The 112,401-nt window shown below is 58.2% G+C and carries 114 protein-coding genes and 1 tRNA gene (1 of these 115 only partly in view); 66 read left to right on the top strand and 49 right to left on the bottom strand.

From position 1 onward, the window contains the following. From AC2FID_RS11930 to mltG, 4 genes are all read left to right on the top strand, one after another. Nucleotides 1-70: the final stretch of a GNAT family N-acetyltransferase gene (locus AC2FID_RS11930; protein WP_113789512.1), read on the top strand. The gene continues 470 nt to the left of window position 1, outside the view; the window shows 70 of its 540 coding nt (coding positions 471-540); its start codon lies beyond the left edge, outside the window; its stop codon occupies nt 68-70. Nucleotides 71-193: 123 nt separating this feature from the next. Further along, nucleotides 194-937, top strand: a complete 744-nt coding sequence (locus AC2FID_RS11925; RefSeq protein WP_058274006.1) for a 1-(5-phosphoribosyl)-5-[(5-phosphoribosylamino)methylideneamino]imidazole-4-carboxamide isomerase — start codon at nt 194-196, stop codon at nt 935-937. A gap of 192 nt (nt 938-1,129) precedes the next feature. Next, a complete protein-coding gene (gene fabF, locus AC2FID_RS11920) occupies nt 1,130-2,395 on the top strand; it encodes a beta-ketoacyl-ACP synthase II (protein WP_496836734.1) in 1,266 nt (421 codons plus the stop codon). Further along, entirely contained in the window at nt 2,396-3,556 is a 1,161-nt protein-coding gene (gene mltG, locus AC2FID_RS11915) for an endolytic transglycosylase MltG (protein ID WP_496836971.1), read from the top strand. Nucleotides 3,557-3,596: 40 nt separating this feature from the next. Here mltG and AC2FID_RS11910 read toward each other — a convergent pair whose 3' ends face one another. Then, entirely contained in the window at nt 3,597-4,853 is a 1,257-nt protein-coding gene (locus tag AC2FID_RS11910) for a DEAD/DEAH box helicase (RefSeq protein ID WP_113789508.1), read from the bottom strand. Between the two features lie 447 nt (nt 4,854-5,300). On the opposite strand from AC2FID_RS11910, the gene AC2FID_RS11905 reads away from it, so the two are divergent. Both AC2FID_RS11905 and AC2FID_RS11900 read left to right on the top strand, forming a co-directional pair. Then, entirely contained in the window at nt 5,301-6,341 is a 1,041-nt protein-coding gene (locus tag AC2FID_RS11905; RefSeq protein ID WP_496836969.1) for a linear amide C-N hydrolase, read from the top strand. A gap of 498 nt (nt 6,342-6,839) precedes the next feature. Beyond that, on the top strand, nt 6,840-8,210 hold the full coding sequence (locus tag AC2FID_RS11900) for a DNA-packaging protein (RefSeq protein ID WP_496837191.1): 1,371 nt from the start codon (nt 6,840-6,842) through the stop codon (nt 8,208-8,210). A 12-nt stretch (nt 8,211-8,222) separates the two neighbouring features. Here the strand turns inward: AC2FID_RS11900 and AC2FID_RS11895 are convergent, their stop codons facing one another. After that, on the bottom strand, nt 8,223-8,978 hold the full coding sequence (locus AC2FID_RS11895) for a hypothetical protein (RefSeq protein ID WP_496836967.1): 756 nt from the start codon (nt 8,976-8,978) through the stop codon (nt 8,223-8,225). Between the two features lie 154 nt (nt 8,979-9,132). On the opposite strand from AC2FID_RS11895, the gene AC2FID_RS11890 reads away from it, so the two are divergent. The 16 genes from AC2FID_RS11890 (at nt 9,133) to AC2FID_RS11815 (ending at nt 21,672) form a co-directional block, all read left to right on the top strand. Further along, nucleotides 9,133-10,296, top strand: a complete 1,164-nt coding sequence (locus tag AC2FID_RS11890; RefSeq protein WP_496836966.1) for a phage portal protein — start codon at nt 9,133-9,135, stop codon at nt 10,294-10,296. Beyond that, on the top strand, nt 10,289-10,507 hold the full coding sequence (locus AC2FID_RS11885) for a GTA head formation protein, RCAP_rcc01685 family (RefSeq protein ID WP_496836964.1): 219 nt from the start codon (nt 10,289-10,291) through the stop codon (nt 10,505-10,507). Before AC2FID_RS11890 ends, AC2FID_RS11885 begins: the two co-directional genes overlap by 8 nt. A gap of 26 nt (nt 10,508-10,533) precedes the next feature. Next, nucleotides 10,534-11,079 carry an HK97 family phage prohead protease gene (locus AC2FID_RS11880; RefSeq protein ID WP_496836962.1) on the top strand — a complete coding sequence of 182 codons (546 nt, stop codon included), beginning with the start codon at nt 10,534-10,536 and terminating at the stop codon, nt 11,077-11,079. Nucleotides 11,080-11,113: 34 nt separating this feature from the next. Then, nucleotides 11,114-12,292: a phage major capsid protein gene (locus AC2FID_RS11875; RefSeq protein WP_496836960.1), complete on the top strand. Its 1,179-nt coding sequence runs from the start codon at nt 11,114-11,116 to the stop codon at nt 12,290-12,292. 169 nt (nt 12,293-12,461) lie between these two features. After that, entirely contained in the window at nt 12,462-13,061 is a 600-nt protein-coding gene (locus AC2FID_RS11870) for a head-tail connector protein (RefSeq protein WP_496836958.1), read from the top strand. Continuing rightward, nucleotides 13,058-13,396, top strand: a complete 339-nt coding sequence (locus tag AC2FID_RS11865) for a phage head closure protein (RefSeq protein WP_496836956.1) — start codon at nt 13,058-13,060, stop codon at nt 13,394-13,396. The genes AC2FID_RS11870 and AC2FID_RS11865 overlap by 4 nt, the downstream gene beginning before the upstream one ends. After that, nucleotides 13,393-13,806, top strand: a complete 414-nt coding sequence (locus tag AC2FID_RS11860) for a DUF3168 domain-containing protein (RefSeq protein WP_282169349.1) — start codon at nt 13,393-13,395, stop codon at nt 13,804-13,806. Before AC2FID_RS11865 ends, AC2FID_RS11860 begins: the two co-directional genes overlap by 4 nt. A 20-nt stretch (nt 13,807-13,826) precedes the next feature. Further along, on the top strand, nt 13,827-14,240 hold the full coding sequence (locus tag AC2FID_RS11855) for a phage major tail protein, TP901-1 family (RefSeq protein WP_282169350.1): 414 nt from the start codon (nt 13,827-13,829) through the stop codon (nt 14,238-14,240). Nucleotides 14,241-14,244: 4 nt separating this feature from the next. Further along, nucleotides 14,245-14,565 carry a gene transfer agent family protein gene (locus AC2FID_RS11850; RefSeq protein WP_282169351.1) on the top strand — a complete coding sequence of 107 codons (321 nt, stop codon included), beginning with the start codon at nt 14,245-14,247 and terminating at the stop codon, nt 14,563-14,565. Next, nucleotides 14,562-14,771, top strand: a complete 210-nt coding sequence (locus AC2FID_RS11845; protein ID WP_282169352.1) for a rcc01693 family protein — start codon at nt 14,562-14,564, stop codon at nt 14,769-14,771. Before AC2FID_RS11850 ends, AC2FID_RS11845 begins: the two co-directional genes overlap by 4 nt. Continuing rightward, nucleotides 14,758-15,420, top strand: a complete 663-nt coding sequence (locus tag AC2FID_RS11840; RefSeq protein WP_496836954.1) for an RcGTA-type gene transfer agent tail tape measure protein — start codon at nt 14,758-14,760, stop codon at nt 15,418-15,420. Before AC2FID_RS11845 ends, AC2FID_RS11840 begins: the two co-directional genes overlap by 14 nt. 16 nt (nt 15,421-15,436) lie before the next feature. Continuing rightward, the gene (locus AC2FID_RS11835; protein WP_282169354.1) at nt 15,437-16,069 is read left to right on the top strand and encodes a DUF2460 domain-containing protein; all 633 of its coding nucleotides are present in this window, start codon (nt 15,437-15,439) and stop codon (nt 16,067-16,069) included. After that, on the top strand, nt 16,069-16,956 hold the full coding sequence (locus AC2FID_RS11830; protein ID WP_496836952.1) for a phage/gene transfer agent baseplate hub protein: 888 nt from the start codon (nt 16,069-16,071) through the stop codon (nt 16,954-16,956). The genes AC2FID_RS11835 and AC2FID_RS11830 overlap by 1 nt, the downstream gene beginning before the upstream one ends. Then, nucleotides 16,953-17,399, top strand: a complete 447-nt coding sequence (locus tag AC2FID_RS11825; RefSeq protein ID WP_496836951.1) for an NlpC/P60 family protein — start codon at nt 16,953-16,955, stop codon at nt 17,397-17,399. Before AC2FID_RS11830 ends, AC2FID_RS11825 begins: the two co-directional genes overlap by 4 nt. Continuing rightward, nucleotides 17,400-21,368 (top strand): baseplate multidomain protein megatron, encoded by a 3,969-nt coding sequence (locus AC2FID_RS11820; protein ID WP_496836949.1) that lies wholly within the window; start codon nt 17,400-17,402, stop codon nt 21,366-21,368. 7 nt (nt 21,369-21,375) lie between these two features. Beyond that, nucleotides 21,376-21,672: a DUF7742 family protein gene (locus tag AC2FID_RS11815; RefSeq protein ID WP_108860361.1), complete on the top strand. Its 297-nt coding sequence runs from the start codon at nt 21,376-21,378 to the stop codon at nt 21,670-21,672. Here AC2FID_RS11815 and AC2FID_RS11810 read toward each other — a convergent pair. Next, nucleotides 21,653-21,991, bottom strand: coding sequence for a TraR/DksA family transcriptional regulator (locus AC2FID_RS11810; protein ID WP_108860362.1), 339 nt, complete (start codon nt 21,989-21,991; stop codon nt 21,653-21,655). The genes AC2FID_RS11815 and AC2FID_RS11810 overlap by 20 nt on opposite strands. A gap of 84 nt (nt 21,992-22,075) precedes the next feature. On the opposite strand from AC2FID_RS11810, the gene cysE reads away from it, so the two are divergent. Beyond that, nucleotides 22,076-22,885 (top strand): serine O-acetyltransferase, encoded by an 810-nt coding sequence (gene cysE / locus AC2FID_RS11805; RefSeq protein WP_058277511.1) that lies wholly within the window; start codon nt 22,076-22,078, stop codon nt 22,883-22,885. A 390-nt stretch (nt 22,886-23,275) separates the two neighbouring features. Here the strand turns inward: cysE and AC2FID_RS11800 are convergent, their stop codons facing one another. Genes AC2FID_RS11800 through pdhA form a run of 3 tightly spaced genes read right to left on the bottom strand, consistent with a single transcriptional unit; the run spans nt 23,276 to nt 26,973 of the window. After that, the gene (locus tag AC2FID_RS11800; RefSeq protein ID WP_496836946.1) at nt 23,276-24,586 is read right to left on the bottom strand and encodes a pyruvate dehydrogenase complex dihydrolipoamide acetyltransferase; all 1,311 of its coding nucleotides are present in this window, start codon (nt 24,584-24,586) and stop codon (nt 23,276-23,278) included. A gap of 14 nt (nt 24,587-24,600) precedes the next feature. Then, nucleotides 24,601-25,968 (bottom strand): pyruvate dehydrogenase complex E1 component subunit beta, encoded by a 1,368-nt coding sequence (locus AC2FID_RS11795; RefSeq protein ID WP_282169358.1) that lies wholly within the window; start codon nt 25,966-25,968, stop codon nt 24,601-24,603. 15 nt (nt 25,969-25,983) lie between these two features. Beyond that, nucleotides 25,984-26,973 (bottom strand): pyruvate dehydrogenase (acetyl-transferring) E1 component subunit alpha, encoded by a 990-nt coding sequence (gene pdhA / locus AC2FID_RS11790; protein ID WP_058273998.1) that lies wholly within the window; start codon nt 26,971-26,973, stop codon nt 25,984-25,986. 243 nt (nt 26,974-27,216) lie between these two features. Here pdhA and AC2FID_RS11785 point away from each other — a divergent pair, with 243 nt between their 5' ends. Beyond that, complete coding sequence (locus AC2FID_RS11785) at nt 27,217-27,927, top strand: hypothetical protein (protein ID WP_496836943.1); 711 nt, start codon at nt 27,217-27,219, stop codon at nt 27,925-27,927. A gap of 56 nt (nt 27,928-27,983) precedes the next feature. On the opposite strand, the gene AC2FID_RS11780 is transcribed toward AC2FID_RS11785, so the two are convergent. The 3 genes from AC2FID_RS11780 to AC2FID_RS11770 form a co-directional block, all read right to left on the bottom strand. Then, nucleotides 27,984-28,283 (bottom strand): FtsB family cell division protein, encoded by a 300-nt coding sequence (locus AC2FID_RS11780; protein WP_058273997.1) that lies wholly within the window; start codon nt 28,281-28,283, stop codon nt 27,984-27,986. 164 nt (nt 28,284-28,447) lie between these two features. Beyond that, on the bottom strand, nt 28,448-28,792 hold the full coding sequence (locus tag AC2FID_RS11775) for a lysozyme inhibitor LprI family protein (protein WP_058277516.1): 345 nt from the start codon (nt 28,790-28,792) through the stop codon (nt 28,448-28,450). Nucleotides 28,793-28,853: 61 nt separating this feature from the next. Beyond that, complete coding sequence (locus tag AC2FID_RS11770; protein WP_496754399.1) at nt 28,854-30,044, bottom strand: phosphoglycerate kinase; 1,191 nt, start codon at nt 30,042-30,044, stop codon at nt 28,854-28,856. Nucleotides 30,045-30,180: 136 nt separating this feature from the next. Between AC2FID_RS11770 and AC2FID_RS11765 the strand changes: the two genes are divergently transcribed. Beyond that, nucleotides 30,181-30,687 (top strand): peptidylprolyl isomerase, encoded by a 507-nt coding sequence (locus AC2FID_RS11765; protein WP_108860369.1) that lies wholly within the window; start codon nt 30,181-30,183, stop codon nt 30,685-30,687. Continuing rightward, complete coding sequence (locus AC2FID_RS11760; RefSeq protein ID WP_109311395.1) at nt 30,680-31,228, top strand: peptidylprolyl isomerase; 549 nt, start codon at nt 30,680-30,682, stop codon at nt 31,226-31,228. The genes AC2FID_RS11765 and AC2FID_RS11760 overlap by 8 nt, the downstream gene beginning before the upstream one ends. 39 nt (nt 31,229-31,267) lie before the next feature. Here the strand turns inward: AC2FID_RS11760 and AC2FID_RS11755 are convergent, their stop codons facing one another. After that, complete coding sequence (locus AC2FID_RS11755; protein WP_496760995.1) at nt 31,268-32,110, bottom strand: alpha/beta fold hydrolase; 843 nt, start codon at nt 32,108-32,110, stop codon at nt 31,268-31,270. Between the two features lie 85 nt (nt 32,111-32,195). Further along, nucleotides 32,196-32,885 carry an aquaporin Z gene (aqpZ, locus tag AC2FID_RS11750; protein WP_108860372.1) on the bottom strand — a complete coding sequence of 230 codons (690 nt, stop codon included), beginning with the start codon at nt 32,883-32,885 and terminating at the stop codon, nt 32,196-32,198. 97 nt (nt 32,886-32,982) lie between these two features. Between aqpZ and AC2FID_RS11745 the strand changes: the two genes are divergently transcribed. Next, complete coding sequence (locus AC2FID_RS11745; RefSeq protein ID WP_496696761.1) at nt 32,983-33,837, top strand: hypothetical protein; 855 nt, start codon at nt 32,983-32,985, stop codon at nt 33,835-33,837. A gap of 82 nt (nt 33,838-33,919) precedes the next feature. Here the strand turns inward: AC2FID_RS11745 and AC2FID_RS11740 are convergent, their stop codons facing one another. The 5 genes from AC2FID_RS11740 to AC2FID_RS11720 form a co-directional block, all read right to left on the bottom strand. Then, on the bottom strand, nt 33,920-34,729 hold the full coding sequence (locus AC2FID_RS11740) for a M90 family metallopeptidase (protein ID WP_496754395.1): 810 nt from the start codon (nt 34,727-34,729) through the stop codon (nt 33,920-33,922). 117 nt (nt 34,730-34,846) lie between these two features. Further along, complete coding sequence (locus AC2FID_RS11735; protein WP_058273990.1) at nt 34,847-35,347, bottom strand: bactofilin family protein; 501 nt, start codon at nt 35,345-35,347, stop codon at nt 34,847-34,849. Next, nucleotides 35,337-36,662 (bottom strand): DUF5930 domain-containing protein, encoded by a 1,326-nt coding sequence (locus tag AC2FID_RS11730; protein WP_496696758.1) that lies wholly within the window; start codon nt 36,660-36,662, stop codon nt 35,337-35,339. Before AC2FID_RS11730 ends, AC2FID_RS11735 begins: the two co-directional genes overlap by 11 nt. Nucleotides 36,663-36,840: 178 nt before the next feature. Next, on the bottom strand, nt 36,841-37,656 hold the full coding sequence (locus tag AC2FID_RS11725) for a ferritin-like domain-containing protein (RefSeq protein ID WP_496837190.1): 816 nt from the start codon (nt 37,654-37,656) through the stop codon (nt 36,841-36,843). Nucleotides 37,657-37,741: 85 nt separating this feature from the next. Next, nucleotides 37,742-38,203 carry a peroxiredoxin gene (locus AC2FID_RS11720; RefSeq protein WP_496836939.1) on the bottom strand — a complete coding sequence of 154 codons (462 nt, stop codon included), beginning with the start codon at nt 38,201-38,203 and terminating at the stop codon, nt 37,742-37,744. Nucleotides 38,204-38,271: 68 nt separating this feature from the next. On the opposite strand from AC2FID_RS11720, the gene AC2FID_RS11715 reads away from it, so the two are divergent. The 4 genes from AC2FID_RS11715 to AC2FID_RS11700 all read left to right on the top strand — a co-directional run bounded on the left by AC2FID_RS11715 (nt 38,272) and on the right by AC2FID_RS11700 (nt 44,822). Then, on the top strand, nt 38,272-41,655 hold the full coding sequence (locus tag AC2FID_RS11715) for a YhdP family protein (protein WP_496836937.1): 3,384 nt from the start codon (nt 38,272-38,274) through the stop codon (nt 41,653-41,655). 48 nt (nt 41,656-41,703) lie between these two features. Continuing rightward, nucleotides 41,704-42,750 carry a tRNA preQ1(34) S-adenosylmethionine ribosyltransferase-isomerase QueA gene (queA, locus tag AC2FID_RS11710; RefSeq protein WP_496705233.1) on the top strand — a complete coding sequence of 349 codons (1,047 nt, stop codon included), beginning with the start codon at nt 41,704-41,706 and terminating at the stop codon, nt 42,748-42,750. A 112-nt stretch (nt 42,751-42,862) separates the two neighbouring features. Continuing rightward, a complete protein-coding gene (locus AC2FID_RS11705) occupies nt 42,863-44,134 on the top strand; it encodes an MFS transporter (protein ID WP_058273985.1) in 1,272 nt (423 codons plus the stop codon). 109 nt (nt 44,135-44,243) lie between these two features. After that, nucleotides 44,244-44,822 carry a DUF924 family protein gene (locus AC2FID_RS11700; RefSeq protein ID WP_108860380.1) on the top strand — a complete coding sequence of 193 codons (579 nt, stop codon included), beginning with the start codon at nt 44,244-44,246 and terminating at the stop codon, nt 44,820-44,822. Here AC2FID_RS11700 and AC2FID_RS11695 read toward each other — a convergent pair. Next, nucleotides 44,819-45,253: a hypothetical protein gene (locus AC2FID_RS11695; RefSeq protein ID WP_496705235.1), complete on the bottom strand. Its 435-nt coding sequence runs from the start codon at nt 45,251-45,253 to the stop codon at nt 44,819-44,821. The genes AC2FID_RS11700 and AC2FID_RS11695 overlap by 4 nt on opposite strands. A gap of 216 nt (nt 45,254-45,469) precedes the next feature. Between AC2FID_RS11695 and lpdA the strand changes: the two genes are divergently transcribed. Further along, entirely contained in the window at nt 45,470-46,864 is a 1,395-nt protein-coding gene (gene lpdA, locus AC2FID_RS11690; RefSeq protein WP_496696751.1) for a dihydrolipoyl dehydrogenase, read from the top strand. 132 nt (nt 46,865-46,996) lie between these two features. On the opposite strand, the gene AC2FID_RS11685 is transcribed toward lpdA, so the two are convergent. Next, a complete protein-coding gene (locus AC2FID_RS11685; RefSeq protein WP_496760993.1) occupies nt 46,997-48,382 on the bottom strand; it encodes a dipeptidase in 1,386 nt (461 codons plus the stop codon). 334 nt (nt 48,383-48,716) lie between these two features. Between AC2FID_RS11685 and hemA the strand changes: the two genes are divergently transcribed. The 4 genes from hemA to AC2FID_RS11665 all read left to right on the top strand — a co-directional run bounded on the left by hemA (nt 48,717) and on the right by AC2FID_RS11665 (nt 53,700). Continuing rightward, nucleotides 48,717-49,940, top strand: coding sequence for a 5-aminolevulinate synthase (gene hemA, locus AC2FID_RS11680; RefSeq protein WP_058273980.1), 1,224 nt, complete (start codon nt 48,717-48,719; stop codon nt 49,938-49,940). A 129-nt stretch (nt 49,941-50,069) separates the two neighbouring features. Next, complete coding sequence (locus AC2FID_RS11675) at nt 50,070-51,284, top strand: helix-turn-helix domain-containing protein (RefSeq protein WP_282169373.1); 1,215 nt, start codon at nt 50,070-50,072, stop codon at nt 51,282-51,284. A gap of 71 nt (nt 51,285-51,355) precedes the next feature. Then, nucleotides 51,356-52,477, top strand: a complete 1,122-nt coding sequence (ispG, locus tag AC2FID_RS11670; protein WP_496836933.1) for a flavodoxin-dependent (E)-4-hydroxy-3-methylbut-2-enyl-diphosphate synthase — start codon at nt 51,356-51,358, stop codon at nt 52,475-52,477. Between the two features lie 116 nt (nt 52,478-52,593). Next, nucleotides 52,594-53,700, top strand: a complete 1,107-nt coding sequence (locus AC2FID_RS11665; protein WP_472723968.1) for a hypothetical protein — start codon at nt 52,594-52,596, stop codon at nt 53,698-53,700. Nucleotides 53,701-53,761: 61 nt separating this feature from the next. On the opposite strand, the gene AC2FID_RS11660 is transcribed toward AC2FID_RS11665, so the two are convergent. Continuing rightward, nucleotides 53,762-54,520, bottom strand: coding sequence for a DsbA family protein (locus AC2FID_RS11660; protein WP_496836931.1), 759 nt, complete (start codon nt 54,518-54,520; stop codon nt 53,762-53,764). After that, complete coding sequence (locus AC2FID_RS11655; RefSeq protein WP_496836929.1) at nt 54,517-55,899, bottom strand: M48 family metalloprotease; 1,383 nt, start codon at nt 55,897-55,899, stop codon at nt 54,517-54,519. The genes AC2FID_RS11660 and AC2FID_RS11655 overlap by 4 nt, the downstream gene beginning before the upstream one ends. On the opposite strand from AC2FID_RS11655, the gene AC2FID_RS11650 reads away from it, so the two are divergent. The 3 genes from AC2FID_RS11650 to AC2FID_RS11640 all read left to right on the top strand — a co-directional run bounded on the left by AC2FID_RS11650 (nt 55,898) and on the right by AC2FID_RS11640 (nt 60,930). Further along, nucleotides 55,898-57,061, top strand: coding sequence for a pyridoxal phosphate-dependent aminotransferase (locus tag AC2FID_RS11650; RefSeq protein WP_496754372.1), 1,164 nt, complete (start codon nt 55,898-55,900; stop codon nt 57,059-57,061). The two genes, AC2FID_RS11655 and AC2FID_RS11650, sit on opposite strands and share 2 nt — an antisense overlap. Before the next feature lie 66 nt (nt 57,062-57,127). Next, nucleotides 57,128-58,348 (top strand): N-acetylmuramoyl-L-alanine amidase, encoded by a 1,221-nt coding sequence (locus AC2FID_RS11645; protein WP_282151461.1) that lies wholly within the window; start codon nt 57,128-57,130, stop codon nt 58,346-58,348. Between the two features lie 95 nt (nt 58,349-58,443). Next, nucleotides 58,444-60,930: a penicillin-binding protein 1A gene (locus tag AC2FID_RS11640; RefSeq protein ID WP_496836927.1), complete on the top strand. Its 2,487-nt coding sequence runs from the start codon at nt 58,444-58,446 to the stop codon at nt 60,928-60,930. Here the strand turns inward: AC2FID_RS11640 and AC2FID_RS11635 are convergent. Next, on the bottom strand, nt 60,924-61,757 hold the full coding sequence (locus AC2FID_RS11635) for an aminoglycoside phosphotransferase family protein (RefSeq protein ID WP_496836925.1): 834 nt from the start codon (nt 61,755-61,757) through the stop codon (nt 60,924-60,926). The two genes, AC2FID_RS11640 and AC2FID_RS11635, sit on opposite strands and share 7 nt — an antisense overlap. Before the next feature lie 76 nt (nt 61,758-61,833). Here AC2FID_RS11635 and prfB point away from each other — a divergent pair, with 76 nt between their 5' ends. The 3 genes from prfB (at nt 61,834) to AC2FID_RS11620 (ending at nt 65,362) form a co-directional block, all read left to right on the top strand. Continuing rightward, nucleotides 61,834-62,961 carry a peptide chain release factor 2 gene (prfB, locus tag AC2FID_RS11630; RefSeq protein WP_058277539.1) on the top strand — a complete coding sequence of 376 codons (1,128 nt, stop codon included), beginning with the start codon at nt 61,834-61,836 and terminating at the stop codon, nt 62,959-62,961. Nucleotides 62,962-63,151: 190 nt separating this feature from the next. Further along, the gene (locus AC2FID_RS11625) at nt 63,152-64,546 is read left to right on the top strand and encodes an amidase (protein WP_496836923.1); all 1,395 of its coding nucleotides are present in this window, start codon (nt 63,152-63,154) and stop codon (nt 64,544-64,546) included. A 33-nt stretch (nt 64,547-64,579) separates the two neighbouring features. After that, complete coding sequence (locus tag AC2FID_RS11620) at nt 64,580-65,362, top strand: DUF2189 domain-containing protein (protein ID WP_496836922.1); 783 nt, start codon at nt 64,580-64,582, stop codon at nt 65,360-65,362. A 5-nt stretch (nt 65,363-65,367) separates the two neighbouring features. Here AC2FID_RS11620 and AC2FID_RS11615 read toward each other — a convergent pair whose 3' ends face one another. From AC2FID_RS11615 to AC2FID_RS11605, 3 genes are all read right to left on the bottom strand, one after another. Continuing rightward, complete coding sequence (locus tag AC2FID_RS11615; protein WP_282169383.1) at nt 65,368-66,102, bottom strand: helix-turn-helix domain-containing protein; 735 nt, start codon at nt 66,100-66,102, stop codon at nt 65,368-65,370. Nucleotides 66,103-66,391: 289 nt separating this feature from the next. Next, a complete protein-coding gene (gene ilvN, locus AC2FID_RS11610; RefSeq protein ID WP_058273965.1) occupies nt 66,392-66,952 on the bottom strand; it encodes an acetolactate synthase small subunit in 561 nt (186 codons plus the stop codon). Between the two features lie 66 nt (nt 66,953-67,018). Continuing rightward, entirely contained in the window at nt 67,019-68,770 is a 1,752-nt protein-coding gene (locus AC2FID_RS11605; protein ID WP_282120496.1) for an acetolactate synthase 3 large subunit, read from the bottom strand. A 422-nt stretch (nt 68,771-69,192) separates the two neighbouring features. Between AC2FID_RS11605 and AC2FID_RS11600 the strand changes: the two genes are divergently transcribed. After that, entirely contained in the window at nt 69,193-70,038 is an 846-nt protein-coding gene (locus AC2FID_RS11600) for a HalD/BesD family halogenase (protein WP_282120497.1), read from the top strand. Between the two features lie 48 nt (nt 70,039-70,086). Continuing rightward, nucleotides 70,087-70,470: a bleomycin resistance protein gene (locus tag AC2FID_RS11595; RefSeq protein ID WP_282120498.1), complete on the top strand. Its 384-nt coding sequence runs from the start codon at nt 70,087-70,089 to the stop codon at nt 70,468-70,470. Nucleotides 70,471-70,553: 83 nt separating this feature from the next. On the opposite strand, the gene AC2FID_RS11590 is transcribed toward AC2FID_RS11595, so the two are convergent. Further along, the gene (locus tag AC2FID_RS11590; protein ID WP_282120499.1) at nt 70,554-71,201 is read right to left on the bottom strand and encodes a response regulator transcription factor; all 648 of its coding nucleotides are present in this window, start codon (nt 71,199-71,201) and stop codon (nt 70,554-70,556) included. Then, on the bottom strand, nt 71,198-72,631 hold the full coding sequence (locus AC2FID_RS11585; protein ID WP_282169385.1) for a cache domain-containing protein: 1,434 nt from the start codon (nt 72,629-72,631) through the stop codon (nt 71,198-71,200). Before AC2FID_RS11585 ends, AC2FID_RS11590 begins: the two co-directional genes overlap by 4 nt. 248 nt (nt 72,632-72,879) lie before the next feature. Between AC2FID_RS11585 and AC2FID_RS11580 the strand changes: the two genes are divergently transcribed. From AC2FID_RS11580 to AC2FID_RS11570, 3 genes are all read left to right on the top strand, one after another. Then, a complete protein-coding gene (locus tag AC2FID_RS11580) occupies nt 72,880-73,962 on the top strand; it encodes a TRAP transporter substrate-binding protein (RefSeq protein WP_058273960.1) in 1,083 nt (360 codons plus the stop codon). A 121-nt stretch (nt 73,963-74,083) separates the two neighbouring features. Beyond that, a complete protein-coding gene (locus AC2FID_RS11575) occupies nt 74,084-75,010 on the top strand; it encodes a TRAP transporter small permease subunit (protein ID WP_496738367.1) in 927 nt (308 codons plus the stop codon). Between the two features lie 17 nt (nt 75,011-75,027). Continuing rightward, nucleotides 75,028-77,382: a TRAP transporter large permease subunit gene (locus AC2FID_RS11570; RefSeq protein WP_109311367.1), complete on the top strand. Its 2,355-nt coding sequence runs from the start codon at nt 75,028-75,030 to the stop codon at nt 77,380-77,382. Nucleotides 77,383-77,517: 135 nt separating this feature from the next. Here AC2FID_RS11570 and AC2FID_RS11565 read toward each other — a convergent pair whose 3' ends face one another. From AC2FID_RS11565 to AC2FID_RS11550, 4 genes are all read right to left on the bottom strand, one after another. Further along, nucleotides 77,518-77,907, bottom strand: a complete 390-nt coding sequence (locus tag AC2FID_RS11565) for a VOC family protein (RefSeq protein WP_109311357.1) — start codon at nt 77,905-77,907, stop codon at nt 77,518-77,520. Between the two features lie 6 nt (nt 77,908-77,913). Continuing rightward, nucleotides 77,914-78,738, bottom strand: coding sequence for an arginyltransferase (locus AC2FID_RS11560; protein ID WP_282151434.1), 825 nt, complete (start codon nt 78,736-78,738; stop codon nt 77,914-77,916). A 77-nt stretch (nt 78,739-78,815) separates the two neighbouring features. After that, the gene (locus AC2FID_RS11555; protein ID WP_058274521.1) at nt 78,816-79,247 is read right to left on the bottom strand and encodes an RDD family protein; all 432 of its coding nucleotides are present in this window, start codon (nt 79,245-79,247) and stop codon (nt 78,816-78,818) included. A 65-nt stretch (nt 79,248-79,312) separates the two neighbouring features. Beyond that, a complete protein-coding gene (locus AC2FID_RS11550) occupies nt 79,313-79,735 on the bottom strand; it encodes a DUF2852 domain-containing protein (RefSeq protein WP_282151432.1) in 423 nt (140 codons plus the stop codon). A gap of 84 nt (nt 79,736-79,819) precedes the next feature. On the opposite strand from AC2FID_RS11550, the gene AC2FID_RS11545 reads away from it, so the two are divergent. The 5 genes from AC2FID_RS11545 to AC2FID_RS11525 are packed head-to-tail and all read left to right on the top strand — an operon-like array spanning nt 79,820 to nt 85,097. After that, nucleotides 79,820-80,272 carry a DUF4440 domain-containing protein gene (locus AC2FID_RS11545; RefSeq protein WP_496836918.1) on the top strand — a complete coding sequence of 151 codons (453 nt, stop codon included), beginning with the start codon at nt 79,820-79,822 and terminating at the stop codon, nt 80,270-80,272. Then, nucleotides 80,269-83,058: a [protein-PII] uridylyltransferase family protein gene (locus tag AC2FID_RS11540; protein ID WP_496836916.1), complete on the top strand. Its 2,790-nt coding sequence runs from the start codon at nt 80,269-80,271 to the stop codon at nt 83,056-83,058. The genes AC2FID_RS11545 and AC2FID_RS11540 overlap by 4 nt, the downstream gene beginning before the upstream one ends. Continuing rightward, nucleotides 83,045-83,317 carry a hypothetical protein gene (locus AC2FID_RS11535; RefSeq protein ID WP_108859046.1) on the top strand — a complete coding sequence of 91 codons (273 nt, stop codon included), beginning with the start codon at nt 83,045-83,047 and terminating at the stop codon, nt 83,315-83,317. Before AC2FID_RS11540 ends, AC2FID_RS11535 begins: the two co-directional genes overlap by 14 nt. 38 nt (nt 83,318-83,355) lie before the next feature. Further along, complete coding sequence (locus AC2FID_RS11530; protein WP_496836915.1) at nt 83,356-84,558, top strand: RSP_2647 family RNA methyltransferase; 1,203 nt, start codon at nt 83,356-83,358, stop codon at nt 84,556-84,558. Then, a complete protein-coding gene (locus AC2FID_RS11525) occupies nt 84,555-85,097 on the top strand; it encodes an RSP_2648 family PIN domain-containing protein (protein ID WP_496836914.1) in 543 nt (180 codons plus the stop codon). Before AC2FID_RS11530 ends, AC2FID_RS11525 begins: the two co-directional genes overlap by 4 nt. Nucleotides 85,098-85,168: 71 nt before the next feature. Here the strand turns inward: AC2FID_RS11525 and AC2FID_RS11520 are convergent, their stop codons facing one another. Further along, nucleotides 85,169-85,855 carry a M48 family metallopeptidase gene (locus tag AC2FID_RS11520; RefSeq protein WP_496836912.1) on the bottom strand — a complete coding sequence of 229 codons (687 nt, stop codon included), beginning with the start codon at nt 85,853-85,855 and terminating at the stop codon, nt 85,169-85,171. 219 nt (nt 85,856-86,074) lie between these two features. Between AC2FID_RS11520 and trhA the strand changes: the two genes are divergently transcribed. Next, nucleotides 86,075-86,743, top strand: coding sequence for a PAQR family membrane homeostasis protein TrhA (trhA, locus tag AC2FID_RS11515; protein WP_496836910.1), 669 nt, complete (start codon nt 86,075-86,077; stop codon nt 86,741-86,743). Between the two features lie 3 nt (nt 86,744-86,746). Here the strand turns inward: trhA and AC2FID_RS11510 are convergent, their stop codons facing one another. The 5 genes from AC2FID_RS11510 to AC2FID_RS11490 form a co-directional block, all read right to left on the bottom strand. Further along, nucleotides 86,747-87,931, bottom strand: coding sequence for a vWA domain-containing protein (locus AC2FID_RS11510; RefSeq protein WP_058274514.1), 1,185 nt, complete (start codon nt 87,929-87,931; stop codon nt 86,747-86,749). Nucleotides 87,932-87,934: 3 nt separating this feature from the next. Then, nucleotides 87,935-88,105, bottom strand: a complete 171-nt coding sequence (locus AC2FID_RS11505; protein WP_186437468.1) for a hypothetical protein — start codon at nt 88,103-88,105, stop codon at nt 87,935-87,937. A gap of 3 nt (nt 88,106-88,108) precedes the next feature. Continuing rightward, on the bottom strand, nt 88,109-89,476 hold the full coding sequence (locus tag AC2FID_RS11500; protein WP_496836907.1) for a DUF2927 domain-containing protein: 1,368 nt from the start codon (nt 89,474-89,476) through the stop codon (nt 88,109-88,111). Then, nucleotides 89,473-89,862, bottom strand: coding sequence for a GNAT family N-acetyltransferase (locus AC2FID_RS11495; RefSeq protein ID WP_496837188.1), 390 nt, complete (start codon nt 89,860-89,862; stop codon nt 89,473-89,475). Before AC2FID_RS11495 ends, AC2FID_RS11500 begins: the two co-directional genes overlap by 4 nt. A gap of 176 nt (nt 89,863-90,038) precedes the next feature. After that, on the bottom strand, nt 90,039-90,884 hold the full coding sequence (locus AC2FID_RS11490; RefSeq protein WP_109311345.1) for an AAA family ATPase: 846 nt from the start codon (nt 90,882-90,884) through the stop codon (nt 90,039-90,041). Between the two features lie 372 nt (nt 90,885-91,256). Here AC2FID_RS11490 and dksA point away from each other — a divergent pair, with 372 nt between their 5' ends. Both dksA and AC2FID_RS11480 read left to right on the top strand, forming a co-directional pair. Further along, entirely contained in the window at nt 91,257-91,679 is a 423-nt protein-coding gene (gene dksA, locus AC2FID_RS11485) for an RNA polymerase-binding protein DksA (protein ID WP_496837187.1), read from the top strand. A 70-nt stretch (nt 91,680-91,749) separates the two neighbouring features. Then, nucleotides 91,750-92,901, top strand: a complete 1,152-nt coding sequence (locus AC2FID_RS11480) for an FAD-dependent monooxygenase (protein ID WP_496836905.1) — start codon at nt 91,750-91,752, stop codon at nt 92,899-92,901. 4 nt (nt 92,902-92,905) lie between these two features. Here the strand turns inward: AC2FID_RS11480 and xth are convergent, their stop codons facing one another. Then, complete coding sequence (gene xth / locus AC2FID_RS11475; RefSeq protein ID WP_496836903.1) at nt 92,906-93,685, bottom strand: exodeoxyribonuclease III; 780 nt, start codon at nt 93,683-93,685, stop codon at nt 92,906-92,908. A 60-nt stretch (nt 93,686-93,745) separates the two neighbouring features. Next, nucleotides 93,746-94,069 carry a HesB/IscA family protein gene (locus tag AC2FID_RS11470; RefSeq protein ID WP_496836901.1) on the bottom strand — a complete coding sequence of 108 codons (324 nt, stop codon included), beginning with the start codon at nt 94,067-94,069 and terminating at the stop codon, nt 93,746-93,748. A 76-nt stretch (nt 94,070-94,145) separates the two neighbouring features. Here AC2FID_RS11470 and AC2FID_RS11465 point away from each other — a divergent pair, with 76 nt between their 5' ends. Then, entirely contained in the window at nt 94,146-95,288 is a 1,143-nt protein-coding gene (locus tag AC2FID_RS11465) for a deoxyguanosinetriphosphate triphosphohydrolase (protein ID WP_496836899.1), read from the top strand. On the opposite strand, the gene AC2FID_RS11460 is transcribed toward AC2FID_RS11465, so the two are convergent. Further along, on the bottom strand, nt 95,289-95,840 hold the full coding sequence (locus tag AC2FID_RS11460; protein WP_496836897.1) for a putative pterin-binding protein: 552 nt from the start codon (nt 95,838-95,840) through the stop codon (nt 95,289-95,291). Between the two features lie 131 nt (nt 95,841-95,971). Here AC2FID_RS11460 and argS point away from each other — a divergent pair, with 131 nt between their 5' ends. The 6 genes from argS to AC2FID_RS11430 all read left to right on the top strand — a co-directional run bounded on the left by argS (nt 95,972) and on the right by AC2FID_RS11430 (nt 101,540). Further along, nucleotides 95,972-97,717 (top strand): arginine--tRNA ligase, encoded by a 1,746-nt coding sequence (argS, locus tag AC2FID_RS11455; RefSeq protein ID WP_496836895.1) that lies wholly within the window; start codon nt 95,972-95,974, stop codon nt 97,715-97,717. A gap of 39 nt (nt 97,718-97,756) precedes the next feature. Beyond that, a complete protein-coding gene (locus AC2FID_RS11450; protein ID WP_496836893.1) occupies nt 97,757-98,869 on the top strand; it encodes an SPOR domain-containing protein in 1,113 nt (370 codons plus the stop codon). Next, a complete protein-coding gene (gene nagZ, locus AC2FID_RS11445) occupies nt 98,866-99,873 on the top strand; it encodes a beta-N-acetylhexosaminidase (RefSeq protein ID WP_496836892.1) in 1,008 nt (335 codons plus the stop codon). The genes AC2FID_RS11450 and nagZ overlap by 4 nt, the downstream gene beginning before the upstream one ends. Further along, nucleotides 99,863-100,657: a segregation and condensation protein A gene (locus tag AC2FID_RS11440; RefSeq protein ID WP_058274503.1), complete on the top strand. Its 795-nt coding sequence runs from the start codon at nt 99,863-99,865 to the stop codon at nt 100,655-100,657. Before nagZ ends, AC2FID_RS11440 begins: the two co-directional genes overlap by 11 nt. Further along, nucleotides 100,650-101,306, top strand: coding sequence for an SMC-Scp complex subunit ScpB (gene scpB / locus AC2FID_RS11435; RefSeq protein WP_282151414.1), 657 nt, complete (start codon nt 100,650-100,652; stop codon nt 101,304-101,306). The genes AC2FID_RS11440 and scpB overlap by 8 nt, the downstream gene beginning before the upstream one ends. Before the next feature lie 63 nt (nt 101,307-101,369). Beyond that, nucleotides 101,370-101,540, top strand: a complete 171-nt coding sequence (locus tag AC2FID_RS11430; protein ID WP_158541293.1) for a hypothetical protein — start codon at nt 101,370-101,372, stop codon at nt 101,538-101,540. Nucleotides 101,541-101,592: 52 nt separating this feature from the next. Here AC2FID_RS11430 and AC2FID_RS11425 read toward each other — a convergent pair whose 3' ends face one another. The 8 genes from AC2FID_RS11425 to AC2FID_RS11390 form a co-directional block, all read right to left on the bottom strand. Further along, entirely contained in the window at nt 101,593-102,672 is a 1,080-nt protein-coding gene (locus AC2FID_RS11425; RefSeq protein WP_496836890.1) for a 2'-deoxycytidine 5'-triphosphate deaminase, read from the bottom strand. A 61-nt stretch (nt 102,673-102,733) separates the two neighbouring features. Next, a tRNA-Pro gene (locus AC2FID_RS11420) sits at nt 102,734-102,810 on the bottom strand. Nucleotides 102,811-102,871: 61 nt separating this feature from the next. Beyond that, complete coding sequence (locus AC2FID_RS11415) at nt 102,872-103,513, bottom strand: MerR family transcriptional regulator (RefSeq protein ID WP_496836888.1); 642 nt, start codon at nt 103,511-103,513, stop codon at nt 102,872-102,874. A gap of 18 nt (nt 103,514-103,531) precedes the next feature. Then, nucleotides 103,532-103,834, bottom strand: coding sequence for an integration host factor subunit alpha (ihfA, locus tag AC2FID_RS11410; RefSeq protein WP_058274526.1), 303 nt, complete (start codon nt 103,832-103,834; stop codon nt 103,532-103,534). 96 nt (nt 103,835-103,930) lie between these two features. Continuing rightward, nucleotides 103,931-104,902 carry a beta-ketoacyl-ACP synthase III gene (locus AC2FID_RS11405; RefSeq protein ID WP_472723933.1) on the bottom strand — a complete coding sequence of 324 codons (972 nt, stop codon included), beginning with the start codon at nt 104,900-104,902 and terminating at the stop codon, nt 103,931-103,933. Between the two features lie 21 nt (nt 104,903-104,923). Then, nucleotides 104,924-106,012: a phosphate acyltransferase PlsX gene (plsX, locus tag AC2FID_RS11400; protein ID WP_058277573.1), complete on the bottom strand. Its 1,089-nt coding sequence runs from the start codon at nt 106,010-106,012 to the stop codon at nt 104,924-104,926. Nucleotides 106,013-106,036: 24 nt separating this feature from the next. Then, nucleotides 106,037-106,243: a 50S ribosomal protein L32 gene (rpmF, locus tag AC2FID_RS11395; protein ID WP_037316137.1), complete on the bottom strand. Its 207-nt coding sequence runs from the start codon at nt 106,241-106,243 to the stop codon at nt 106,037-106,039. Between the two features lie 207 nt (nt 106,244-106,450). Beyond that, the gene (locus tag AC2FID_RS11390) at nt 106,451-106,987 is read right to left on the bottom strand and encodes a YceD family protein (protein ID WP_058274498.1); all 537 of its coding nucleotides are present in this window, start codon (nt 106,985-106,987) and stop codon (nt 106,451-106,453) included. Nucleotides 106,988-107,071: 84 nt separating this feature from the next. Here AC2FID_RS11390 and AC2FID_RS11385 point away from each other — a divergent pair, with 84 nt between their 5' ends. From AC2FID_RS11385 to AC2FID_RS11375, 3 genes are all read left to right on the top strand, one after another. Beyond that, nucleotides 107,072-107,545, top strand: coding sequence for an outer membrane protein assembly factor BamE (locus tag AC2FID_RS11385; RefSeq protein ID WP_058274497.1), 474 nt, complete (start codon nt 107,072-107,074; stop codon nt 107,543-107,545). Between the two features lie 98 nt (nt 107,546-107,643). Beyond that, nucleotides 107,644-108,378 (top strand): GNAT family N-acetyltransferase, encoded by a 735-nt coding sequence (locus tag AC2FID_RS11380; protein ID WP_058274496.1) that lies wholly within the window; start codon nt 107,644-107,646, stop codon nt 108,376-108,378. Nucleotides 108,379-108,445: 67 nt separating this feature from the next. Beyond that, nucleotides 108,446-110,254, top strand: a complete 1,809-nt coding sequence (locus AC2FID_RS11375; protein WP_496836885.1) for an ABC-F family ATP-binding cassette domain-containing protein — start codon at nt 108,446-108,448, stop codon at nt 110,252-110,254. Here the strand turns inward: AC2FID_RS11375 and AC2FID_RS11370 are convergent. Next, nucleotides 110,251-110,802 carry a sugar O-acetyltransferase gene (locus tag AC2FID_RS11370; protein ID WP_496836883.1) on the bottom strand — a complete coding sequence of 184 codons (552 nt, stop codon included), beginning with the start codon at nt 110,800-110,802 and terminating at the stop codon, nt 110,251-110,253. The genes AC2FID_RS11375 and AC2FID_RS11370 overlap by 4 nt on opposite strands. A 9-nt stretch (nt 110,803-110,811) precedes the next feature. Next, a complete protein-coding gene (locus tag AC2FID_RS11365; protein ID WP_282169407.1) occupies nt 110,812-111,567 on the bottom strand; it encodes a 3-hydroxyacyl-CoA dehydrogenase in 756 nt (251 codons plus the stop codon). A 241-nt stretch (nt 111,568-111,808) separates the two neighbouring features. Between AC2FID_RS11365 and AC2FID_RS11360 the strand changes: the two genes are divergently transcribed. Beyond that, nucleotides 111,809-112,401 (top strand): hypothetical protein (locus tag AC2FID_RS11360; protein WP_496836881.1); only part of this gene is annotated, 593 nt, incomplete at its 3' end.

Here is a 112,401-nt window from a genome sequence, read left to right as displayed (position 1 = left end):
GCGCGAATGTGCGTTCAACGGCAGCGACGTCACGCTTATGCGCCGCAACGGACCGCCGCCGCGCCACTGACAATTTGAGACTTCGCGAATGCCGCAAACCGGCCGTAGTTTGCCGATCCTGGTAATAACGGACCGATCTTCCGCGTGTATGGTACTCTGGAATTGCAGAGCGATTGAGCGGAGGAGAATGCTCATGAGGATTTACCCCACGATGGAATTGCAGAACGGCCGGTGTGTCACACTGGACAAAGGCCGTCTGGACGATGCGATGATCTGGCATGTGAATCCGGCGGACACGGCACGCAGCTGGTCTGCAGCCGGTGCCATGTGGATGCACCTGACGGATTTCGATGCGATCGAAGGCCGCGATACCAACGCCGAATTGGTCGAGGAAATTATCCGCACGTCCGAGATGTCTGTGCAACTGGCCGGCGGTATGCGGACGCGGGAACAGGTCGAATACTGGATCGACAAAGGCGCGGGACGGGTGGTGATTGGTACGCTTGCCGCCTGGGATCCGAATCTGGTCAAGGAACTGGCCAAGCTTTATCCGGACCAGATCGTTCTGGCTGTGGATGTCTGGCAAGGTCAGGTCATGACTGAAGGCTGGCGCAGTCAGAGTGCGTTTACGCCCGAAGCGTTTATTCAAGCGTTCGAGGGCACGCCCTTTGCGGCGATTCTGGTGACCGATATCGACAGCGACATCGAAGACGTCGATGCGCAGCTGGGTCTGATCTCGGGTCTTGCACAGCTGTCACGCACGCCGGTTATTGCCAGCGGTGTCGTTCGGACATCAGATGACATCTCGCGTCTGGCCTATGTGCACAACATCTCGGGCGCATTGGTTGGGCGGGCTTTGTTCCGCAAAACGATTGACTTGGCAGACGCGCTTAACGTGGCCGAGCAAGCCCACGAGCCGGTCGCTGAATTCCAATAATCCTGTCTTGCACGTCATTGCCCCGGCCTTTCAATTCCGTGAAAGGGCCGGGGCAATTTGTTTTGGTACAAGCCGCACAGACGGACCGTCCGGCGAAATGGTGCCGGGTGGGAATGTGCCGTTGCTCTTGCCCCCGGACCCCGGGCCGGGGTATGAGCGTTTCTCAAATAGGAAGCAGGCAAGAGGCATTTCATGCGCAGAGTCGTTGTAACCGGTCTGGGATTGGTCACTCCTTTGGCCAGCGGGGTCGAGAAATCTTGGTCACGGCTGCTGGATGGGGAATCCGGCGCGGGCCCGATCACGAAATTTGATGCCGAAGCAAGCGGTGTCACCACGACCTATGCCTGCGAAGTTCCGCGCGGCGATGGAACTGACGGGACATTCAATCCCAACGATTGGTTGCCGCCAAAAGAGCAACGCAAGATCGAAGACTTTATCCTTTATTCGATCGCTGCCGCTGACATGGCTTGTCAGGATGCAAACTGGCTGCCCGAGGACGAAGAGGACCGCCTGCGTACGGGTGTCCTGATCGGGTCGGGTATCGGCGGACTGGGCTCTATTGCTGAAACAGCGAACCTGATCCGAGATAAAGGCCCGCGCCGTGTATCGCCCTTCTTTATTCCCGGTGCGCTGATCAACCTGGCATCCGGCCAGGTATCTATCCGCCACGGGTTCAAGGGGCCCAACCACTCGGTCGTGACGGCTTGCTCGACAGGTGCGCATGCAATCGGTGATGCCAGCCGCATCATTCGCGCAGGCGACGCGGAAGTTATGATTGCTGGTGGCGGCGAAGGCTGCATCTGCGAGATCGGTATCGCTGGTTTTAACGCTTGCAAGGCGCTGTCGACCAAATATGCCGATGATCCGAAGAAAGCCAGCCGCCCGTATGACGTGGACCGTGACGGCTTTGTCATGGGCGAGGGCGCAGGCATCGTGGTTCTGGAAGAATACGAGCACGCCAAGGCGCGCGGTGCGAAGATCTATGCCGAAGTTTTGGGCTATGGCATGTCTGGCGACGCTTATCACATCACCGCGCCGTCAGAGGATGGCGATGGTGCTGAGCGTTCAATGAAAGCCGCCTTGCGCAGCGCTGGGTTGGAGCCTTCGGATCTCGACTACATCAACGCACATGGCACTTCGACCATGGCGGATACGATTGAACTGGGCGCAGTTGAACGACTGCTGGGCGATCATGCCAGCAAGGCAACAATGACATCGACCAAATCGGCCACCGGGCACCTGCTGGGTGCGGCAGGCGCGATTGAGGCAATTTTTTCGATTCTTGCGATCCGGGATCAGGTGGCCCCACCGACGATCAATCTGGACAACCCTGCCGTTGAAACTCCGATTGATCTGGCACCCAACGCCAAGCGTGAGCGTGAGATCAATGTGGCGCTGTCGAATTCGTTCGGCTTTGGCGGCACCAATGCCAGCGTGATCTTCGGAAAGGTCAGCTAAATGTTGCGGGCTCTTGCTTCGAACGCGCTGACTCTGCTGATTGTAGGCTTGTTCCTGATGGGCGGGCTGGTTGTGTGGGGGCAGTCGCAATACAAGGCCGAGGGTCCGCTGGAATCCGCCATGTGCCTGCAAGTCAGAAGCGGGTCGAATATGACCCGTGTCAGCCAAGAGCTTGAAGATGACGGAGCCATCAGCAGCGCCATGATCTTTCGCATGGCTGCGGACTACACAGATAAATCGCAGCAGCTGAAAGCCGGTAGCTTTCTGGTGCGCGAAGGTGCGTCGATGGAGCAGATCATCGATGAGATCACCAGCAGTGGTGCCAGCACCTGCGGGTCTGAGATTGAATACCGTATCGGTGTCACGCGCATCCAGACCCGGGTTCGCGAGTTGGACCCGGCAACGCTGGAGTTTGTCGAAATCGCTTCGTTTGATGTGACCGACGAAGAAATCCCTGCCGAATATGGTCAAAAGCGTGAAGAAGCCGACACCCGGTACCGTGTGTCTGTTGCCGAAGGCGTGACCTCTTGGCAGGTGGCGCAAGGCTTGCAGGCGATTGAACCGCTGACAGGTGAGATTGCCGAGATCCCGGCCGAAGGGATGTTGGCGCCTGACAGCTATGACTTGGCACCGGGCGATGACCGGACGACTGTTCTGCAGGCGATGCAAGACAAGCAACAATTGCGCATCAACGCAGTGTGGGAGAACCGCCAAGGCGACCTTCCCATCAGCAGCCCAGAGGAAATGCTGATCCTTGCGTCGATTATTGAAAAGGAAACCGGTGTTCCCAATGAACGCGGGCAAGTTGCAAGCGTCTTTGTGAACCGGCTTGAGCAGGGCATGAAGCTGCAGACAGACCCGACGGTCATCTATGGCGTCACCAAGGGTCAAGGCACGCTGGGGCGCGGGCTGCGTCGCAGTGAGCTGCGCCGTGCAACACCTTGGAATACTTATGTGATAGACGGTTTGCCGCCGACACCCATTGCCAATCCAGGTCTGGCCAGCCTTGAGGCTGCCGTTGCCCCGGAACAGACCAACTTTGTCTTCTTTGTAGCGGATGGCACCGGGGGGCACGCATTCGCGGAAACCTTGCAGGAACACAATCGGAACGTCGCCAAGTGGCGTGAGATTGAGGCTGAGAGAAACAGCTCAAGCAACTAAGAAAAAGGCCGCGTCGAAAAACGCGGCCTTTTTCTTTTTGTTATGCGGCGGGACGTCCGCGTGGACGACGACGTTTCGAGGACGCGGGCTTCGATGTCGAATTTGCCCCCTGCGGTTTACGTCCCCGGAACCCTCCGCGATTACGGGTTTTCTTGGGCTCAGAAAATTCTGGCATGGTGCCGCTGGCGACCGGAATTTCGATCTTCATCAGCTTCTGAATCTGGCGCAGCTGATCCACTTCGTCCGGTGAGCAGAAGGCGATAGCTTCACCTTCGCGACCAGCACGGGCTGTGCGCCCGATGCGGTGGACATAGTTGTCGGGCACCTCGGGCAGGTCATAGTTGATCACATAGGCAACACCGGGAATGTCGATGCCACGCGCGGCCACGTCGGTCGCGACCAATACGTTGATCTCTCCGGCCCGGAACGCCTTGATCGCGCGGTCGCGTTGTCCCTGGCTTTTGTTGCCGTGGATCGAGGCCGCGTTGAAACCATCGGCCACAAGGCCTTTCATCAGTTTCTCGGCTCCGTGTTTGGTACGGGAAAATACCAAGGTCAGAGCTTCCATGTCAGCGGACAGAATTTCGCGCAGTTTCCGCGGTTTGCCGGCCCTGTCGACGAAATGCACAGACTGCGTGATCTTGTCAGCCGCTTTACCTGGAGGCGAGACCTGCACCCGCTGCGGGTTGGTCAGATAGGATTGGCTGAGTTCCTCCATCTGCTTCGGCATAGTGGCCGAAAACAGCATGGTTTGACGCGGCGTGCCCAGCTTGGGTGCGATTTTGCGCAGGGCGTGGATAAAGCCCATGTCCAACATCTGGTCGGCCTCGTCCAGTACAAGATGTCGCACCGAGCCGAGGTCAACGGCACCGCGTTCCATCAGGTCGATCAAACGCCCGGGCGTGGCGACCAGAATGTCGGTGCCGCGCGACAGGAACGAGATCTGTCTGCCGATCGACTGGCCACCGACCACGGTGGCCACGCGCAGCTTGGTCTTGTCGGTCAGGTTGCGCAGGCTATCCGCGATCTGGTTGACCAGCTCGCGGGTGGGGGCAAGGATCAGCGCCTTGGCGGTTTTGGGCGCGGGTTTGCCGGACTGCGCCAACAAGTGGTCGATCAGCGGCAGACCGAAGGCCAGCGTCTTACCGGTGCCGGTCTGCGCCAGGCCCAGGATGTCGTGACCGTTCAGCGCCAGCGGGATGGCCTGGTTCTGAATAGGGGTCGGTTGTGAGAAATTGGCACGTTTCAGTGCATCGTTGAGGGCTGGTGCAAGGCCCAGCATGTCGAAGTCGAACAAATAACTATCCTTTGTAATCCGCAAGGCGATAGCCGTACGGACAAGACGTGTCTGGCCACGCAGCGCGTGACCGGCAGGGTTTCCGCTAAACCTCGGGACGTGCAGGCGAACCCTGCGCCATCTGGCGTCGCGTCAAGAACCCTGCGTGAATGGGAACTAGGAGAAGTAGTGATGCGCTGTGGGGTCTGCTACGACCGTCAATGCTCACGCGTCAGCGCTGTCTTAAGGTGGCACATGCTAGTTTTGCTAACAATTGTCAAGGCATGAACTGCGAAGTGGGAACATGTACCGGCCGCGGCCGTCAGGGAATGGATTGTTCAAATAGAAAAACCTTGTCCGGCTGGGCTTTGAAATTCCCGAGGTGCTTCTTGGGTTTCCTAACATCGGTAAATATCCGATCCTTAGGGGAGATGACTTTTTGTATATGACCAAAAAAGGATTCCAGAAATGTGCGTTAAAATACTTGTAGCTACCACTCTGGCCGTGGTTCTAGCCGCTTCTTCAGCAATCGCATGCTCTCGGATCGTCTATGAAACGGCAGACGGATCCTTCCTCACGGGGAGGACGCTTGACTGGTTCGAAGATACTTCAACAGATATTTGGGCCTTCCCGCGGGGCATGGACCGAGACGGTGGTGCCGGAGAGAATTCGGTCGAATGGACGTCCAAATACGGCTCTGTCGTGGCAACGATCTATGACGGAGCAACTGTTGACGGCATGAATGATGGCGGGCTGGTCGGCAATGCTCTCTATCTTGCCGAAGCGGATTACGGGACGGAAAATGCCGGAGACAAACCTCTCATTTCTGTCGGAGGGTGGTTGCAGTATTTTCTGGATAACTTTGCAACAGTTGAAGAAGCCGTTGCAGCAATGGAGCAAGAGCCATTTGTGATTGTAGCACCGATGTTGCCAAGCGGGCATGAGGCAGGGGGGCATATTGCGCTATCTGATGCGTCTGGTGACAGTGCAATATTCGAGTATCTCGATGGCGAGTTGGTTATCCACCATGGCCGCGAATTTACTGTCATGACAAACTCTCCTACTTTTGATGAACAACTCGCTATCACCACCTATTGGGGTGAAGTTAATGGTCTTTCATTTTTGCCCGGCACCCATCGGTCCTCCGACCGGTTTGCGCGGTTGAGCTGGAATCTGAATGCCGTTCCCTCGTTCGAAGACAAAAACGATGCGACGGCAGCGGTGTTCTCTCTCGTGCGATCAATTTCCGTACCATTTGGTGTGACGGACCCGGAGCGCCCAAACATCGCATCGACAACCTGGCGTACGGTCGCTGATCATGAGCTGGGTCGGTACTATTATGAGAGCGTGTTCAGCCCTACATTGTTTTGGGTGGACATCGAAAACCTTGATCTCTCCGATGGGGCTTCTACCCTGAAACTGGAACTTGGCGAAAAGCCCATCCTTGCGGGCGAGGTTTCGGCCAGCTTTGAACCTTCCGAGCCATTTCTTTTTCTCGGCGATACGTAACGTTGTAATCACGGGGCTGAACCACTGACGCCCGTCTGCCACATGGCCCTATCAGTAAAGGTCTCTTAACTATCAGCGCACGTTACCCGTTGCGCCGTTGTTGCGCAAAGCATTGACTTTGCGGGCTTTCTCGCGTATAAGTTGTGTCATGCTAGAAGAGGTGGGCGACGGCCCCGGGGCGACCCGGTGGCCGTTTTTCGTTTCTCTCGTGCGGAGATCACTCACGCATGAGGTCACAGGCACACATGACTTTGATTACCCCGGAAGAGCGGATGTCCCAGACGGCTGATTTGTTGCAGTCGCTTGAGAGATCCATTCGCGATCTGCGCCAAGCAGCGGAAGAACTGCGCAAACAGATCGGTGCCGGGGAGGATGCAGATCTTGCTGGTTCAGCCAAGCAACTCGGGCAGTTAGAGGGGCTGATCCGAAGTTGTCAGAAAGTGGAGACAAGCTTTGTCGAACAACATCATAGACAAGCCGGAATTGCCCAGGGGGGGTATGCGCTCGACCTTGAGCGCGCTCGATTTGAGGTTGGGTGCAGGCTGGCTCGCCTCCGCGCCTGCTGCGGTTCGGGACAGATTTCTGAGTGAGATCGGGGAGGGGGGGCTGTGCGCCCTCCCTTTCCTGTTTGAGTTCTGGGCGCTGCCGCATCAGTTGCCGCCCGAAGGCGACTGGCGGTCCTGGGTGATCATGGGCGGGCGTGGGGCTGGTAAGACGCGAGCCGGAGCCGAATGGGTGCGACAGGTGGTCGAGGGGTCTTTGCCGCTGGATCGCGGCGGGGCGCGTCGTGTGGCATTGGTGGGTGAGACATTCGATCAGGTACGCGATGTGATGATCTTTGGCGATAGCGGGATATTGCAATGCTCGCCGCCGGATCGGCGACCCGTCTGGAAGGCGTCCGAACGGAAACTGATCTGGCCAAACGGAGCAGAGGCGCAAGCGTTTTCAGCGCATGATCCCGAAGGGTTGCGCGGGCCTCAGTTCGATGCAGCCTGGGTGGATGAGTTGGCTAAGTGGAAGAAGGCGGGCGAGACCTGGGATATGCTGCAATTTGCGCTGCGCTTGGGTGAGCGGCCTCGGGTCTGTGTGACGACCACGCCGCGAAATGTGAAGGTTTTGAAGGAATTGCTGGCATCTCCGTCCACCGTGCAGACCCATGCGCCGACCGAGGCGAACAGGGCCAATCTGGCGGATTCGTTTCTGGAAGAGATACGCGCGCGCTATGCGGGCACGCGGCTGGGGCGGCAGGAGTTGGACGGCGTGCTGCTGTCGGATGCCGAGGGGGCGCTGTGGACCGGATCAATGCTGGAGGCGGCGCGAGTTGAGAATGTTCCAGAGTTGGACCGTATAGTGGTCGCGCTGGACCCGGCGGTGACGGCGGGGGCGGATGCGGATGCCTGCGGGATTGTGGTTGTCGGCGCGCAAGTGCAGGGGCCGCCCGAGGAGTGGCGCGCCTATGTGCTGGCTGACCGAACAGTGCAGGGTGTCGGCCCGGCGGGCTGGGCGCAGGCGGCGATTGACGCGATGGATGAGTTCGGGGCCGAACGGCTGGTGGCCGAGGTCAATCAGGGCGGGCAGTTGGTGGAAGAGGTCGTGCGGCAGGTGGACCCTCTGGTCCCTTATCGGGCGGTGCGGGCGTCACGCGGCAAGGTGGCGCGGGCAGAGCCCGTTGCGGCCCTGTACGAACAGGGGCGGGTGGCGCATGTGGCCGGGCTGGACGCGCTGGAGGAGCAGATGTGCCAGATGACCGCGCGCGGGTTCGAGGGGCAGGGCTCGCCCGACCGGGTCGACGCGCTGGTCTGGGCCTTGCATGAGTTGGTTGTGGGGCCTGCGGGGGCGTATCGACGGCCGAGGGTGCGGAGTTTGTGAGGAAACTAGGCGTTAGTCCGGCAATTTCGCTGAGATGTCATCAACTTGTGCGAGTGAGGATGAAACTATCTGGTCGAATTCGAGCACCGCATCCGGGTTAACCTCTTCTTCCGTATAGTTTGCGGAGACTAGTCGGTTTTGAAACTGCTGTATCAGTTGCGCCCGCTGAACCAAGTCTCGCTTATTGCAAAACCGATCCCATGATAGTTCAGAGGATGGGAAGTTAAGGCAAACGGAGGCTGCGTCGCGAAGCGCTTCTGATGCTGCTGCGACGTAGTAGAAGCTACGCCCAAATCGCCGCGAGGAAGCCTCGGCTTCACTGTATTTTAGTAAGAGCTCTACCCAAGCATAATATCCAACGCGAAGTGGGTACGTTTCATCGTAGTCGAAGATAAGGTCGAGATTACCGCTGAGTACCTTGAAGCCAGAACAGCTAGTTTCAATTAGGTCTCGTTGAATGTCATTGGTATTTTCGGAAGGAACCAAGATTACTTCGGGGGCTTCTTCCAGCCCAGCCCAATATGGAAACGCGACCATTTTTCCATCTTCGCGGAACACCTCTTCTCCGGTATTGTATGGTGTTTCAGCGCAATCGCGGAATTCGTTCGGCACGTAAAACGCCAAGCTATCGGCAGCCGCGATGCTGCTCCAAAAAAATGTGGAGGCTAAGTTTATCGCGGGCAACGCCGCTTTGAAAAAGTGATGTTTCATTAAGCGTAATGTTTCAACTTCCTTAGTCTTTGTGCTGGTTACGAAAGAAAAACTCAATGTCGTAATTCATTGATTGCGGAATTGTCCGATGAGATCGTTTCTTAACTATCCGTTGCCCATCCCCCGTACGCCCCATTCCCATGCCCTAAACTTCTTTCCGTCATAACTCCTTTCAACAAGCCGGGCAGAGCGGCGGCGGAAAGGAGCACAGATGGTATTCGATTTCTTGCGTCGTGGATCGGCTGAGGCAGCGCCTGAGGCGAAGGCGAGCGCGGCGGGGCCCGTGGTGGCGTGGCAAACGGGCGGACGTGTGGCGTGGAGCCCTCGGGATGCAGTGTCGCTGACGCGGACGGGGTTTTCGGGGAACCCGGTGGGGTTTCGCTCGGTCAAGTTGATTGCCGAGGCGGCGGCGGCTCTGCCTCTGGTGCTGCAGGATCAGGCGCAGCGCTATGATATGCATCCGATCATATCCCTGATGCGCCGTCCGAATGCGGCGCAGGGGCGGGCGGAATTGATGGAGGCTTTGTTTGGGCAGTTGTTGCTGTCGGGGAACGCCTACGTCGAGGCGGCACAGGCCGAGGATGGATTGCCGGTTGAACTGCACGTCTTGCGCTCGGACAGGATGAGTGTGGTGCCGGGGGCGGATGGGTGGCCCAAAGCATATGACTATACAGCGGGCGGCAAGACGCATCGTTTCCCGGCTGATGCAATCTGTCATATCAAGTCGTTCCACCCGCAGGATGATCACTATGGGTTCTCGCCGATGCAAGCTGCGGCAATGGCGATTGACGTGCATAACAGTGCGTCGCGGTGGTCGAAATCTCTGCTGGACAATGCCGCGCGGCCTTCGGGGGCGCTGGTGTGGAAAGGCGGCGATGGCCATGGAGTGATGGCCGAGGATCAATTCCGCCGCTTGTCCGATGAGATTGAGCAGAACTATCGCGGGGCGCGCAATGCGGGTCGTCCGATGGTTCTGGAAGGGGGGCTCGATTGGAAGCCGATGGGTTTCTCACCCTCTGACATGGAGTTTCAAAAGACCAAGGAAGCCGCCGCCCGCGAGATCGCGCTAGCCTTTGGGGTCCCGCCGATGCTGCTGGGGATCCAAGGCGACGCGACCTATTCGAACTATCAGGAGGCCAACCGGGCGTTTTACCGCCTGACCGTTCTGCCCCTGGTGACGCGGGTGGCGGCGGCGGTTTCGGATTGGCTGGCGGGCTTTACTGGCGAAGAGCTGGTGTTGAAACCCGACCTGGATCAGGTGCCGGCGCTGTCGGCGGAGCGGGATGCGCAATGGGCGCGTGTCAACGGTGCCGAGTTCCTGACAGACGCTGAGAAGCGCGTGATGCTGGGGCTGCCGGAGCGTGCAGATGGCTGAGGGGTATCCGCCGTTTGACTGTGCGCCGGGCCTGCGTCTGGCTGCGCATGAACGGGTGGCCGAGATTCAGCACGCGCATCTATGCAGGCGGCTGGATCAGATCGAAGAGATGATGGAGCGGCTGGAGAAACGGCTGTGGCTGACGGTCTATGGAGTCGTTGCGGCGATCCTGGCGCAAGCGTTTCAGTCAATTCTGGTGGTGTCGCCATGAATTCAGAGGCTTATGAGGAGGTGTTCATGGATTTAGAACACAAGTTTGCGCGGTTTAGCGATGGATTGTCGGTGACCGAGGACGCGGTGATCGAGGGCTATGCCAGCCTGTTTGGGCAGGTCGATCAAGGGAGCGATGTAGTGCAGAAAGGCGCATATCGCAGGTCGTTGGCCGGGCTGAAGACGGCAGGTCAGCGGGTCAAGATGCTGTGGCAGCACGACCCGGCGCAGCCCATCGGTGTCTGGGACGACGTGCGCGAGGATGAGCGCGGGCTTTGGGTCAAGGGACGTATGTTGGAAAGCACACAGAAAGGTCGTGAAGCCGCGGAATTGATCCGGGCCGGGGCCATTGACGGGCTGTCGATCGGCTATCGCACCAAACGAGCCATAAAAAATGAAAAGGGCCATCGGGTCCTGACCGAACTGGAGCTGTGGGAGGTGTCGCTTGTGACTTTTCCGATGCTGCCCAGTGCGCGGGTGGCGGCAAAGGGGACGACCCCGGACGCTGAGGAAACCCTGCGCAGTATTGCCGAGGTGTTTGATCATGCCCGGCAGGAGCTGGCGCGAACCTAGCGCGCCTCAATCCCACCCAAATAAGGAAGTTCTGATGAGCAAGACCGAGACCCCGGCCTTGACCGGAGAGGGTGTGCCCCTGGTTCAAGAGGTGAAGCAGGCGATGACTGGATTCGTGAACGAATTCAGGGGCCTGAAGGCTGAAGTTAAAACCAAACTGCAACAGACAGAAGAGCGGCTTACCATGCTGGATCGTAAATCAATCATCGCGGCGCGCCCGCATCTTGCGGCATCAATCGAGGACGGTGCGCCGCATCAGAAGGCTTTCGACGCCTATGTAAGATGCGGTGACGATGACGGCCTGCGTGGTCTTGATATGGAAGCCAAATCGCTGTCCAGTGCGGTCAACAGCGATGGCGGTTATCTGGTCGACCCGCAGACTGCCGAGATGATCAAGTCGGTGCTGAAATCCACGGCCTCGATCCGTTCGATCGCTTCGGTGGTGAATGTCGAGGCTAACTCGTTCGACGTGTTGATCGACCACACCGACGTGGGCGCTGGCTGGGCGGATGAAAGTTCAGCAGCCACCGAGACAGCGACCCCGTCGATTGATCGCATTTCGATTTCCTTGCACGAGTTGAGCGCGCTGCCCAAGGCGTCGCAACGTTTGCTGGATGACAGCGCGTTTGATGTCGAGGGCTGGCTGGCCGGTCGTATTGCCGACAAGTTTGCCCGTGCCGAAGCGGCGGCGTTCATCTCGGGCGATGGCGCGGACAAACCAAACGGCATTCTGAACCATGCCAAGGTCGACAATGATGTCTGGACCTGGGGCAATCTGGGCTATGTCCCGACCGGCATCAACGGTGGTGTCGATGCAGATGCGATTGTCGATGTGGTCTATGCGCTGGGCGCGCAGTACCGCGTCAATGGCACCTTCGTGATGAATTCAAAAACCGCCGGTGTGATCCGCAAGCTGAAAGACAGCGATGGGCGCTTCCTCTGGTCGGACGGGCTGGCCGCGGGCGAGCCCGCGCGCTTGATGGGTTACCCGGTGCTGATTGCCGAGGACATGCCGGATGCGGGCACCGACAGTTTCTCGATTGCCTTTGGTGATTTCCAAGCCGGGTACACTATTGCGGAGCGCCCTGATCTGCGCGTCTTGCGCGATCCGTTCAGCGCCAAGCCGCACGTTCTGTTCTATGCGACCAAACGCGTCGGCGGCGACGTGAGCGACTTTGCCGCGATCAAGCTGGTGAAATTCGGCACCGCCTAAGCGGTGACGGATCCGGGGGGTCATTGGCCCCTCGGGTGCGGGCGCGGGCCGGGGTGAGATCCCCTGCGTTGTCTAGCTGCTCCCCTCCGTCCGAGCAACGTGGGGCGGCGCGTGCCCGTCATTTTCTTGAGTGAGGCCCCGGAGGGGTCCGAGATTGCGGAGTGAATGGATGATGTTGATCGAAGAAACCGCCATCGCGGATGCGGCGCTGCCGGTGGATCAGTTTAAGGCGCATCTGCGGCTGGGCACGGGCTTTGCCGAAGACAGCGTACAGGATGATGTGCTGAAAGGCTTTTTGCGCGCAGCCGTTGCGGCAATCGAAGCGCGCACTGGCAAGGTTCTGATCGAGCGCGATTTTTCCTGGAGCCTTACCGTTTGGCGAGACCAGTCGGGAGAGGTGCTGCCAGTGGCACCGGTCACCGAGGTCCAGAGCGTGACGCTGGCAGATGCAGAAGGCGCAGAGGCTGTCGTCACCCCGGATAGATACCGGTTGGAAAAAGATGCTCAGCGCCCCCGGCTTAGGCCAATGGGGTCATTGATGCCGAAGATGCCAAAGGGTGGTTCTGTCAGGATCGTCTTTGGCGCTGGGATGGCAATGGATTGGGGCGGATTGCCCGCCGATCTGGGGCAGGCGGTGCTGTTGCTGGCCGCGCATTACTACGAATACCGCGATGAGACAGCGCTGGGTGCCGGGTGCATGCCGTTTGGTGTCACCAGCCTGATCCAGCGCTATCGCACAGTTCGTTTTGGTGCAGGGGTCGTGCAATGAAAGCGCCGCGGTTGAACAGAAAGCTGGTGCTGGAGGCGCCGGTGCGCGTGGCCGATGGGTCAGGCGGATACGCCGAAACCTGGGTGCCGCAGGGCACGGTATGGGCCGAGGTGACCGCGCGCAGCGGGTCCGAGCGGCAGGTGGCTGGTGTCCCTATTTCGCGAGTCGGCTATCGCATCGTGATCCGGGGCGCGCCCACCGGTTCGACCACGCGGCCATCGCCGGATCAGCGCTTTGCTGAGGGCGCACGTCGCTTTGTCATCCGCGCTGTCGCTGAGCGTGATCCGCGCGGCCAGTACCTGATCTGTTTCGCGGATGAGGAGGTGGCAGCATGAGCTATGGCGTTTCAGCCGCCCTCCAGGCGGCGGTGTTCAAGCAGATTTCAGAGGACGCGCAGGTTAACGATTTGTCCGGTGGCGCAATATATGACGCGGTGCCAGCCGGAGCAGTACCACAGACTTATGTGACGCTGGGACCGGAAGAAGTTCGGGATGCTTCTGACCGATCGGGTGGGGGTTCGGTGCATCGGTTCACGATTTCGGTCGTGTCCGAAGCCGCAGGGTTCGGGGCCGCCAAGACCCTGGCAGGAGCTGTGTGTGACGCGCTGGAGGGTGCCATGCCCAGCCTTGATCGCGGGCGTCTGGTGGGCCTGTGGTTCGAGCGCGCATCAGCCCGGCGTACCGGCACCGGTGGGGCGATCCGCCAGATCGACCTGAAATTCCGCGCCCGCGTGGAAGACAACTAACCAATCAACGGAGAGAGCATATGGGTGCCCAGAACGGCAAGGACCTGTTGGTCAAAGTGGATATGAACGGTAGCGGTCTGTTCGAAACGATCGCGGGGTTGCGCGCCACGCGCGTCAGCTTCAACGCGGAAAGTGTGGATGTCACCAGCCTGGAAAGTCAAGGTGGCTGGCGCGAACTTCTGTCGGGCGCCGGGGTCAAATCAGCGTCGATATCCGGCTCGGGGGTGTTCAAGGATGCCGGGACCGATGAACGAGCGCGGCAATTGTTCTTTGACGGCGAAACACCGGATTTTCAGGTCATCATCCCGGATTTCGGTATTGTCGCCGGGCCGTTTCAGGTCACAAGTGTCGAATATGCGGGCTCGCACAACGGCGAGGCGACCTATGAGATGAGTTTAGCCAGCGCGGGCGCGCTGAGCTTTACGGCGCTGTAAGCCGATGGCCAATCCGTGGACGGGCGAGGTGGCATTGACCATCGATGGAGAATGGCGGGTGCTCAAGCTGACGCTGGGTGCTTTAGCGGAATTGGAACAAGAGCTGGGTGCCGGCTCGCTGGTGGAACTCGTGCAACGGTTCGAAAGCGGAGCTTATTCCAGTGGTGACGTATTGGCACTGATCGTGGCCGGGTTGCGCGGCGGTGGCGGCGACGTCAACCGCACCGATCTGCTGAGCGCCGAAATTGAGGGTGGCCCGATGGCAGCTGCGCGTGCGGCAGCCGAGTTGTTGGCCCGGGCCTTCATGGTGCCGGATCAGGCATGAGCGGGTTCAACTGGCCCGCCCTGATGCGGGTTGCGCTTGTCGGTCTGCGTCTGACGCCAGATCAGTTCTGGCGACTGACGCCAGCCGAATTGCAACTGATGTTGGGGCATGGCGTAGGGCTTCCGGCGATGAACCGGGCTGGCCTGGATGCGATGCTGAAGGCCTATCCGGATAAATTACAAGGAGAGCGTGATGACGGATCGTGACGGGTTTGACGACTTGCAGGAACGCGGCGATGCGCTGGGTGACTCGCTGGGCGACGCGGCATCTATGGCGGCTGCTTTTGACGGCCAGATGAAACGGATCAGCGCGGCGTTTGAGGAAACCGGCAAGGATGTCGCGACGCTGGAGCGCGGCATGTCCAGCGGGTTGCGCAAAGCCTTCGATGGCGTGGTGCTGGATGGGATGAACCTGTCCGATGCGCTGGACGTTTTGAAGAATTCAATGATCCGCACCGCGTATTCGGCAGCGATCAAGCCCGTGACGGATCATTTTGGTGGGATGCTGGCCGGAACCGTTGGCGGTCTGGTGCAGGGGCTTTTGCCATTTGCCGACGGCGGCAGTTTTTCGCAAGGGCGGGTGATGCCCTTCGCCAATGGCGGCGTTGTCAGCGGCCCAACCACATTTCCCATGCGCGGCGGAACCGGGTTGATGGGGGAAGCCGGACCCGAAGCTATCATGCCTTTGGCGCGCGGGTCGGACGGTAAGCTTGGGGTGCGCACTTCGAGCGGTGGGCGTGCCGTCAATGTCGTGATGAACATCACCACCCCGGACGTGCAGGGGTTCCGTCGCAGTCAAGGCCAGATTGCGGCGCAGATGAGCCGCGCACTTGGGCGCGGCAATCGCAACAGGTAACTTGAGGGAGCAGGCCATGAATTTCCATGAGGTTAGATTTCCCGCCAGCCTGAGCTTTGGTTCGGTGGGCGGCCCCGAGCGGCGCACAGATATCGTGACGCTGGCCAACGGGTTTGAAGAACGCAACACGCCCTGGGCCCATTCAAGGCGACGCTATGATGCCGGGCTGGGGATGCGCTCGTTGGATGATATCGAAGCGCTGATTTCGTTCTTCGAGGCGCGGCAGGGGCAGATGTTCGGATTTCGGTGGAAGGATTGGTCTGACTTCAAGTCGGGCGCAGCAACGGCTGAGGTAGACAATGCCGATCAGGTTATTGCACGCGGCGACGGCAAGACAACCGAGTTCCAGTTGGTGAAAACCTACAGCTCTGGCGGGTTCAAATACGTCCGTCCGATCCTCAAACCAGTTCTAGGGACCGTCAAACTTGGCCTTGAGCAGGACGAAATGCGCGAAGGCGTGGATTTCGAGGTGGATCTGGCGCGGGGCCGGGTCACGTTTACGAACGCGCCACCGCAAGACGTCGAGATTACGGCAGGGTTCGAGTTTGACGTGCCCGTTCGTTTTGACACCGACAAGATTCAGACCAGCGTGGCCAGCTTTCAGGCAGGCGACGTGCCCAACGTTCCGGTGGTCGAGGTGCGGGTCTGATGGGCGGTAATGCACAGGGGTTGCAGGAGCATCTGCAAAGCGGGATGACCACCACCTGTCGATGCTGGGCCATCACGCGCACGGATGGGCAGGTCTATGGGTTTACCGATCATGATATGGAGTTGCGCTTTGACGGGCTGACATTCAAAGCAAGCTCTGGCCTAACCGCGGCAGCGATCGAACAGGCAACCGGGCTTTCGATCGATAACTCTGAAGCGATGGGTGCGCTGTCTGATGCCGCGATTAGGGAAGAGGATATTGAGGCCGGACGGTTTGACGGTGCTCAGGTTCAGGCTTGGCACGTGAACTGGGCAGACCCCGAACAACGAACTCTACAGTTTCGTGGTTCAATCGGGGAAATGCGTCGCGGTGGCGGGGCCTTTCATGCTGAGCTGCGTGGGCTGACGGATCTGCTGAACCGGCCCTTGGGGCGGATTTACCAAAAACCTTGCACCGCAGTGCTAGGCGACGATGCGTGCCGATTCAACGTGGCAGCGGCCGGTTTTCAGGCAGAGGCTGAGATCTTCAACCTGTCGGCGGGCAGTGTGCTTCAACTGAAAGGGGCGGACGCGCCGGATATGGGATGGTTCGAACGTGGCCGTCTGGATGTAATTTCCGGCACGGCCTCGGGTCTTTGGGCGTCGGTGAAACAGGATGAGCGTATCACGGGCGGGCGCAATGTCACCTTATGGGCGGGGATCAGTGGCGGACTGACAGTCGGTGATCGAGTCCGGCTAACCGCCGGGTGCGACAAACGCATGGAAACCTGTCGAAGAAAATTCAACAACCTCATAAATTTTCAAGGTTTTCCGGACTTGCCGGGCGAGGATTGGGTGATGGCTGTTCCTAAGAAAGACAAACCGAATAAAGGGGGCAGCAGACGATGACAATAGACCGGCAGGATATAGTTGCAGAAGCGCGCCGATGGCTAGGCACGCCGTATGTGCATCAGGCGTCCGTCAGGGGCGCGGGGGCGGATTGTTTGGGATTGCTACGCGGAATCTGGCGCGCGCTGTACGGAGCTGAGCCGGAGTCCGTGCCGAGCTACAGCATGGACTGGTCAGAGCCGCAGGGGGATGAACGCATGTGGGATGCGGCCCGCCGGAATTTGACATCAAAGCGACCCTCGGAACTGGCAGCAGGCGACGTATTGCTGTTCCGCATGCGCGATGGCGGCGTCGCCAAACATGTGGGTGTTGTCAGCGAAACCGGCGCGGTCCCGCGGTTCATTCACGCATATTCCGGGCAAGGCGTTGTGGAAAACGCCCTGAGCGACCCTTGGCGTCGCCGGGTTGTCGCCTGTTTCGCATTCCCGCTGGAGGTCAAGTAAATGGCTACGATTGTACTTTCCGCAGCAGGTGCTGCTCTTGGCGGCTCGATCGGTGGCACTGTCGCGGGTCTTTCCACGGCAATTATTGGCCGGGCTGTCGGCGCAACGTTGGGGCGGGTCATCGACCAGCGGCTGATGAGCCAATCTGTGATGGGTGGCGGCAGCGAGGTTGTCGAAACCGGGCGTCTGGATCGTTTCCGCCTGACCGAAACCGGAGAGGGGGCTTCGGTCACTACCGTGTTCGGACGTATGCGTGTCGGTGGGCAGATCATCTGGGCGTCGGACTTTCTGGAAACCCGCAGCACCAGCACGACAACGCAATCCACGCGGGGCGGAAAAGGGTCGCGGCGGCCAAGTTCGGCCACAACAACCACGACCACGCATACCTACAGCTATTCGATCTCGCTGGCGATTGCCGTGGGCGCTGGGCAGATCTCTGACATCTCGCGTATCTGGGCCGATGGTGAAGAGCTTGAGCGCGCCGGGCTGAATGTGCGCCTGTACAAGGGCACCGACAATCAATTGCCTGACCCGTTAATCGAGGCGGTCGAGGGCACCGGACAGGTCCCTGCGTACCGGGGCACCGCATATGTGGTGATCGAGGACCTACAGCTTGCTGCATTCGGCAACCGGGTCCCGCAGTTTTCCTTTGAGGTTGTCCGACAGGAACAGCCGGGGCTGCCCGACACACCCGGTGCTGTATCCCAGATCGTGCGCGGCGTGGCGATGATCCCGGGTACGGGCGAGTATTCTTTGGCCAGCAGGCAGGTGAATTATTCCAAAGGGCAGGGGCAAAGCTGGGCTGCGAACGTGCATTCGGCTTCGGGCGTTTCCGATCTGATCACCTCAACTCACGCGCTGAATGCTGAATTACCCGCCTGCGAAGCGGTATCGCTTGTCGTGTCGTGGTTTGGCGACGATCTGCGGTGCGGTCAGTGCAAGGTGCAGCCAAAGGTCCTGCACAAAGAGTTTGATGGCGAGAACATGCCGTGGAGCGTATCAGGCGTATCCCGAGCTGCTGCACAGGTTGTTCAGATCGAAAATGATCGACCAGTTTATGGGGCGACACCTGCGGATGCGTCGGTGGTCGAGGCGATCCGGCATCTGAACACATCCGGCAAGCGGGTGATGTTCTATCCCTTCATCTTGATGGACCAATTGCGCGGCAATGGCCTGCCGGATCCGTGGTCTGATGCCACCGATCAACCGCACCTGCCTTGGCGAGGGCGGATCACGCTGAGCGAGGCACCAGGCCGCAACGGATCCCCGGACAAGACAGCCGGGGCTGACGCGCAGGTTGCGCAGTTCTTTGGCCAGGCCCGCGCTGGTGACTTTGTCGTCGGCGATGGCACCGTCACCTATACCGGCCCGCAGGAATGGGGTTTGTTTCGGTTTATTTTGCACTATGCGGCGCTCTGCAAGGCAGCTGGTGGAGTGGCGTCGTTCTGCATCGCATCCGAGATGCGCGGCCTGACGCAAATCAGGGGCGCGACCGGGTTTCCTGCGGTGGCGCAGATGCAAATCCTCGCGGCGGAAGTGCGCAAAATCCTCGGGCCGAACACCAAAATCGGCTACGCGGCCGACTGGAGCGAGTATTTCGGTTACAAACCCGTCGATGCTGGCAGCGACCGGTACTTTCATCTGGATCCGCTTTGGGCCGATGACAATATCGACTTCGTTGGTATCGACAACTACATGCCCCTGTCCGATTGGCGGGACGGAGAAGATCACGCCGACGCCAAAGCGGGCGTAGATGCGATCTATGATCTGGACTACCTGCGCGGCAATGTTGAAGGTGGGGAAGGGTACGACTGGTACTACGCCTCGACCGAGGAATCCAAAGCGCAGATCCGGTCTGCGATCGAAGATCAGGCGCATGATGAGGCCTGGATCTGGCGATATAAGGATATACGCAACTGGTGGTCGCAACCGCATCACGAACGGATCGGAGGCGTGCGTCAAGCCAATCGGACCGCATGGGTGCCTCGGTCCAAGCCGATCTGGTTCACGGAACTGGGTTGTGCGGCCATCGACAAAGGTACCAATCAGCCGAACAAGTTTCTGGACCCGAAATCCTCGGAATCCAAGCTGCCGCGCTATTCCAACGGTCTGCGGGATGATTTCATTCAGGTGCAATATCTCAAGGCGATTTTGGGCTATTGGTCCGAGGCAAAAAACAACCCGGTTTCCAATACTTACGGCGGCCGCATGATTGATCTGTCCAACGCTTATGTCTGGGCCTGGGATGCGCGGCCATATCCAACCTTCCCGAACCTGCAAAGCCAGTGGAGTGATGGCGAGAATTACGCGCGAGGGCATTGGTTGAACGGGCGGTCGGGGTCGCGCACGCTGGCATCGGTAGTGACCGAGATTTGTCATGGGGCTGGAGTGACCGACATCGACACGTCGCGCCTTTATGCTGTGGTGCGTGGCTATGCTATTGAACAGGTCTCAGACGCGCGATCAGCGTTGCAGCCGCTGATGCTGCGCTATGGTTTCGATGCAATCGAGAGGGATGGCGTATTGCGGTTTCAGATGCGCAATGGGCAACGCGCCATCGCGCTGGAACAGGAACATCTGGCGCTCAGCTCTGATATTGAGGCCGGTATCGAACATCGCCGCGAAGCCGAGGCTGAAATGACTGGCCGGGTGCGCTTGCGCTTTGTTCAATCGGATGGGGATCATGACATCGTCGCGGAAGAGGCCGTTCTGCCCGACACGCGGACGCATTCGGTGTCTGTCAACGAGATGCCCCTGTCCATGACCCGTGCCGAAGGTCGCCAGACGGCGGAACGGTGGCTAAGCGAGGCGCGGGTGTCCCGCGAAACCGTGCGCTTTGCGCTGCCGCCTTCGTTGGGGCACATCGGCGCGGGGGATGTCGTCAGCCTGGATGAAGGCGGACAGGGTGCGCGTTTCAGGATCGATCGACTGGAACAAGCTGAGATGCAATTGGCGGATGCCGTTCGGATCGAACCGGGAATATACGCGCCGTCTGATCTGCCTGATGACCTAGTCTCGACCAAGCCCTTTGTCGCCCCGGTTCCGGTTCTGCCAGTGTTCATGGATCTGCCGCTGATTACCGGCTCAGAGGTGCCGCATGCGCCTTACCTGGCTGTGTCTGCCGACCCCTGGCCCGGCGGCGCTGCAATGTATTCGGCTGTGAATGATGAGGATTATACCTTGCAAGAGGTTATCTCGGCACAGGCCGTCATCGGGTTTACTCAATCGCCTTTGCGGCGCGCCGGCGTAGGGGTTTGGGACGACGGTGCGCCGCTGCGCGTCAGGCTGGTCGATGGCTTGCTGGAATCGCGCCCGCGCGACGCTTTGTTGAATGGTGCCAATCTGGCCGCAATAGGGGACGGGACGCCCGGCAACTGGGAACTGTTCCAGTTCGCCAGCGCCGAACTTGTGGGTCAGGGGACCTACGCCCTTTCAGGGCGCCTGCGCGGGCAATTGGGGACGGACAGTGTCATGCCTGACACCTGGCCTGAAGGTTCAACTTTTGTCTTGCTGGATGAAAGAGTTTTCCAAACCGGGCTGTTGCGGTCTGAAAGGCGGGTGGCGAAACATTATCGCATTGGGCCGGGAACGCGTGCCTATGACGATACTTCTTTCCTCCACCAGGTTCACGCCTTCAACGGCAACGGACTTCGGCCATATGCTCCGGTGCATGTCAAATTGGCAAAAATCGGAGCGGGTGATGAAATTTCGTGGATCCGTCGAACCCGGCTGGACGGCGATGGCTGGGATGGATTTGACGTGCCGCTAGGGGAAGAGACTGAATCCTATCTGGTGAAAATCAGGATCAACGGGTCAGTAATACGCGAACAGGTTACGTCAGAGCCGCGCTGGACATACCCATCAACGATGAAAGCCGCCGATGGCGTAACCGGCACTTACGAGGTTGATGTGGCACAGATCTCAGCCAGCTACGGGCCGGGTCCCGCCGCACGTCTTCTGGTTGGGTAAGGCAGTTATGCGTCCTGTTTTGCACGGCGATGTAAGTGCCGCGGCGCGGGTGTTGCTAAACGCGCCGCCTTCCGACCGGGAACGCCTGTGCACTAGAATGATCAACGAAGCTGAACTGGCCGACATCTATGTCGGCCATACAGGCCGGCTACACCCGCTGTTTGGTAATGGCTCATTGATGACAGTGGCCCGAACCCGGCCATTGGCCAACGAGCCAAGCTTTGACGATTTGCAATATTGCCAGTGTTTTGAGATGGTTCTGCGATGCCTGGTTCAATTTCGCGTTACCCGGATGCGCAGCTGACGCACTTGCTGGCCGCTGGATCAAGGTTCAGACGACCAACCGGAATCTCTTCGCCGCAATCCTCGCAATACCCGAATTCTCCATCTTTGATCCGGGTCAGGGCCACTGACAACCGGCGTGTTTCGATATCACGATTCGCTTGCTGAGCCTTGGCCATGGCCTGATTTTGCAGGGCGTCCATCCGGCTGAGCCGCCCGACTGCCTGTTGGTCCAGTTCAACAACTGCCTGTGCCTCGGTTCCAAGCGCAGAATGCGCGGCCAATTCGTCCAATCGCGCGCGGATACGGGCTTCGAAATCCTCCAACTGGGTTTCATTCATTTTCGTTGCCCTGCAGATCACGGGTTTGCGTTTGGTGATTTTACAACTAAATGGCATTCTAGGCGCAGCAAAGGATGAAAAGCCATGTTCGAAACGCGCAGCCACGTGACCCCTGTCGACCCTGTTTGGGATCGCATCACCGCCGAAGCTCAGTCGGCAGTTGAGATTGAGCCTTTGATGGGTGGGCTGGTTCACGCCTGTATCTTGCACCACCGTAGCCTGGAACGGGCGCTGTCCTACCGGATTGCGGCCAAGCTGTGCTCGAACGAAATGTCGATGATGGTGCTGCGCGAGATCGTGGACGAAGCCTACGCCGACGACCCCGCACTGCTCGAAGCTGCGCGCGCGGATTTGATGGCCGTCTACGAACGCGACCCGGCCTGCCACCGCCTGTTGCAACCAATCCTTTACTTCAAAGGGTATCAGGCGATGCAAGCCTATCGCGTGGGGCACTGGTTGTGGCGCAAGGGGCGTTATGATCTGGCGTACTTCTTTCAGATGCGCTCGTCCGAGATTTTCGGGATTGATATCCACCCCGCGGCAAAGATCGGGAAAGGTATCATGATCGACCACGCGCATTCGATCGTGATTGGTGAAACGGCGATCGTTGGCGACAACGTCTCGATGTTGCATTCGGTGACCCTTGGCGGGACCGGCAAGGAAGAAGAACAGCGCCACCCCACGATTGGCGATGGCGTGCTGATCGGGGCAGGTGCCAAGGTTCTGGGCAATATCGTAGTTGGGCATTGCAGCCGTATTGCTGCAGGCTCGGTGGTGCTGCAGGAAGTGCCTGCGTGCAAAACCGTGGCCGGAATACCGGCGAAGATCGTCGGAGAGGCCGGGTGCGATCAACCCTCGATCTCGATGGATCACATGCTGGGCAAAGACCAGTAACTCAAGTCAGTTCAAGCGGTCGTTCTTTTTGATCGACCGTTTGCGCCGCTGTTCTTCACGCCGCTTTTTTCGTTCTTCTTTCCTTTTCGCGCGTTCAGCTTCACGTTTAGCCGTTTCGGCTGGATCAGAACTGAAGGCGGAATGTTCGCCCGGATAGGTATTGGGCTTAGCCGCCGCAACCGTCGGCATACCAAACACAAGGGCTGCAACCAGCAAACAGTTTACAGAAAAGGTAGAAGTCATAGGGCACCTGTGTCCGTGATTTTCATTCAGACAAGGTGGTTGAGGGTAGGTACCGGCGCAACACGCGCGGTGATCACAAGCGCTCACATGACGGTTGTGATCTGGTTGGGTCGCGCCGGTCTGGTATCGGCGCGACCCTGATTTTCCTTAGGCCAGCATGACCATCGGGTTTTCCAGGTTGTCCACAATGGCCTGCAGCAACTGGGCGCCAAGCGCACCGTCAATGACCCGGTGATCGACAGACATTGTCACCGACATAACAGTAGCTACTGTCAGTTCACCGTCATCGCCGACAACCGGTTTTTTCAGCCCTGTTCCCACTGCCAAGATGCCCGCATGCGGCGGGTTCACGATGGCATCGAAATTGTCGATGCCGAACATGCCGAGGTTCGAGACCGCGAAGGTGCCCCCCTGATATTCATGCGGGGCCAGCTTGCGCTCACGCGCGCGACCGGCAAGGTCCTTCATCTCAGCCGAGAGCGCGGACAGCGACTTAGTGTCGGCGTCCTGCAGGACCGGTGTGAACAGACCGCCTTCGATCGCAACCGCGACCGCTACGTCCGAGGGTTTCAATTGCAGAACCCGGTCACCGGCCCAGACAGCGTTGCAGGCGGGAACCTGTTGCAGCGCGTTGGCGACGGCCTTAATGATGAAGTCGTTGACGCTCAACTTTACGCCACGGCCTTCCAGCTGCTTGTTCAGCTGGCTGCGGAACTTGAGCAACGCGTCCAGCTTGATATCGCGGCGCAGGTAGAAATGCGGGATCGTCTGCTTGGCTTCGGACAGGCGGGCAGCAATGGTCTTGCGCATCCCATCCAGCTTGATCTCTTCGTAGTCGCGACCTTCGTACATCCGGGCAACAGCATCCGCGGACGGACCGGCCGGAGCTGCGGCGGCTGCCGGTGCAGCAGCGGCGGGTGCGGATGCGGCAGCCGGAGCCGGGGCAGTTGCAGTTGCGCCTTCGACATCTGCTTTCACGATCCGCCCATGTGGGCCAGAACCAGCGATCTGCGCCAGATCAAGACCTTTCTGGGCCGCGATACGGCGGGCCAGCGGAGATGCGAAGATCCGACCGCCATCCGCCTTGGCCGGAGCAGCCGGAGCAGGGGCGGGCGCCTCGGGTGCCGCTGGCGCGGCAGCCTCGTTGCTCGCGGCAGCAGCAGGAGCAGCCGCCGGCGCAGCGGCAGGGGCTGCGGCAATGTCATCCGCGCTTTCGCCGTCTTCCAGCAGCACCGCGATCGCGGTGTTTACTTTGACCCCTTCGGTACCTTCGGGGATCAGGATCTTGCCGATTGTGCCTTCGTCGACGGCCTCGAATTCCATCGTGGCTTTGTCAGTTTCAATCTCCGCCAGCAGGTCGCCGGACGAGACGGTGTCGCCTTCCTTGACCAGCCATTTGGCAAGGGTGCCTTCCTCCATGGTCGGCGACAGGGCGGGCATCAGAATTTCTGTAGGCATCTGTCTGTCGCTCCTTACCGGTAGGTCACTTGTTTGACGGCGGCGATCACTTCTTCGGTTGTGATCAGGGCCAGCTTTTCCAGATTTGCGGCATAAGGCATCGGAACATCCTTGCCGGTGCAGTTGATGACCGGCGCGTCGAGGTAATCGAACGCTTCCTGCATCACCACGGATGAGATGTAGCCGCCGACCGAGCCTTGCGGCCAGCCTTCTTCGACGGTCACCAGACGGTTGGTCTTCATCACAGAGTTGATAATCGCGCCTGTGTCCATTGGCCGGATAGTGCGCAGGTCGATCACCTCGGCACTGATACCGTCCTCGGCCAGCTTGTCGGCGGCCTCAAGCGCATATTGCATGCCGATGCCAAAGCTGACGATGGTTACATCCGTGCCTTCGCGCCAGATACGCGCCTTGCCCAGCGGGACGGTCAGATCGTCCACCTGCGGCATGTCGAAAGAACGACCGTAAAGGATTTCGTTTTCTAAGAACACAACCGGGTTCGGATCGCGGATCGCCGACTTCAACAGACCTTTTGCATCGGCTGCGGAATAGGGCATCACCACTTTCAGGCCCGGTATTTGCATATACCACGCTGCGTAATCCTGGCTGTGCTGCGCACCGACGCGAGCAGCGGCACCGTTGGGGCCACGGAACACGATAGGACAACCCATCTGACCACCGGACATGTAGAGCGTCTTGGCCGCCGAGTTGATGATCTGGTCAATCGCCTGCATGGCGAAGTTGAAGGTCATGAACTCGACAATCGGTTTCAGTCCGGCCATGGCGGATCCGACGGCGATGCCGGCAAACCCGTGTTCGGTAATCGGGGTGTCGATCACGCGCTTGCTGCCGAACTCGTCCAGCATGCCCTGGCTGATTTTGTAGGCGCCCTGATACTCGGCGACTTCTTCGCCCATCAGGTAGACGTCCTCGTCACCACGCATTTCTTCGGCCATCGCATCGCGCAAAGCTTCACGCACGGTCTGCTGTTTCATCGGCGCATCTGCTGGCCAGTCCGGGGAAAGATCCACCTTAGGCGCGGCAGGTGCAGTTGCAGCAGGGGCAGCGGTCTCTGCTGCCGCAGGGGCCGCCTCGGCCACCGCCGCAGGTGCAGCTGCGGGAATGGCGGAGGCGTCTTCGCCTTCTTCAACCAGCACCGCGATAGGAGTGTTCACTTTTACCCCTTCGGTGCCTTCGGCGATCAGGATCTTGCCGACGATGCCTTCATCGACGGCTTCGAACTCCATTGTCGCCTTGTCGGTTTCGATCTCGGCCATGATGTCGCCGCTGGATACGGTGTCGCCTTCCTTGATCAGCCACTTGGCCAATGTGCCCTCTTCCATTGTGGGCGAAAGGGCGGGCATGAGAATTTCGGTTGCCATGTCTTAGTCGTCCTCTCAGGCGTAAATGTCGGTCCAGAGCTCTTCGACGGAAGGCTCGGGGCTTTCTTTCGAGAATTCGGCGGCTTGATTGACGATCTCTTTGATCTCTTTGTCGATCGCCTTCAAATCATCCTCGGTCGCGTGTTTACCGGTCAGCAGCAGCTCGCGCACATGTTCGATCGGGTCGCTTTGCTCACGAACCTTCTGAACCTCTTCGCGGGTGCGGTACTTGGCCGGGTCGGACATCGAGTGGCCGCGGTAGCGGTAGGTCTTGATCTCGAGGATATAGGGGCCTTTACCCGCACGGCAGTGCGCGACAGCCTTTTCCCCTGCGGCTTTAACCGCAAGTACATCCATGCCGTTGACGATCTCACCGGGGATGCCGAACGCTTCGCCGCGGTGGTAGATATCCTTGGTCGAGGTCGAGCGCGCCTGCGCCGTACCCATGGCGTATTGGTTGTTCTCGATCACGAACACTACCGGCAGGTCCCAAAGGGCGGCCATGTTGAATGTCTCATAAACCTGGCCCTGGTTCGCTGCACCGTCACCGAAATAGGTAAAGGTCACGCGACCGTTGCCTTTGTATTTGTCGGCAAATGCCAGACCCGCACCCAGCGGAACCTGCGCGCCAACAATGCCGTGGCCGCCATAGAAGTGCTTCTCTTTCGAGAACATGTGCATCGAGCCGCCCTTGCCTTTGGACAGACCGCCAATGCGACCGGTCAGCTCGGCCATCACGCCACCCGGATCCATGCCGCAAGCCAGCATGTGACCGTGGTCGCGGTAAGAGGTAATCCGCTTGTCACCTTCTTCAGTCGCAGCCTCAAGGCCGACGACAACGGCCTCTTGGCCAATATAGAGGTGGCAGAACCCGCCAATCAGACCCATGCCATAGAGCTGACCGGCCTTTTCTTCGAATCGGCGGATCAGCAGCATTTCACGGTAATATTCGGTAAGTTCTTCCGCAGAAACGTTTGGTTTCTTTGTGGTTTTTCGCGCAGCCATGTTGGCGATCTCCCCCTCTCGGCAAGATAGTTTAGCGTTAAACTATTTCATAAAGCATTTCCTGCTTTCTGGCGAGCAGAAATGTGACGCAGCGTAGGGCGAGCCGTCCGGCTTCAAAACTCAGGCCATTTTTGCGTCAGTTCCATTTCCCGGATGTTATCTCCGATTGACTGGCGCTACGCTTTTTTGACAAGTTACGTTGGGCTATAGATGCTCGCGCCCGAACTGTGGAGTTCTTTCCGAATGATGATCCTGCGACAAGATAAGCTTATGTTTATAAAAACAAAAAAGACTGCTGGGACTTCTATTGAAATTGCACTTAGTAAGCACCTTGCAAAGGGCGATTTTGCGACGCCCTTCACCAAGGAGGAGGAAGAACAGCGCGCGGGCAAGCAGTTCATTGTACGCGGCTCGTTGCGTTTGCTAAGGGAAAGGTCGGAAGGCCACGTACGGGCGCGCAATCCCCACAACGGAATCGCAGTGGCGCGAACTTATCTCGGGGACCTTTGCGACGGATGTTTCAGCTTCTGCGTCGAACGCAACCCGTGGGATAAGGCGGTTTCTGCTTTTTATTTCTGGATGCACCAGCGCGGGTACAAGATTGTTGATGTTGGGGAATCGTTTCATCGGTTCTGCAATTTGCAGCTGCGATTCTTTTCAGACTTTCATCTGTATTCTGAGAATGGGCAATTGGCGGTCGACCGCGTTCTGCGCTACGAGAGTTTGCAATCAGATTTCAACACCCTGATGGCTGAGAGGGGGATCACAGATGTCTCGTTGGGTGATCGGCGTTGGAACTCTGGTATCCGAAAAGAATATGATATCGGTGTTTTCTACGGCGAGAATTTCGATAATGCGAACGTCGATATCGTGGCGAATGTCTTTGCCGCCGAGATATCCGAATTCGGTTATGAATTTCCGACTAAAGAAAGCGTCAGGCCAAGTTCCGCGTGAGCCATTTCATTCCGGGCCGTCAGGTGCTTTGGTCAAAGAACCATCGCTCAATCGGTTCAGCGGATGACGATCTCATCTGAGCGGATCATGCCTAGCACGGACCGCGCCTGCTGATCCAAAAGATCCAGATCCAGGTAATTGTCCGACAGGCGGCGCGTCAGGTTTTCCATTTCCGTGATCTCGGCATCAAGTTTGGCCAAGTCACGCGACAGGGCGTCCCGTTCCGCTGCAATCTCGACCCGTCGGAACAGGCCATAGTCGCCTTGCACGGCGGCAAAGGTGAAATAAACACCTAACGTGAAAGCCACCATGAAAAATGCAACTGCGCCCAAACCGGGCCGATGGGAACGGGACACTCTGTTTACCGCCGTATGAAGTCTGCCTCTAAACGTGCCCTTTTCGGACATCTGTCTGCACTATGTCACAGGTGATTCGGCTTGTGAATCCCTCGATTCGCAATTTTTCATGATCAGCAGAAAAAACATGTTCGCCCCATAAATTTGGCTGGGTTGAAAAGTGGTTATCGCCAGGCTTCAAGCGCTTGATTGCGCTGCAGGGTTTGTTCTTCCATGCAGGCCCAATAGAACATGGGGGCCGCGCTACCGTCGCTTTCCAGCTCGGGGTCACAGGTCGCGTCACGACGTTTCAGCCAGGCGCGTTGCTCGGTCAACAGGGCTTGGCCATCACCACGCGTGTCCGATAAGGGTTTGATCTCTGACCAAAGGCTGTTCAGATCCTGATCTGCCACTTCCCATTTCTCTTTGGCGCAAAAATTGAGATCGAGCTGTGTGTGCCCGTTGCAGTGGGATTGCGCATATGTCGTGACGGGCAGCAGGGTGGTGGCAAGGACGGCAACAGCTTTCATGGTGCATCTCACGGTTTGACGAAGAGAGTACCATGAATGCCGATTGCCAGACAGATAGGGGTTACTGATCCAGTGCCGCAACACCGGGCAGCGTTTTGCCTTCCATCCATTCCAGGAAGGCACCCCCTGCAGTCGAGATGTATGAAAAGTCCTTGGCAGCACCGGACGCATTCAGCGCAGCGACCGTGTCACCACCGCCTGCGACCGACACAAGCTGTCCGGACCGTGTCAGCTCAGCCGCTTTCAGGGCCGCTGCGTTGGTGGCGGCATCGAATGGTTCAATCTCGAATGCACCCAGCGGGCCGTTCCAGATAAGCGTTTGGCTCTTGTCGAAAATCGCAGTGATTTCCGCAACGGTTTCCGGACCAGCGTCAAGGATCATGCTGTCTTCGGGGCATTGATCCGCTGGTAGAACCTGATTGGGGGCGTGGGCTTCGAACTTTTCAGCGACCACGACATCGCGGGGCAGGACAATCTGACAGCCGGTTGTCTCGGCCTTGGTCAGGATCTCGGCGGCAGTGTCCTTCATCGCGGTTTCTGCCAGTGACTTGCCGACGTTTACGCCTTGCGCGACGAGGAACGTGTTCGCCATGCCACCGCCAATAATCAGGTAATCCACCTTTTCGATCAGGTTGCCCAACAGGTCCAGCTTGGTTGAAACCTTGGCGCCGCCGACCACCGCAGTGACCGGGCGTTTAGGCGCGCCTAACGCGGCTTCCAACGCGCTAAGCTCTTGCTGCATCAGGCGGCCCGCGCAGGCGGGCAGAAGACGGGCAAGCGCCTCGGTCGAGCTATGCGCGCGGTGAGCCGCCGAAAAAGCATCGTTGCAGTACACGTCGCCCATTTTTGCCATGCCGGCAGCCAGTTCCGGACTGTTCTTTGTTTCCGCAGCGTGAAAGCGCGTGTTTTCCAGTAAAAGCACCTCGCCAGCACCCAGGTTGGCCGCTGCGGTTTCCGCCTCGATCCCGACGCAGTCATCGCCAAACCGAACCTTGGTGCCAAAGGCCGTCTCCAGCGTCGGAACAAGCTGCTTCAGCGACAGGTTCTGCCGGCGCTCTCCGCCCGGGCGTCCGAAATGCGCCAGCAGGATGGGCTTGCCGCCAGCGGCCAAGATGTCCTTAACGGTCGGCACGATGCGCTCAATACGGGTGGCGTCGGTCACGACCCCGTCGACCACCGGCACGTTGATATCCACGCGCACCAGCACGCGTTTGCCGTTCAGGTCCATGTCGTCCAGTGTTTTCCAGCCCATCGCGCAATCCTCGACAAATGTGAAAGTAACTTAGGCGGTTCTTTTCCTGCATTTTGCCCTCAGGTCAATGCGTCACTTGGCATTCGCGCGCCCGGCGCATAGGTATTTGCGCAAGATAAAACGACAGGAGGGCCTCATGGCCGAGATCAAGGATCCCGAAAACACAATCATCGTCGAACTCAAAGGCGGCAATGTCGTCATTGAGCTGCTGCCTGACGTGGCACCGCAGCACAGCGCCCGCATGAAAGAACTGGCGCGCAATGGCGAATATGACAACGTGGCCTTTCACCGTGTGATCGACGGTTTCATGGCGCAGACCGGCGACGTGCAGCATGGCGACATGGAAGACGGGTTCAACCTGCGCATGGCGGGCACCGGCGGATCGTCTCTGCCGAACGTTCCGGCCGAGTTCTCGAAACTGCCCCATGATCGTGGCACTTTGGGCGCGGCCCGGTCGCAGAACCCGGATTCGGCGAACTCGCAGTTCTTCATCAACTTCGGCGACAATCATTTCCTGAACGGCCAGTACACTGTTTATGGCCGTGTCATCGACGGAATGGAGCATGTGGACGCTATCGTACGAGGCGAGCCACCAGCGAGCCCTGACCGCATGATCAGTGTCAAGGTGGCGGCTGATGTATAAGCTGGCTGCTGCTTTTGCCTTGTTGGCCAGCCCTGCGCTGGCCACGGGTCTTGAGGTCGAGATCGAAGGTGAGGGGGCCAATGGCACTGTCACCATCGACCTGTTCGATGATATTGCTCCGAAACATGTTGAGCAGATCGCTGCTCTGGCCAATGAAGGCAAGTACGATGGCGTGGTGTTTCACCGCGTGATTGACGGCTTCATGGCGCAGACCGGCGACGTGGAACATGGCCGTTTGGGTGGCGACATGCGCCGCGCCGGCACAGGCGGTTCCGACCGTGCAGACCTTCCGGCCGAGTTTTCTGATTTCGAATTCGACCGTGGCGTGGTTGGCATGGCGCGGGCGCAAGACCCCAACAGCGCAAACTCGCAGTTCTTTATCATGTTCGAACCGGGCCCGTTCCTGAACGGCCAGTACACGGTTGTTGGTCAGGTGACTGACGGCATGGACGTGGTTGACGCGATCAAACGCGGTGAGGGTCAGAACGGTGCCATTATCGGCCAGCCGGACGTGATGAAAAAAGTCACCGTCACCGAATAATCCTTGAACCCGGCGCTGGCACCAGCGCCGGGTTTTTTGTCATTGGTCGATGAAGCCTCTGATCGCTTGCGTATATGCATCCGGGTCTTGAAACGACGCAAAGTGACTAACGTCTTTCAAAATCAGAAGATCAGCATCAGGGATCGCCTCGGCAATCGCTTGCGAGTGTTCGGTAAGGATGGCCTCGTCATGTTCGCTCTGCACGACCAGAGTGGGCACGGTCACCGATTGCAGCCCCTCAAGCCCGCCGGGCTTTTCTGTGGCCCACATGGCCGCGACACCGCCCAGGAACGCTTCGAACCCGTCCGGGGTGGGGGACATGGCGGCATAGTCCCCGGCCATCATTCCGACGTAAGAACCGAAGACTTCGTTGGTTTCTACTGAAGGATCGATCCCATCCAGCGTGACATTGCCCGCATGGGCGAAATGGCTGGCAAGACGGTCAGGCGCAGTGGTCGAAATCGTGTAGCCAATGTTGGCACCATCCGACCATCCAACCAGATGCACCTGTCCGACATTCAGATGATCCAGCAGCGCCAGATAGTCCTGCGCCAGCAATTCATAGCTGTAGGTGCTGCCATCATTGGTTGACCGGCCATGCCCTCGGGTATCTGCCACAATCACGCTGTGGTCGCTGGACAGATCAGCCACTTGTGCTGCCCAGATATCGCCATGCGCAAGACCGCCATGGATCAACAGGACGGGTGTGCCCTCTGCCGATCCATAGGTGGCGTAATACATGTCGATGCCATTCACGCTGGCGGTACCACTGGACGCGGCCTCGGACATATCGGGCGTTTCGGGGATTGTCAGCCAGGCATCCTGTGCCAGTCCCGCTGTCGCGGTCAACGTTATCGCAGTGACCATCAGTGTTCGAAGCATGTCTACCTCCCTGGTTTCGCGTCGTCTCGTCAGGGATGATAGCTTAGGAACAGGAAAGCGGGGGAAATAATCCCCCGCTTGGCCATTAGTCGTCTGTTGTCATCGCCTTCCAGATCAATGCGCCGATTGCGCCACCGATCAGGGGTGCGACCCAGAATAGCCAGAGCTGCCCAAGGGCAGGCGCGTCCGCGAACAAAGCAACCCCTGTGGACCGGGCCGGGTTGACGGATGTGTTGGTCACCGGGATCGAGATCAGGTGGATCAATGTCAATCCAAGTCCGATGGCGATGGGGCCGAACCCGGCAGGAGCGCCGCTGGAAGTGGCCCCCAGGATGATGATGATGAAGAACGCGGTCATGACGATCTCGATCACCAGAGCGGACATCAGTGAATAGCCCTCGGGTGATGCCTCACCATATCCGTTCGAGGCAAACCCACCCACGCCTTCAAAGCCGGGCGCGCCGCTGACGATCAGATACAAGACCGCGGCTGCAGCAATCGCGCCGATAACCTGAGCGATCCAATAGGGGATAAGGTCCTTCGCCGGAAACCGCCCCCCGATCATCAGCCCAAGACTGACTGCGGGGTTGAAATGACCGCCCGAGATATGCCCAACGGCATAGGCCATCGTCAGAACGGTGAGGCCAAAGGCAAAGGCAACGCCAAGCCACCCGATACCTACATCGGCGACCCCAGCGGCCAGAACGGCGCTACCACAGCCGCCAAGCACGAGCCAGAAGGTACCAAAGAATTCAGCCATAAGTTTTGATGACATTAAAAGTCCTCCAGAAAACAATGGGTTTAAGGTTAATTCAAAAAGTTCATTTTGTGAAATTGTAAGAAAGCAGCCTGTACCTGGATTCCTGTTTGGGTTGTATTGGGAAGGGAAAGGACAAATACTCACTCACAATATTAGCATGTGTAGGTTTATAAAGATGCCCAATCGATTGCGTCTGAGAAATTGCGCTCTGCGCTCCGCATTTCTGTATCTTGGTTTCATCAATTCGGCAGGCGCCGAACAAGTGGAACTTCCAAATGGCGCTGATTTCTATCTCGGTGCAGCGTTTCGCAGCATTATGACCTTTTCTCCTGCCGAGATCACAACCGACGACGTTCGGCAGCAGGTTGCTGGGAATTATTTCGCTCTGATGTCGAACGCGGATGGCGTGCTGTCTCAGGCGGACGCAGTGGACTATTTGCGGGTCGTTTCGAACAAGTATTCGTTTTCCATTACCAAAGAGCCAGCGCGATACGATCTGGACCGGGACGGTGTGGTCACGCAGGCAGAACTTGAAGTTTTCTTCTCAAAAGATGCCTGGGGACCGGCCTATCATCTGTATGGTCAAGGGGCGACTTTTGAAGAGGCCACCGTGCGGTTTTGGCAAAAACTTGGTGAGCAAACGGCCCGTATCCGGGGTGTGATGGGAGCGGCTGAAAACGGTAATATTCCCGTCGTCGATCCGAAAGGCGGCTGGACGGGGGCTGAAGAAACGGCCAGGCCGAAGCCCGTCCCTTACTTCGATGACTTTGACATTGACGGTGACGCAGCCGTTACGTTTGAAGAGTTTACTGAACCGCTTTGGGCAGCAGTCGCGGCGTCGGACCTGGACGCGGACGGTCTTTTTTCAGATGATGAAATCAACCGGGTTCGGGAACGCTTTATTCTTGCTAACGAGGCGTTGGAAGGAAATGGGTTCCGTTCAGTGTCAAGCTGGGCGGAGCGTTAAAGACACGCGCTGATCCCTAAGAACGGTCGCAGTGCGCCTCACACAGGATCAATAGATCAATGCTTGTTCCAACTTCCACGAGTTAAGCCCAGCTTACCGGGTCCAGTCGGAACAGTTTGGAAAGCTGGTCATATACCTCGGGTACAGCCGCCTTCAACGCGCGGGGCTGTTCGAAAAAGACCTCGACAGAGACGGCAAAAAACTCCTCGTGCCCGGTCGCGCCATAGGGATCTATGACCGTGTGCCGTCCACTTTCGACAGCGCGTACATGGGAGTCATATGCGGTCAGGAACACGCGTTCCCATTCGGCAAAGCTTTGTCCGTCGCTTAGGATCGGAACACCGTTGGTTCCCCCAGACAGGTCGTCGATTTGGTGGGCGAACTCATGAAGTACGACGTTCTGCCCGTCATGATCATTCAGCGCGCCAAGTTTGCTGTGGGTCCAGGAGAGAATAACCGGTCCCCGGTCCCAGCTTTCACCGGTGCGCACGATCTCTTTCTCGCTGACGACGTATCCTTCCTGTCGGCGCTGCCGAGACTTAAAAGCGTTCGGGTAGATCAGGATTGTTGTCAGGTTTTGATACCAAAGATCGCTGTTCACAATGAGCAAGCAGGCCTGCGCGGCGATGGCCAGTTCCATCTCCTCGGTTACGTCCTGCCCGTCGCAACCAAAGAAACGAACCTGATCCAGAAATAGATTCACCTTGCCGTCCAGTTTGACACGCAGGTCAAGGGGCAGGCGGCGGATCAGAGGCACTTGCTGTTCGATAAGGATGCGTTGGTGGTCTGTCAGGGGCGTGGACAAAAGCTGTTGGCGCGCTCGGGACTTGGACCAGTAGCGATACAGTACGAAACCGGCGATAAGCGCCAAGGCGGTGAAAAAGAACAACATAAAGGTCACTATAAGGACGCGCCGGGCGGTTGGAACCGGAAAACTCGATCGTCCCCGTCAAATGAAAAACGCCGCAGGTTTCCCCGCGGCGTTCGAAACTTTGGACAGTGGTCCGCGTTACTGCTTGACCTCGGCTGCCGGGTTGGCACCCGCCTTGCCGCTGCGGCCCGGGTTCAGGGGGTCGTCCTGACGCTGAACCGATCCTTCGAAATGCGCACCGCTTTCGATCGCGATGGTCTTGTGGATGATGTCGCCTTCGACACGTGCGGACGAGGTCAGGCGAACTTTCAAGCCACGGACACGGCCCACGATGCGGCCGTTTATCACGACGTCATCGGCAGTGACTTCGCCTTTGATGGTGGCGGTCTCACCGATTGTCAGCAGATGCGCACGGATGTCGCCTTCGACAGTGCCTTCGACCTGGATATCGCCCGAGGTCTTCAGGTTGCCCGTGATGTGCAGGTCCGAAGACAGAACCGATGCCGGTGGCTTGGGCTTGGGCGCGGTGCTGGCCTTGTTTTCTGCCGGTGCAGGGGCCGCCGGTGTCGCCGGTGCAGCGGGTTTTGCCGCCTCGGGTGCAGTGGACGAGGGCTCGTTGATTTTGCTCTTAGAAAACATTTCTCGCAGCCTTGATGTAAGTCATTGGGTTAACAGGTTTTCCGTTCACGCGAACTTCATAGTGCAGGTGCGTGCCGGTCGACCGTCCGGTGCTACCCATATCAGCAATATGATCCCCGCGCGAGACCCTTTGACCAACCTTCACGCGTATCTTCGTGTTATGGGCATAAAGTGTCTCAATTCCGAACGCGTGCTTGATTTTTACCAGCCGTCCAAACCCGGACTGCCAACCGGCATGGGTGACCACACCGTCTGCGGTGGCAAAAATGTCGGTGCCATGAGCACCTGCGAAATCAGCGCCGTTATGCATGCGGCGACCACCTGTCTTGGGGTCGCGGCGCGTCCCGTAACCGCTCGTGAATCGCACGACGGAATTGACGGGGCTTGCAAACGGCGCTTTCTCTGCTGCAATTCGATACAGGTTCAACTGATCCATCTGTTGCAACAGAGTATTTGCGCGGATCTCGTCGGGGGTCAGTTCCTCACCGCGCGTGCTAAAAGAAATAGGGGTTAGGGGGCCGCCCATGCCGCTGTAGCCGCGGCGAACTTCTTCGATGATGCGGTCGGTGGGCATGCCGGCCTGACGGAACATCTTGTCCAGTGGTTCGACCGAGATCACCATCGCCTCTTCCAACTGGCGGAAGATCTCGTCGCTGCGTTCCTGCATCAGCCGGATTTCCAACTCAAGATCGTCACGCTGTTCCAGCGCGTCCTTCGCATTGGCGGCAATCTGGTCGCGTTCCTCGGCGGTGCGGGACAGCGCCTCGGTCATAAAGTTCATCTGCTCGGGGTTGGCAACGGCGGCCATGTACATGTCGCCTTCGCCCGCTTCCTGCTCAAGCTTGACCAGCTCTGTCCGAGCTTCTTCGCGCTGTTTCATGGTGGCGCGCAGCGTGGTCTGGATAACCTCAATCCCGGTCTCAAGCTCGCGGCGGCGGTTTTCCGACGCCAGCAGTTCCGACTGCATGGCCGAAATCTGCTCAAGCGCTGCGTTGAACCGGTCCTGAGCTGCCAGAGCCTCTTGCGCGCGCACGTCCCGTTCTGCGGACATGATATTCAGACGTTCCTGATAGGTCGCCTGATCGCGTTTTGCCTGTTCCCGGAAGTTGCCCGACCCGATGCTGTCCATCAGAAGGATCGCGGTCGCAACGGCTGTCCAACCCACGAACAGTGCAACGCCAGCGACGGCGACAACTTGCGTTTCCGAGCTTAGCCGAATGAATCGCGTATCATTGTCTGATTTCAGAAAGACACGGCGTTCGGGAAAATGCCGCTCAAACAATGAATGTAATTTAATTGCCAGACGTGTTCTCACGCGTCTCACCTCTCCATCCCCAAGATCGGGATCGGTCGTGAGTGATAGCCGTCCCTTGGGCGAAGTGCATAAAGCGGCAATTTGTTTTGGGCAAGTTTGTTAACTTACCGACCCTGCGTTACTGGTTTTTGCCGCCGATTCTAGGCGAAAAATTGCCGATACCTTCAACTTAAGCCCGTTATTGCGTCGGTCCCGGCAATGGCAAGTCTTCCGTCAGAGGCCAGTAGAAATCCGGTGGCAGCCCGGCCTCGGCCCGTTTTTCTTCGTTAAACGGGGGCTTCAGGACGCCATGGAAATACTGGCGCACCAATTGGTGAAACACATCCTTGGGATCCGTGTTTTCACGCCCACACAGGAAATGAAACCATTTTGATCCATAAGCCACGTGCCCCACTTCTTCGGCATAGATGACCTCGAGCGCAGCAATTGCTTGCTCGGCCTTGGCCTTGCGGAATATGTCGATCATGCCGGGTGTCACGTCCAGCCCACGCGCCTCAAGCACCATGGGGACAACCGCCAGCCGTCCCATCAGGTCTTCGACAGTGTCTTCGGCCGCGCGCCACATTCCAGCATGCGCGGGTAGGGCGCCATAGTAGCTGCTCATGCTTTCCAGGCAGTCACAGACCATCTCAAAATGCCGCGATTCTTCTTCGGCACATTTGACCCAGTCGTCATAAAACCCGATCGGCATCGGCACGTGGCCAAATCGCGCGATGATATCCCAATGCAGGTCAACGGCGTTCAGCTCGATATGCGCAACTGCGTGAAGCAGGGCAATACGCCCAGCCTCGGTCCCGGGCTTGCGCTTTGGAACCTCACGCGGCGACAGCAGCTCGGGCTTTTCCGGGCGGGCAGGGCTCAGCGGCGGAGTTGCGGTTCCCACCTCAATCTCAGGCGCGTCGCCCTTGCGCGAAGCGAACCAGGCTGCGGCATGGCGCTTGGACAGGGTGGTCTTTTCACGACCATCCGCTGTTGTCAGGACTTCGGTCGCCATCTGAGTCAGTGTTTTGGACACCGCGTTGTCTCCGCTAATTGAGGTGGACGGCTCTTAAACCGGATGGCAGCCATGGTCGAGAGGATTACAGGCTGCGCACCGCCGCAAGCACTTCGTCCACATGGCCGGGGACTTTGACCTTGCGCCAGACCCTGGCGATCTTGCCTTCGCCGTCGATCAGGAAGGTCGCGCGCTGAATTCCCATGGATTTCTTGCCGTACATGTTCTTTTCAACCCAGACGCCATATTCCTCGCAGACCGAAGACCCTTCGTCCGACAACAGCGGGGTCGTCAGGCTGTGCTTGGCGACAAATTTGTCGTGCTTGGCGACGCTGTCCCGCGAGATGCCGAAAACTTGAGCCCCCGCATCTGCAAAGGCCTGAAGTTGTTCCGAGAAACCGATGGATTCCTTGGTGCAGCCCGGCGTATCATCGCGGGGATAGAAAAACAGAACGACGGTACCGCCGCGCAGGTCCGAAAGGGTCACTTCGCCGCCGCCGTCGCGGGGTAATGTGAAATCAGGGGCGATGTCTGTCACGTCGGGCATTGGAAACTCCGCTAAAGGATTTTAAGTGCTGCCCGGCATAATAGGGCGACGCGAGCGGGTTGAAAGACTTGGATAAAAAATTGGCTCAGCACGAAGACGCAAGTGGCGACCGGCCCGAGACGCCTGTCCGCCGCCGGTCACGCCGTCGTATCGCCGCGCGCTGGAGCATTGGAACCCTGTTTTTAATGTGCCTGCTGGTCGGAGCGGGCTGGTTCTTTCTGATCGGAAAACAGCTGCACGCGCCGGAATGGGTCACGCAGAAAGTAGAAGCGCGTCTTGAACGCAGCCTTGGCGGTTTGAAATTCACCTTTGGGGACGCCAGCTTTATCGTCAACGATAAGTGGCGCCCGCGAATCCGATTGACGGATGTGACCATCAGCGATGCAGCGGGTCATCAGATCGCTCAGATATCGGATTTGCGGACACGCCTGTCGATGCGCGAATTGCTGCGCGGTAAGATCAGACCGCGGCGGATCACTATGCTGGGCGCGCAGATTGCTTTGACCCGTGGTGAGGACGGTGCGCTGTCGCTGACAGTGGGGTCGGGCAGTGCCCCGGTGCAAAAGGCCCCGACGCTGGCACAGCTTATCGAGGAATCGGATGATGTGTTCCTGTCCCCGTTTCTGTCAGGATTGCGGGCGGTCGATCTGGAATCGCTGACGCTGGATTATCAGGATCTGCGGCTGGGGCGGGCCTGGGTGTTTGACGGCGGGCATATCTCGATTATCCGGGACGGTGATGAAATGCGGCTGGCGACCGGGTTTTCGGTGCTGACCGGGCGCGACTATGCCAGCACGATCGAGGCAAACTATACCAGTGTTCTTGGTACACCTCAGGCGAGTTTTGGGGTTTCGATCACCGATCTTCCCTCGGAAGACATCGCCACCCAAAGCGTTGCACTGGCGTGGTTGCAGGTGCTCAATGCTCCGATTTCCGGCGCGTTACGGGGCAGTGTAGATGGGCAGGCCGCGCTGGGTCCGCTTTTTGCGACGTTGAACCTGGGCGAGGGTGTCCTGCAGCCCAGACCCGAGACGCGCCCGATCGGGTTCGAATCCGCGCGCGCTTATTTCACCTATGACCCTGCGCGTCATGTTCTGGAATTCAACGAGGCCTCGGTCGTGTCCGATGTGGGGGCCGTGCAGGCCGAAGGCAAAGCCTATTTGAACGGGGTCGAAAACGGTGTTCTTGAAAGCTTGACGTCACAGCTGACCCTGAACAGTATCGATATCTACCCCGGTGGTCTGTTCCCGGAATCGCTGGAAACGGCGCGGGCGGACGTGGATTTTCAACTCAAACTGGCTCCGTTCGAGCTGCAGCTGGGGCAGTTAACGATCACGGATGCCCTGCACGAATTGCACGCAACGGGCAGGTTGATCGGTCAGCCCGACGGCTGGGATGCCGCGTTTGATGCGCAACTGGACAAGATGGGGTCCGAGAACCTGTTGCGATACTGGCCCGAAAGATTGGCGCCGAACCCGCGGAAATGGGTGTCGGAAAACCTGTTCGAAGGTCAGTTTTCGGATGTGGAGTTTTCACTACGCTTGCATCCGGGCAGTAAGCCGGACCTCTATCTGGGCCTTGGGTTCGATGAGGCCAAGATCAGGTTTGCCAAGACCTTGCCGCTGATCCAGGACGGGCGGGGCCGGCTTAGCCTGCTGAAAGATCGCTTTACCGTCACGGCTGAAAAAGGGGTTGTCATCGCCGATCAGGGTGGCGCGGTGGATGCCTCGGGAACCTCGTTCATCATCCCGGATACAACTGCCAAGGGCGGAACACCGGCGATTGCTCGGATCGAGGCGAGCGGCAGCGTCGAGGCCGCCTTATCGCTGCTGGACCGACCACCACTAAGCCTGATGTCCAAAGCCAACTTGCCGGTCGATCTGGCGGCTGGTGACGTAAGCTTGTCAGGCACATTGTCATTGCCGCTGAAAAAGGGGCTGAAGTTTCACGACACCGAATTCCACTACACCGGTGAAATCGACAATGTGCAAAGCGACAAACTTGTGCCTGACTATTCCGTCAGCGCTGATCTTTTGAACCTGTCCGGCAATCAGACGGAGGTGAAGATCGACGGCTACGGCTTATTCGGCCAAGTGCCGATGCAGGTCGCCTGGCGCCAGCCCATTGGCGGAGACGGGCCTCAACGCAGCGAACTGACGGGCCAGATCGAACTGTCGCCGTTGCTGATGAACGAGCTGAAGGTGCCGCTGCCGCCGGGCATGCTGACTGGAAAAGGCACAGCGGATATCACCGTTGGAATCGGCGCGGATGAACCCGTCACACTCTCTGCGACCTCGGACCTCGCCGGGGTCGGAATGGCAATTCCTGAACTTGGCTGGCGCAAAGGGACGGGGGCGACCGGAAAGATGACACTGGACGCCACGCTGGGTGAAAAGCCCAAAGTGGATGATCTGACGCTTGATGTCGCGGGGCTGCGCACTAAAGCCTCGATCTTCTTCCGGGACGGGGGTGCCTTTGACCGGATACGGTTCAGTTCGTTTGATCTGGGCAACTGGCTGGCGGTGCCGGCCGAACTGATCAACACCGGCGGTCCGGTTCCCAATATCGTCGTTCAGGGCGGTGTCATGAATCTGGGTCGCGCAACCTTCGGCGAGGGCGGTGGCGGAGGAGGGTCAGGCCCCGGTCCAAGGATCGATGTTCTGTTGGACCGCCTGCAGGTGACCGAAGACATTGCACTGACCGGGTTCCGGGGCGCGTTTCAAACCACAGGCGGGGTGAACGGCACCTTTACGGCCAATGTTAACGGCGGCACGGCGGTCAGCGGTCAGATGAGCCCGCGCGACAGCGGTAGCGCCGTGAACATAAAGTCGAAGGACGCAGGGGCCGTCCTGCGGTCAGCTGGTGTTATCACCCAGGCGCGTGGCGGCAGTTTGGACTTGCAATTGGAACCGGTCAGCGCGCCGGGGAATTATGATGTGATCCTCAAGATATTAAACACACGCATTACCGACGCACCCGCAATGGCCGCGCTGTTAGACGCGATCAGTCTTGTTGGACTTTTGGACGAGATGACCGGGCAGGGGATCTTTTTCTCGACTATCGATAGCCGCATGCGGATCACCCCGACCGAAATCAAAGTCCTCAGTGGAAGCGCCGTTGGCCCGTCCATCGGCTTGTCCTTTGACGGCACGATTGACACGGTTGCGGGCATGCTAAACCTGCGTGGCGCGATCTCTCCGATCTATCTGGTGAACGCGATCGGAAGTGTTTTCACAAAAAAAGGCGAGGGGGTCATCGGGTTCAACTACAGCCTGACCGGGCCGCTTACGAAGCCAAAGGTTTCCGTAAATCCGCTGTCTGGCCTTGCGCCACTGTTCCTACGCAATTTGCTGCGCGCACCGGCCCCGACTGTATCAGATGGCCCCAACGCGCTGCCGAGAAAGCCGGATGAGCCCAAAAAGACCTTTGGCTCTCCACCACGGGACAATTGACCCGGATGGGCTGTTGCTGATTCCGATGCGGAATTGTATGGCGCGGCTATGAAACTCAGCGATTTTGACTTCCATCTGCCCGAAGACCGGATTGCCACACGTCCCGCCAGCCCGCGCTCATCCGCGCGCCTGCTGGTGGCCGAAGGTGACGCGATCTCGGATGCGCATGTTTTTGATCTACCCGACTGGTTGCAGCCGGGTGACAGATTGGTGCTAAACGACACGCGCGTCATCCCCGCACGTCTGAACGGACGGCGCCATCGCGACAGTGCGCAAGGACCGGTGTCTGCTGCAATCGAGGCGACTTTGCTGGACCCGCAGGCTGATGGCACATGGGCGGCCCTGATCAAACCGCTGAAGAAAGTGAAGCTGGGCGAAGACATTCAGTTCTCGGATCATCTGAGCGCCACGCTGGAGCGGGTTGAGGACGGGCAAGGCTATCTGCGGTTCAATCTGTCGGGCGACGATTTTGATGCTGCGTTGGAACAGGCCGGTGCAATGCCTCTGCCGCCCTACATCGCCGCCAAGCGGCCTGCGGATGAGCAGGACAAGACGGACTATCAGACAATCTGGGCCCGCAATTCCGGTGCAGTTGCCGCCCCGACGGCGTCGCTGCACTTTGATGAGGCGTTGATGCAGGCGCTGGGCGCGCGCGGCGTCGCAGTCACTCATGTCACGCTGCATGTGGGCGCGGGCACCTTTCTGCCGGTCAAGGTCGAGGACGTGACGACCCACAAAATGCACGCCGAATGGGGCAGTGTCAGCGCCGCCGCCGCGCAAGAGATCCGAGAGACCAAAGCCGCAGGGGGCAGGGTCATCCCGGTGGGCACTACCGCGCTGCGTCTGATCGAAAGTGCCAGCCGGCCGGGCCAGATCGAACCATGGGAAGGTGAGACCGATATCTTCATATATCCCGGTTTCGAATTTCATGTGACCGACGCCTTGATGACCAATTTCCACCTGCCGAAATCCACCTTGTTGATGCTGGTGTCGGCCCTGATGGGGCAGGAGCGAATGCGGAAGGTGTACGCGCATGCGATTGAACAGAAATACCGGTTCTTCTCTTACGGGGATGCGTCGCTTTTGATCCCGTAAGGGACGTGTTGTCGGGATCGAATCTTTTCAATGTCGTAGACAAGCATGACCAAAGCCGTTTTTGATTGCAAAACGGTGTCACAGTCTTGGTCGGAATTTTTCGGAGGCCCCAATGATTCAGGTCCTTTCCAGCGCATGGGCGCTATTGCTTGGTATGGGCCTGTTGATGGTCGGAAACGGCCTACAGGGTACGATCCTGGGTGTCCGGGGCGAGATCGAGGGGTTTTCGACCCTTCAGATGTCATTCGTCATGTCGGCCTATTTCGTTGGTTTCCTGGGTGGATCACGCCTTGCACCCGAAATGATCCGACGTGTCGGACATGTGCGGGTCTTCGCGGCACTGGCATCGTTCATTTCTGCCGTGATGATCATGTATCCGTTGATGACCGACCCGGTTATCTGGATTCTGGGCCGTGTCGTGATCGGGTTCTGTTTTTCCGGAGTGTACGTCACTGCGGAAAGCTGGCTCAACAATGCAGCCAGCAACGAGAACCGTGGGCAGGCGCTGTCTCTTTACATGATCTTCCAGATGACAGGCATCATCAGCGCACAAGGTTTGGTTCTTTTGGGCGACCCGGCCGGGTTCGACACCTTTGTAATCGCTTCCATTCTGGTTTCGGTCTCTTTTGCGCCAATTCTCTTGTCGATCTCACCGACACCTGCGTTTGACACAACCAAACCGATGACTCTGCGCGAATTGTTCGGATATTCGCCATTGGGCTGTGTTGGCATGTTTCTTTTGGGTGGCGTTTTCTCTGCACAGTTCGGGATGGCGTCGGTATACGGTGCCCGCGCGGGTCTGACGCTGGTCGAGATTTCGACTTTTATTGCCGCATTCTATATCGGTGCTCTGGTCTTGCAGTATCCATTGGGATGGATGTCCGACCGCATGGATCGCCGTTTCCTGATTATGCTTGTTGCAGGGGTCGGCAGCTGCGCGGCAGTTGTGGGCTTGGTGTTCGGTGTGACATTTCCAATCCTGCTGGGCGCGGCCTTTGTGATCGGCGGTATGTCGAACCCTCTGTATTCACTGCTGATTGCGCACGCGAATGACTTTCTGGAACACGAAGACATGGCCGCAGCGTCAGGGGGTCTTTTGTTCATCAACGGCATGGGGGCCATTGCGGGCCCGTTGATCACCGGTTGGCTCATGGGGGATGCGGTCTTTGGACCTCCGGGCTTTTTCCTTTTCATCGCAATACTGCTGGTCGTTATGGCTGGCTATGCGCTTTACCGTATGACCCAGCGCGCGGCGATCCCGGTCGACGAAACAGGCACCATGTCGCCGCTCTATCCAACGGCGTCTCCGGTTGTGATGGAATTGGCGCAGGAGGTGGCCATTGAGGCCGCAGAAGCCGAGCAGGAAACGCAAGATGTTGCCTAGAACACGAATTTATGTCGCAAGTGTTGCAATAATTTACTGTTACAATTCTGTAAAACACACTTAAATGAATTTAAGTCCCTTGGGGGGGAAACACGACGGAGTTAAGGGCATGGCAAGTCCTGAAGATGTATTGAGTTTTTGGTTAGATGAGGTTGGTCCCAAGGGTTGGTATCTGCAGGATGACGCATTGGATGCAGAAATCCGCGAAAGGTTCCTGACCACATGGGAGGCTGCGAGTGAAGGCAAGTTCTCTCTCTGGCTGACCTATCCCAGCGGTGCATTGGCGTACATCATCCTGATGGATCAGTTTCCACGCAACATGTTCCGAGGAAGCGCTGAGGCCTTCGCCTCAGACCGCGCGGCGTTGTCAGCAGCGAAATGTGCGGTGGACAAAGGGTGGGATATGAAGATCGACGAACCGGCCCGCCAGTTCTTTTATCTTCCATTGATGCATTCGGAAAACCTGTGTGACCAGGAACGCTGTGTGCGCCTGATGTGTCAAAACATGACCGATGGCGACGACGGCAACCTGTTGCACGCAAGGGCGCATCGCGAAGTGATCCGCAAGTTCGGTCGGTTCCCTTATCGCAACGACGCTCTCTCGCGCCCAATGACCGAGCACGAGGCCGCCTATGTCGACATGGGCGGATACGGCGCGACCGTGCGCGAGCTGCAGACAGCCGGCTAGGACGCCGGCTCGCAGCCTCGGATTGCAATGATCCGGTCGGCAAAAATGTCGGCCGAATTTTCAATTGCAGTGTTGATTAACTGGTCCGGGGCTTCGGTCAACTCGGCTATTCTCGCCTGCGCAGCTTGCAGGTTATTCTCTAAATCATTCAGCTTTTCCAAAGCTTCAGACAGTTTTTGGGCGGTGGCACTATCGGCTGCTGTTCCGCTAAGCTGAAGGGATGACAGGTCGCTGCGCAATGCCGTCAGTTCACCGCGTATCCCTTGAACGTCTTCCTTCAGGGGCGCTACGATCTGGACCTTCTCGGCAAACTTGACGGTAATGTCGTCGACTGTAGAAGCCAGCTTCCACCCCAGAAACAGGCATAGTGCAATCAGGATAAGCGTTGCATTCAGCACGGCAAGCAACAGATCTTTAAGCGTTTTGGCCATGGTAAGCCTTTCGAATGACTTGGGTTTCACAAAGTCCGGACAGGCCCGGTGCGTATCTTCTAGCCATAGGATCACGCGCGGTATAGGCTGAAAACAGCGCATACCGCGCCAGTTTACCCTGCGTCTGTTTTGTCGCGGGAGCAATATGTTGATGCATTCAGGAGATTAGTTTAATGGTAAACTAATTTCTGAATCGACCTGCGCCGAGAGGGAAACATGGCAGCACAATCTTTTGATCTGATCGTAATTGGCGCCGGTCCCGGTGGCTACGTGGCCGCTATCCGTGCGGCTCAGCTGGGCCTGAAGACCGCCGTGGTCGAACGCGAGCATTTGGGCGGTATCTGTCTGAACTGGGGCTGTATCCCGACCAAGGCGCTGCTGCGAACGTCCGAAGTGTTCCATCTGATGGAGCGCGCGAAGGATTTTGGCCTGAGCGCTGACAAGATTGGCTTTGATCTGGATGCGGTCGTCAAGCGTTCTCGCGGCGTTGCGGCGCAGTTGTCGGGCGGCATCGGTCATTTGTTGAAAAAGAACAAAGTTACCGTGGTCATGGGCGCGGCAACGATCCCTGCAAAAGGCAAGGTCACCGTCAAAACGGACAAAGGTACCGAGGAACTGACCGCCAAGAACATCGTTCTGGCCACCGGTGCACGGGCGCGGGAACTGCCCGGATTGGAAGCGGATGGCGATCTGGTATGGACCTACAAGCACGCACTCCAGCCGCCGCGGATGCCAAAAAAGCTGTTGGTGATCGGGTCTGGCGCAATCGGAATCGAATTCGCCAGCTTCTATAATACGTTGGGCGCAGACACGACCGTGGTCGAGGTTATGGACCGGGTCCTGCCGGTCGAGGACGCAGAAATCAGCGCGCTGGCCAAGAAGGCCTTTACCAAACAAGGCATGACCATCATGGAAAAGGCGATGGTCAAGCAACTGGACCGCGCCAAGGGTAAGGTCACGGCGCATATTGAGGTTAAGGGCAAGGTCGAAAAGCACGATTTTGACACCGTGATCTCTGCAGTAGGGATTGTCGGCAATGTCGAAAACCTTGGGCTAGAGGCCTTGGGCGTTAAGATTGACCGTACCCATGTCGTCACGGATGAATTCTGCCGCACAGGTGTCGACGGACTTTACGCAATTGGTGATATCGCAGGCGCGCCCTGGCTGGCGCACAAAGCCAGCCATGAAGGTGTCATGGTCGCGGAACTAATTGCCGGTAAACACGCTCATCCAGTGAAACCCGAAAGCATCGCCGGCTGCACCTACTGTCAGCCTCAGGTCGCATCGGTGGGGTACACCGAAGCCAAGGCGAAAGAGCTTGGCTATGACATCAAGGTTGGAAAGTTCCCGTTTATCGGCAACGGCAAAGCCATAGCGTTGGGTGAATCCGAGGGCCTGATCAAAACGATTTTCGACGCCAAGACAGGTGAATTGCTAGGGGCACATATGATCGGCGCGGAAGTTACTGAGTTGATTCAAGGCTACGTAGTGGGACGGCAATTGGAGACCACTGAGGAAGACCTGATGAACACTGTCTTCCCACACCCGACTCTGTCGGAAATGATGCACGAAAGCGTGTTGGACGCCTACGGGCGCGTGATCCACATGTAAGGATGGGGGCTCTGCCCTCGCCGCCCGTGCCGGGCGTCTCCCCCGGGATATTTAAAGGTCAGATGAATGAAGGATCCTTCCTTCATCTGGCTAAAAACATCACGGAGCACGAGGCAGAGTCACGCAAATATCTTATTTATTCAATGCGTCCAGTATGCGCGCCCACGAACGAATGCCCTTGTGGAAACTTTTCACGTCATACTTTTCGTTCGGTGAGTGGATGGCGTCGTCGTCATTGGCGTAGCCGACGAGCATCGAGTCCAGTCCGAGAACCGAATCAAAATAGCCAACCACCGGGATCGAACCGCCCATGCCGGTAAAGACAGCTTCGCGGTTCCACTCATCTGATAACGCGCCGCGCGCGGCCTCGAATTCGGGGCGATCTAGGTTCATCACCGATGCCGGAGCCCCTTCGAGATCGTTGTCCCAGACAACTTTCGCGTCGGGCGACAGGCGATCTTCGACATGTTTGCGGACTTTGTCGCGCAGGGCATCGGGGTCCATGTCGCCGACCAGCCGGCAGGTGATCTTGCAGTGCGCTTCGGACGGGATCACGGTTTTCGATCCTGCACCGTTATAGCCGCCCCACAAGCCGTTCACTTCCAGCGTTGGGCGTGCCCATTGCTGTTCCAGTGTGGAATAGCCCTTTTCTCCATGCGGTTGCGAATAACCGACAGAACTCAGGTATTCCGCCTCATCAAAACCGCAATTTTCCCATTGGCGGAGCTGCTCTACGGGCACTTCGTGTACACCTTCGTAAAACCCGTCAACGGCCACGCGACCGGTTTCGTCGTCGTAGAACGAGGCGACGATCTTCGACAACTCACGCAGCGGGTTCAGGCCCGGGCCGCCGTAGTGACCGGAATGCAGATCGATGCGGGGACCAATGATGGTGAATTCATCCTTGAGCATACCGCGCAATTGCGAGGCGATGGAGGGCACGCCACGCGAGACCATCGAGGTGTCGCAGACCAGTGCTAGATCGGCTTTCAACTCTTCCTTGTTGGCTTCCAGGAACGGAACCAGCGAGGGCGAGCCGGATTCTTCTTCGCCTTCGAAGAAAAACGTGATGCGGCAGGGCAGAGTGCCGTGGATCGCCTTCCATGCGCGGCAGGCCTCAACAAAGGTCATCAACTGGCCTTTGTCATCCGACGAGCCTCGGCCGCGGATAACTTGACCGTTTTCAGTCTCTTCCAACGCTGGATCAAACGGGGGGCGGTTCCAAAGCTCTAATGGATCAACGGGTTGGACGTCGTAGTGACCGTAGAACAGAACATGCGGTCCGTCGCTGTCCTCGCCTACATGACCTACAACCATAGGGTGGCCCGGCGTTTCGCGCTTTTCGGCTGCAATGCCAATACTTTGCAGGTCGGCGACCAGCCAGTCAGCGGCCTGGTCGACCTGCTCTTTGTATGCGGGGTCGGTCGAGATCGACGGGATGCGCAGAAACTCCATCAAACGGTCGATGGAAGTGGTCAGATCGGAATCGATCTTGCTCAGAACAGCGTCTAGCGACATGAGCTTCTCCTGAATGGCGTGAACTGCTGCGGAACCTATCAGCACCGGCGGCGCCGTCCAGTGCGTATCGGCAGGATTTGCAGTATACTGTCGGAAACAGAATGTGTGGCAGGGTTATCGCCTGCGTCGTTTCCTCGCGTCTTATGGCCGTAACTTTACTTGTCGGGGGGCGTGAACAGGGATAATTGATACAGATCAATGCTGCGACTCCTGCAATGCCACTAGGCAAGGTACTCAAGGGGAAGCAAACCGCGGGGACGGCTTGATCCGTCATTCGGGGAAATAACGGGTTCGACAAACAGCACGTCTATGTCGGGCACAGAAGGAGAAACTGGTGGACTATACTGCTCAGCTCGATTCAGCGATTGCCAGGCTGCATGACGAAGGCCGTTATCGGACCTTTATTGATATCGAACGCCAGAAGGGTCATTTCCCGCACGCTGTACGGACGCGTCCGGATGGCTCGCAGCAGAATATCACGGTGTGGTGTGGAAACGACTATTTGGGTATGGGTCAGAATCCGGTTGTTCTGAATGCTATGCATGATGCGGTTGATGCTGCTGGTGCGGGTTCGGGCGGAACGCGTAACATCTCGGGTACCACGGTCTATCACAAGCAGCTTGAGGCTGAGCTGGCCGATCTGCACGGCAAAGAGGCAGCGTTGCTGTTCACCAGCGCCTATATCGCGAATGACGCGACGCTCAGCACTTTGCCGAAACTATTCCCCGGTCTGATCATTTATTCCGATGCACTGAACCATGCTTCAATGATCGAAGGCGTGCGCCGCAATGGCGGCGACAAGCGTATCTTCCGCCACAACGATGTCGCGCATCTGCGCGAACTGCTTGAGGCCGACGATCCTGCGACACCCAAACTGATCGCGTTCGAATCTGTCTATTCGATGGACGGTGATTTCGGCCCGATCGAAGAGATTTGCGACCTGGCAGATGAATTTGGCGCGCTGACCTACATCGACGAGGTGCACGCTGTTGGCATGTACGGCCCGCGCGGTGGTGGCGTGACCGAACGCGATCGTTTGGCGCATCGCATCGACATCATCAACGGAACACTTGCCAAGGCCTATGGCGTGATGGGGGGCTATATCGCCGCCAGTGAAAAAATGTGTGACGCTGTGCGCTCTTACGCGCCAGGCTTCATCTTCACGACGTCGCTGCCTCCGGCCGTTGCCGCCGGTGCTGCCGCTTCGGTGGCCTATCTGAAAGGTGCGTCAGAGTTGCGTGAGCAGCATCAGACACAGGCCAAGGTGCTTAAGCTGCGTCTGAAAGGGATGGGCCTACCGTTGATCGATCACGGCAGCCACATCGTACCTGTGATCGTCGGCAACCCGGTACACACCAAAATCCTGAGTGACCGGCTGCTGGATGACCATGGAATTTACGTCCAGCCGATCAACTTCCCGACCGTGCCGCGCGGCACGGAACGCCTGCGTTTTACCCCGTCACCGATCCACGGACCGGGTGAAATGAACCGATTGATCCATGCGATGGACGAACTTTGGTCACATTGTGCGCTAAATCGCGCCGAACTTGCAGGTTAACCTCACGCCAAAGTGTGCAATGCGTTTGTCGCGTGTTAAGCTTACGCTAACAAAAGAGACGCACGAATCGTTACGTAGGCGATTCGCCGTTGGCGTGTAACACGCGCAAGGCAGAATGGGGCAGCAGGGATGATTGGGCGCAGATCACAGCGCGATTCCGAAGAAAACACGGACGTCAGGCCGAAGGGCTTTGACGACTATGAGGTACGGCTTGGCGACAGGATGCGCGGCGAACGCGCGACCATGGGTAAGTCTCTTCTGGATGTTCAGCGCGAACTGCGGATCAAAGCCAACTACATAGCTGCAATCGAAGACGCTGATCCCGATGCGTTTGACACACCCGGCTTCATCGCCGGGTATGTGCGTTCTTATGCGCGTTATCTGGGTATGAACCCGGATGATACCTTTGCCACGTTCTGCGCCGAAAGCGGTTTCGAAGTGGCCCATGGTATGTCAGCCGAGGCTTCGGTTGTTCGTAAACCATCCGGCGGGTTGCCCGCGCGGGGTCCGATGGGGCGCGATCCGTTCATCTCGCCGAATACACCTTACATCCCAGGCAGGGAATCTCTGGTCAGCCAGATTGAGCCCCGCGCCATTGGGTCGTCTCTGGTCTTGCTGGCTGTGATTGGTGGCATTGGCTATGGCGGTTGGGCTGTATTGAACAAAATCCAACAGGTTCAGGTGAGCCCGGTCGAACAGGCCCCGGTGGTTCTGTCCGATCTCGACCCGTTGGATGCAGCCCGCGCTCCGGTAGAACTTGCCGAAGCAGCAGAATCCACAGCACCGACCCCCGAGGCGCTGGATCGTCTTTATCGCCCACAGGCGCTGGATGTTCCGGTTCTTGTGGCACGTGACGCGCCGATTGCCACATTGGACCCTCGCACTGTCGGAACGTTCCGCCCGCCAGAGGCGCCCCGGATCGAAGTGGCCGAGGTGCACACTGTTGAACGTCTCGCATTGCCGCAGGTTGTTGAACAGGTTGATACCGCACTGAAGATCGTGGCCGTTGCGCCATCGTGGATGCGTATTCGCGCCGCCGATGGAAGCGTTCTGTTTGAAGGCACATTGGGTACGGTCGAGCAGGGCAATACATTCGAAATTCCGCTGACCGAAGAACCACCGCAACTGCGCGCAGGGGCTTCGGGTTCCGTTTATTTCTCGATGAATGGTGAACATTTTGGGCCCGTCGGCGCGCCGGGCACAGTGACCAAAGGGGTTCTGCTGTCTAAGGACGCGGTTGCCGAACGCTATGAGATCGCCGATCTGGAATCCGAACAGAACAGCGCCCTCAAACAATTGGTGGCCGAACTTCAGTCGGAAGTACCTGAAACGCCGGCTGAGTGATCTGGCCATTGCGGTGGCCGGGTAGGCGGACTATTTAAAGACGCAACTCAGGCAGCTTTGGACCCGTCCTCATGTCCCTTAATCACGTCCGCCCGTGGCGCAATATCTACCGCCGCAAATCCCGCCAGATCATGGTTGGAAATGTTCCGGTCGGGGGCGATGCACCCATTGCTGTCCAGACGATGACGAACACCCTGACAACGGATGTTGCAGGGACCGTTGCGCAGGTTCAGGCCGCGGCAGAGGCAGGTGCCGATATCGTGCGCATTTCCGTCCCTGATGAGGCGTCATCGAAAGCATTGAAAGAGATCGTGCGCGAAAGCCCGGTTCCCATCGTGGCCGACATCCACTTTCACTATCGCCGCGGTATCGAAGCTGCCGAGGCGGGTGCCGCATGCCTGCGCATCAACCCGGGCAATATCGGCGATGAAAAGCGTGTGAAAGAGGTTATCAAGGCCGCGCAGGACCATAATTGCTCGATCCGCATCGGTGTGAACGCCGGTAGTCTGGAAAAGCACCTGCTTGAAAAATATGGCGAACCATGTCCCGAGGCGATGGTCGAAAGCGGGTTGGAGCATATTCGCATCCTGCAGGACAACAACTTTCACGAGTTCAAGATCAGTGTGAAGGCCAGCGACGTCTTCCTGTCGGCCGCGGCCTATCAGGGCATTGCCGAGGCCACGGACGCGCCGATCCACTTAGGCATCACCGAGGCTGGCGGACTGGTGTCAGGCACCATCAAATCGGCCATCGGGCTGGGTAATCTGCTGTGGATGGGTATTGGCGACACGATCCGTGTCAGCTTGTCCGCTGACCCGGTCGAAGAAGTAAAAGTGGGCTTTGAGATCCTGAAATCTCTGGGCCTGCGCCATCGCGGCGTGAACATCATCTCGTGCCCCTCCTGCGCGCGGCAGGGGTTCGACGTGATCAAAACGGTCGAGGCATTGGAGCAGCGTCTGGAACATATCAAAACACCGATGAGCCTTTCGATCATCGGCTGCGTGGTGAACGGGCCGGGTGAGGCGTTGATGACCGATGTCGGTTTCACCGGCGGCGGGGCCGGATCGGGCATGGTTTATCTGGCAGGTAAGGCCAGCCACAAGATGTCCAACGAGCAGATGATCGACCACATCGTCGGTGAGGTCGAGAAGAAAGCCGCGGAACTTGATTCTGCGGCTGAGGCTGCGGAATAGCCCCAACGAAATAAATGGTAGCATTCTGGGGTTTCAGATACCTTTGTAAGTGTGAGTTTTGCTGCACTGATAGGTTCTTCATCTTGGTTAAAAAATCCTGCGTCCTAGTAGCTTTGATGCTATTGACACTACCCAATGTAGGCTCAGCGCGAGACTTTCCTGCTCTTATCGGTGATACAGAATATCAAGAATGCCAGATTGCCAAAGGGATGGCAGATTGGGCGTTTGAATCGACCCTTCCTGATATTAAGTGGCCCGATATTGATCCGGCGGATACAAATGCGCAGATTGTTCTGTCTCGGCTGAACGATTTTGTTGACAGGTCTGGCTCGCTGATCAGTGGTGGATACACCTTGTATGACGCTGAGTCCTTCGAGGGAAAAGAACCGAAGGGCAACCCGAGAAATTATGATGAGTACTATTGGCAACGTGTGCCACAAAACGGTAAGCGGCTGGTAGTTTGGTCCTCCACTCATAGTTGGAGAGGAAATTGGTTTTTCCTTTTTTACTTGGATCAGAACCAGAGATTTGAAGAATTTTTCGAGGCCTTGTGGTCCTTGCCGCGAGGCCAGGTCGACATGCCCTCTTTGCTGCAAGACGACCAATGGCAGGCTCCGACGATTCTGAAAAATTCCGACGAAAAGGGCGGCGCGTTCTGGGTGATCAACCAGAGGCATCAGCATGCAAAGTGGGGTATATGGGACATCATGGTGCCGACCATTGATGAGATGATTCTACCGTGCTGGATCGATTTTGTACCGGATCGCCCCACTGGGCTTGAAGCGATGCCCGTGGCGGTCAGGCGTTTTGCACTCTTGGCGGACGAAGCATTGGGGCCGGGCACCAATGAAGGGACGTTGCAACCTACTGCGCGTATTCGCAGCCGGGTCGAACAGAAATGGGCTCTGATCAGTGAACGACCTTGGGCGTTGACCCGGCCCCTATACAACACTCGCGATGAGGTCGATGGCGGTTTGGCAGTTTGGGCAGACCAGATTCCGGCCAGGGCGGTTTTCTATCGCAATCTGAAGCGCGAATACAAAAGGGCAGAACCGCAGTTGGCAAATTTTTTAACGGACCGTTTTGGAATTGAGCCGAAACAGGCCGAACGCTACAGCGCTTTTGCAATGGATTACATGCTGCGCAGCTACTTTGTGTTTCATAGTGCAAGTGGTGGCAGGGACGCGGCCCTTACAAATCCTTGGCCGAAGGATGTCCGCTAGATACTAAGGGGTCTCTGCTGTGTACATGAAAGTTTGGGGCGGGCAGAGCCGCCCCGCCAATTCAACCCTGTTCTGCGCGCACACCGTCCGCAATCTGCTTCATCTGATCCGCTGGCAGGAACCCACGCAGCATCTCTGTGCCCAGAACAAATGAAGGTGTTCCCGAAATCTGCATACGCTGCGCCAGCGCACGGGTCTGACCGATTTCATCCGTAACCTGCTCGCTGTCCATGGCCGCAATGATCGCATCGCTGTCCAGGCCAAGGCCATCCGAGATCCGGCGCAGGGAGACTTCGGAAGGCTCTCCACCGAATTCCATCAGCGCGTCATGGACCTGTTTGTAGGCGTCAGCGCCAGCCACATGTTTGGTTGCGACCGCAAAGCGCGAAGACAGGACCGAGGCGTCGCCCAAGATCGGAAATTCCTTGATCACAAGGCGGATGTTGCCATCTTCGGCCAACAGGCTCGCGACTTCGGGCACGGCGCGGCGACAGTAGCCGCAGCGGTAATCCATGAATTCGACCAGAGTGATGTCGCCATCCGGGTTGCCGCCAACCCAGCTATAGCCGTCGTTGAACAGCTCGTCCGCATTGGCGGCGACCAGTTCCTTGTCAGCGGAAGCTTCGGCCACAGCGTTACGCTGTTCAAGAATGTTGATTGCTTCGATGATCACTTCGGGGTTTTCCAGAAGGTACTCGCGCACCTGCACACCGAACTGCTCGCGTTCGGCATCGCTCATGGTGCTCAGGTCCAGGGCCTGCGCGGGGCTGGTGATCAGGGAAAGCCCCAGAAGGGCGGGTGCAGCATGTCTGAGGATCATTTCCGGTTCCTTTTCTTTTTCTTCGCTCGTTCCGAGGCAATCAACACATCCTGTGCCCGTTGCCAACCAGGTGAACCTTCGGGCAATTGCCCGACGGCGCGTTTTGCGTGAATGCCTGCATCGACCAGGCGGCCTTGCAGGGCATAGCGTTCTGCGGTCACGGCCGAGGCCATGCCGTTATTTCCGACCTTGGCGTAAGCCATTCCAAGGTCCTGCATCAGTCGTGCATTGCGATAGTCCCGCGCGCGTGCCTTTTCAAGCACCTTCAGGGCGTCGGTCGTCTGCCCATCTGCCAGCAAGGCGCGCCCGTACCCCGCCAGAAGCAATGGATCATTTGGCGACATCTCAACTGCCTGTCCATAAGCTTTAATTGCGTCTGGCAACTTTCTGTTTTCCAGCAGAATTTGCCCTTTTAGCTCATAAAAGAACGGATCATCGGGCCGGATTTCCAGCGCGCCGTCGATCGCTGCCCTTGCGCGGGCCAGATCGCGGTTTTGATGATGTGCGGCGGCTTCGCGCATCAGGCGGATGTCCTGCGCGCTTTCCTCTTTCAACCGGCGCAAGGTCCAGCCCGGCGAACGCAGGAAGGCCGATAGCTTGCCCTTGACCCGCGCGAACCAGTAGTCGGCGTTGGGGTTTGGTGACGCATGATCGCTGAACTCGCCCACAAACGCCTCAGCGGCGCGCAGCCGTTCGCGGCTGGTGGGATGGGATCGCATATAGGGGTCTTGGTTGGCGGTGTTCAGCAACTCCTGACCTGCAAACTTTTGGTGAAGGGCAACCATCCCGTTGGGTGAGATCCCCGCCGCGCGCAGGTAGCTGGCCGAACTGCGGTCGGCCGATGCCTCTTCTGCCCGTGTGTGCCCAAGAAAACTGCGCAGGGCAGACGCGGATGTGCCAGCGGCGATTCCCGCTGCGGCCTCGCCACCACCTGCGGCTGCGGCGATTAGGGCCAGCGCAGTGCCCAGCTGGGCTTTGCGCTGTGCGGCGCGCATGTTTTCAACCCGTCTGGCCAGATGGCCGTTGGCGATATGAGCCGCCTCATGCGCGATCACGGCTTGCAGCATCTCGGGGCTTTCGACGGTCAGGATTAGCCCGTAATTTACGTATATTGCGTTGTAATCAATGACAAATGCGTTGAACGTGCTGTCATTGACGACCAGAATTTTCACCCGATTGGTGTTTAGCCCGGCGGCCCGCAGAATGGGAAAGGCCAATTCGCGCAACCCGTGCTCGATATCGGGGTCGCGGATCAGGCTTTGAGCGCTGGACTGAAACGCACTGCTCAACCATGTCACTGCAATCAGCAACAGGGCCGGGATTGACGCCAGCTTGGATAAGCGTTCAAAAGCCATGGCTGCAACATGGGAGATGGGCATGAGAAACTCAACCCGATCCGGGGTCGATCCCTTCATCGTGATGGATGTGATGGAGGCCGCGCGCCGCGCTGAAGAGGCCGGGCGGCACATCATTCATATGGAGGTCGGCCAGCCGGGAACGGGCGCGCCCAAAGGGGCCGTTCAGGCCTTGGCCAGAGAAATGGATCAAGGCCCGCTGGGCTATACCGTGGCTTTGGGTCTGCCCGCGCTGCGGCAACGGATCGCAAGCCTGTACGGTGAGTGGTATAACGTCGATCTCAACCCCGACCGCGTCGTGATTACACCAGGGTCGTCCGGCGGGTTTCTGCTGGCTTTCACTGCCTTGTTTGATAGCGGCGACCGCGTAGGTATCGGCGCGCCGGGCTATCCCTCTTACCGGCAAATTCTGAAAGCGTTAGGTCTGGTCCCTGTCGATCTGCCCACCGCACCCGAAAACCGGCTGCAACCCGTGCCATCCGATTTCGCAGGGCTCGACCTGCAGGGCCTGATGGTTGCGTCGCCTGCGAACCCCACGGGCACGATGCTGGATCACAGAGCCATGGGCGCGCTTATTGACGCCGCACAAGGGCAGGGCGCTTCGTTCATCAGTGATGAGATTTACCATGGGCTGGAATATGAGGCCAAAGCCGTCACCGCGCTGGAGCTGACGGATGACTGCTATGTGATCAACTCGTTTTCCAAGTATTTCTCGATGACCGGCTGGCGCGTTGGCTGGATGGTGGTTCCCGAAGATCAGGTGAGGGTGGTTGAGCGGATCGCTCAGAACATGTTCATCTGTGCGCCGCACGCCAGCCAAGTGGCTGCGCTGGCGGCAATGGACTGCAACGATGAATTGCAGGCCAATCTGGATGTTTATCGCCGCAACCGCCAATTGATGCTGGACGGGCTGCCCAAGGCCGGTTTCACCAATATCGCGCCGCCAGATGGGGCGTTTTATGTCTACGCCGACGTCTCGGACCTGACCGACGACAGCCGGGCCTTTGCGGCCGAGGTGTTAGAAAAGGCGGGGGTAGCCGTCACGCCGGGGCTGGATTTCGACCCGCTGCGCGGTCATACAACGCTGCGGTTTTCATACGCGCGATCGACGGCGGACATCGAAGAGGGTCTGCAGCGCCTGCACCGCTTTATGGCGGATCGCGGTGCGATCACGGAACAGGCCTGAGCCGTTCACAACGGGCCCCGGATGCGATAGAGTGCCAGACAAACGATCTCGGGAAAACTTGAGGCCATGAGCAGGATCATTTACGCCATTGCGCTGTTTTGGGTGCTGTCGACTGCCGCCGTCGCGCATGACTTCAGCGCGCTTGCGCGCGTGTTGCCGGATGACAGTCGCATTGTGGACGAAGGTCGCGCAGGGGTGAGGGTCGATCTGGGCCTCAGCCAGGGTGTCCCTTACCGCGTGTTCACATTGCAAGATCCCTACCGCATGGTACTTGATTTTCAAGAGGTTGACTGGACCGGGCTTGACCGCGAAGCGCTTCTGCAAACCGATCGTATCAGCGGTGTTCAATTCGGAGCATACGTTCCCGGTTGGTCTCGGATGGTTCTGGAACTTGGCGCGCCCTTGGCCGTCGACCGCGCCGAAATGAAAATTGATCAAACGGCTGGAGGCGCGCAACTGTCGCTGCTTCTGCAAGGAACCGATTTCGATTCATTCGCCGCTGGCGCAGGCGCACCCCGTCAACAAGGTTGGGATTTGCCCGAACCCGCAGTGACAGCGACCCAGCCGCGCCAGGGCGGGGCAGGCGCGTTGCGGGTCATGCTTGACCCCGGCCATGGCGGTATTGACCCGGGGGCCGAGGCCGACGGATTGGACGAAAAGACTCTGATGCTGACTTTCGCGCGCGAGCTTCGCGAGCATTTATTGCGGACCGGAGGGTTCGAAGTGGTGATGACGCGGGTTGATGACCAATTCGTCTCGCTCGAACGGCGCATCGCGCTGGCGCATAGGGCCGGTGCGGATGTGTTTATCTCATTGCATGCAGATATCCTGTCTGAAGGGCGCGCGCATGGTGCCGCAGTATATACTTTGTCGGACGAAGCATCTGATGTGGCCAGTGACAAGCTGGCGGAACGTCATGACCGCGGTGACCTGATCTCGGGGATCGATCTGAGCGGTGCGGATGACCAGGTGGCCGATATTCTGCTGGATATCGCGCGGCAGGAAACCAAGCCCCGAACTGATGCGCTGGCCCGTGCGTTGGCAGATGGCATGACACAACAGGGCGGCCCGATGAACAGCAGGCCGATCCGCACGGCGTCCTTCTCGGTTCTCAAGGCAGCGGATATTCCTTCGGTTTTGGTCGAGCTTGGGTTTCTGTCCAGCCCCCGGGACCTGCAGAATATCAGGAACCCGGAATGGCGCGTTGGAATGGCGCAGGGCATTGTCGATGGTCTGAAGAAATGGCGGCAGGACGACCTGATCAAAAGATCCCTGATTGGTCAGTGACCCTGCGGCGTAAACCGGCTATTATTGGCCATCGTGTTTTGACCCTGCGCCGGGCCATCACTATATAGGCGTCACCGCGAGTAAAAGGCAGTAACGTGATCCGTTTCATTCTTTCGATTTTCGGGGCGATCTTCAGCCTCGTGACATTGGGTATCTTCATGGCCGCGCTGGTCGTAGGCGCGATCTTCTGGATGTATGGGCGCGACCTGCCCAGCCATGAATCGTTGGCGCAGTACAAACCGCCCACGATCAGCCGAATCTATTCAGGCGAAGGCCAGTTGATCGACGAGTTCGCGCAGGAACGTCGCCTGTTCACACCGTCCGAAGAGATTCCCGATCTGGTGAAGCAGGCGTTTATCTCGGCTGAGGACAAGAATTTCTACACCCACCAGGGTTACGATCCGCGCGGTATCATTGCTGCTGGTGTTGAGGCGGTGAAGTCCAAGGGTGAAACCGTTCGCGGTGCATCGACCATTACACAGCAGGTGATGAAGAATTTCCTGCTGTCCGGCGACCGCCGCGCCGAGCGGAAAATCAAGGAAATCATCCTCGCCACTCGGCTTGAGGATACGCTGGACAAGGAACAGATCCTCGAACTTTACATGAACGAGATCTTTCTGGGTCAGAACTCTTATGGTGTGACCGCCGCCGCACAGACCTATTTCAACAAGACCCTGCAAGAGTTGGAGCCGCACGAGGCCGCGACATTGGCCGCGATGCCCAAGGCACCGTCGGATTATCATCCGGTTCGGCAAAAAGAGCGTCTGCTTGCACGTCGGGACTATGTTTTGCGCGAGATGAACCAGAATGGGTATATCGATCAGGCGACTTATGAGGCCGAAGTCGAAATGCCCCTCCGCTCGGTCCAGAATGGCGATTTCGAGAGTTTCCGCACCGCGCTGCCGCCGCGCGACTATTTCACCGACGAAATTCGCCGCCAGCTGAGCGACGATTTCGGCGAGGGTGAGTTCTTTACCGGCGGCTTTGCTGTCCGTGCGTCGGTTGACGAGGAAATGCAGCTTGAGGCCGCCAAAGCCCTGCGTACCGCATTGCAAAAATACGACCGCTCGCGCGGGAAATGGCGCGGGACGGGTGAGGTTATTGCGGAAGAAAAACTGACCGACGAAACTCAGTGGCGCGAAGTGTTGGCCATCATAGAAATCCCCCGTGACGTTGTGCTTCCGACGCAGTGGTATCCGGCTGTTGTGATGAACGTCGGTGAACAGCAATTGACCGTGGGGATAGAGGACGGGCCGGCCGACGGCATCATCCCACGTTCCGATATCAAATGGATGCAAGGTGATTTCGCAGCGAACTTCAAACGTGGCGACGTCATTCTGGTTATGGCCGGGGAAGAAGGCCAGTGGTCTGCACGTCAGGTGCCTGAAGTGCAGGGTGGCTTTGTTGCGATGGACGTGAACTCGGGCCGTGTTCTGGCGATGCAGGGTGGGTTCTCGTATCAGGATTCGGTGTTCAACCGCGCCACGCAGGCGCAGCGCCAACCCGGTTCCAGCTTCAAACCTTTCGTCTACGCGGCTGCGCTGGACAGTGGTTATAGCCCCGCAACTATCGTTGTGGATGCCCCGATTGAGGTGAACACCCCCCAAGGTCTGTGGCGGCCCAAGAACTCGTCGAACAAATTCTACGGCCCAACGCCGCTGCGCACGGGGATCGAACAGTCACGGAACCTGATGACCATTCGTCTGGCGCAAGAGGTGACCATGCCTGTTGTCGCTGGCTACGCGGAACGGTTTGGTGTCTATGACCGTATGGGCGCGTTCCTGGCGAACTCGCTGGGGTCGGAAGAAACCACGCTGTACAAGATGGTCGCCGCGTACGCGATGTTCGCAAATGGCGGGGAGCGGGTGGAACCCACTCTGGTTGACCGTATTCAGGATCGGTTCGGTAAGACGATCTACCGCCATGATGACCGGCAATGTCTGGATTGTAACTCGGCCTGGCTTGAGCCGGACGAGTCGCCCACCATCGAGACCAATCGCTCTCAGGTCATGGATGCGATCACCGCGTATCAGCTGACGTCGATGATGAAAGGTGTGGTGGATCGTGGGACCGCGTCCAGTGTTGTCAATCTGCCGGTGCCGACTGCGGGTAAAACGGGTACGACGAACGAATCCAAGGATGCGTGGTTCATCGGCTTCACCTCGAACATCGTTGCTGGTTGCTATATCGGTTATGACCGCCCGCGTCCGATGGGGCGGGGGGCCTATGGGGGCACGTTGTGCGGACCAGTGTTCCAAAGCTTCATGGAGAAAGCGGTCGAAAAATACGGGGGCGGTCCGTTTGATGTGCCCGAAGGTGGCCACTTCATCAAGATCGACCGCTTCAGTGGCGCGCGCCTGCCTGCCGATGCTTCCGGTGACTATGTTGTGGCTGAATATTTCCGCGATGGCGTCGACGGCTTTATCGACCGTGTCTATGACGGTGGCTTTGCGATGGGCTCCGACCTGCCTCTGTTCGAAGAGGCCAACTCTGGCCGTCAGGTCACCACGTCGACTGGCAACACAATCACTGTTGGCCCCAACGCCAGCCAGGGTGATCTGCAGGGCGGCGGTCTTTACTGATCCGCTACCTGCAGGAGTAGGTTCAACAGGTCTTCTTCCGGGTCATTTGTGACGGTGCCATCTGCGCGCCAGAAGATCGACAGAGCACATTTCGCGGCAGCCCATTTGGCAAGTCGTCTTTCGTCAACCTGCATGGCGGTCGCGTATAGCGCCAGGCCGAATTTAATCTGTTCAGGTCGGCGAACCCACTCTGGCATGCCTTTGGGGTGGCGCAGGGCGTTGGCCAGCTCAAAAGCCGGATCGCCGATGTACCCCTTGGCGTCAAATACCCGAGGCCCGGCGGGTGTTGCGATCACGTTGTCATGATGCAGATCCCCGTGCAGCGGAACAACCGTATCCTGCGTGTCCAGAAGGTGACGGCCAATGCTGATCGCTTGCATCATGTTTTGCCGTAGCCGGGTCGGGCAATCGTCCGAGAATTGACAGTCAAAAACTGGTGCGAAGACTTCCTGAAGCGGTTTCAGCCCGGGCGCGTCGATGGTCGGGCTTTGGTGCAGTCGATCCGCTGCCGTCGCCAGACCACTTATCGCCTTATCCGGGCAGCTTGACCGCGCGATGTCCCCAAGCGATGGGCCTTCAAGCCATTCCGTCAAGACGGCGTTGGGCGCCTCGGCCAGTATGTGCACAGCACCCCGGTCACGCCACAGATGCATCAGGTGCGGACCAGCTGTTTCATTGCCACGGTTTGGGCGGCGATAGATCTTGAGGGCGGCGAGCGTGTTGTCCAAAGTTCGGACCTTCCACACATGTGCATGCCCGGTATCCGCAACGAGCTGAGGGTCTTCCAAATCCCATCTGGTCAGAAACTCGTTCAGTGCGTTTTGCATTCCGTCTCGCCCGTCTTGTGGTGGCCCGCGCCTCTTGCTATCACGCAGGCCTGATTGAGCAAGTTGGGACAAGACCATGCGCGCCGAAACCCAGAACACCGTGGCGGAAATCGAAAAGTCGCTGGAGCTGCTGGCGCAGCGCATGGACTATGAGACCGCCCCTCATCGTCTTGAGGAATTCAACGCGCGGGTCGAAGATCCCAACCTGTGGGACAACCCCGAGAACGCGCAAAAACTGATGCGCGAACGTCAGATGTTGGTGGACGCCATTGAAACTTATGAGTCGATCAAGACCGATCTGAGCGACAATATCGAGCTGATCGAACTTGGTGAGATGGAAGAGGACGAAGAGGTCGTCACCGACGCCGAAGACGCCATTCAGAAATTGGGGGCGAAGGCCGCCAAGAAAGAGCTTGAGGCGCTGCTGGATGGCGAGGCCGACGGCAATGACACGTTCCTTGAAATCAACTCGGGTGCCGGTGGCACCGAAAGCTGTGACTGGGCCTCGATGCTGGCGCGGATGTATGTCCGCTGGGCTGAGAAGAAGGGGTACACTGTCGAGCTGCAGTCCGAGACTGCGGGCGAAGAGGCTGGCATCAAATCCGCCGCCTACAAGATTTCGGGTCACAACGCCTATGGATGGCTGAAATCCGAAAGCGGCGTGCATCGTCTGGTGCGCATTTCGCCATTTGACTCGGCAGCCAAGCGGCACACTTCGTTCAGCTCGGTCTGGGTCTATCCGGTGGTCGACGACAATATCGAGATTGAGGTGAACCCGTCCGAAATTCGCATCGACACATATCGGTCTTCGGGCGCGGGTGGTCAGCACGTGAACACCACGGACTCGGCGGTTCGAATTACGCACATTCCGACAGGGATCGTCGTGACCAGTTCTGAGAAGTCGCAACACCAGAACCGCGATATTGCCATGAAGGCCCTGAAATCGCGCCTGTATCAGCAGGAATTGGACCGTCGCAACGCGGACATCAACGCGGCACATGAGGCCAAAGGTGATGCGGGCTGGGGCAACCAGATCCGGTCTTATGTTTTGCAGCCCTATCAGATGGTCAAGGATCTGCGCACCAACCATGAGACATCCGACACCAAAGGTGTACTGGATGGCGACCTGGATGGGTTCATGGCTGCCACCCTTGCGATGGATGTGGCGGGCAAGAGCCGCTCCGAGGCACAAGGCGACGGCTGAGACGCCGCAAGGGGGCGCTGCCCCCGTCTCCGCAGGCGGAGACTCCCCCGGGATGTTTTTGGCCAGATGTAGCTGATCCGTGCACTGCGGTGTGCGTGGTAAAAGGTATATGTAAAACACGGGTTTAAATGGGGTTGCGGCCTCGCTAGGCTGATCGCGACTTGGTAACACTGAATGCGATGGGTCCCGGATGGATTTAAGTCAGACAACCGCAACTGCCTTGTTGGCGGCGCTTTCGGCCCGGCGTCTCTTAGCCGCTGATCTGATGCGTGAAACCTTGGATCGCATTGCGGCGGTCAACCCGCCTCTGAATGCGATTGTTGCGCTGCGCGATGAAGAGGCGCTGATGGCCGAGGCGCGTGCGCTGGATGCGGGGTCAGTGACGGGCCCGTTGCATGGGCTGCCGATCGCGGTCAAAGATCTGGTGAATGTCGCCGGAGTGGTGTCGTCGCAAGGATCACCGCTGTATCGCGATCATGTACCCGAACATGACGATCTGATAGCCGCACGGATGCGGGCGGCCGGCGCAATCCTGATCGGTAAAACAAATACGCCAGAGTTTGGCTTGGGCTCGCACACGTTCAATCCCGTTTATGGCGCCACGCGTAACCCATATGATCGCTCTAAGACATGTGGTGGATCATCGGGTGGGGCAGCCGTTGCGCTAGCCACCGGGATGGTGGCGCTGGCGGATGGCTCTGACATGATGGGCAGTCTGCGTAATCCGGCGGCCTGGAACAATGTCTATGGGTTTCGCCCAAGTTGGGGACGTGTGCCGCCGGAACCTGTGGGCGACGTATTCCTTCACCAACTGTCCACGCTTGGCCCAATGGCACGAGCCCCGGAAGATCTGGGTGTGTTGTTGGACGTGATTTCAGGGCCGGACCCACGGCATCCTGCAACCCCGCACAATGCTGCGGTGTCCCCAGTTCAGGCGGCCGATCTGGCCGGTATGCGGATTGGCTGGCTGGGCGACTGGGGCGGGGCGTTCCCGTTTGAGGATGGTATTTTGGATCTGTGCCAGGATGCGCTGTCCGTTTTTGTACAGCAGGGGGCGCAGGTTGAAGCTGTTGCGCCGCCCTTTGACGCGGAACGCATATTCGAAAGCTGGTCGACCTTACGATCCTGGAGCGTGGCGGCAAGTCTGGCCCCTCAGTCTGAACAACGGGCGCAGTTGAAGGACACAGCGCAATGGGAACTTGACCAGGGGCAAGCCCTGACGGCGATGCAGGTGCATAAGGCGAGTGTTGTACGATCGGATTGGTTCCGGCGCGCGGCTGAACTGTTCGAAGGATTTGATGCGTTGATCCTGCCGTCTACTCAGGTCTGGCCGTTTGAACTTGAGCTTCCGTATCCCACTGAGATTGCCGGTAATAGCATGGATACCTATCACCGCTGGATGCAGGTCATGATTCCAGTCAGCTTGATTGGCTTGCCGTGTCTGTCGGTGCCGGTAGGGTTTGGGGCAGGTGGGTTGCCGATGGGCATGCAGGTCTTTGGCCCACGCGGCGCGGATGCGAGTGTATTGTCAATCGGGGCCGCGTATCACGACGCGACCGGGTGGCCACAAAACCGACCGGCTTGAGGAGAGCGCCGGAAACAGGAGGAGAGACAGAGCATGGAAAAACCCTTTGGGGTTCCGGATATGGGACCTGTGGATACCGGAATGCTGCGCGAGGCGTTGCGCCGTGCCTGGGCTGATTTTCGTCGGGCACCTGTTTTTGGCCTGTTGTTCGGTGGGTTCTATGTGTTGGCTGGCTTGGCCATGGCGTGGGTCACGGTGCAGACGCAGACGTCATTCTGGCTGGTGCTGGCCACCATAGGGTTCCCATTGCTCGGCCCTTTTGCGGCAGTAGGGTTGTATGAGGTGTCACACCGGTTGGAACAGGGTGAGCCTTTGGATTTCAACGAGGTTTTCGGCGTTGTCCTGCAGCAGAGCCGTCGTCAATTGCCATCCATCTGCGCGATTATCGTGGTGATTTTCCTGTTCTGGTTTTTCTTGGGTCATATGATCTTTGCGTTGTTCATGGGGCTGTCGACCATGACCAACGTCTCCAGTTCGCTAGAGGTCTTTATGACGCCCAATGGCCTGACTATGCTGGCCGTCGGCAGCATCGTGGGGGCCATTTTCGCGCTTATTCTATACATGATCACCGTCCTTTCGATCCCGATGTTGCTGGACCGGGAACTGGACTTCGTGACTGCGATGATCGCCAGTTTCAGCTATGTCCGGTCGAACCCGAAGATCATGCTGGGGTGGGGTGTGTTCGTGGCCGTCGTGACGTTTGTGGCCATGATCCCGTGGTTTTTGGGGCTGTTGATCGTCTTGCCTTTGCTGGGGCATGCCAGTTGGCACCTGTACCGCCTGATAACTTTGGCGGGGGGCGAAAAAGGCGCTTGAAAGCCCTATGCGGCGCTTTGTTTGAACCGTTTGGCAGCGCGCGCCGCAGGCAGGGCAGCCTTGGCCTGAGTGCCAAGGTAATTCAGCGAGATCCGGCGCATTGTGGTCGCCTGAGCGTTGGTTTTGGACAGGCAAATTGCAATGCCGCGCCACCGCTCGGAATTTTCTTCAGCACCGCGGGTCACAAGGTAGATGCGACTGTTTTGGGCCGCACGGCTGGACATAAGGATAAAAATCTGGCGCCCGGCGCAAGCTGCAATACCCTGCACCTCACGTCTGGTGGTGTCGGCCGGTATCCCGTCATTTTCGGGCTCATAGCTGCGCACCAGCGTGCATTGCGGCAAACGGCGCGTGTGGATCAGCCGGTGCCTGGTCGCAGGAGATCCGTCCAGTCCTGTTTCTGTCGCGTAATAAAAGCCGGCCGGCAGCAGGTTTTCGGTTAGCGTAGAAGGGCCGGACCCCAGGAATTCAGTCAGGGCCGAAGCAGCTGGATGTTCCGGAGGCGTTTCAATTTCCTCCAAAGGCCGCAACAGGATACGGGCGTCGACCTCAAAAAACCGGCACATGCGATCCAGAACATCGGGGCGGGGAAAGCTTTCACCCGCCAGATACCTGTTAAATTGGGTCCTGTTGATGCCCAGTTGGCGGCACAGTTCGGACACGGACGAATATTGCCGCGACAATTGTCGCAGATTGGCACCGAACATCCGGCGCAATTCATCAGGACTGCGGATACTCATGGTCATTTCTGTCCCAGGTTCCAGAGTGTCATTCCAAAAAGTGCGACGCACCCGACCTTTTGGCCGTTCGTGCATTCTCAATCGTACTGGTGACCCTAGCTGGCGCATCCCAACACCACGCTACACCTCCAAAGTTAACGTCGGGGCAGGCAAACGCAATAGGCTTTACATCAATTTGTATGATCTTTTTGGGTGGCCATGTTCATAGGCAACATACCGTTGCATTGATTGAATATGTCCTGAGACTGCGCCTCGCCCCGGTGTCAAAAGGGGGGGCGAGGCGAAAAAGTCAGTCGCCGCGCAACAGGGCGGCCACGCCGGTGCGCGCAATCTCGACAAGGCCCAGCGGGCGCATCAGATCGGCAAAGGCGTCGATTTTGTCAGGGGCACCGGTGATTTCGAAAATGAACGAATTCAACGTGCTGTCGACGACGCTGGCGCGAAAGATATCGGCCAGACGCAGCGCCTCGACCCGCTTGTCGCCCGCGCCGACAACCTTGATGATCGCCAGTTCCCGCTCGACCGAGGGGCCTTCGACAGTCAGGTCGTGAACCTCGTGTACCGGAACGATACGGCCCAATTGGGCTTTGATCTGTTCGATCACCTGAGGGGTGCCGGTGGTGACGATGGTAATCCGGCTCAGGTGGCCAGTGTGATCCACCTCGGCGACGGTCAGGCTTTCGATGTTGTAACCCCGGCCCGAGAACAACCCGATCACCCGGGCCAGAACACCCGGTTCGTTTTCGACCAAGACAGCAATCGTATGGCGTTCCTGCACGTCCGAAAACGTGGGGCGTAGGTTATAGGCGGAATGGCGCGTTGCACCTTTTTTGATATGTAGGGCAGACATTTATGTCCCTTTCATAATCCTGTGATGGTCGGGTGCGGTGCACCCGACAAAATCTGTCAAATTGTGTCAGACCAGAACCGAGCCTTTGGAGTCGATCACGCCCTGTGTCTCGGCCTCGCCCAACAGCATTTCGTTGTGCGCCTTGCCCGACGGGATCATGGGGAAGCAGTTCTCGTGCTTTTCGACCAGACAGTCAAAGATCACCGGACCGTCATAGTTGATCATCTCCATGATGGCGTCATCCAGATCGGCCGGATCGGAACACAGGATGCCCTTGGCCCCGAAGGCCTCGGCGAGTTTGACGAAATCGGGCAGGGCCTCGGACCAGGAATGCGAGTACCGCTCGCCATGCAGCAGTTCCTGCCACTGACGAACCATGCCAAGGCGTTCGTTGTTCAGAATGAATTGTTTCACCGGCAGGCGATACTGTGCGGCGGTGCCCATTTCCTGCATGTTCATCAGCCAAGAGGCTTCGCCCGCGACGTTGATGACCAGCGCGTCAGGGTGCGCCATCTGCACACCGATGGAGGCCGGGAAGCCATAGCCCATCGTGCCCAATCCGCCTGACGTCATCCAGCGGTTCGGATCTTCGAAGCCCAGATACTGCGCGGCCCACATCTGGTGCTGACCGACCTCGGTGGTGATGTAACGGTCGTGCTTTTTGGTCAGCTCTTCCAGCCGTTCAAGCGCGTATTGCGGTTTGATCGTCTTTTCGCTGTTGGTGTAGGCCAGACAGTTCACTTTGCGCCATTCGGTGATCTGATCCTGCCACTTGGCAACCGACGCCTCATCTGTCTTGCGGCCACGCGCTTTCCAAACCTTCAGGATATCCTCCAGCACATGTGCAACATCGCCAACAATCGGGATGTCCACGCGGATCACCTTGTTGATCGAGGACGGGTCGATGTCGATATGCGCCTTTTTCGAGTTGGGCGAGAACGCGTCGATCCGCCCGGTGATCCGGTCGTCGAACCGCGCACCGATGTTGATCATCAGGTCGCAGTCATGCATTGCCAGATTGGCCTCATAGAGTCCGTGCATGCCCAGCATGCCCAACCAATTTTTGCCCGAAGCCGGGTAGGCGCCCAGACCCATCAGGGTCGAGGTGATCGGGAAGCCGGTCGCATCGACCAGTTCGCGCAGCAACTGGCTGGCCGCCGTGCCGGAATTAATAACGCCGCCGCCGGTGTAAAAGACGGGTTTCTTGGCGGTCTCAATTGCGGCCACCAGTTCGGTGATCTCTTCCAGATCGCCTTTCAGAACCGGCTGATAATGCGAGGTCGAAGGCTTCGGCGCGCTATACTCGCCCGAGGCGAACTGAACGTCCTTGGGAATGTCGACAAGCACCGGGCCGGGGCGACCCGAGGTGGCGACATGGAATGCCTCGTGCATCGTGTCGGACAGCGAGTCCGTATCCTTGACCAGCCAGTTATGCTTGGTGCAGGGGCGGGTGATGCCAACGGTATCGGCCTCTTGGAACGCGTCCGAGCCAATCATAAACGTCGGAACCTGTCCGGTCAGAACCACAATCGGGATCGAATCCAGCAGCGCATCCGTCAGGCCGGTCACGGCATTTGTCGCGCCGGGGCCAGAGGTCACAAGGGCAACGCCGGGCTTGCCGGTCGAACGGGCATAGCCTTCGGCTGCGTGAACCGCGCCTTGTTCATGCCGCACCAGAATGTGACGAATATCGTTTTGCAGAAAAATCTCATCATAGATCGGTAGCACAGCACCGCCGGGGTATCCGAATACCGTGTCCACGCCCTGATCCTTAAGGGCCTGAACTACCATCTTTGCGCCGGTCATCTCACGTGTCATCTGCTTTGCTCCGTTCGCGACATGTGTCTTGCGTTTGACAAAAAAAAGCCCCCGAGATTTTCGGAGGCGCATGGGTTCGATTATGGTTTACCGTTACCGGCCCATGCGCGTGGTTCCTACGATTACGACTAGCGTTCTCATCGCCAGAGGCTCCTTCTTTGCGTGCAGGGACATTATGAGCCGGGGCAAGGGGCGTCAACAGGCTTTTGCACCAATTTTCTAACTCTGAGGGTGAATTTTGCGACATTTTATTGCGCAGATTGACGCATGCAGGGAATATTCAGGAAAAATACCCCCTTTCACCTCCAAATTTCTGCCTTGAGGGTAGTCAAAAAGCGGCATCGCTATGTCCGAAACAAGCATGATGAGTAGTTTTGACTGCGGCACGCTGAGAGTGACCGAACAAGGAAGGGAGGCGGAGGATGATCCATGATCTCGTTGATCTGGGGCGGTATCCGATCGATTGCCCGGACTCGCGCGCATATGAACGACTGATCGGTGATCTGCGCCGCGAGTTGGATCAGGACGGCTGCGCCGTTTTACCCGGTTTTATCCACCCCGAAGGTTTGGCGCAGCTATTGACAGAGGCGGATGCCGTGGCCGACCGGGCGCACCGCTCTTTCAACCGCACCAACGCTTATTTCTCAAAGGACGATCCCCGGTTGGACCTGAATCACCCAATACGCAGATTCTATGACCGGTCGAACGCCTTCGTTCCGGCAGACAACTTTCCCAAATCGGGTCCTCTGCGCCGAATCTATGAGTTCGAGGGCTTTTTGCCGTTCATACGCGATGGGCTGGATGAGCCGGAGGATCGGTTCTTTCGCTATGACGACCCTCTGGCGGATGTAATCGTCAACGTAGTCGAAGAAGGGCAGGGCTTTCCCTGGCATTTTGATACCAACAACTACACCGTGACACTGGCCATCCAGAATGGCGAGGTGGGTGGGGCCTTTGAATACGTGCCGAACTTGCGCAGCACCGAATACGAGAATTTCTCGTCCGTGGCTTCGGTGCTGGATGGAAACCGGGCACTGGTCAGGACGTTGGAGCTGCAGCCCGGGGATCTGCAGATATTCAAGGGCAGATACGCATTGCACCGGGTCGCCCCGGTACAAGGAACGCGCAGCCGATATGTCGGCATCTTTTCCTTTGTCGAAGCCGAAGGCATGTGTGGCGGGGTTGAGCGTACCCAACAGCTGTATGGGCGGGTTCTGCCGCATCATCACCAGCGTGCTGGATTGCGCAAGGATCAGTTGTTGGATTGACCGGTCGCGGGTTACAATCGAGAGCAGGGGCTACTGTCGGAGGGGCACATGCCGGAATTGCTACAGCTCACGCCATTTGTTCTGTGTTCGTCACTGCAAAAGCAGATTGATTTTTATTGCGATCGATTGGGATTTACTTGCGGTTTCAGGCAGGACAATTATGCCTTCCTGTCGCGTGGCAAGGTCGCCATTCGCTTGCTTGAATGCCCGCCGCGCGATGATGGGCGTGCCTTGGGGGATGATCAGTCCTTTTACATCGATGTGGCCGGGATTGATGATCTGTATGAAACCCTCAAGGCAGGGTTGGCTGATTTACCAGAGGGGCGCGTGCGTCCGCCGTTTGATCAGCCGTATCAACAACGCGAGTTTCACGTCCTGGATGAGGACGGAACACTGGTGTTTTTTGGCGAAGGTTTGCGAGCAAAGTCTTGAGTTAAAAAGCTCCCGCCCGTCGTCGATGCGCCTTCGGCGCACGTCCTCCGGTTGGGCCAGGCAGCGCATTCCGCGCTGCAGGGTCAGAAGCCAGGGCTTGTGCCTTGTAGTACGCCATGTTCAAGCGCATAGCGGGTCAGGCCAGCGGTGGATGAAATCCCAAGTTTGCGCCGGATGTTCTTGCGGTGCGTTTCAACGGTTCGAACCGAGATATCCAATGTTGCCGCGACTTCCTTGTTGGATTTGCCCTGCGCCAATTCCAGCAGAATTGTCTGTTCGCGCCCGGTCAATGCCTCGCGGGCGCCATCGCCTTTGGGCTGAAGCGATCCACTGGCTCCGGTGCACAAGTACTGCTCACCACGCATCACTGCGTCGATAGCCTGTTTGATCTCGTCCGTCGGCACGTCCTTGAGCACGTATCCGCTGGCGCCGTGGCTCAGCGCGGTCGAGATGTATTCGGGGCTGTCATGCATGGACAGGATCAGGATGCGTGTTCGGGGCAGGCGTTCCAGAATGATCTCGGTCGCGCTAAGGCCGCCTAAACCGGGCATGTTCAGGTCCATCAGGATCACGTCGGGCGCAAGATCGGTCGCTTGATCCACAGCCTCTTGTCCGCTGCCCAAGGTCCCGACCACCTCGATCTCATCATAGCTTTCAAGGATCGACTGAATCCCTTCGGCGACCATGGGGTGGTCGTCAACGATAAGAACCCGGATTTTCTGATCGCTCATGTACCAGCCTTTCGGTTAGGCGTTGCGTCCTCTTGCGGCGGCAGCATGTGGCTCAGAGGCAGGCTGACCTCGATCACTGTGCCGCTGCGTGGGGCGCGTGATGACAGAATGCGCAGCGATCCGTCAAGCTGTTCGATGCGTTCCTGCATGTTGCGCAGGCCGATACCGGGGTTGGCGGGATCAGGTGTGGTGCGTAACCCACGGCCATTGTCGGTGATCCGCATTGTCGCGCCTTTCTTGTGGCCGCGCAGGTCGATTGTAACACGTGTCGCCCCGGAATGACGCTCGATATTGGTCAGCGCTTCTTGGGCGATGCGATACAGAGCGATCTTGCTGTCCTGGTCTAGCCGGTTGCGGAACACCACGGTCGAGAATTCGGTTTCGATCCCGGTGCGTTCGCAGAAATCGTCGGTCAGCGCCTTGAGGGCAGGGCCAAGGCCCAGATCGTCCAGCACGCCGGGCCGCAGGTCGCGGCTGATGCGGCGGACTTCTGTAATAGCTGCGCCCAGTGTGTCGATGCCCTTTTCCAGAGGTGCCTGTGCCCCGGCATCGTCACCGCGAGACAGGCGACGGCGGGCATTGTCCAGCGCATAGCGGACACCGACGAGGATCTGGCTGATACCGTCATGCAATTCGCGCGCCACGCGCCCACGCTCTTCCTCTTGCGCATCAAAAACCCGCTGCGTCAGTTCTTTAAGTTTGGCATCTGCCAGGCGGCGCTCGCGGACGTTCAGCAACATGCCCGAGGTGAAGACAACCAACACCGCGGCAAGAACAATTGCGCCGATATACGAGAAAGTCCGTTGCACTCGGGCCTCGACCTCGGCCCGCGCGTTGGCGACTGTCGCGACGATGTCGTCGATGAAAACTCCTGTGCCGACAGCCCACCGCCAGTCCTGCAGGCCGACCACATAGGCGATCATTTGCGCCTCTTCGCCTGTCGAAGGTTTTTGCCACATGAAACTGTGCCAGCCCGCACCTTGACGGGCTAGGCTGATGAATTCGTCCACAACAGGAGTGCCGTCGCTATCGGTCAGCCCCTCCCAGTTCCGGTTGATGAATTCGGTCTGGCGCGGGCTGACGAGATTGTTGCCGTCATAGTCATAGACAAAAAAGAACCCGTCCTTGCCGTAGATCATCGCTGACAGGATTTGCGTCACAAGGTTCTGCGCAACCTTATCCTCTGTGGATGCCCGTCCGTAGATATAGGCAAACCCGTTTCGAGCCTGCGTGACATAGTTCTTAAGTTCTTCTTTCTTGGCTTCAATCAGTCGCCGCTCAAGCGCTTCAATTTCACGTTCGGCGGTTGCCCGGGATTCATGAACCACGAAGAACGCAATCGCGGCCACTGCGACGACCAGAGGGATCGCCGCCACAAGCGACAATTTCTGGCCGTAGGTCAGTGAAATCAGATTACGGAATCCCCTCATAGGCGAATCGATACGCAAGCAGGCGGCAAATTGCAAAATTTTTGGTGAATTGGCGCATATGAGAGGGCCGGCGCGAAGAATTATTTTGCATTTGTCACGGTTTGCACCCGGGAAAACACCAAAAACGCGATCCCCTACGTAGTACTAGGTATTCACATTCACATCTTGGTCATTAGGCTGACGCGCACTGAAAACGACTACGCCCGGCAATTGCCCGGGTTTTGAATATGTAGGGGAGGAACACTCATATGGATCGTCGTTCATTTCTAAAAACATCTGCTCTGGGCGGCTCGGCAGCTGCAGCCACCACGCTGGCGGCACCGGCATATGCGCAGGGCAAGCGCACGCTGACCATGGTAACCTCGTGGGGTCGCGGCCTGGCGGGTGTTTTCGACAGCGCACAGCGCTGCGCCGACAGCATCACCGCAATGTCGGACGGTAACCTGACCGTTGACATCAAAGCTGCCGGTGAACTGGTTGGCGCATTCGAAGTCTTTGACGCGGTATCGTCGGGGCAGGCCGACATGTATCACGCAGCGGACTATTACTTTGTTGGTCAGCACCCGGGCTATGCCTTCTTTACCGCTGTTCCGTTCGGCATGACCGCTCAGGAAATGGTAAACTGGTATTACCAGGATGGCGGCATGGAGCTGCATGACGAGCTGGGCCAGATCTTTGGTCTGAAGTCGTTCCTGGCAGGTAACACCGGCGCGCAGGCGGGTGGCTGGTACTCGAAAGAGATCAACGGTCCAGAAGACTTCCAAGGTCTGAAATTCCGTATGCCCGGTCTGGGTGGCCAAGCTCTGGGTAAACTGGGCGCGTCCGTGCAGAACATTCCGGGCTCGGAAGTGTATCAGGCGCTGTCGTCCGGCGCGATCGATGGAACCGAGTGGATTGGTCCGTGGGCTGACGAAAAAGCCGGTTTCCAGGAAATCACCAAAGTTTACTACACCGCCGGTTTCCACGAGCCCAATGCAGGCCTGTCGCTGGCAACCAACCGCGACGTCTTCGAAAGCCTGACACCTGCGCAGCAGAAGATCATTGAGATCGCGGCGGCTGAATGCCACCAGTGGAACCTGGCACAATTCCTGGCCAATAACGGTGCGGCCTTGCAGCGTCTGCAATCAGGTGGCGTCAAGGTCATGGAATTCCCCGACAGCGTTTGGGATGCGTTCGGTCAAGCCAGCCAAGAAGTGCTGGACGAAAACATGGGCGACGAGCTGTTCAAGAAAATCCACGACAGCCACATGGCGTCGTCGGCATCGTCGGCCGGCTGGCAGGACCTGTCGTCGGGTGTTTACACAACACAGCGTAACCGCGTCCGCGGCTAAACGTTTTCCAAACGATCAATTGGTTTTCCCGCCTTCGCGGGGAAACCTTTCTCTGTTGCGTATGCGCGGACCCATCAAACCGCTATAATCAGCAGTGCAACTGATACGACCTGGGGACAACATGCAGGACGAAAACGGTATCTCGTTCTTCGGCGCCCTGTGGAACGGACTTGTGTGGTTCGTTCAAAACATTGCCGAAGCCTTCTATAATTTCGGATACGCCATCACGCATCCGCAACTCTGGCTGAACTGGTCGGACAAAGAAGCGATCATGCGCTTTGTCTACTACGGTGGATCAGTCGAGTTCTTCTTTGTGGTTTTCACACTCTTTCTGGTTCTGACGGTCATCGGGCTGTACTACCGGAATTTCATGTGGGGCATGGTGCGAGGCCTGGAAGGGTTCGCCAACACCACCGGGCGTTTCTTTGCCTGGGCCGGTCTGTTGATGGTCATTCAGCAGATCGTCATCGTGTTCATGCAACGCGTGTTTACCCGCCCGGATATGTCGTTTGGACTGGGTATTCCGTTTCAGATGGATATCAGCTGGTTCGCAGAAGAGCTGAAACTCTATAACGCGATGGTCGTCTGCCTGTGCTGCACATATACATTCGTGCAAGGCGGTCACGTACGTGTTGACCTTATCTATGCAGGTATCAGTCACCGCGCCAAACGCGTGGTCGACATGTTGGGTGCGGTTTTCTTCATGATGCCAATGGCGGTGCTGACCTGGATGTATGGCTGGTACTTCATGTGGCGGCACCTGATCGTGCCGAAACCGTCGGCCAGTGACACGCTGGATCGTTTGGTGATGAAATCCCGCGCGCTGCGCTGGAACATTGAAACCATCGGTTTCAGCCCAAATGGGTTCAACGGATACTTCTTGTTCAAGATACTGCTGGTGGCTTTTGCGGCCATGGTGTTCTTGCACGCGATCGCATTCCTGTACCGCTCGTATCTGGAATACGTGGAAGGGCCGGACAGCGTTGGAAAATATCTCGACAAGGACAGCCTTGGCGAGGGTGAAGAAGCCTACGAAGGCGCACATTAGGGACGGAGACCCAGACTATGTTATTCGGACTTGATGGCGTCGAGATAGGCCTCATTATCGTATTCTTCTGCCTCTTCGGGGGCATCCTTTCCGGGTTCCCGGTGGCTTTTGCCATCGGTGGGGCCGGTATCATCTCATTCGGGATCATCGCCGCGCTGGACAGTGCCGGTCTGTTAATACACCAGGCAATTGATACCAGTTCCCAAGCATACCGAGACCTTGTGAATTCGGGCGTCAAACCGGACACGGTGTCGGTGTTCCGCTTCCCGGATTTACCAAGGATCGCCGAGCCGGTCTTTGTGCAAGGCTGGGAAACCGCGCTGGACCGCAATGTCTCGTTCATCGTGAACCGCATGAACGAACGCGTTCTGGCGGGGCAGTCTATTGAGACCCTGCTGGCCGTTCTGATGTTCGTTCTGATGGGCATCACGCTGGAACGCTCAAAGATCGCGAACGATCTGCTGACAACAATGGCGCGCGTCTTCGGACCGCTGCCGGGTGGTCTGGCCGTGTCGATCGTGGTCGTGGGTGCATTCCTGGCGGCCTCGACCGGTATTGTTGGTGCGACCGTGGTAACCATGGGCCTGCTGGCGCTGCCGACCATGTTGCGCAACAACTACTCGCCTGAACTGGCGACGGGTGTGATTGCGGCATCGGGCACGTTGGGGCAGATCATTCCGCCGTCCATCGTGATCGTTCTGTTGGGCACCTTGGCGGGTGATCTCTATTCAACCGCGCAGGAAACGCGCGCTCAGGACGCAGGCTGTACCGATGCGCTGACCTATCTGGGGGAACCGGCTGTGGTTTCGGTCGGAACGCTGTTCCAGGCCGCCTTGTTGCCGGGGATCATGTTAGCGTTGCTCTATGCGCTATATGCCTTTGGCTATGCACTGTTGAACCCTGAGAAAGCACCGGCAGTTCCAATGTCCGGCGGAAGTGGTGAGCCGATCACGCGCAGTGAAGGCCTGACTTGGTTGCTTGGAGCACCTGTCGCCCTGATTGTTGGCGCAGTCCTGCTGGGCAGCTCGGGGGTCATTGGCAGCCAGAACATCAACGTCTCGGCGTTTTCAGACATCGGTGCGGGCGCGTCGCTGCGCACCAATGTTTCCGAGCAGTGCAAGGTGTCGATGATCGAGCTGCACGGACAATCCGCCTGGGATCAGGCCGTATCCGAGCAGGAAACGATTGACGCCGCAGGTGGTGTCGCCAACGCCGAACGACTGAGCGAAGAGGCCCTGGTCGAGGCGCGCGAGGCCAAGATCGCCGCTGCGGCGCCGATTGGTACTGGTGTTGCGGTGATTGTGGTTCTGCTGGGTCTGACACTGGTCATGGGCCGCGGCATTGCGCCGTCCAAACCGACGCAGCCGTTGATTTTGGGCGCTATCGGTCTGCTGTTGATGTTACTGGTTGATGTTCTGTTGATTGCACCAACAACGTCTTCGGGATTGACCTTCGTCCTTCTGGCTTTGCCCTTTGCCTTGGCAATGTACGGCTGCAAGGAGGCGGCAGCCCGGTGTGCCACGAATGATTTGATCCGGGTGGTCTTCCCGCCATTGGTTCTGATTATCGCGGTGCTAGGATCAATTCTGGGCGGTGTGACCAACCCAACACCAGCGGCAGCACTTGGGGCGGGCGGAGCGATCATGCTGGCAGCCTATCGAAAGCTGCAGGATCAGGAGCGTTCCGGCAAGGTGATCATCTGGGCCACTTTTGCCGTGATCATTGCGCTGCTGATGGGCGTGAACTTTGATCTGCGCATCAATCAGAGCAATGTGAACTTTGAGACCTGGGTCGCCTTCATAATTGCTTACGGTGCCTATCTGTATGCCCTTTTCGGTCTGCTGTTTGGGTGCTGGGTTCTGTTCACCAGTGGGGTTCTGACGCCGGTGGTGCGCGAAACGGCCAAGGTGACCTCGATGGTGTTCACCATCCTGATCGGATCGCAACTGCTGAACCTGGTGGTGATCTCGTTCGGGGGTGAGCACTATATTCAGCAGTTCCTGCGCAGCTTTGACAACGAGTTCACGGTCTTCCTGATCGTGATGCTGGTGCTGTTCATTCTGGGCTTCGTGCTGGATTTCCTTGAGATCATCTACATCGTGATCCCCATCGTGGGACCGGTGATTTATGGTGGCTCGTTCGATCCGAAATGGGTGACGATCATGGTGGCGGTGAACCTTCAGACGTCGTTCCTGACGCCGCCGTTTGGGTTTGCGCTATTCTACTTACGAGGGGTCGCGCCCAAAGAAGTCACGACAGGCCACATCTATCGTGGGATCATTCCGTTCGTGATCATTCAGGTGGTCGGGATTGCGATCCTGTGGTTCTTCCCGTCGATCGTGACCATTGTTCCGGATCTGATCCCGAATTGATGCGACGTTCATAACCAAATTGAAAAGGGGGCCTTTGGGCCCCCTTTGCTTTGGTGTTTGGGGGAAGGGGCGCTGCCCCTTCTTGGTATGCGACCAATTCAACCCCGGGATATTTTTTGCCAGATGAAGTGCAGATCAGGTGAACTGGATCAGATCCCAGCGATTGCCGAACGGGTCGCGCCAGACGGCGACGATGCCATAGGGCTCATTGCGTGGGTCTTCCTCGAAATGGACGCCTGCAGTGATCATTGCGTTGTGGTCACGTTGGAAATCATCGGTTTGAAGGAAAAAGCCGACGCGCCCGCCGGTTTGGTTTCCAACGGCAGCGGTCTGGCTTGGGCTATCTGCCTTGGCCAGCAGCAGGGATGCGTCGCCCGAACCCGGCGGGGCAACCCGGACCCAGCGTTTGCCACCGCCGAGATCAATATCCTGCTGCAGGGTGAAACTGAGTGTTTGGGTATAGAAGGCGATCGCGTCATCGTAGTCCGGCACCACGAGGGTGACGGCGAAAAGACTTTGGGGCATGGGATATCAGCCTTTGGTAGGGTGGCGGTCGGGCAGTTGGATGCTGGCAACCTGTTCCGCGATTGGCGCGGTGGACAAAGGGTGGCGGCTGGAATCCGTCAGTTCAGATGGGTTGTTTACGCTGATCCATTCGCCCTGGTAATAGGCCTCAAGCCCTGAGAAGCGCGCTTTGTAACCCATCTTGGGGCTGCCCGGCACCCAGTATCCGAGGTAGACATATGGCAACCCGGCTTCGCGCGCGATGTCGATGTGATCGAGGATCATATACGTGCCCAGCGAGTTTTGCGGTTGCTGGGGGGTGTAGAACGAGTAGACCATGCTGAGGCCGTCATCCAGGACATCCGTCAGGCTAACGCCGATCAGATCTCCGGTACTTGGGTCGGCATATTCCACGACCCGGCTGCGGATCGGGGTTTCTTCGATCATCGCGGCGAACTCGAAAACGTCCATATCGGCCATTCCACCATCCGCGTGGCGGGTATCCAGGTAGCGGCGGAAGAGTTCGTATTGCTCATCCGTGGCCCAGGGAGAATTTGCCCTGCGTTGCAGGTACGCGTTGCGTTTGGCCGCGCGTTTCTGACTTTTGCTTGGGCGGAAGGCCGTCACGTCGATCCGGGCCGACAAACAGGCTGCACAATCGGAGCAGGACGGGCGGTACAACACATTTTGCGATCGGCGAAACCCTTGTTGGGACAATGAGTTATTCAGCTGATCCGCACCTTCCCCCTGAAGGGCAGTGAACAATTTACGCTCCATCCTGCCCTCAAGGTAAGGGCAAGGCTGTGGGGCCGTCACATAGAATTGTGGCGCGATTGGCAGCGTGTGTCGCATGAACGTTCCGTGTTTCCTTGGACCGGATGATAACAACCGATCCTAAAACCGCCAAGTGATTCACGTCGTTGAATTTTTTACGCGCGCTGGTTGATCATGACAGTTCCAAGGAACGCATCGGTAAGTCCCTGGCCGCGTGCGCTGGTCAGCATCATGATGACCGAGATGATCTGAATGACCGGAAACGCCATACTGACAAAATAACCGGCTGTGTGGGCCACCGCTTTGCCCAAATCCATCCGGGACCCGAATGAATCGCGCAGTTCGATCCCCATAAAGCGCATGCCCAGTGTGGCCGAGCCATTGGCGATGGTAATCACTCGGTAGACGAAACTGACGACGGCGTAGATCAAGGCCAGGACGAAAAAGCCCAGACCAAAGGTCAGCAGGATGGCCACCGTACACAACAGCGAGATAAAGGCGATGTCGAAAAGCCAGGCGATAAAACGCTTGGTCGCGACAGACTGGTAAAACTCCGGCTGTCGGTCTGGGTCGGGCAGGTGGGTCATATTTTGATTTCCGGCTGAGAATTTAGGACACCCTGTCCCGAATGGCGGGACAGGGCAAGGTCGGCTTAGGCGCGTTCGCCGTTTTCAGCCTCATCGTTGTTTTCACGGGCGCGTTCGTCCATGAACTGGTCAAACTCGGCCTTGTCTTTGGCGTCGCGCAGGCGGCGCAGGAAGGATTCGAATTCCTGTTGTTCGCGCTCGAGCCGGGCCAGGGTGTCGGACTTGTAGGCGTCAAACGCGCTATTGCCGGATGGCTTCATCGCACTCATGTGGCTGTGCCAGGATTTGCGACTGCTGCAGGATTTGCTAAACATGCGTTTGCTCCAGATCATATAGGCAAGAAGCGCCAGGCCAACGGGCCAGAAAAAGATGAAACCAAGGACCATGGCGGCGATCCAGGCCCCTTTGCCCTTGTCATCCATCCAGGCTTCGGCACGAGAGAGCCACCCCGGATTTTGTGGGACGGCGTGGTCGGACAATGCGGTCATTTGGGTTCTCCGGGTTTGATGTAAATTGCGTTCACATTGTCTAGATGGGGACTGAAGCGGGGGTTGCAAGGGGTCGATGTAAAAATGATTTACATTTTGGATTTTGCGACGGTTGACCTTGCTGCGGAACGGGCGCACTTTCCGCCTATGCAACATGTTGAAAATACGACACCTCCGACGCTGGATGAAATTCTAAACCTGGAAAAGCAGGTTTGGACCGCCCTGATGGAAGGCAATGCGGCTGCAGACCGGGCCTTGCTGAGCCCAGATTTTCTTGGGGTTTATCCGACGGGGTTTGCGAACCGGGATGATCACGTGGGACAGTTTGCCGACGCTCCGACGATGGCGCGCTATGAGCTAAGCGACACCCGGTTGCGGGTTTTGACCTCGGATATCGTTCTGCTGTCGTACCGGGCCGACTATCAGCGACCCAAGGCCGAGGGTTGGAGGGCGATGCTAATCTCGTCGCTTTGGGAGCGGCGGCATGACGTCTGGGTCAACAGTTTCAGTCAGGATACGCCCCTGGAGGGGAAATGACCGGGCCTCTTTCCATTCAGCGCCTGCCACGTGCATTCGACCAGTCGCTTGGCGATGATGCGCGCGCGGCGGTCAGCGGCATTACATCCGAACAGGGCGAGTTGATCGCTGGGGCAGCAGGGTCCAGCCCCTATCTGAAAAACTTGATCGATCACGAAAACGATTGGTTGGCCTCAGCGCTGCAACACCCCGATGACGCGCTGGCCGACGTTTTGCAGGCTGCGCGAATGCTACCGCCGGATCAGTTGAAACCGGGGCTGCGGCCGGCCAAGCGACGGATGGCGTTGCTGACCGCTCTGGCTGATCTGGCGGGCGCGTGGCCGTTGGAAAAGGTGACCGCGGCGCTAACCGATTTTGGCGCGTTGGCGGCGGATGTGGCGGCCAAGGCCGAGATCGCCAACCTGATCCGGCGCGGCAAACTTCCGGGCATGGGGCCGGACGATGTCGAAACCGCCGCCGGGATGATTATCCTGGCGATGGGCAAGATGGGCGCGTACGAGTTGAATTACAGCTCGGACATTGACCTGATCGTCCTGTTCGATGAGACGCGGTTTGATCCCGATGACTTCTACGAAGCGCGGCAAGGCATGGTGCGGGCGACACGCAATTTCTGCGCCACGCTCAGCGATAAGACGGCGGATGGGTATGTATTCCGCACTGATCTGCGCCTGCGCCCGGATCCGGCTGTGACGCCGGTCTGTATGGCGGCTGAGGCAGCCGAGCGGTACTATGAAAGCCTGGGCCGCACGTGGGAGCGCGCGGCCTATATAAAAGCACGCCCATGCGCTGGCGATATTGTGGCAGGACAACGGTTTCTGGATACGCTGCGCCCCTTTGTCTGGCGGCGTCACCTGGATTTTGCTGCCATTCAGGACGCCCATGACATGCGGCTGCGCATACGTGAAAATAAGGGAACTGGCGGTGCTCTGACCATTCCGGGTCATGACATGAAACTGGGGCAGGGCGGCATTCGCGAAATCGAGTTCTTTACCCAGACCCGCCAGTTGATCGCTGGGGGTCGAGACCCTGACTTGCGCGTGCGCGGCACGGTGCCCGGATTGGCGGCGCTTGCCGAAAAAGGCTGGGTCCCGCAGGATGTGGCAGATAAGCTGACTGATCATTATCGCGCCCATCGTGAGGTCGAACACCGTATCCAGATGATCCATGACGCTCAGACCCACAAGGTGCCGCAATCGCCGGACGGGATAGAACGCGTCGCTTGCATGATGGGAGTAGACGTCGACGAACTGACCCGTGACCTGACCCACAGGCTGACCGAAGTGCACGACCTGACTGAAGGCTTTTTTGCGCCCGGTTCCTCGACGCGCGCGCCAGTTGGCGAGGTGGATTTTGACCAGAACGTTCTGGCCCGCTGGACGACATATCCCGCACTGCGATCGCAACGCGGCGCGCGGATTTTCGAACGTCTCAAGCCCGAGCTGCTATCGCGTTTGGCAAAAACGGCGCAACCGGACGAGGCGCTGCGGGCGCTGGATGGTTTTCTGTCAGGCTTGCCCGCCGGCGTTCAGCTGTTTTCACTGTTTGAGGCCAACCCCCACCTGATCGACCTGCTGATTGATATTGTCGGGACATCCTACGCGCTTGCGGCGCATCTGTCGCGCAATGCATCGGTGTTTGATGCGGTGATCGGCGGGAGTTTCTTTAGCGACTGGCCGGGGCAGGCCACGCTGCAGGCGGATCTGGATCAGGCCCTCTCGGAGGAAGCGGATTACGAAAGCCAGCTCGATCTGGCCCGCCGCTGGTGCAAAGAATGGCACTTCCGCGTTGGTGTTCATCACCTGCGCGGGCTGATCGATGGTGAACAGGCGGGGCAGCAATACGCTCAGCTTGCCAGCGCTGTGATCGCTGCGATCCTACCGCGTGTGTCGGAACAGTTTGCCCGTAAACACGGTCCGGCCCCGGGGCGCGGTGCAACCGTGCTGGGCATGGGGTCCCTTGGGGCTGGGCGGATCAACTCGCAATCCGATCTGGATATGATCGTGATCTATGACCCGCTGGATCAGGATATGTCCGAGGGGCCACGCCCATTGGCCACTCGCACTTATTACGCACGGTTTACGCAAGCGCTGATCACGGCCCTATCAGCGCCGATGTCGCAAGGGCGGCTGTATGAGGTCGATATGCGCCTGCGTCCGTCAGGCAATCAGGGGCCGGTGGCGACAAGTTGGGCCAGCTTTACCAACTATCAGCAGAACGAGGCCTGGGTCTGGGAGCATCTCGCCCTGACGCGGGCCCGCGTGATCGCCGGAGACGAAGGTCTGGCTGAAGACATCGAGGCGTTCCGCACAGGCTTGCTGTCGCAACCGCGTGACCAGCAGAAGGCCCTGCGCGAAGTGGCCGAGATGCGCGCCCGCTTGGCCGCTGCCAAATCACCAGCAGGGATCTGGGACGCCAAAAACGGTCCCGGCCGGATGATGGATATCGAGCTGATGGCCGAAACCGGAACATTGTTGTCGGGCGTCGTACAGCGCGATGTGCATTCCGGTTTGGACGGCGCCGTCGCTGTTGGTTTGTTGGACGTCGCTCAGGCGCAAACGCTGAAGGACTGCTACGACCTATGCTGGTCCGTACAATGCGCGGCGCGCTTGTTGTCCGGCAAGGTCATCGAAGCTGACAAGGTCGGCGAGGGCGGTTCTGCCTTCCTGTGCCGCGCGACTGGATTTGAACAGGTTGAACAGCTGCAAAGCGCGCTGCAAGACAACTACAGCACGGCCGCTGAGATTATTGGCGGCGTGATCAGGGACGAAGATGATGGCGCAGAGTAAAGATCCAAATGATCACAAGGGGTTGATCCGCGAGGCGTATCGGATCGAAGGCATCACATTGCCTGAATGCCGCAGCATTTTTCTGGACTGGGCGCTGAGCCTGCCCGCTGAACGGGACCAATCTCAGGCGCTGATCGATCTGCATGCCGCCTATTCCCAACAGGACGCCGATCACCCGATGACACAGGTGTTGGCCGAGGGGTTGCAATCTGCCAAAACCCCCAAGCGGCGGGGCGGTTGGCGATCGCGCGACCGCTAGGGCTTTTCCCTCGGGGTATTCGCGACTATGAGGGCGTCATGACCCAAACTGCCGATCACCCCCGTATCCGCCTGAAACCCAAAGCCAACGCACGTGGCCTGCGCCACGGTTTTCCGTGGGTGTATGCCAATGACATCGTGACGGATCGCCGGACGCGTAAAATCCCGGCAGGGGCACTGGCAGTGCTTGAGGATGATAAACGCGCGCCCATCGCACTGGTTGCGGTAAATCCTGACTCCAAAATCATGTGCCGCGTTCTGGACCGAGATCTGGACGTGCAACTGGACGCCGCGTGGTTCGAAACCCGCCTGCGAAGCGCGCTTGAGATGCGCGAACGCCTGTTCGACGCACCCTATTATCGTCTGATCCACGCCGAAGCGGACGGTTTTCCCGGTGTCATCATCGACCGGTTTGGCGATGCCTGTGTGATCCAACCCAATGCCGCGTGGGCCGAGGCGCATCTGGAAACTCTGACCGAGGCTCTGGTCACTGTCACCGGCATGACAACCGTGCTCAAAAACGCCTCGGGCCGGACCCGAGGGCTGGAAGGCCTGGATGATGTGAACCTCACCCTGCGTGGCACTGCGCCCGAAGCACCGCTGCCGGTGCCGATGAACGGCGCCACGTATATGGCCGACCTGACCGGCGGCCAAAAAACCGGGCTGTTCTACGACCAACGGCCCAACCATGCCTTCGCCAAGCGACTGGTGCAGTCCGGCGCGCGGGTATTGGACGTCTTCAGCCACGTGGGTGGCTTCGGACTGGCCATGCTGGCCGGTGGCGCGGGGCAGGCGCTGTCCGTAGATGGATCTGCAGCCGCGCTGGATCTCGCGACCAAAGGGGCCGAGGCCTCTGGTTTTGCTGACACGTTCCAAACCCGCCAAGGCGACGCCTTCGAGGTCCTGACCCAATTGGGTGAAGAGGGCGCGCAGTTCGACGTCGTCATCTGTGATCCGCCAGCCTTTGCACCTTCCAGACAAGCGCTGGACGCGGGCCTGCGTGCCTATGAACGAGTGGCCCGCTTGGCGGCAGCTCTGGTCAAACCCGGCGGCTATCTGGGCCTGTGCTCGTGCTCGCACGCGGCTGATCTGGGGCGGTTCCGCGACTCGTCGTCTCGCGGGATCGGTCGGGCAGGGCGACAGGCGCAACTGATCTATACGGGCTTTGCCGGACCCGACCATCCGCAACTGCCGCAACTGGCGGAAAGCGGCTATCTCAAAGCCGTGTTCTACCGACTTTGAAGGCGGTTCTGGATACCTGCGTCATCTACCCCACGGTGATGCGAGAGATGCTGCTGGGCGCTGCCAAACTAGGCCATTTTACCCCCGTGTGGTCGGCGCGCATCCTCGAGGAATGGGCGCGTGCGGCCCGTAAGCTGGGCCCAACAGGCGAGGCTCAGGCACGCGCCGAAATCGCACTGGCGCAAGCCAATTGGCCCAAAACCGAGTTTCCTGCGGCAACCAATGTCGAACAGCGGCTCTGGCTGCCGGACAGCGCGGATATCCACGTTCTGGCAACGGCCGTTGCATCCTCGGCGGACGTGATCGTCACTGTCAACGCCAAGGACTTTCCCCGAAACATCCTGTCCGAGGAAGGGCTGGACCGCCGTGATCCGGACAATCTGCTGCACGGCTTCTGGCAATCCGATCCCGACGGCATAAGCGCCACAGCCAACCGTGTCCTGGCCGAGGCCAACCGCCTGTCGGGCGACCAATGGACCTTGCGCCCGCTGATGAAAAAAGCCCGTCTCCCGCGCCTGGGCAAAGCGCTCTCTACGTAATCGGGATCCAGCTTCATCTGGCTAGAATTTTCCCGGAGAGCGCGATCAGCTGGCCTCTCGCCGCCGTTAGATCAGCCACGGTTCCAACGCTGCTGTAATGCCTCCAGGGCAGCGATCCGTTCGTCTGTTTTTGGATGGCTCATCAACCAGGCGGGCACAACGCCAGCACGCTGCTGCGTCAGGTCTTCCAGTTTGTGAAACAGCGACTTCTGCGGCCCGATTCCGATCCCGGCTTTGGTTAGCAAAGCGGCGGCATACTCATCAGCTTCATACTCATCACTGCGCGACAGGCGCGACGCCAACAGGTGTGTTAGCATATTTGCAATCCACGCGCCGATGAAGGGGATAAAGCGGTTAAGTAGCATCATCAAAGCGGCCCGCAGCGCATTCTGCCCGGAAAAGTCGATCATCCGACGGCGGGCATGCCCCAGTGCCACGTGACCCAATTCATGCGCGATGACGCTTGCCATTTCCTCGGCGGATACCTCGCCACTGCGAAATTTGCGGTAGAATCCCCGCGTGATGAAAATCCGACCGTCAGGTGCCGCCAGACCGTTCACTGGGTCAATCTCGTAGATGTAGACCGGCACCCGGTCGATCTCTAACGCTGCAGCCAGCCGGTCGGTCATGCGCTTTAAGGCCGGGTCGGCCAGCTCAGTCGACTTTGCATCCAAATCCTTATGGGTGCGCCAGACGGAAATCCGGTACATCACAATGGCATAGGCGATCGCCAGCAGGATCGGGGTAAGACGTAGCATGGTACAAATATGGTTTCGGGCAGGGGATTAGGCAACTGGCCCAGTGTCATAAACTCCGCGTTAACAACAAGATTGTTGTCCATTGCTTCCAACGGCCCACTGCGCAAAAGAAAATCGCCGCCGGTAACCCGCTTGAGGGCAATCAAACTGAGGTGAACAGGTGAAATACCGCGGCTGCCTGACTTGTCGCAGGGCAGGTTGCGCCATAACTTTGAAATTATGTGGTCATTTGCCGATATCCGCCCGGCCTATAGCAGGGCTGAGCGTTTCAGTGATGGCGTTGTTCATGTCCTTGGCGTTGCAGCGGCTATTGTTGCCGTTCCGGCGCTGATCGCGTTGACCGCCTTATACCGGACCGAGCCTGCTGCTGTTCTTGGGGTCTCGGTCTACGGCTTCACGCTCATACTGATGCTGTCGTTTTCGGCTTTGTACAATATGGTGCAATCTGATCGATGGAGTGAGCTGCTGCGCCGCCTCGATCACTCGGGGATTTACGTCAAAATTGCAGGTACTTACACGCCATTCATCTTACTTTCCGGTGCCCCAATGACCGGACTCATGATCGGTCTTTGGTCATCTGCGACCCTTGGATCAATCCTGAAAATGATCGACCCGCACCGGTTCCGTTGGTTTGGTTTGGCGCTGTATGTGTTGATGGGATGGGCGTCCGTTTGGGCGGGTCAATCGCTGCTGGCCGACTTGTCGCAGCTTGTTGTGGCGCTGATGATCACCGGAGGCATCGTCTATACCGCGGGCATCGCCTTTTATCTTCTGGATTGGTTGCCGTTCCACAACACAATCTGGCATGTCTTCGTTCTGACAGGCAGCGTGTTGTTTTTCCTTGCGGTTTCGTTCCGTATTGCCTGGGCGCCGGTCCTGCAGATCTGATTGTCAGCGGGTCAGTTCCCGCATGCCCTGTTCCAAACCGGCCAGCGTCATAGGCACCATGCGGTCCTCGAAAACCTCGCGGATCATGCCGATGGAATGGGTGTATTCCCAGTACTTTTCCGGAACCGGATTGATCCACAGGTTTGATGTCCACTGCTCGCGCGCACGTTGCAGCCAGACTTGACCGGCTTCTTTGTTCCAGTGCTCGTTCGCGCCACCGGGATAGGCAATCTCATAAGGGCTCATCGAGGCGTCGCCGACGAAGATGCACTTGTAGTCTGAACCATAGGTGCGCAGTACTTCGTGGGTCGGAGTCTGCTGGTCCCATCGGCGGTGATTGTCACGCCAGACGCCTTCATACAGGCAGTTGTGAAAGTAGTAATATTCCAGATGCTTGAACTCGGTTCTTGCAGCGGAAAACAGCTCTTCGACAACTTTGATATGTGGATCCATCGAGCCGCCCACATCCAGAAACAACAGCACTTTGACTGCGTTGTGACGCTCGGGGCGGGTTTTGACGTCGAGATAGCCATGTTCGGCGGTGGCGCGGATGGTGCCGTCCAGATCCAGTTCCTCGGCCGCACCTTCGCGGGCCCAGCGACGCAGGCGCTTCAGCGCGACCTTAATATTGCGCGTACCCAGTTCAACCGTGTCGTCCAGGTTCTTGAATTCGCGCTTGTCCCACACTTTTACGGCGCGCTGATGACGGCTTTCCTTCTGGCCGATCCGCACACCTTCGGGATTATAGCCATAAGCCCCGAACGGCGACGTCCCGGCGGTGCCGATCCACTTGTTGCCACCCTGGTGGCGGCCTTCCTGATCCTTGAGACGCTCGCGCAACGTCTCCATCAGTTTTTCAAAGCCGCCCATGGCCTCGATCTCGGCTTTTTCTTCGTCTGAAAGGTGTTTCTCGGCCATCTTGGCCAGCCATTCGGCAGGGATATCGACAGCTTCGAGCACCTGATCAAAGCTGATCTCTTCCAGACCTTTGAAGCTGGCGGCAAAAGCTTGATCGAACTTGTCGATATTGCGCTCGTCCTTCACCATCGACACGCGGGCGAGGTAATAGAACGCCTCGACATCATAGGTCGCCAGACCCTTTTTCATGCCTTCCAGAAAAGTCAGATACTCGCGCAGTGATACGGGAATGCCAGCTTTGCGGAGGTTTTCGAAAAAGGGCAGAAACATGCGTTAACCCACCAAACGAACCAGGATCAGGGAAAGCACCAGACCTACAATGGCAAATGCGATGCCGTAACCGGCCGCATATTGGGCAATATCCGCGCCGCTGCCATTGCGTTTGCGAGCCTTCATCGCGCCAAGGATCGCCCCCAATAACGCCATTCCCAAAACTACGACCATGCGTTACCCGCCTCTGTTGTTGGTGGACGGACCTTCGGCAACTTCCTGCATCAGCGACCGGACCACGACTTCCGAGCCAAAGCCGTATCGCGCCCATGCCAGACTGTCCAGCCTGACGGTACGTGCCTGTTTCGAGCGTCCGGCCTGATTGAGCGCTTCGGATTTCAACAGTAACAGAGTGGCCAATTGAGAGGCGTTTTCAGCCCGCGACATGACAGCAATTGCCTTGTCCAGTTCGGGCAGAATCTCTGGTCCTTTTCCCTGTGAAAGCGCGAAGGCCGCGGTTTGCGTGGTCACATAAGCCTGATGGATTTCAGTTCCCGGAGCAGAGCGCAGAAATTGCATGGCAGTTTCGTAGTGTCGGATCGCTTCTTGCGGATTGTCGAATTGCGCCATGCGGCCAAGAATATAATGCGGATATGCCCGCCGATGGTCGGTCCAGCCCTGTTCCTGCCCGATCTGAACCGCTCTTTCCGCGGCTTTCACCCGGTTGCGTGTGCTTGGCCTTGATCCAAGCGACTTTTGGACGGCGTTGATCCACTCGCGCGGTGTGTCTGAAACAGGTTGCGTCGGCAAAGTATCGCCGCGCGGGTTCAGTCGGCTGAGAATGCCGGGCAGGACGGCCTGGACTTGTTCGCGTGTCATGCCGCTGCGCAATTGGGGCGAATAAGCCGTGCGCAGGATCAGCATGTCAAAACCGGTCAGAATGGTGTGGATGTTGTCGTCGTTGAACACCGAATCCGGCAGGTGATACAGGTCATTCAGCGGCCCCAGTGCCTGTGCCAGTTCCTCGTGCAGGCAGTCGCGTTTTTCCTGCGGGCTCACGTCATAGGGAATGAAAATGCCCAGCCGTTCGCGGCTACGCAGCGCGGTCCAGCTGCTTTTCCGTTTGCGCCGATCTTGTCGATATTCCTCAAAGCTTGAGGCGTTGGGAACCACGAAACAGGCGGCTTGCGGCAGGATGCGCTGGATCTGCTCCTGGCTGACGGCTTCGATTGTTATGTTGGCCTGGCGATCCGGTATCTGGCGAATGTCGATCCCGGCCTCGCGTTGCAGACGCGTCAACAACCGGGTCAGATCGCGCTGCATTGACGGTGTGGGTGATCCCGTAAGCCGAACGGTGACAGGGCCCTCGAACCGGGTGAAGACGGGCAGGGTGGCGCCGCCTTCGAGCGCGAAGTGTAAAGAAAGGAAATCGGCTGCAATATTAGCGTTCGACCGGGCGGGTGGCCTGGGTCGGGTCGACGTGAACGCTTTGGCGGGCGGCAGGTTTGCCTCGATCGCCTTAACGCGTGTTGGCGGTTCAGGGGGGGTAACCGCGGTGCATCCGGCGACGGCAAAGCCAATTAGGACCGCAGCGACCCTGATCATGGGCGTTGATACCGGATAAAGGGCGTTTGCTTGCCAATCCGATCATAGAGCTTGCGCGCCGTGTGATTGAACTCTTGCGTCAGCCAATATACAGAAGGCGCGCCTTTCCGGTCGGCCTCGTCATAAACGGCCTGTATCAAGGCGCGGCCAACGCCGGTTCCGCGCGCCTCGGGCCGGGCGAACAGGTCCTGCAGGTAGCAAACGCTTTCTTCTTTCCACGCATGGCGGTGAAACAGGTAATGGGTCAGGCCAACAAGATGACCATCCGCTTCGGCCACGAAGCAGGAAAAATCGTTGGGATCATTGCCCAGCAACCGTGCGAAGGTTCTGTCATATGTTTGATCCGGCACGGTCGTTTCATAAAACGCCAGATAGTCGCGCCACATCTCGGCCCATTCGGCGCGGTCCTCGGGCAGCAGCGCCCGGATATTGAGGGTGTCAGACAAGCAATGGCTCCTATGTCGTCAGGCCGAACTGCCCGACGACGTCGGACGGCCTTTTGGCCAATGCTGACACCGGGCCCCCCGCAAGGCAAGCGGGGATCACCAAGTGTTCAAATTTCTCAGCGTTTGCTGCGTGCCATGAAGGCGAGACGTTCAAACAAGTGAACGTCCTGTTCGTTTTTCAGCAGCGCGCCGTGCAACTTGGGCAACGCATTGGCCCCGTCGCGTTTGAGGTCTTCGGCCGTCAGGTCTTCGGCCAGCAACAGCTTGAGCCAGTCCAACACTTCCGAGGTCGATGGTTTCTTTTTCAGCCCCTGCGTTTCACGGATTTCGTAAAACTGGGTCAGCGCTGTTGTCAGCAATGCATCTTTGATGCCCGGGTGGTGCACGTCGACGATACGGCGCATGGTCGCCTCATCCGGGAAGCGAATGTAGTGGAAGAAACAGCGCCGCAGGAACGCGTCGGGCAGTTCCTTTTCGTTGTTCGAGGTGATGATCACGATGGGGCGGTTTTTGGCTTTGATGGTGTCCCCGGTTTCGTAGACATGGAACTCCATCTTATCGAGCTCTTGCAACAGATCATTGGGAAATTCGATATCGGCCTTGTCGATCTCATCGATCAGCAGCACGACCTTTTCATCGGTCTCAAAGGCCTGCCACAGTTTGCCCTTGCGAATATAGTTCGACACGTCATGTACACGCTCGTCACCCAATTGGCTGTCGCGCAGGCGGCTGACCGCGTCATATTCGTACAGGCCTTGCTGCGCGCGCGTGGTGGATTTCACGTTCCACTCAATCATCTTCAGCCCCAGCGCGCCTGCTACCTGTCTGGCTAGTTCGGTCTTGCCGGTTCCGGGTTCACCCTTGACCAGCAGTGGACGTTCCAGCGTAACGGCGGCATTCACTGCAATTGTCAGGTCATCGGTGGCAACATATTCGGCTGTACCTTGGAAACGTGCGGTCATGGGCCCCTCATTCAATATCGCGCGGCATGTGTCTTTGGGGTTATAGCGGGGTGAAAAATTTGACAAGACAGGTCGCAACGTCGCGCAGCGCGAAATTGACGTGCGACTCCAATGCCTTTGGTTGATTCGGGTGCTAGCATCGGGCACGACAATTTTGGGAACGCCCAAAAAATGCCTGTCAATTTTCACAGAAAAACAAGGATTTGTTGTTTTAAGTCTCATATTTAGATGACCTGAAACAGCACGCAGCCGGGCTAAGTTTCCATAGTGACATTCCCCCCGCTGTCGGATAAACGCTCCGCAGAAGGGGATTGCCGCATGTCAGGTGAAGCAAAGGTGACCGGCGTTGCAGGCCACACCGAGGGAGCAAAAATGAAGCAGGAAGTATTTCTGCCAGAGGATTATCGTCCAGCCGAAGACGAACCATTCATGAACGACAAGCAGTTAGAGTATTTTCGTCGTAAGCTGCTGGATTGGAAAACTGAACTTTTGGCAGGCAGCCGCGATACGATCGAAGGGCTGCAGGACAACACTCGCAACATTCCGGACGTCGCAGACCGCGCAAGCGAGGAAACTGATCGTGCGCTGGAACTGCGGACACGTGATCGCCAGCGCAAGCTGGTGGCCAAGATTGACTCGGCCCTGCGCCGGATCGACGAAGGCGAATACGGATTTTGCGAGAAGACGGGCGACCCGATCTCGCTGAAGCGTCTGGATGCACGCCCAATTGCGACCATGACGCTTGAGGCGCAGGAACGCCACGAGCGCCGCGAAAAGGTCCACCGCGACGATTGATCGCTGGAAAAATCAGAATTCTCAAACGCCGGGGTCTTTTGCTCCGGCGTTTTTGCTTTAAGCCAGTGATATGAATATCAACGGTCTGAAATTTGGCATCATCGGTGGTGGTATCGGTGGGATCGCCGCCGCTCTGGCGTTGCGGCAACGCGGAGCTCAGGTCGTGGTTTTTGAGCAGGCAGCTGAATTGACCGAGGTCGGCGCTGGCTTGCAGATCAGCGCCAACGGAATGGTCGTACTGCGTGCCCTGAACGTTGTGGGTGAAACACCCGAGGGGGGCCAGCGGTCCCACGGAACGGTGCTGCGCGACTATCGGGCAGGGCGATCCGTCAGTGAGATTCCGGCACCGGCCGCTGGACCCACCTACTACTACCATCGTGCTGACCTACTGGGATTGCTGCACAAAGCAGCGCTTCGGGACGGTGTCGAGTTTCGACTGGGCGCACGCGTTGCGCAGGTGCGCAAACATCCCTCCGAAGCCGAGATTATTCTGGAAGATGGTACAGACCGGCGCGTTGATTGTGCGATTGCCGCCGACGGTGGGCGAAGCACGATCCGCGCAGACCTGAACGGGCCCGAAGCACCGAAATTCACCCATCAGGTGGCCTGGCGGGCGACGATTCCTTGGGCGCGTCGCGATCACAAACCCTGCGCCGTTCTGACGATGGGACCGGGCCGACATGTTGTAACGTATCCTCTGCGCGACCACACACTGATGAACGTTGTCGCGATCGAGGAACGATCCGATTGGCAGGAAGAAGGCTGGCGCCGACGCGGCGACCCCGAAGAACTGCGCGCTCGGTTTTCCGACTTTGGCGGCGTGGTCGGGGAAATTCTGGGGCAGGTGCAGAAACCCCACATCTGGGCGTTGTTTCTGCGGCCCGTCGCCGAACGCTGGCAGAACGGGCGCATTGCATTGTTAGGGGATGCGGCTCACCCGACACTCCCATTTATGGCGCAGGGTGCCTGTCTTGCGCTTGAAGATGCGTGGGTCCTGGACCGATCTTTTGAAGACCAATCCGGGATAGAGCAGGCGCTGTCCACCTATGAAACCCGCCGTCACCGAAGGGCGCAGCGTGTGGTTTCTGCGGCCGGTGCCAATGCTCGAAACTTCCACCTGCGCGGCCCGATGCGGCTGGCCGCACAGGTGGCTCTGATGGCGGTCGGGCCACGATTGTCCCGGAAATACGACTGGATTTACAGCTACGACGCGACGGCCTGAGGTTTCACAGGTCCAAGTCGACCCAGACGGGGACATGGTCCGAGGGCTTTTCATGCCCGCGTATCTCGGCATCAATCCTGCAATCGCGCAACAGATCGGCGGCCTGCGGCGTAAGAAGGAAATGGTCGATACGGATCCCGTCATTCCGGTTCCACGCACCGGCCTGGTAGTCCCAGAACGAATAATGCTCAGGACCTTGGGTGACGGCGCGGAACGCTTCCGTGAACCCCAGATTCAGGATCTTGCGAAACGCGGCGCGGCTTTCCGGCCGGAACAGAGCATCCTCGCGCCACGCATCTGGACGTTTGGCGTCTTCGGCCTGCGGGATGATGTTGTAATCGCCAGCCATCAGCGCGGGCTCTTCGCTCGTCAGCAAATCGCGCGCGCGGTCATATAGCCGCTCCATCCAGGACATCTTGTATTCGTATTTCGGACCCGGCACCGGGTTACCGTTCGGCAGGTACAGACCGCAGATCCGAAGGGCTTTTTCGCCAATGACGGTCGCCTCAATCCAACGGGCCTGTTCGTCCTCGTCGTCACCAGGAAGGCCCCGAGACACATCTTCGAGTGGCAGCTTGGACAGGATCGCCACGCCGTTGAAGCTCTTTTGCCCGTGGGTTTCGACGTTGTAACCGCGCTCTTCAAACAGCTCGCGGGGAAAATTCTCGTCGATCGACTTGATCTCTTGCAGCAAAACGACGTCCGGCTGCGCGTCATCCAGCCAACGGGGCAGGGCTTCGGCTCGCGCTTTGATGCCGTTGATGTTGAACGTGGCGATTTTCATGCGCGATCCTCCGGCTGGCTGCCGGTTGATCTATCCCTCAACCGCGCGGGCAGGGCAAGGTCACATTGAAAATGAAGTGCCGCAGCCGCAGGAAGAGGTTGCGTTGGGGTTCTCGATCACAAACCGCGCGCCGATCAGTTCCTGCGTAAAATCGATCACCGCGTTTTCCAGAAACGGCAACGAAATCGCGTCGACGATCACTTTCTGGCCTTTGCCTTCCAGCACAAGGTCGTCTTCTTTCGGTTCGTCCAACGCGATTTCGTATTGAAATCCGGAACATCCGCCGCCTTCCACTGCGACGCGCAGGGCTTGTCCCTGATCGGATGCACCGATCTCGGCGAGACGTTCAAAGGCGCGTTCTGTAACTGTGGGGGGCAGATTCATGCCAAACTCCAAAGGTTTATTTCCTTTACGCCTTACAATATAGAAAGTGCAAGGACAGGCGACAAGGACAAGGCCTTTGAACATAGCGGGTTTTGCCTCGAACCCAGGCCGCGCCAGGGGGCGGCTTGTGCCAGAGGAGGAAAGCAGTTTCCGGTCATGCTTTCAACGCGACAGGGACCGGATCATTCACGCCAGCGCGTTTCGGCGGCTTAAGCACAAGACACAAGTGTTTGTAGAGCACGAGGGCGACAGCTATCGCACGCGCCTGACCCATTCTATCGAAGTTGCACAGGTCGCGCGAACAATCGCCGGAGCTTTGGGCTTGAACGGCGAACTGACCGAGGCCGTGGCGTTGGCGCATGATCTGGGACACACACCGTTCGGACATACGGGCGAAGATGCCCTACATGCGCTCATGGAGCCTTACGGCGGATTTGACCACAACGCACAGGCCATTCGCATCGTCACGAAGCTGGAACGCCACTATGCCGAATTTGACGGATGCAACCTGACATGGGAGTGCCTAGAGGGGATCGCCAAGCATAACGGGCCGGTCACCGGTGATTTGCCGTGGGCGCTGGCCGAGTGTAACGCGGGTTTCGATCTTGAGCTTTACACTCATGCCAGTGCCGAAGCACAAGTTGCCGCCCTTTCGGATGACATAGCCTATAACAACCATGACCTGTTGGACGGGTTGAGGGCGGGTCTGTTCAGGGATGATGAAATCGGGCAATTGCCTATCGTCGGTGACTGCTATGCCGAGGTGGATCGGAGATATCCGGGTTTGGATTCTTATCGTCGCCGGCATGAGGCGCTGCGCCGTGTTTTCGGCGTCATGGTTTCCGATGTGATTGTCACGTCGCGTGGGCTGATCACGAGTTCGGGCGCGGAGACCGTCGAGGAAATTCGCAATCTTGGTTATCCGGTGATCCAGTTCTCGGGTGGCTTGTGGGCGCAACTCAGGGAAATCCGCGCCTTTTTGTTCAAGCAGATGTACCGCGCGCCCAGCGTCATGGACGTGCGCGCCGAGGTTAGCAAAGTCGTGGAAGATCTGTTCCCAATCTACATGAGCGATCCGAAACAGATGCCCGCGCGCTGGCATGAGGATATTGAGGCGGCCAGCGATGAAACAGCGCTGGCGCGGATTGTCTCTGACTACATTGCAGGAATGACCGACCGATTTGCCCTGCAGGATCACGCAAGGCTGGCTGGTACCTGATCACTCTATCCCGATATAGGCCAGCGCCCAGACCTGCTGGCCCGACTGTTCGGCGGCCAGGTCGGGGTCATCGGTCGGGGGGAAGACGATCATAGTGGGGCCATAGCCGCCAACACCCATCGGTGAGCCGTCGGCATGGGTCGCGACGATGGGTTGATTGGCGGTGATGCTGTCCCAAGGAATTTCAGACTGATAGCCGTCCATGGCCATTGGCTTGGCGGTTTTCCCTTCGGCCCCGGCCATGATCAACAGGTCCGACAGGCGTGGCCCGGAAAAGGCGATGTCGCTCTTATTGTCTTCCGGGCCGTAAGGAATAGTGATTTCAACCTGCTCCAGTCCGTCCAACATGGCCGCATCAAAGCCCGCGGCTCCGTCGTGCTGAACCTCCAAATATCCCAGCAGACCGCCATCGTTTTCACCGCGGGCTGGCAGGTTGGTTTCCGTGACCGCTCCGCCAAGGGTCAAAAGTACATGGCCTTGCGGTTCAGGCATGTCGGCCCAAAGCGGCAGGGCAGAGGTCAGAACGAAGGCGATGGGCAGGGCAAAGCGCATAGGGGTGTCTCCGGCTTGAATTTCCACCGACGTTAGCTGAGTCTACCGCTAATCCAAGCCCAAACTGATCGCTTCCATTGACCTTGCCGCTTTGCGTGGTAAACCGCCGGGCAAGCAAAAGGACATCCGAAATGAACCTGTTTTCCGAGATCCGCGGCCTCGTGTTGGACGCGCTGGCACAGATGCAGTCCGAAGGCGCATTGCCCGAGGGGCTGAGTTTTGACAACGTGGCGGTCGAACCGCCGCGCGATGCGGCGCATGGCGACATGGCAACCAACGCCGCGATGGTGCTGGCGAAACCGGCCAAGATGAAGCCGCGCGACATTGCCGATTTGTTGGCTGGGAAGCTGGCGGCGGATGACCGGATCACCAGTGCCGAAGTGGCCGGACCGGGCTTTTTGAACCTGCGGCTTGCGGCATCGGTGTGGCAGGGTGTGTTGGCAGCGGTGTTGGAACAGGGCACTGACTATGGCCGCTCGTCCATGGGGCATGGCCAGAAAGTGAACGTCGAGTATGTCTCGGCCAACCCCACTGGGCCACTTCATGTGGGCCATACACGTGGTGCCGTGTTCGGTGACGCCCTGGCAAGCTTGCTGGCGTATTCGGGCCATGACGTGACCCGTGAATACTACATCAACGACGGGGGCGCGCAGGTGGATGTACTGGCGCGGTCCGCGTATGAGCGCTATCGCGAGGCCAACGGGCTGAGCCCCGAGATTGCCGAGGGGCTGTACCCCGGTGACTATCTGATCCCGATCGGTGAGGCGCTGAAAGAGAAATACGGGGACAGCCTGATCGACAAACCGGAAGGCGACTGGCTGGAAGAGCTGCGCGAGTTTTCGACGGACGCAATGATGGATCTAATCCGCGCCGACCTGAAGGCGTTGGGTGTTGAGATGGATGTGTTCTTTTCCGAAAAATCGCTTTATGGCACCGGAAAGATCGAGGCTGCGCTTAAGTCCCTGACCGATAAGGGCTTGATCTACGAAGGCGTGCTGGAACCACCCAAAGGTAAAAAGCCCGAGGATTGGGAGCCGCGCGAGCAAACCCTGTTCAAATCGACCGAGCATGGTGATGACGTCGACCGCCCAGTTAAGAAGTCAGACGGCAGCTGGACCTATTTCGCCCCGGATATCGCCTATCACTATGACAAGGTGACCCGTGGTTTTGATGCGCTGATCGACGTGTTTGGTGCGGACCATGGCGGCTATGTCAAACGGATGAAGGCAGCTGTTTCGGCCCTGTCCGATGGCAAGGTGCCGTTGGATATCAAGCTGACGCAGCTGGTAAAGCTGTGGAAGAATGGCGAGCCGTTCAAGATGTCCAAGCGGGCAGGGAACTTTGTCACTCTGCGCGATGTGGTAGATCAGGTTGGCCCGGACGTGACCCGGTTCGTGATGCTGACCCGCAAGAACGACGCGCCGCTGGACTTCGATTTCGACAAGGTGCTGGAACAAAGCCGCGAGAACCCTGTGTTCTACGTGCAATACGCCCACGCCCGTGTCATGAGCGTGCTGCGCCGTGCCGCCGAGGCGGATATCGCTACGGATGATGCGACCCTCAAGGGTGCTGACCTGGGTAAGATCGATCATGCCTCGGAACTGACGGTCGCTAAAAAGCTGGCAGAATGGCCGCGTCTGGTCGAAATCGCCGCGCGCACCAATGAACCGCATCGGGTTGCCTTTTACCTGTATGAGCTGGCGGGTGACTTCCACGCGCTCTGGAACAAGGGCAACGATGAAACGCAACTGCGATTCATTCAGGATGGCGATGTTGCCACAAGCCAATCAAAAATCGCATTGGCCCGGGCCGTTTCTGTTGTGATTTCAGCGGGCTTGGGTATTCTTGGCGTCACTCCGGCGCAGGAGATGCGGTAACTAACACCGCCCGACGCGCCGGTACGAGGTAGGCAAGAAATGACCCGCGCGCCACTTTTTAAGGCGCAATCGGGCGGTGAGGCGGACATGGCAAGTTACGATTACTCGGGGCAGATGCGCCCTGAGGAGATGCATTACACGAATCAGCCTCATCCTGAGGATGGGTATGAGTATCCCGACGACTCCTATGGTTATGAACAGGCTCCGCGAGGGGCAGGGCTGGGCCGTATCGTCAACGTCATGGGCGCAGTAGCGTCGCTGGCATTGGTCGCCGGGATCGGCGTCTGGGGCTTCAAACTGGTGATGCGCGACGTTAGTGGCGTGCCTGTTGTTCGCGCCATCGAGGGGCCAATGCGCATTCAGCCGGAAAACCCCGGCGGCACCCCGGCCGATCACCAGGGTCTGGCCGTCAATGCCGTGGCAGCCGTTGGAACGGCAGCGCCACCAGCAGATCGCTTGATCCTCGCGCCGCGCCCGGTTTCGCTGACAGACGAAGATACGCCTGTTGAACCGCTGAAGCCGACGCAGGCCGTGCATGTCGTCGAAGAAGAGATCTCGGATCAAGAGGCCGCGCAGCTGCGCCAGAATACAGTCGATGCCCTGGTTGCAGAATTGGCCGGTGGGGCGGCGAAAACGGATGACCCGGCAGAGCAGGGCGTACAACTCGCCTCGTTGGCACTGCCCGAGGAAGAGCCCGCCATTGATCCTGCTGATCTGGCCGCACAATTACCGGACCCGGAACTGGCGGCACTGCCCGGTGTTCGCCGGTCCCTGCGTCCGTCCACGCGGCCAGCCCGAGCGACGCCAAGCGGGATTTCATCCAACAGCAGTACCGAAGCTGCGATCAACGCCGCTGTCAAAGCCGCCGTTGGCGTTGACGTGGATCCGAATACCCTGTCCAAAGGCACGCGCATGGCCCAGCTGGGTGCGTATGAAAGCTCGGATGTGGCCCGTGCGGAATGGGATCGCATGAATGGCCGTTTTGGTGAGTATATGGCTGGAAAACAACGTGTTATCCAGAAAACCTCAAGCGGCGGGCGGACATTCTATCGTCTGCGTGTTCTTGGGTTTGATGACCTGAGCGACTCGCGTCAGTTCTGTGCCGCTCTGGTCGCACAAGGTGCAGACTGTATCCCGGTTGCCGTTCGGTGACATTCGGAGCTGCGATCACCGATGCCGAAGGGCTGCGCCTGACGTCAGAGGAAAAGAGACTATTCCAGCAGATGAACCCATTCGGGTTCATTTTGTTTGCGCGCAACATAGATACAGCTGAACAAGTTCGTGCCCTATGCGATGACTTTCGCGATGCCGTAGGGCGCAATTGCCCTATCACCATCGACCAGGAAGGTGGCCGTGTGCAGCGTCTGCGCGCGCCATTGGCACGCGAATGGATGCCGCCCCTGGATCATGCGGGCCGCGCCGGGGATCAGGCGGAACGCGCCATGTATCTGCGGTATCGATTGATCGCAAAAGAGCTGTTCGAGCTTGGCATTGACAGCAACTGCGCCCCGATGGTCGATTTGGCGCGCGACGATACCCATGCGTTTTTGAAGAACCGCTGTTATGGCTCTGATCCCAATCGGGTTTCAACTCTTGGGCGCGCTGTTGCCAAAGGCCATCTGGATGGGGGTGTTTTGCCGGTGCTTAAGCACATGCCGGGGCATGGATTGGCAACGCTGGACAGCCACCATGACCTGCCGCATGTGGACCTGACACAGGACCAGCTTGAGCAAGCGGATTTCGAACCGTTTCGGGCGCTGAACGATCTGCCGATGGGGATGACGGCGCATCTGGTCTATGACCGGATTGATCCGCAACCAGCTACGATTTCATCTGCGATGATCGGGCTGATCCGCGATAAAATCGGTTTTGACGGTCTAATCATGACCGACGATATCTCGATGAAAGCGCTGAGTGGCGCGCCCGAAGACATTGCGCGTCAGTCACTGGCCGCAGGGTGCGACGTGGTTCTACACTGTAACGGAACGTTTGACGCGCGTGCCAAGGTGCTGGAAACAGCCGGAGAAATGACCGCGCAAGCGCAAAAGCGCGCGGAAAGGGCGTTGTCGATGCGACAGAAGCCTGTGGAACTTGACATCCAAGCGGCCGAAGCGGAACTATCTGCCCTAATGGGCGGGCAGGTATATGAACGATAATCTCTTTAGCGAAGACCCGGCCTCGGTCGCGGATCGTCTTGCGGCAGAGGCGTTGATTGTTGATGTCGACGGGTTCGAAGGTCCGTTGGATGTATTGTTGACCCTGTCGCGAACCCAAAAGGTCGACCTGCGGAAAATCTCGGTTCTCGCGCTTGCGCAGCAGTATCTGTCCTTTGTGGAAAAGGCGCGCGCGCTGCGGATTGAACTGGCGGCGGACTATCTGGTAATGGCCGCCTGGCTGGCCTTCCTTAAATCCCGGCTTTTGTTGCCACCGGATCCGGATGACGAAGGCCCCTCGGGCGAGGAACTGGCCGCTCACCTGGCGTTCCAGTTGGAACGCCTGCAGGCCATGCGCGACTCTGCCGCGCGTCTCATGGCCCGTGATCAACTGGGGCGCGATTTCTTCAAACGCGGGCAGGGTGAGGATATCACCCGTATCCGCACCGTGACTTACTCTGCCACGCTGTTGGATCTGATGCAGGGATACGCCCGTATCCGAACTCGTGACGAGTTCCGCCCCTTTGTTATGGACCGCGATTCAGTGTTCACAATGGAACAAGCGCTAGAGCGGATGCGCCCGCTGATCGGGTTTGCCGGGGCTTGGACGGATATGGAATCCTATCTGCCCGAGGGCTGGGACGCTGACCCGGTGCGTCGCCGCTCGGCCACTGCAGCGACCTTTGCTGCCTCGCTTGAGCTGGTGAAAGAAGGACATATGGAGATGAAGCAAACCGAGACGTTTGCACCGATCCATTTGCGCAAAAGGACTGACACACGTGACTGACGAACCGCAAGACGAAGGCACCGGCACTCTGTTCGAAGCGCCACCCTTGGCGGAACAGGAGCGCATGGTCGAGGCTGTGCTGTTCGCCAGTTCCGAGCCAGTGACGATCGCCGACCTTGAGGCGCGGATGCCCCATGGCAGCGACGCGGCGCAAGCGGTTGAAATTTTGCAGAAACGGTATGAAGGCCGGGGTGTCCGCGTTGTCCGCGTGGGTGAGGCTTGGGCTATTCGCACCGCCCCCGATCTGGGTTTTCTGATGCAAAAGGAAACGGTTGAAACCCGCAAGTTGAGCCGCGCAGCGATCGAAACGCTGGCCATTGTCGCCTATCATCAGCCCTGCACGCGGGCCGAGATCGAGGAGATCCGGGGCGTCTCGGTCTCGCGCGGTACAATCGACCAACTGTTGGAAATGGAGTGGATCCGTCTGGGCCGTCGCCGGATGACACCCGGCCGTCCGGTCACCTTTGTTGTGACGCCACAGTTTCTGGATCATTTCGGGTTGGAAAACGCCCGCGATCTTCCGGGGCTCAAGGAATTGCGGGCTGCTGGGTTGCTGGAAAACCGGCCGCCCCCGGGCACGATGCCGTTGGGCGAAGGGCGTGATGACAGCGAAGATGAGGACCAGACCGAGCTGTTCGAGGAAGAGTGATAACTTGGCCCTTTTGTTGCCGTTGGAATCACCTATGTTGTGGCCAATCTGAGGAGTTGAGCAATGAATATGAATCGCATCATCGACATGATCATCCGCCAGATCATGCGGCGGGTCGTCAACAAAGGAATCGACAAGGGTTTTGATGTGGCGGGCCGGATGGGAAAGCCGAAACAAAGATCGGCTGTGCCTCATGACTCGGGTACAAATGACGACAGCAATCGTCAAGCCTAGCAGGTAAGCCCGGCGCAGCACGTAGTCCGAACGTGCGCCGGTTCATGTAATGTTAACCAACAGCCTTGAAGTGTTTGGACAATTTCAGCCCCTGTCCCTGATAGTTTGAAGCGATACTTGCTCCATAAAGCTGTGTAGGCATTTCGGCCATCTTCTCATAGACCAGCCTCCCGACGACCTGCCCATGTTCCAGAACAAATGGGGCTTCGTGGCAGCGTACTTCCAGCACGCCGCGTGATCCCGCTCCGCCCGCCGCGGCGTGACCGAAGCCAGGGTCAAAAAATCCGGCATAGTGCACCCGGAATTCGCCTACCATTGCAAGGTAGGGGGCCATTTCAGCCGCATACATGGGGGGAATATGGACCGCCTCGCGGCTGACCAGGATATAGAATGCGCCGGGGTCCAGGATTATACGGCCATCGGTGGTGCGCACCTCTTCCCAGTATTCTTGCGGGTCATATTCCCCAATCCGGTCCAGATCGATCACACCGGTATGCGGTTTGGCCCGATAGCCAACCAGATCAGTGTCGGGCAATTGCAGGTCGACCGAGAATCCCAGCCCATCCTGAATGACCGCCGGTCCGTCGACCAGTGGCGAGTCGTTGTGCAATGCGGTCAGTTCCGCGTCGCTGAGCATTGCCTGACCCTGACGAAAGCGAATCTGGTTCAGCCGCATGCCTGGTCTCACCAGAACCGAGAATGAGCGTGGACAGATCTCGGCAAAAAGCGGCCCGTTATAGCCTGCCGGTACCCGGTCAAACTCGGTGCCACCATCGGTGATTGTGCGGGTCAGAAGATCCAGCCGCCCTGTCGAGCTTTTGGCATTTGCCACCGCGCTGGTATCGGCGGGCAGGGCCAGCGATTCCATCAGCGGCACCAGATAGACGCAGCCTTTTTCCAGAACGGCTCCGTCGGTGATGTCGATGCGGTGCATCTCAAACTCGGCCAGACGATCCGCGACCGTGCGTCCTTCGCCGGATAGAAATGAGGCGCGAACCCGGTAAGCAACTGTACCTAAACGTAAATCAAGGCTAGCGGGTTGGATTTGTGCCGGGATAACCTCGGGGCTGGCGGTGATCTCACCGCGACCGATCATCGCCTCGATCTGTTGGTTTGGGCATACACCTATCATTTCGATCCCCTCTGTTGCCAGAGCGGGATCTGGCCTGTCTGCCATAAACGTCGGTGTGATTTGGTCGGGCTAGCAGGACTCGAACCTGCGACCTTCCGTCCCCCAGACGGACGCGCTACCAGGCTGCGCCATAGCCCGACGTTGAGGTGTTCATAAAGACTTTCCCGGCGGGGGCAAGAGGAAATCATCGCCTTTTTTCTTATCCTGCCGACCGGTTCTCAATTCGGTTGATGACAGCGCGCAAGTCCTTGGCGATTGGTGCAATCCGACGCAAAAGATCGTCGTCAAACTCGGTCCGTTCCCACGCTTGTGTGGCGATGCCGCCCATCAGGGGGGCTTCATCCAGATACTCGGGCGCAGGCTGTGATGGCTCTGCTTGTGGTTGCTGCGGGGCAGGCGGGGGCGTTTCGGCCTGAGGGGCTTGTTCAGCCGGAGCGGTTGCCTCGGCTACCGGGGCCGGTTCGCCCAGATCCAGATCAATCTGATCGCTGGGCGTGGCAGGCTTGGCGGAAAAGGGCACGACAACGGTATCATCTGCCGGGGCGCTTTCAGGCGCGGCGGGCTCATCCAGGCTGGGCGACAGCGAGGAAACATAGGCCACGCCTTGTTCACGCAGGATGCGTTGGACGCCTTTTATGGTGATCCCGTCCTCGTGCAGCAGCTTTTTGATACCACCCAAAAGGCGCATATCATTTGGCCGGTAATACCTGCGGCCACCCGCGCGTTTGACGGGTTTGACTTGGTTAAAACGGCTTTCCCAGAAGCGCAGGACATGAGCCTGAACGCCTAACCAGTCCGCAACTTCACTTATTGTGCGAAAGGCGTCGGGGGACTTGCTCATGACCGTTCCGTCCCGAATTTACTTGCGATTCCCTGCGGCGACGCGATCCTTCATCAGGTGCGACGGGCGGAATGTCAGGACACGTCGAGGCTGAATTGGCACCTCTTCGCCGGTTTTGGGATTACGGCCGATGCGCGCGGTTTTGTCCCGAACACTGAACGTACCAAACGATGAAATCTTGACCTGTTCACCTTGGACCAGTGCGTCCGACATGTGGTTCAAGACGCTTTCGACAAGCTGCGCACTTTCATTACGTGAAAGGCCAACCTCGCGGAAAACAGCCTCGCTCAGATCCATTCGCGTCAGTGTTTTTTCGCCCATACCATTTCCCCTGTTGATATCAGAGAATATGGTGATGGCAAATTCGCTGTCAATATCAATGAATTGCACGAGGCTGTGTAAGCCGTTTTGCGCCGGTTACCAGCGCAGAACCACTGCGCCCCATGCCAGGCCGCCGCCGATAGCCTCGGTCACGATCAGATCCCCGGTCTTGATCTGGCCCCGTTGTTTGCCCACTGACAGGGCCAGGGGAATCGATGCGGCGGACGTGTTGCCGTGATCCTGAACTGTCACGACAACGTTTTCCATCGGCAGGCCCATTTTCTTGGCAGTGCCCTGAATGATGCGGATGTTGGCTTGGTGCGGCACGATCCAATCGACGTCCGCGTTGGTCAGACCGGCACGCCCCAAGGCGGTTTCAGCGGTCTTCGCCAGCTTTTCGACCGCGTGGCGGAACACCTGATTGCCCTGCATTCTTAGATGCCCGGTCGATTGAGTCGACACGCCGCCGTCGACATAGAGCAAATCCTTGTAGCGCCCGTCAGAATTCAGGTCGGTCGACAGAATGCCGCGATCCTGCGCGGTTCCTTCGCTGTCCTGCAGTTCAAGAATCAACGCGCCGGCACCGTCGCCAAACAGCACGCAAGTGGACCGATCAGTCCAATCCATGATGCGCGAAAACGTCTCGGCGCCGATGACCAGCACACGTTTGGCCTGACCGGACACGATCAAAGCGTTGGCGTTGCTGAGGGCAAAGACAAAGCCCGCACAGACGGCTTGCACGTCAAACGCAAATCCGTGGGTCATGCCCAGGCGCGCTTGAACCATTGTCGCGGCAGAGGGGAAAGTCAGGTCAGCTGTAGATGTCGCCAGGATGATGGCGTCGATATCCTCGGCCTTCAGGCCAGCATCGGCCAGGGCGGCCAAGGCAGCGTTGGTCGCCAGATCGGACGTGGTTTCACCATCAGCGGCAAAGTGGCGGCGTTCGATTCCCGAGCGAGCTTTGATCCACTCGTCCGACGTATCTAGCGTCTTTTCAAATTCGGAATTCGGAACGATGCGCTCTGGCAAATAGTGTCCGACACCTACAACAACTGAACGGCCTGCCATTTGGGGGTACTGCCTTTATTGTTATTCGCCCGCCTTTGGCGGTACGTGCGCGGCATCTTGTGCAAGCTGGGCTGTCGATGCAACCCGTGCCGCCAATTTTTCGGCGAAACCGGACTCGGCCAGGGTAAAGGCCAGTTTGATCGCTGCCGAAACTCCGGTGGCATCTGCGCCACCATGTGATTTGACCACGGTTCCGTTGAGGCCAAGAAAGACACCGCCATTCACTTGGCGTGGGTCGATGCGTTTCTTCAACCGTTGCAGCGAGGTGATGGCCAGAACCGATGCGAGCCGGGACAGGGGGGAATATTTGAAGGCCTCGCGCAGCAGGTCACCGATCAGGCTGGCCGTGCCTTCGCCGGTTTTGATTGCGACGTTTCCGGTAAAGCCATCGGTAACAATGACATCCGCCTTGTCACCGGGAATGTCGCTGCCCTCCACGAAGCCTGCGAAGTCAAAATTCGCCTGCTCTGCGAATTCCGAGATCATCGCGTGGGCTTCTTTCAGTTCGGCCCGGCCTTTGTGTTCTTCGGTGCCAACATTCAGCAAACCGATCCGGGGCCGATCCAGTGCCATGCCGTTGCGGGCATAAGACGCCCCCATCAATGCATATTGCAGCAGATCCTTGGCGTCGGCCCGCACATCGGCGCCGACATCCAGCATCACGTTAAAGCCCTGAGGGTTGCGCGAGGGCCACAGAATCGCAATTGCCGGGCGGTTTACACCCGGCAATTTGCGCAAACGCATCATCGACAGCGCCATCAGTGCGCCGGTATTGCCACAGGAAACAGCCCCGTGGGCTTCGCCTTTGCGCACTGTTTCCAGCGTCGACCACATCGATGTCTGCTTGCCGCTGCGGACGACCTGGCTAGGTTTGTCCTCCATCGTGACCACGTCGGGGCAATCACGAAAAACGACGCGTCCCTGCAGGACACGCCGTTTGGCGACAAGTTTGCGCAACTTTTGCTCGGGCCCGTGCAGAACGAAGGCGATATCGGGGTTCTTGTTTGCCGATTTGGCAATGCCCGCAACAACAGTCGCGGGCCCCGAATCTCCGCCCATAGCGTCAACCGAGATGGTAATCCGTCCGGCTTGCGTGGGCTGTTCCGTCATGCCTTGGCCTACGAGTTATGAGGCTTAGGCCGCGTCTTCGTCCAGGTCGATTTCGTCGGCCTGAGCGACGACTTCACGGTCATCATAATGGCCGCAGGACGCGCAGACGTGGTGCGGGCGCTTCAGTTCGCCACAGTTTGCGCATTCGTTCGGGTTTGCAGCAACCAGAGCGTCATGTGCGCGGCGATTGTTGCGGCGCGACTTGGAAACTTTGTTCTGTTGGACAGCCATGGTCTCAACCTTTGTCTATTAAGGGTCAGCAGATTCGCTGCTGGCCGGGGTTTCATTCTTCGTTTTTCTAGTGGTTTGACGCGCGTTTAGGGGACGGGCCCCGCAATGTCCAACCCAAATTCCGTTGAGCGCGCGAAAATACTGCGATTCTCGGCATGTTCAAGCGATTTTTCTGGAGGCCTGCTATGACAGGAAAACAGACCTATGTCACTCGTCTTTTTTCAAAGCATCGCGCAAATTCGCCAGTCCGGCGAACGGCTTTGCGTCTTCGTCCGTCATCGCCTGTTTGCCCGGCTCAGTATAGCCGGCCTGTTCCAATTCTGCGCCGTCCTTCCGTGGGTATTGGGGCAGGGCAAGCGACAGCGCCTCAATCATCACCGATGCGGGGTCAATTTCCGCGCCCAGTGCTTCGGTCTCATCGCCTTCGGGGATTTCGAATTCAGGCTCGTCGGGGTTTTGCCAGTCTTTCAGATAGACCCGTGACACAGGGATATCGATGCGCGTGGTTACGGGTTCAAGCGTCACGACACAGGGTTGAATCACCGTCGCCCCCAGTTTTCCGGCAAGAATCCAATCGCGTTTGCCTTGTGCCCTTACGTCACCCACAAAGCTGAGCTTGCGCAGGCCCAACAATCCCAGTTCGGTTTTGATCGCGTCCAGGCCCTTGCTATCGGGGCGCAGATCAAACGGCGTGGGCGCGTTTTGGGGCAGGTCGGCCACCCGCAGAGATGTATTAGTCGTCATTCGTGACCCTTTCGTGTGTTGAACCGGGGCTGCGGTTTATGTAATCGGATAGGGTCCGCAAGGTCCCAAGGCAAGAGGATGTAAATGTTGAAGGTTGTGAACAGGTTGAAACCGGCGTCCAAAAGGCTTGTCTTTGCGGCCTGTTTGGTTGCGGCTGGCGCTTGCACGCCAATCTTCAAGAATCACGGATACGTCCCGCCGGCTGACCAACTGGCTGAGATCAAAGTGGGCGTCGATACCCGCGACAGCGTTGTTGAAACTATCGGAGCGCCCAGCTCTGCCGGGCTGGTGAAGGATTCGGGTTTTTACTATGTCCGCTCTCGCGTGCGCCATTACGGCCCTAAGCGCCCCGAAGTGGTGTCGCGCGAACTGGTTGCGATCAGCTTTGACCAGCGTGGCGTTGTGCGGAATATCGAACGTTTTGGTCTTGAGGATGGATATGTGGTGGTACTGGACCGCCGCGTGACCGAATCCAGCGTTCAGAACCGTGGCTTCCTGCGCCAGCTGTTGGGCAATATCGGCAACTTCAACCCTGCGAACATTCCGGGCGCGAATTAAGTCTGCGCCGCCTCTTGCTACGGTCACAGGACAGTCACATGTTCTGTGGTAGAACCGCTGCAACATGAAGCAGGTCAGCAACCGCGGAGGATGCGACCATGGCATTATTGCTGGGCAAGGGCAGATACCGGGCTCGTTTGGCGCAGTCACCACAGGATGTGGAGGCGGCGCAGAAACTGCGAACTCTGGCATTTGGGACGGATCAGATTGACCGGGATGAATTTGATACGGTCTGCGCGCATATCCTTGTTGAAGATTCGCGCTCCGATGGACGGCTGGTGTGTTGTTTCAGAATGCTGACAATGGAGCACGGGGCCGAGGTTGACCGCAGTTATTCTGCCCAGTTCTATGATCTGTCTGCCCTCAAAGGGTTCGACGGCCGCATGGTCGAAATGGGCCGTTTCTGCATTCACCCGGAATGGACAGACCCGGATATCCTGCGGGTCGCCTGGGGTGCGATGACCAATTACGTGGACCAGAACAACGTCAAGATGTTGTTCGGCTGTTCATCCTTTGCAGGAACCGAAACTGTCGAGTATCTGGACGCCTTTGCCATGTTGAAGCAACGGCATCTGGCGCCAAAGCGTTGGTTGCCGCGGGTCAAGGCCCCTGATGTATTCAAGTTTGCCTCTCGCCTGCGGCGTAGGCCCGATGTGAAAAAGGCTATGTTGCGGATGCCTCCATTGTTGCGCACCTATCTGATGATGGGCGGCTGGGTCAGTGATCATGCGGTTGTGGATCGGCATATGAATACGCTGCATGTATTCACCGGGCTTGAGATCGGGGCGATCCCCCCGGCCCGAAAACGGTTGCTGCGCGCAGTGGTCCGGTAGTTTGAGTATTTTCGAAAAGGTGAAACAGGGGCGTTGACGCTTTGTGTCCACCGGTTTAGCTGGCGGCATGGCGAGAATTCCTTTGTTGCAGATGTCCGGCATTTCCCTGACTTTCGGGGGCGATCCGGTGTTTTCGGGGCTGGACCTAGTGGTTCAGCCGGGCGACCGAGTTGCGTTGGTTGGGCGAAACGGGTCGGGAAAGTCGACCCTGATGAAAGTCATGGCCGGTCTAGTCGAGCCTGATCAGGGTGATATCGTGGTGCCGCCCGGAAAATCTGTTGGCTACATGGAGCAGGACCCCGGCATGGAAGGGTTTGCGACCTTGGGCGATTATGCGTCCAGCGAGTTGGAGCCGGGTGAGCTGTACAAGGTCGAACGCGCGGGCGAGGGGTTGAAGTTCGATCCCTCCCGCCCGATTGAAACCGCTTCGGGTGGCGAGCGTCGCAGGGCCGCATTGGCCAAGCTGATGGCCGAAGCGCCGGACCTGATGCTGCTGGACGAGCCGACGAACCATCTGGATATCGAAGCGATTGCCTGGCTGGAACGCGAACTGGGATCGACCCGCGCAGCCTTCGTTCTGATTTCACATGACCGTGCGTTTTTGCGCGCTTTGACCCGCGCGACGTTGTGGATCGACCGCGGCATGGTACGGCGGCAGGAACAAGGGTTTGAGGCTTTTGAAACCTGGCGCGACAAGATTTGGGAAGAAGAGGATCAACAGCGTCACAAGCTGAATCGTCTGATCAAGTCTGAAGCCAAATGGGCGGTCGAAGGTATCAGTGCACGGCGCAAGCGAAATCAAGGCCGGGTGCGGGCTTTGCAGGCCTTACGCGCTGAAAAGGCCGCGCAGATCAAACGTCAGGGATCAGCGGCAATGTCGCTGGAAGGCGGGCCAAAGTCTGGGCGAAAAGTGATTGAAGCCAAGGGGTTATCCAAGTCTTTTGGCGCGCAGCAGATCGTTCGGAACTTTGATCTGTTGGCACAACGTGGGGATCGGGTTGCCTTTGTCGGACCGAATGGTGTGGGCAAGACAACCCTGCTCAAGATGTTGCTGGGTAAGGAACAGCCCGACGAAGGAACAGTGACGCTGGGCACCAATCTTGAGATCGCGGTTTTCGACCAGGCTCGCGCGCAGCTGGATCCCGAAATGACCCTGTGGGACAGCCTGACCGGCGATCCCGAGATGCGGGTCTCGGGCAAGGCGGATCAGGTGATGGTTGGGGGTCAACCCAAACACGTGGTCGGATATCTCAAGGAATTCCTGTTCGATGATGCGCAGGCAAGAGCGGCCGTTAAGTCATTGTCAGGTGGCGAAAAAGCGCGTTTGCTGTTGGCGAAACTGATGGCCAAGTCCTCGAACCTTTTAGTGCTGGACGAACCGACCAACGATCTGGACGTTGAAACGCTGGACCTGTTGCAGGAACTGCTGGACGACTATGACGGCACCGTCCTGCTGGTCAGCCACGATCGGGATTTTCTGGACCGAGTTGCCACCACAACGATTGCGATGGAGGGCAATGGCCGCGCGACCGTCTATGCGGGCGGATGGTCGGACTACATCGCGCAACGGGGTGACGTTGCAGAAAAGAAAGCTGAAAAAGCAAAGACTTCGAAGTCAAAGCAAAAGCATGAAGCGCAGCCGAAATCCGGGCTATCTTTCTCGGATAAGCATCGGCTTGAGAAGTTGCCTGCCGAGATTGCCCGCCTAGAGGCCGAAATCGGCAAGCTGGAAGAGCTTATGTCCGATCCCCAGCTGTTCACCCGTGAACCAGTCAAGTTCCAGAAGGCGACTGAGGCGCTGGTCGAACGGCAAGAGAAACTGGCCGCCGCCGAAGAAGAGTGGTTGGTGCTTGAGGAAAAGGCCGAAGGCGCCTAGCGGCGCGTCAATGGTCGGGCAGGGTTGCCGACAACCGTTTCCCCGGCCGCGACGTCTTTGGTCACAACGCTGCCTGCGCCAATAATGGCGTTGTCGCCGATGGTGACGCCGGGCATCACGATGGCACCTCCGCCAACCCAGACGTTTCGGCCAATGGTCACCGGTATCCCGATTTCCAAACCTTGTGCGCGTTCTGCCGGGTCTTTGGCGTGCTGAGCACAGTAGATCTGGGCATGCGGGCCGAACATCGAGTCATCACCGATCTGAACCTGTGCGGTATCCAGAATGACACAACCCGTGTTGAAATAGACCCGCGCGCCGAGGTGGATGTTAAGCCCGTAGGCGCAATGAAACGGAGCCTCAAGTAAGCAATCCGGCCCGACGCGAGCGAACAACGCCAGCAACTCGGGTGCTATGGCACCACGGGCATCAGGCAGGCAGGTGTTATGTGCGTGGACTGCGTGCCGGGCACGGGTACGCAGTGCCTCAAGTTCCGGGTCCAGGCAGTTATACCACTGCCCGGACTGCATCTTTTCCCGCTCTGTCATGGGACAGGCTTAACGCATACGAAGGGCGCCGTCGATGCGGATGACTTCCCCGTTCAAGTAACCCATCTCGACAATGAAACCGGCCAACCGCCCGTATTCTTTCGGATCACCCAGACGTGCAGGGTTTGGGACATCTGCCGCCAGTTGTTGTTGAACCTCTTCGGGCAGACCGGCCAGCATCGGTGTCATGAAAATCCCCGGAGCGATGGTCATAACGCGAACGCCGGTTGAGGCCAGATCGCGCGCCATTGGCAGCGTCATTCCCACGACACCGCCTTTCGAGGCTGCATAGGCCGCCTGTCCTTTTTGTCCGTCGAAGGCTGCGATTGAGGCCGTGTTGATGATTACTCCACGCGCGCCGTCCGGTTCGGGTTCGTTCTTAGCCATTTCAGCTGCGGCCAGGCGCGAGACATTGAACGTTCCCACAAGATTGATGTCGATTGTGCGCTGAAACGCGTCCAGGGGGTGGGGACCATCCTTGCCGACTGTCTTGATCCCATAGGCGATCCCGGCGCAGTTCACCGCGACCGTGATGCGGCCCATCTTGTCCTTTGCTTGCTCAATTGCCGACGCGACTGAGGTTTCGTCTGTCACATCCGTTTCTGTAAAATGCCCACCGATCTCTGCGGCCACTTTTGGGCCGCGCTCAGCGTCGCGGTCCAGAAGCGTCACCTGCGCGCCCTGTTCTGCGAAATAGCGGGCGGTTGCCTCGCCCAGACCTGACGCGCCGCCAGTTATGATTGCCGCGGATGTCGATAGTTGCATCACGGATACCTCTCCAAAATTTTGACACTTTTCTGCCACTTTTGATGTGGCGGTCCTAATAGATGTTGTATATTTGGCCTATCGGACCGTCACAACTGGTGTTGTGCCCGAGTTTAATGAGTGGTGGTGAGCCAAAGTTAACGCATCTTCAGCGGATATTTATCCGCACTTCATTTGCGGCTCCCACTTGGTAATCGAAGACCCTGACGCACTTGGGTGTTAAGGCGCAAGGAGCTAAATGATGCGAATTAAACTGAAATCTAGCGTTTCGGCTTTGGTGGCCTCTCCGTTTGTTGGGGCGCTTTTGGTGACCACAGCGCAAGCTGCATCTGGGGTTTGCGACGCACGCACAGCACGGATCGCAGCAAATGCAGGAGACTACCAAACACTGTGTGATTGCACTCAGGTGACCCCGAGTTTCCTGAACCGGCTGCAGAAGCACTCCGATTTCGATTCGATACTGGCTGCAACTGGTCAACAGTGCCCCGGTTTGGCCGCATTGTTGACGGATTTTTCAACTGGAACGATCGCGGCGGTGACCTCGAATGGCGAAGATCGTGATTCCAGCCAGTCATCTGGGAGCGGTTCCAATTCCAGCGGTGAGAATGGTTCGGGCGGCGAATCTTCTGGAGGAGGTAGCTCCTCTGGCGGCGGGTCTGGTGGCGGAGCGCCAGGCGGTCCCGGCGGAGCACCAGGTGGCCCAGGTGGTGGAAATGGCGGCGGCAATGGCGGCGGAGACGGCGGCGGCAGCGGCGGTGGAGACGGCGGCGGCAGCGGCGGTGGAGACGGCGGCGGCAGCGGCGGTGGAGACGGCGGCGGCAGCGGCGGTGGAGA

This window comes from Ruegeria sp. CDSC068, assembly GCF_059610545.1.
The sequence above is the reverse complement of the archived record's forward strand: the minus strand, read 5'-3'. Positions and strand labels throughout refer to the sequence as shown.

Bases quoted from the DNA above. Each gene is read 5' to 3' on its own strand.
- AC2FID_RS11925 (WP_058274006.1), top strand. From the start codon at position 194: ATGAGGATTTACCCCACGATGGAATTGCAGAACGGCCGGTGTGTCACA.
- fabF (WP_496836734.1), top strand. From the start codon at position 1,130: ATGCGCAGAGTCGTTGTAACCGGTCTGGGATTGGTCACTCCTTTGGCC.
- mltG (WP_496836971.1), top strand. From the start codon at position 2,396: ATGTTGCGGGCTCTTGCTTCGAACGCGCTGACTCTGCTGATTGTAGGC.
- AC2FID_RS11905 (WP_496836969.1), top strand. From the start codon at position 5,301: ATGTGCGTTAAAATACTTGTAGCTACCACTCTGGCCGTGGTTCTAGCC.
- AC2FID_RS11900 (WP_496837191.1), top strand. From the start codon at position 6,840: ATGCGCTCGACCTTGAGCGCGCTCGATTTGAGGTTGGGTGCAGGCTGG.
- AC2FID_RS11890 (WP_496836966.1), top strand. From the start codon at position 9,133: ATGGTATTCGATTTCTTGCGTCGTGGATCGGCTGAGGCAGCGCCTGAG.
- AC2FID_RS11885 (WP_496836964.1), top strand. From the start codon at position 10,289: ATGGCTGAGGGGTATCCGCCGTTTGACTGTGCGCCGGGCCTGCGTCTG.
- AC2FID_RS11880 (WP_496836962.1), top strand. From the start codon at position 10,534: ATGGATTTAGAACACAAGTTTGCGCGGTTTAGCGATGGATTGTCGGTG.
- AC2FID_RS11875 (WP_496836960.1), top strand. From the start codon at position 11,114: ATGAGCAAGACCGAGACCCCGGCCTTGACCGGAGAGGGTGTGCCCCTG.
- AC2FID_RS11870 (WP_496836958.1), top strand. From the start codon at position 12,462: ATGATGTTGATCGAAGAAACCGCCATCGCGGATGCGGCGCTGCCGGTG.
- AC2FID_RS11865 (WP_496836956.1), top strand. From the start codon at position 13,058: ATGAAAGCGCCGCGGTTGAACAGAAAGCTGGTGCTGGAGGCGCCGGTG.
- AC2FID_RS11860 (WP_282169349.1), top strand. From the start codon at position 13,393: ATGAGCTATGGCGTTTCAGCCGCCCTCCAGGCGGCGGTGTTCAAGCAG.
- AC2FID_RS11855 (WP_282169350.1), top strand. From the start codon at position 13,827: ATGGGTGCCCAGAACGGCAAGGACCTGTTGGTCAAAGTGGATATGAAC.
- AC2FID_RS11850 (WP_282169351.1), top strand. From the start codon at position 14,245: ATGGCCAATCCGTGGACGGGCGAGGTGGCATTGACCATCGATGGAGAA.
- AC2FID_RS11845 (WP_282169352.1), top strand. From the start codon at position 14,562: ATGAGCGGGTTCAACTGGCCCGCCCTGATGCGGGTTGCGCTTGTCGGT.
- AC2FID_RS11840 (WP_496836954.1), top strand. From the start codon at position 14,758: ATGACGGATCGTGACGGGTTTGACGACTTGCAGGAACGCGGCGATGCG.
- AC2FID_RS11835 (WP_282169354.1), top strand. From the start codon at position 15,437: ATGAATTTCCATGAGGTTAGATTTCCCGCCAGCCTGAGCTTTGGTTCG.
- AC2FID_RS11830 (WP_496836952.1), top strand. From the start codon at position 16,069: ATGGGCGGTAATGCACAGGGGTTGCAGGAGCATCTGCAAAGCGGGATG.
- AC2FID_RS11825 (WP_496836951.1), top strand. From the start codon at position 16,953: ATGACAATAGACCGGCAGGATATAGTTGCAGAAGCGCGCCGATGGCTA.
- AC2FID_RS11820 (WP_496836949.1), top strand. From the start codon at position 17,400: ATGGCTACGATTGTACTTTCCGCAGCAGGTGCTGCTCTTGGCGGCTCG.
- AC2FID_RS11815 (WP_108860361.1), top strand. From the start codon at position 21,376: ATGCGTCCTGTTTTGCACGGCGATGTAAGTGCCGCGGCGCGGGTGTTG.
- AC2FID_RS11810 (WP_108860362.1), bottom strand. From the start codon at position 21,991: ATGAATGAAACCCAGTTGGAGGATTTCGAAGCCCGTATCCGCGCGCGA.
- cysE (WP_058277511.1), top strand. From the start codon at position 22,076: ATGTTCGAAACGCGCAGCCACGTGACCCCTGTCGACCCTGTTTGGGAT.
- AC2FID_RS11800 (WP_496836946.1), bottom strand. From the start codon at position 24,586: ATGCCTACAGAAATTCTGATGCCCGCCCTGTCGCCGACCATGGAGGAA.
- AC2FID_RS11795 (WP_282169358.1), bottom strand. From the start codon at position 25,968: ATGGCAACCGAAATTCTCATGCCCGCCCTTTCGCCCACAATGGAAGAG.
- pdhA (WP_058273998.1), bottom strand. From the start codon at position 26,973: ATGGCTGCGCGAAAAACCACAAAGAAACCAAACGTTTCTGCGGAAGAA.
- AC2FID_RS11785 (WP_496836943.1), top strand. From the start codon at position 27,217: ATGATGATCCTGCGACAAGATAAGCTTATGTTTATAAAAACAAAAAAG.
- AC2FID_RS11775 (WP_058277516.1), bottom strand. From the start codon at position 28,792: ATGAAAGCTGTTGCCGTCCTTGCCACCACCCTGCTGCCCGTCACGACA.
- AC2FID_RS11770 (WP_496754399.1), bottom strand. From the start codon at position 30,044: ATGGGCTGGAAAACACTGGACGACATGGACCTGAACGGCAAACGCGTG.
- AC2FID_RS11765 (WP_108860369.1), top strand. From the start codon at position 30,181: ATGGCCGAGATCAAGGATCCCGAAAACACAATCATCGTCGAACTCAAA.
- AC2FID_RS11760 (WP_109311395.1), top strand. From the start codon at position 30,680: ATGTATAAGCTGGCTGCTGCTTTTGCCTTGTTGGCCAGCCCTGCGCTG.
- AC2FID_RS11755 (WP_496760995.1), bottom strand. From the start codon at position 32,110: ATGCTTCGAACACTGATGGTCACTGCGATAACGTTGACCGCGACAGCG.
- aqpZ (WP_108860372.1), bottom strand. From the start codon at position 32,885: ATGTCATCAAAACTTATGGCTGAATTCTTTGGTACCTTCTGGCTCGTG.
- AC2FID_RS11740 (WP_496754395.1), bottom strand. From the start codon at position 34,729: ATGTTGTTCTTTTTCACCGCCTTGGCGCTTATCGCCGGTTTCGTACTG.
- AC2FID_RS11735 (WP_058273990.1), bottom strand. From the start codon at position 35,347: ATGTTTTCTAAGAGCAAAATCAACGAGCCCTCGTCCACTGCACCCGAG.
- AC2FID_RS11725 (WP_496837190.1), bottom strand. From the start codon at position 37,656: ATGGCGACCGAAGTCCTGACAACAGCGGATGGTCGTGAAAAGACCACC.
- AC2FID_RS11720 (WP_496836939.1), bottom strand. From the start codon at position 38,203: ATGCCCGACGTGACAGACATCGCCCCTGATTTCACATTACCCCGCGAC.
- queA (WP_496705233.1), top strand. From the start codon at position 41,704: ATGAAACTCAGCGATTTTGACTTCCATCTGCCCGAAGACCGGATTGCC.
- AC2FID_RS11705 (WP_058273985.1), top strand. From the start codon at position 42,863: ATGATTCAGGTCCTTTCCAGCGCATGGGCGCTATTGCTTGGTATGGGC.
- AC2FID_RS11700 (WP_108860380.1), top strand. From the start codon at position 44,244: ATGGCAAGTCCTGAAGATGTATTGAGTTTTTGGTTAGATGAGGTTGGT.
- AC2FID_RS11695 (WP_496705235.1), bottom strand. From the start codon at position 45,253: ATGGCCAAAACGCTTAAAGATCTGTTGCTTGCCGTGCTGAATGCAACG.
- lpdA (WP_496696751.1), top strand. From the start codon at position 45,470: ATGGCAGCACAATCTTTTGATCTGATCGTAATTGGCGCCGGTCCCGGT.
- AC2FID_RS11685 (WP_496760993.1), bottom strand. From the start codon at position 48,382: ATGTCGCTAGACGCTGTTCTGAGCAAGATCGATTCCGATCTGACCACT.
- AC2FID_RS11675 (WP_282169373.1), top strand. From the start codon at position 50,070: ATGATTGGGCGCAGATCACAGCGCGATTCCGAAGAAAACACGGACGTC.
- ispG (WP_496836933.1), top strand. From the start codon at position 51,356: ATGTCCCTTAATCACGTCCGCCCGTGGCGCAATATCTACCGCCGCAAA.
- AC2FID_RS11665 (WP_472723968.1), top strand. From the start codon at position 52,594: ATGCTATTGACACTACCCAATGTAGGCTCAGCGCGAGACTTTCCTGCT.
- AC2FID_RS11660 (WP_496836931.1), bottom strand. From the start codon at position 54,520: ATGATCCTCAGACATGCTGCACCCGCCCTTCTGGGGCTTTCCCTGATC.
- AC2FID_RS11650 (WP_496754372.1), top strand. From the start codon at position 55,898: ATGAGAAACTCAACCCGATCCGGGGTCGATCCCTTCATCGTGATGGAT.
- AC2FID_RS11655 (WP_496836929.1), bottom strand. From the start codon at position 55,899: ATGCCCATCTCCCATGTTGCAGCCATGGCTTTTGAACGCTTATCCAAG.
- AC2FID_RS11645 (WP_282151461.1), top strand. From the start codon at position 57,128: ATGAGCAGGATCATTTACGCCATTGCGCTGTTTTGGGTGCTGTCGACT.
- AC2FID_RS11635 (WP_496836925.1), bottom strand. From the start codon at position 61,757: ATGCAAAACGCACTGAACGAGTTTCTGACCAGATGGGATTTGGAAGAC.
- prfB (WP_058277539.1), top strand. From the start codon at position 61,834: ATGCGCGCCGAAACCCAGAACACCGTGGCGGAAATCGAAAAGTCGCTG.
- AC2FID_RS11625 (WP_496836923.1), top strand. From the start codon at position 63,152: ATGGATTTAAGTCAGACAACCGCAACTGCCTTGTTGGCGGCGCTTTCG.
- AC2FID_RS11620 (WP_496836922.1), top strand. From the start codon at position 64,580: ATGGAAAAACCCTTTGGGGTTCCGGATATGGGACCTGTGGATACCGGA.
- AC2FID_RS11615 (WP_282169383.1), bottom strand. From the start codon at position 66,102: ATGAGTATCCGCAGTCCTGATGAATTGCGCCGGATGTTCGGTGCCAAT.
- ilvN (WP_058273965.1), bottom strand. From the start codon at position 66,952: ATGTCTGCCCTACATATCAAAAAAGGTGCAACGCGCCATTCCGCCTAT.
- AC2FID_RS11605 (WP_282120496.1), bottom strand. From the start codon at position 68,770: ATGACACGTGAGATGACCGGCGCAAAGATGGTAGTTCAGGCCCTTAAG.
- AC2FID_RS11600 (WP_282120497.1), top strand. From the start codon at position 69,193: ATGATCCATGATCTCGTTGATCTGGGGCGGTATCCGATCGATTGCCCG.
- AC2FID_RS11595 (WP_282120498.1), top strand. From the start codon at position 70,087: ATGCCGGAATTGCTACAGCTCACGCCATTTGTTCTGTGTTCGTCACTG.
- AC2FID_RS11590 (WP_282120499.1), bottom strand. From the start codon at position 71,201: ATGAGCGATCAGAAAATCCGGGTTCTTATCGTTGACGACCACCCCATG.
- AC2FID_RS11585 (WP_282169385.1), bottom strand. From the start codon at position 72,631: ATGAGGGGATTCCGTAATCTGATTTCACTGACCTACGGCCAGAAATTG.
- AC2FID_RS11580 (WP_058273960.1), top strand. From the start codon at position 72,880: ATGGATCGTCGTTCATTTCTAAAAACATCTGCTCTGGGCGGCTCGGCA.
- AC2FID_RS11575 (WP_496738367.1), top strand. From the start codon at position 74,084: ATGCAGGACGAAAACGGTATCTCGTTCTTCGGCGCCCTGTGGAACGGA.
- AC2FID_RS11570 (WP_109311367.1), top strand. From the start codon at position 75,028: ATGTTATTCGGACTTGATGGCGTCGAGATAGGCCTCATTATCGTATTC.
- AC2FID_RS11565 (WP_109311357.1), bottom strand. From the start codon at position 77,907: ATGCCCCAAAGTCTTTTCGCCGTCACCCTCGTGGTGCCGGACTACGAT.
- AC2FID_RS11560 (WP_282151434.1), bottom strand. From the start codon at position 78,738: ATGCGACACACGCTGCCAATCGCGCCACAATTCTATGTGACGGCCCCA.
- AC2FID_RS11555 (WP_058274521.1), bottom strand. From the start codon at position 79,247: ATGACCCACCTGCCCGACCCAGACCGACAGCCGGAGTTTTACCAGTCT.
- AC2FID_RS11550 (WP_282151432.1), bottom strand. From the start codon at position 79,735: ATGACCGCATTGTCCGACCACGCCGTCCCACAAAATCCGGGGTGGCTC.
- AC2FID_RS11545 (WP_496836918.1), top strand. From the start codon at position 79,820: ATGATTTACATTTTGGATTTTGCGACGGTTGACCTTGCTGCGGAACGG.
- AC2FID_RS11540 (WP_496836916.1), top strand. From the start codon at position 80,269: ATGACCGGGCCTCTTTCCATTCAGCGCCTGCCACGTGCATTCGACCAG.
- AC2FID_RS11535 (WP_108859046.1), top strand. From the start codon at position 83,045: ATGGCGCAGAGTAAAGATCCAAATGATCACAAGGGGTTGATCCGCGAG.
- AC2FID_RS11530 (WP_496836915.1), top strand. From the start codon at position 83,356: ATGACCCAAACTGCCGATCACCCCCGTATCCGCCTGAAACCCAAAGCC.
- AC2FID_RS11520 (WP_496836912.1), bottom strand. From the start codon at position 85,855: ATGCTACGTCTTACCCCGATCCTGCTGGCGATCGCCTATGCCATTGTG.
- trhA (WP_496836910.1), top strand. From the start codon at position 86,075: ATGTGGTCATTTGCCGATATCCGCCCGGCCTATAGCAGGGCTGAGCGT.
- AC2FID_RS11510 (WP_058274514.1), bottom strand. From the start codon at position 87,931: ATGTTTCTGCCCTTTTTCGAAAACCTCCGCAAAGCTGGCATTCCCGTA.
- AC2FID_RS11505 (WP_186437468.1), bottom strand. From the start codon at position 88,105: ATGGTCGTAGTTTTGGGAATGGCGTTATTGGGGGCGATCCTTGGCGCG.
- AC2FID_RS11500 (WP_496836907.1), bottom strand. From the start codon at position 89,476: ATGATCAGGGTCGCTGCGGTCCTAATTGGCTTTGCCGTCGCCGGATGC.
- AC2FID_RS11495 (WP_496837188.1), bottom strand. From the start codon at position 89,862: ATGTGGCGCGACTATCTGGCGTTTTATGAAACGACCGTGCCGGATCAA.
- AC2FID_RS11490 (WP_109311345.1), bottom strand. From the start codon at position 90,884: ATGACCGCACGTTTCCAAGGTACAGCCGAATATGTTGCCACCGATGAC.
- dksA (WP_496837187.1), top strand. From the start codon at position 91,257: ATGAAGCAGGAAGTATTTCTGCCAGAGGATTATCGTCCAGCCGAAGAC.
- AC2FID_RS11480 (WP_496836905.1), top strand. From the start codon at position 91,750: ATGAATATCAACGGTCTGAAATTTGGCATCATCGGTGGTGGTATCGGT.
- xth (WP_496836903.1), bottom strand. From the start codon at position 93,685: ATGAAAATCGCCACGTTCAACATCAACGGCATCAAAGCGCGAGCCGAA.
- AC2FID_RS11470 (WP_496836901.1), bottom strand. From the start codon at position 94,069: ATGAATCTGCCCCCCACAGTTACAGAACGCGCCTTTGAACGTCTCGCC.
- AC2FID_RS11460 (WP_496836897.1), bottom strand. From the start codon at position 95,840: ATGCGCTTTGCCCTGCCCATCGCCTTCGTTCTGACCTCTGCCCTGCCG.
- argS (WP_496836895.1), top strand. From the start codon at position 95,972: ATGAACCTGTTTTCCGAGATCCGCGGCCTCGTGTTGGACGCGCTGGCA.
- AC2FID_RS11450 (WP_496836893.1), top strand. From the start codon at position 97,757: ATGACCCGCGCGCCACTTTTTAAGGCGCAATCGGGCGGTGAGGCGGAC.
- AC2FID_RS11440 (WP_058274503.1), top strand. From the start codon at position 99,863: ATGAACGATAATCTCTTTAGCGAAGACCCGGCCTCGGTCGCGGATCGT.
- AC2FID_RS11430 (WP_158541293.1), top strand. From the start codon at position 101,370: ATGAATATGAATCGCATCATCGACATGATCATCCGCCAGATCATGCGG.
- AC2FID_RS11425 (WP_496836890.1), bottom strand. From the start codon at position 102,672: ATGATAGGTGTATGCCCAAACCAACAGATCGAGGCGATGATCGGTCGC.
- AC2FID_RS11415 (WP_496836888.1), bottom strand. From the start codon at position 103,513: ATGAGCAAGTCCCCCGACGCCTTTCGCACAATAAGTGAAGTTGCGGAC.
- ihfA (WP_058274526.1), bottom strand. From the start codon at position 103,834: ATGGGCGAAAAAACACTGACGCGAATGGATCTGAGCGAGGCTGTTTTC.
- AC2FID_RS11405 (WP_472723933.1), bottom strand. From the start codon at position 104,902: ATGGCAGGCCGTTCAGTTGTTGTAGGTGTCGGACACTATTTGCCAGAG.
- plsX (WP_058277573.1), bottom strand. From the start codon at position 106,012: ATGACGGAACAGCCCACGCAAGCCGGACGGATTACCATCTCGGTTGAC.
- rpmF (WP_037316137.1), bottom strand. From the start codon at position 106,243: ATGGCTGTCCAACAGAACAAAGTTTCCAAGTCGCGCCGCAACAATCGC.
- AC2FID_RS11390 (WP_058274498.1), bottom strand. From the start codon at position 106,987: ATGACGACTAATACATCTCTGCGGGTGGCCGACCTGCCCCAAAACGCG.
- AC2FID_RS11385 (WP_058274497.1), top strand. From the start codon at position 107,072: ATGTTGAAGGTTGTGAACAGGTTGAAACCGGCGTCCAAAAGGCTTGTC.
- AC2FID_RS11380 (WP_058274496.1), top strand. From the start codon at position 107,644: ATGGCATTATTGCTGGGCAAGGGCAGATACCGGGCTCGTTTGGCGCAG.
- AC2FID_RS11375 (WP_496836885.1), top strand. From the start codon at position 108,446: ATGGCGAGAATTCCTTTGTTGCAGATGTCCGGCATTTCCCTGACTTTC.
- AC2FID_RS11370 (WP_496836883.1), bottom strand. From the start codon at position 110,802: ATGACAGAGCGGGAAAAGATGCAGTCCGGGCAGTGGTATAACTGCCTG.
- AC2FID_RS11365 (WP_282169407.1), bottom strand. From the start codon at position 111,567: ATGCAACTATCGACATCCGCGGCAATCATAACTGGCGGCGCGTCAGGT.